Genomic DNA, 111,860 nt, shown 5'->3' with positions numbered 1-111,860 from the left:
TGGATACACCCTGAACACTCTGGGCGGCATCCTGGTCAACGAGATGGGTTACCTGACCCTGATCATGATTCCGCTGATCGGCGTGCACCTGGCGATCCGGTTCACCCGCAGTGTCGAGGACACCGGCCGCCTCGACCTCCTGACGTCCTACCCGGTCCACCGGCTGGCGCCGGCTGCGGCCGGGGTGACCGCCGCCCTGATCACGGCGGCGCTGACCGCGGTGCTCACCGCGATCGGGCTGACGGCGCTGGATTTCCCCCTCGGCGGCTCATGGCGCTACGCCGGCGGACTCGCGATGTTCATGGTCGTCTTCACCGCCGTCGGTACTCTGATCGCCCAGTGCTGCCGGACCGCCCGGACCGCCTACCTCCTCGCGACGGGTCTGTGGCTGATCAGCTACCTGGCCCGGGCGGCGGTGGACGCGCGGCACTGGGACGCGGTGGGCTGGAATCCGCAGTCGTGGCTGGCCGAGGTGCGACCCTTCGCCCCGGATCCACCGACGTGGCCCTGGATCGCCTCTGGCGCCCTGGCCGTCGGCCTGTTCGCCGCCACCGCCGCGGTCGCGGCCCGGCGGGACCAGGGGGCCGGCATCATCGCCCCGCGGCCGGGGCCGGCCACCGCGCCGGGCTGGGTCCGTACCCCTTTCACTCTGCTCCTGCGACTCTCCGGTGGTCTCGGCGCGGGGTGGGTCGGCGGCAGCGTGCTGTTCGCCTTCGCCTTCGGCTATCTCGTCCCGCAGATCAACCATCTCGACGCCGCCACACAGGCCGACCAGGACGCGAGCGTGAACGCCACTCTGACGATCTTCGTTCAGCTCAACGCGCTGCTTGCCGCCGCCGCGGGAATCCAGATGGCGCAGTGGCTGGCCGCCGAGGAGTCGTCCGGCCGGGTGGGGTACAGCCTGTCCACAATGGTCAGCCGGTGGCGGTGGTGGACGTCCGCCACGTTGATCGTGACGGGGTGGTCGTTGCTGGTGCTGCTCTGCGGTGGCCTCGCCACCGGGCTGGGCCTCGCCGCGGGTTTCGGCGAGAGCCATTACGTCGGCACCGGCCTGACCGCCACCCTGTCCTACGCCGCCGCCGTGGTCCTGCTCGTCGGCGGGGCGGTGGCGGTGCACTCGCTGAGTCCCCGCGCGGTCCCCGTCGCCTGGCTCCCGGTCGGCTGGGGTGTCGTCGTCTCCCTCCGCGCCGACCTGCTGGAGCTTCCGACGTGGGCACGTGAGTTCTCTCCGGTGCAGTGGATCGGCGCCGTACCCCGCGACGCCTGGGACTGGCCTGCGGCTCTCACCATGACCGTTCTCGCCGTCGTGCTCGTCGCCGCGTCGACAGTGCGCTACCGCCAGCGGGACCTCGAAGCGGGATAACGATTCCTGGAAGTAACTTTCAACTAGAGAGCTGTTGTCTACTCGGTAGTTACTTCGTTAGGCTGACCGGGCGTCGCAAAGGGGAGGACCGGTGCCCCGGAGAGGAAGTTCGGTCGCATGGCAACGGAGAGCAACTGCGCCGTGATCGGAAGCGGCGTCTTCGGCATCCTGGCCGTCCGCGAGTTCACCCGCCGCGGGATCGCGGTGGACTGGTACTCGTCGGATCCCGAACCGGGTGGAATCTGGCAGGCCATGCCGTGGGGCAAGACCCGCGAGAGTACCGAGCTGGTGAACCCGGGGTGGTGCGTCGCGCCCGAACTCAGGACGAAACCCACGGTGACGGTGCAGCAGTTCCGCGCCGTTCTGCGGTCCTGGTCCGACGAGCGCGCCCACCTCCAGCGGAGACGCTTCCTCACCCGCGTCGAGCGGGTGACGGAACACGAGTCGCATGTCCGCGTGGCGACCCCCGCCGATGAGCTGCCGTACGCGTTCGTCGTCGTCGCGACCGGCCACTACGGGACGCCGAACATCCCCTTCGAACGAACGGGGGACACCTGCCGCCACGCCTCCGAAGTCCGGGACCTTTCGCACATCGGGACCCACCAGTCGGTCCTCGTGGTCGGCGGTGGGCAGAGCGGGGTGGAGGTCTGCGAGGAGATCATCGAGGAGCGGCCCGACATCCGGCTGTCGTGGTGCACCGGGCGCCGGGTACGACTGCTCACCCGGCACTCTCCCCTCGCCATGCTGGGGACGTGCGTGCGCTATGCCACGAGAGGCGAACCACCTCGCGGGTTCGTGATCACCAAGAGCCCCGCGGCGGTCGCGGCTAACTGCACGCGCATGCCCACCCGGGTCGTCCGGGTCGACGGCGATCGGGTCGAGTTCTCCGACGGCAGCGTGCAGCGGTTCGACCACATCATCGCCGCGACCGGATACGCGTCACCGGTGGGCCTTGACTTCCCCGCCCCGGATCAGGGGAGAACCAAGGGCATGCGGCTCTCCCCACACCGCCGGATCGCCGCACTGAACTACGACGGCGACGGCTGCGGGGGCGCATCGATGCGGTGTGCGCGCAAGCAGGCGGTCGCCGCCGCCCGGGTCTTCGCGGGCGTCGGACGACCTAGGCCCGCCGCCGCTGACCCCGCGCAGTCGGGCACCGTGTCGGGACATGACTCCCGTCGATCCGGACCACCCGCTCAGCGTACGCCGCCCGGCTCGACCAGGCCCGTTTCGTAGGCGACGACGACCAGTTGCGCCCGGTCACGTACCGCAGCTCAATCAACAACCGTCCTCTTCCCGCAGGATCCTGTGGAGTCGGTTGCTCCCGCTGTCGTTCAATCTTCAGGCAGGTCCAGGCCCGGGCGGGTTTGGCCAGCGTCCCCGGTGACCGGGAGGTCGACCCGTCGTCCTGCTCCGTCGGGAGCCGCATCATCGGCGACCACGGCGAACACACCGGCCGGCACGCCGTCGAGAGCAGCTACCCGTGAAGCGGCGGCCAGCAAGCTGGCCTCGGTCGCTCCGGCGATGAAGAAGACATAGACGTCGCCGTTCTCCTCGCCGTCGTCGTACACCTCGACCGTGCCATCGTCCTCCAAGTCGCTCAGGAGGTCTTCGACCTGGTCGATCCAGGGATACGCATAGTCGCTCGGCTCACCACCTGTAGCAGGCACCAACGGAATGTGGATCTCGACGAGACCGGCCATGGCGACATGATCTATCAAACGAGGGCCGAAGCAAGCGGCGATGTGGCGCATGCGTGGCCGTACGCTCGGTAGCGCCCGGGCGGACCCGGCCGCAGTATCCGGGAGGCTCCATGGTGGTCGGTGAACGGAGGGCGCCCGATGGGCGGTCGTGACGAACCAGCGGAGCCGGTGACATCCGCTGCGCCACGGGCGATCGGGGCGCTTGTCGCGCTCTCCATCTCGGCGTTCTGCTACGTCGCGATGGAGACGTTGCCGATCGGGATCCTGTCGCTCATCGCCACCGATCTGAACGTGTCGGTGTCGCACACCGGCCTGCTCGTCACCGGATACGCGGCCACCGTCGCGGTCGTCTCGGTTCCGCTGACCTACCTCACCCAGCGGGTACCGCGTCGTCGCCTGCTGATCGTCCTGCTGGGCGTGCTGGTCGTCGCCACCGTGGGTTCGGCCGCCGCCCGCGACTACCAGGTGCTGCTCGGTGCACGAGTGGTCGTCGCACTCACTCAGGCACTGTTCTGGGCAGTGGTGGCGCCGGCCGCCGCGGGCATGTTCCCGCTGCGGGTGCGCGGGAAGGTCACCGCTGTCGTGTTCGCCGGGGCCTCCCTCGGCCCGATGCTCGGCGTGCCGGCCGGTACCTGGCTCGGACAGCAGCTTGATTGGCGTGCGGCGTTCCTGGCCCTGGCCGGTCTGGCGTTTGCCGCGTTCGTGGCGATCGTGACGTTGATGCCGTCGACGCCGATGATGGCCAGCCACGCGTTCACCGGTACCAGCCCGGACACCCGCCGCTACGCGACAGTCGTGATCGCCACCGCGTTGTCGGTGGGCGGCCTGTTCACGGCGTTCACGTATACGGCTGTGTTCCTGACCGACGTCACCGGGTTCGCCCCGGCGGCCGTCGGTCTTCTCCTGCTCATCCGAGGACTCGCGAACTTCGCCGGTATCGCCGTGGGCGGAATCGCGAGCGACCGCAACCAGCGGGTGGCGATGGTGACACCGGTCCTGCTGCTCGCGATCGTCCTGATCGCGATGTTCGTCCTGGCCGATTCGACGCTGGCGACCGGGGCGCTGCTGGCCCTGACCGGGTTCGCCTTGGGCGCGCTGACGCCGGCGCTGCAGAACCGGGTACTCGAAGTGGCTCCGGGACGTTCCGACCTGGCGGCGGCGGGCAACTCCGCCGCCTTCAACGTCGGCATCGCCGGGGGATCCCTGCTCGGGGCCGTCATCCTGCCCTACTACGGAGTGCGCAGCACGGCGCTGGCCGGCGGCCTGCTGACCGTCGGGGCGCTCGTCGTCCTGCTGGCCGAGCCGCTGATCGCCAGTGCCGGCCGGGCGGGCGTCGCCGCACCCGGGCCGAGGACGGCAGAGGTCGACGAGATCGGCGGACTGGTCCGCAAGTGACGGTCAGCAGGCCGCGATCTCGTTCGCGGAGACTGTCGACCGGACGCCGGCCTGCCGATGCTGGTCAGCGGGGCAGTTCGGGGACCGGGCCGGCGGTGACCAGCGCGGCGAGCGTGAGGGGCTGGTCGCCGTCGCTGTGGCCGAGGACGAGGGCGAGGTGCCGGCCCGGCGCCTGGTCGGGCGTCCAGACGCGCAGGTCGCCGTAGAGGTCCTGACGAAGCACGGCCTCGTAGATCGGCGGACGGTCCGCCTGTGGGTTCCGGATGAGGTAGTCGACGGTCAGGACCCGGTGTCGGCCCCACTGCTCGTCCAGCGTCCGGGTCAGGATGGCCAGGTGTCGGTCGCCGGCTTCCAGGTGTCCGGTCCACTCCGGGTCACGTAGACCAGTGAGGTCCGGTCCCTCCCACAGTGGCACCAGGACGAAGCCGGTAGCACGGGTGGCCAGCCATTCGCCGGACTGCGGGTCGGATTCGACCAGGGTGGGGCTGCCTGCGGACGGTATCGGCCCGGTCAGCAGCGCCCTGATGGCCCCGATGGCTCGGGACACATCGAAGGTGAGGCCACGAACGACTGTCACCGGACCCATCCTTGCCGCACGCCGCCGAATTGCCCAGCGGGACTGGCCGGTAGCGGCACCGCACCCTCGATGGGACCGGTCGGGCAGCGGCGAGCAGACCAGCCGATTGTCGGTGGGTTCGGCTACCGTCCCCGCCCATGACTGGCACCGATCTTGCTGCTTCCTCCCTGCTGCCGACGGCCGAGGAGGAAGCCCGTTTCTGGATGTTGGTGGAGCGGGCGTGGGCCCAGCTGGGCCCGGAGCCGGCGGCCCTGCGCCTTGCCCTGCTCCGTCGGGATCCGCACAGCGATGACGACGATGATCTGTATGCGATCGACACGTGGCTTGACCCGTTCCTCGGGGCGCTGCGCAGTGTGAGTGCCGGGCTGACGGGCCCGGAGCTGGTTGCCCTCGACCGGGTCGTCGAGCGGAAGCTGTACGACATCGACCGCGCGGACATCCAGGAGATCACGGATGGCTCCGACGACGGCTTCCTGTACGCCCGTGGGTTCATCGTGGCAATGGGCCGGGAGTTCTACGAGGCGGTGCAGGCTGACCCGGCGATGGCCGTACTCGACGCCGAATGCGAGGGGCTCTGCTACCTCTTCGCGCATCTGCACGAGGAACAGTTCGGGGTGTGGCCGGAGACCGGCTCGGATATCTCGCGGGAGTCGGTGAGCAACCCGGCAGGATGGCCGGCGGTGTAGCCGTCGGGTGGCTGCCGTACGGGCTACAGGTGCCCCGTGTCATTGAAGCTGACCAGGGTTGGCGGCCGGTCGGAGTCCCAATGCACGATGGTGAGCGCGCAGTTGGCCTGGTTGAGGCCGATCCATCGCCACGTCGGGGCGTCCAGCGTGTGACGGACGAACCAGCCGATGACGAAGTTGTGGGTGATCAGCAGTTCGTGTCGGTCCACGTCGCTGGTGACGCCGAAGTGGGCGACAGCGGCCTGAAGGGCTGTGGCGTCTTCGTCGCGTTCGTCGTCGGGTACGCCATCGAGCCAGGCGTGCCACCGGTCCGGGTAGCGGCCACGCTGCCCGGCGGAGGGCACTGGCGTTCGGTCCGCCACCAGGTCGCAGCTGTGCCGCGGCACCTGGGGGAGGTGGGTGGCGACGACGTCGGCGGTCTGGGTCGCTCTGGCCGACCGGCTGTGGTGGATCGCTGCGAAAGGCACTCCGCGCAGTCGACGACCCAACCGGTCCGCCTGTTCACGGCCCAGTGGCGAGAGGCCGCCATCCGCTCGGACCCCAGCAGCGATGTCCTGTTCGCCATGCCGGACGAGGTACAACCGGGTCCGACCCATCGTGAGCCCTCCTCCGTCTCTGCTGGCCGCCGCAGAGCACCGTAGATCACTTTGGCATGGATGAACCGGGGCAGGAACGTGGCCGAGCGCACCGGGAAAGCCGCTGGGTCGCGCGGCACCAGAGTTGTCACGCCATCAGCGACGCTTCCAGGTCCCGGCGGGTGAGTGCGGCACGCAGGTGCAGTGCCTCGGCCGCCAGCTTCTCCCGACCACCCTGCTCGCGGTCGATGGCGCAGACCACCGTCTCCACCTCGGCGCCGATTGACCGCAGCTGACCGCACGATGCCAGTAGTGCTCCTCCGGTGGTCACCACGTCCTCGATCAGGACGACCCGTCGGTCCTGCACGGGACCGCCCTCGGCCACCTTGCTGGTCCCGTACTCCTTGGCCTGCTTGCGCACGAAGACCGTGGGGAGCCCGGTCAGCTGGGACATCACCGTGGCGAGAGGGATACCGCCCATCTCCATCCCCGCCAGCACGTCGCACTCCGGCAGCAAGGCCACCATCGCCTCGGCCACCTCGCGCAACAGCTCCGGCTCTCCCTCGAACAGGTACTTGTCGAAGTACTCCGCACTGACCTGACCGGACCGCAGACGGAACCGGCCGGTGAGATGGCAGGTGTCATAGACGCGGCGCGCGAGCGAGTGAGTCACCTGCCCAGCCTGTCATCCCGCCTGGGTCCCGCGACCGTGCCCGTCGACAGCACCCCTCGAAGCGTCCTGTCAGGACCTGTACCGGGCGCTCGGGTCACCGCCCGGGTGTCACGTACTCGGACACGATGTCGTCGATGACGCGGTGGGCCTCTGCCGCCACGGAGCGGTCGTCGGGTAGCGCGCCGGCGTAGACGATCAGGGCCTTCCACAACGCCCAGGCCCGCCCACGAGCCCAGGTCGCCGGATCGACATCGAGCCGGGCGCGGAAGGCCTCGCGGCTCTGGCCGGACAGCAGCGTCCAGGCGATCGCCACATCGCACGCCGGGTCGCCGACACCGCAGGTGCCGAAGTCGATGACGGCGGCGAGCGCGCCGTCACGGGTCAGCAAATTACCCGGTGCCACGTCGCCGTGGAACCACACCGGTCGGCCGTCCCATACCGCCTCCAGCGCCGACCGCCAGATCTCGGTGACGATCTCGCCGGGTATCCGGCGGTCCAGGACCTCGACCGCCCTGCGGACCTGAGGGTCGTAGACGCGCAGTGGCCCGCCCCGGAACCAGTTGTGCAGACCCGGCTGCGGCCCCGCTGTCGGATCGACGCGGCGCAGCGCGACGAGGAACGCGGCCAGATCGTCGGCGAACCCGGTCAGGTCGCCGACGCTGTCGAGACGGGCGGGTTCGCCGTCGATCCACGCGTAGACCGACCAGCCGAAGCCGTACCCGTCGGCGGGGACGCCGCGCGCTACCGGCACGGGTACCGGCAGCGGCAGTTGCGGCGCGAGTACCGGCAGCCACCGGTGTTCCTTGTCAACTGCCAGGGCGTACTCCTGCGCGGTGGGCAGCCGTACCGACAAGTGCTCACCCAACCGGAACGTCTGGTTGTCCCAACCGCGCGGCACCGGCCGAACGGGCAGATCGGCCCACTGCGGGAACTGGTTCGCCACCAGTCGGCGCACCAGCGCTGCGTCGACGAGGCGGCGGGCCGGTACCGGAACGAGGTCGGGGTCGGTGCTCACCCCCTCAACCTCACAAAGCGCACCACCTGTGACAACCGATTTCCACAGTGTTCGAAGGAACTGCCGCGATGCCGGGCCTTGGTAGGGTCGGCGCCCCCTGTGAAGGAGGCGGGCGTGACAGACATTGCTGTCCTGAGATCCCGTCGTACCCAGGTAGCGATGGTCGCGGCCGCTGCTGTCGTGCTGGGGCTGCTCGCGTTCCTGGCCGACTCCGTCGCGGGCGTGGTGGGGCAGGTCCTGATCGCGCTGACCAGCAGCGGCTTCGCGTGGGGGTTGGCGGCGTTCCTGATCGGCCGCTGGGCTGCCACGGGGAGGAGAGCGGTGGCAGGTGCCACCGCTCTGTTGGTGACTGCCACCCTGCTCTACTACCTGCTTGTGCTCACGGTCAGTCGTCGATGGAGTGGGGGCACGCTGGAGGACGGCTCGTCGGCCGACCTGCTGGGGCTGCGCTCAGTTGCCGTCATGACGGCGCTGTGGCTGATCGGGTCCATCGTTGCCGGACCGGTTCTTGGAAAGCTCGGCCACGTCGTGCGAACCGGCGAGGCCTCGACCTCCGCGCTGGCCCTGGGCGCGGTGTGCGGCCTTCTCTCCGGCGAAGGGTGGTACGCCGTGATGCTGGCGCCACCCTGGCAGGTACTGACCGTTGCCGACCCGGGGCACGCAGATTTCGTCCGAGGAGTGGTGATCGGGCAGCTCATCACAATTGCCCTTCCGATCGTCGTCCTGGCCTGGCTGGCGACGGTGCACCGTCTTTGGCGCAACGTGCCAGTGCTCCTGGCTACCGCCGTGTCAAGCGGTGCCCTGAGCGCGGCGCTGTGGTACCTGCTCCAGATCGCAGCACTCAGCCTCTGAATCGCGGTCCACCACCGGCTGGACCGGCCGGCCCCTGCCGCAAGGAAGCCAGAGAACCTGCCGGAACGTGCCTCGGAGAGGTCCGCTGAACTGGGAGCAGGACGGTCCTGCGCCGTGCGGGGCGCGGCCGGGACGAGACGTCCCGGCCGCGCGTACGGATCAGGTGTTGATGGTGCCCGACATCGTGGTGCGGGTGATACCGTGCGCAGCGCGTTCTCCGGCGGCTACTGCCTGTTCCGGGGTGGCGCCACGGGCCATCGCCCTGGCCACGGCCTCGGTGCGCTGTTGTTCGATCTTCCTGCTACGCCTCTTCGTGAACCAGTTCCAGAAAGACATCTCTGTGATCTCCCCGGGTGCCGGCCGCACCAAACCGGCTCATCGGCCCTGCCGGTCGCCGATTTGATCAGGTCGTCAGCGCATCGGGTGGCGCTCGGCGAACTCCCACACAATCTGGCTGGCGTCGGGGCCCGCGCGGTCGGTGTACCTGCCGTCGCCATCCGGGCCCGGCCAGGCGTGGCCCATGCCCTGGACATGGTACGACTCGACGATCGAGGAGCCGTCCGGTGTGGTGATCGTCGAATGCGTGTACGCGTGTCGGCCCGCAGCGGCCGGTACGGACACGGTCTCCTCGGTCAGGCCGAGGCTGTCGTTGGGCAACCCGTCGTCGACAAGGTCGCCCACCGCGGTCCAGTGCGCGACGAGTCGGGTGGCGACCAGGGGCGGCACGACCTCGTCCTGCTCGCCCTGAATGACCAGCAGCGGCACCTGCCGGGCCCGCTCGCCCATCTGTGCCCAGGCCTGACGCGCCGTGTCCAGCGGCGACGTCGAGTCCGGGTCGTCCGGGTCGACCTGGTTGAGCCCGTACTCACCGCCGGCGACCGAGGTCACCGTGGCGAAGACGTCGGGATAGGTCGCGGCGAGGATGACAGCGGTACCCGCCCCTGACGACGCGCCGGCCACGTGCACCTGCGCCGGATCCCCGCCGTACTTCTCGACCACCTGGCGGGCGACACCGGCCAGCAGCGCGGGTTCGCCGGTGTGCCGGTGTTGCTCCCGAGGATCAGCCGAGTTCCAGCAGGCGATCACGTTGCGGGAGATCAACTGGGTGGGGTAGACGACGATGAAGCCTTCCCGGTCGGCCAGCCGGTTGAACTGGGTCGTGGCCTTCATCGAGTTCCACCCGTAGCCGGTCATCGCGCAACCGTGGATCGCCATCACGACCGGCAGCCGGGCCGTCCCGTCGTGCTGGGGCGGAAGATGGACCTGGTAGCGCTGCGAACCGGCGGGACCGTCGTAGACGTGGTTGCGGTCACCCTCGCCCATCTGCCACGGCAGGCCGAGCTGGGCAGCGGCCACGCCGAGGCTGATGACTGTCACGACGGTGACGAAGATGCCGGAGACGATCCGCAGCCACCGCCGGGGACGACGGGGCACCATGTCGGCATTCAGCGCGGAACGCGCAGAAGTCACCCAGGCCTCCTTTCCGGTGCGGGGGACGCGTCAGACGGATGTCGTAGCGGTCGGGTGGTGGACATGCACCAATGACAGCGCGGACCTCGCCGACGTGTCAGTGGCACCGTGTCATGACCGGGTGTGACATGGCGTCACTGGTCGTGGCCGCTGGCCGCCGGATCCTGCGAATCCGCCGCCCGACCGTCGGTCGGCTCGGAGCAGCGTCAGCCAAGTGGTTGCGGTGCCGTGATCCGGGCCGCGAGTTCCGCTCCCCAGCGGCGAGCGCGGTCGAATTCACCGTTGCGCAGCGGTCCTTTGGTGCCGCCGACGAAGAAGCTCTCCGCCGGGACCACCAGGCGCCATCCCGCGCGGGCCAGGGTCCTCACCACCTTCTTCGCCGCCGAGCCGGGCAGGAGCGGATTGGCGATGCGGGTGTCGAAGGCCGCCGCCAGGCCGGGCCGGGCGAGCGTGGCGAGCCACTCCCGGACGCCGACTTCCGGGGACGCTGCGGCACCCTGGCGGACCGCGTCCGCCCGCGTCGCCGGACGGCTCAGGCCGAACGCGTGGGTCGGCGCGCCGACGACCACGGCGTCCGCGCCCGTGGCGTCGGGCCACTGGCTGACCTGCGCGACGCGCACCTGCACATGTTCGGCCAGTCCTTCGCCGATCGCGCGGGCGACGGCCTCGGTGTTGCCGAACATGGACTCGTAGACGACCAGCACGTACATCGGGTCCTCCCCTTTTCGGCGGAGCGGTCACAGGGTCAGCAGCCCTCGGTCGGTGAACTGGGCACGGACGCGGTCGAGCAGGTCGGGTGTGGGTGGCGCAGTGTCGGCGCAGGGGAACGGCACCCCCAGCGCGCGGTACTTGTGCTCGCCGAGCCGGTGGAACGGCAGCACCTCCACGCGCTGCACGGTCGGCAGGGTGGCGACGAAGTCGGCGACGCCGGCCACATTGGCCGGGTCGTCGGTGAGGCCCGGCACGAGGACGAAGCGGATCCAGATCGGGGTGCCCCGCTCGGCGAGACGGCGGGCGAAGCGCAGCGTCGGCGCGACCGCACCGGTCCGGGTGACCCGGCGGTAGGTCGCCGGATCCCAGCTCTTGATGTCCAACAGCACCAGATCGGTCGCGTCGAGCAGTTCCGGGGAGGCGCGATCGCCCAGGAAACCGCTGGTGTCCAGGGCGGTGTGCAGGCCCATGTCCTTGCACCTGCGCAGCACGGCGGCGGTGAACCGCGCCTGTTGCAGCGGCTCGCCGCCGCTGAGCGTGACGCCACCGCCGGCCACCTTGATGAACCGCTCGTACCGCCGGATCTCGGTGACCAGCTCGTCGACGGTCATCGGCCGGCCGCTGCGCTGGTACCAGGTGTCGGGGCTGTGGCAGAAGCGGCAGCGCAGCGGGCAGCCGGCGAGGAAGGCGACGAATCGGGTGCCGGGTCCGTCCACTCCGGTCGACGTGTCGAAGGAGTGGACGGACCCGACCACCGCACCGGCGGGGACGACGTGCGGGCGCGACGGCCAGACGATCGTCGTCATCAGAGCCGGCCGTGGAAGGTACGGGAGATGACGTCGCGCTGCTGCTCGCGGGTCAACCGGACGAAGTTCACCGCGTACCCGGAGACCCGGATGGTCAGTTGGGGGTACCGCTCGGGGTGCGCCATGGCGTCTTCGAGGGTGGCCCGGTCGAGGACGTTGACATTGAGGTGGAAGCCGCCCGAGTCGGCGTAACCGTCGAGCACCCCGACCAGGTTGTCGATCTGCTCGTCGCGGGTGCGGCCCAGCCCGTCCGGAGTGACCGTGCTGGTGAGCGAGATGCCGTCGCGGGCGCTGGCGTACGGCAGCTTCGCCACCGACAGCGCCGCCGCGACCAGGCCGTGCGTGTCCCGGCCGTTCATCGGGTTCGCGCCGGGGGCGAACGGCTCGCCGGCCCGGCGACCGTCCGGGGTGTTGCCGGTGTGCTTGCCGTAGACCACGTTCGAGGTGATGGTGAGGACCGACAGGCTCGGCTCGGCATCCCGGTACGTCGGCTGCGCCCGCACCTTCTCCATGAAACGCTGCACCAGGTCGACGGCGATCGCGTCGGCCCGATCGTCGTTGTTGCCGAAGGCCGGGTAGTCACCGTCGATGGTGTAGTCGGTGACCAGGCCGGTCTCGTCGCGCAGCACCTTCACCTGGGCGTGCCTGATCGCCGAGAGGCTGTCCACGGCGACGGAGAGCCCGGCGATTCCGGTGGCGAGGAAGCGGTGCACCGGGTGGTCGTGCAGCGCCATCTCCAGCCGCTCGTAGGCGTACTTGTCATGCATGTAGTGGATGACGTTGAGCGCGCGTACGTAGGTGCGCGCGAGCCAGTCGAGGGTCCGGTCGAACGCGGCCAGGACGGTGTCGTAGTCCAGCACGTCGTCGGTGACCGGCGGCGTGGCGGGCGCGACCTGCTCGCCGCTGATCTCGTCCCGACCGCCGTTGATCGCGTAGAGCAGGGCCTTGGCGAGGTTGGCGCGGGCACCGAAGTACTGCATGTCCTTGCCGACGCGCATCGCCGACACGCAGCAGGCGATCGCCGTGTCATCGGAGTACACCGGCCGGATCAGGTCGTCGTTCTCGTACTGGATGGCGCTGGTGTCCAGCGACACCTGGGCGCAGAAGCGCTTGAAACCGCTGGGCAGGTCGGCCGACCAGAGCACGGTCAGATTCGGCTCCGGCGCCGGACCGAGGTTGTACAGCGTCTGCAGGTACCGGAAGCTGGTGCGGGTCACCAGCGGCCGACCGTCCGCGCCGACGCCGCCGATCGCCTCGGTGACCCAGGTGGGGTCGCCGGAGAACAACTCGTCGTACTCCGGGGTACGCAGGAACCGGATGATCCGCAGCTTGATCACGAAGTCGTCGATCAGCTCCTGCGCGGCGGACTCCGTGAGCCGGCCCTCGGCGATGTCGCGGTCCAGGAACACGTCGATGAAGGTCGACGTGCGCCCCAGCGACATGGCGGCGCCGTTCTGTTCCTTGGTGGCGGCCAGGTAGGCGAAGTAGAGCCACTGGATCGCCTCGCGGCCGGTGGTGGCGGGCGCGCTGATGTCGTGGCCGTAGCCGGCGGCCATCTCCTTGAGTTCGCCGAGGGCGCGGATCTGCTCTGCCAGCTCCTCACGGTCGCGGATGACGTCCTCGGTGCACGGACGATCGTCCAGGGACGCCTTGACCGCCTCGCGCTCGGCGACGAGACGGTCTACGCCGTAGAGCGCGACCCGCCGGTAGTCGCCGATGATCCGACCTCGGCCGTACGCGTCGGGAAGTCCGGTGACGATGTGCGAGCGCCGCGCCGCCAGCACGTCGGCGGGGTAGGCGTCGAAGACTCCCGCGTTGTGGGTCTTGCGGTACGACGTGAAGATCTGGCGCACCTGCGGGTCCAGCTCGAAGCCGTACGCGGCGAGCCCGTTCTCCACCATCCGCAGCCCACCGTTGGGCATGATGGCCCGGCGCAGCGGCGCATCGGTCTGCAACCCGACGATCAGTTCGCGTTCCCGGTCGATCCAGCCGGGCGCGTGCGAGGTGATCGTGGCGGGGGTGTGCGGGTCGACGTCGTAGATCCCGCGCTCGCGTTCGGTGACGAACATGTCGCGCAGCCGGTCCCACAACTCGGTGGTACGGGCGGTGGGCCCGGCGAGGAACCGGGCGTCGCCGTGGTACGGGGTGACGTTGTCGCGGACGAACGCGGCGACGTAGACACTGTCGCGCCAGGCGTCGCCGTGGAAGCCGCGCCACGGGTCGGGCCGCACCGTCGCGTGCTGCTCTGGCCGGACTGCCGTGCTGTGCTGCTGGACCATGTCTCCTCCTGGAAGCTCTCTTCGAGCCTCCCTCGGGGACGACCGGGCGGTCAGGGGCGAAAGACCCGGGAGGTCCGGCCACTGGCCACCGGCGCGGATACCGGTGCAGCGGCGACGATCAGGGTGTGACCGGACGACGTGACCCGGCACCGACGATCGGAGTGATAGGTATGACCGCCGCGACCGCGACGAGCCCTCTGCCGACCCCGGCCCCACCGCCGGCGAGCGGGGCCGCCGGCAAGACCGGGACGGCCAACGGGACCGGGCCGACAATCGAGACCCTGGTCGGCAACGGACTCAGGGCTCTGGACGACTACGCCGACCTCGACCAGGAGCACGTCGACCGGATCGTGGCGAAGGCCTCCGTCGCGGCGCTGAGCCGGCACGCGGACCTGGCCCGGATGGCGGTGGCCGAGACCGGCCGCGGCGTCTTCGAGGACAAGGCCGTCAAGAACATCTTCGCGTGTGAGCACGTCACCAATCACATGGCGGGCCTGAAGACGGTAGGGGTCATCTCCCGTGACGAGATCAACGGCATCGTCGAGATCGCCGAGCCGGTCGGCGTGGTCTGCGCCGTCACCCCGGTCACCAACCCCACGTCGACCACCATCTTCAAGGCGCTGCTCGGCCTGAAGACCCGTAACCCGATGATCTTCGCCTTTCACCCGGCTGCCCAGCGGTGCAGTGCCGAGGCGGCCCGGGTGGTCCGGGACGCCGCCATCGCTGCGGGAGCACCCGAGCACTGCATCCAGTGGATCGAACAGCCCTCCGTGGAGGCCACCGGCGCGCTCATGAAGCACCCTGGAGTGTCCACGATCCTGGCCACCGGCGGAAACGGCATGGTACGGGCGGCGTACTCCTCGGGGAAGCCGGCCCTCGGCGTGGGCGCCGGCAACGTGCCGGCGTACGTCCACCGCGGCGCGAAGCTGCGCCGGGCGGCGCACGACATCGTGCTGTCGAAGTCGTTCGACAACGGCATGATCTGCGCCTCCGAGCAGGCGGTGATCATCGATACCGAGGTGTATCCGGCGGTTATGGCCGAGTTCCAGCGGCTGCACGCCCATGTGGCCACCCCGGACGAGAAGCGCCGGATCGAGGAACTGGTCTTCGGCGCCGCCGCCGGTGGCACCGACTGCGCCGGTGCGCGGCTCAATCCGCAGGTCGTCGGCCAGAGCGCGGTGTGGATCGCCGAACGCGCCGGCCTGACCGTGCCGGCCGACACGTCGGTGATCCTGGTCGAGGTGGACCACGTCGGCCCGGCCGAACCGCTGACCCGGGAGAAGCTGTGCCCCGTGCTGGCCGTGCTGCGCGCCGAGTCGACCGAGGACGGAATCCGGTACGCCGAGCAGATGGTCGAGCTGAACGGCCTCGGCCACAGCGCAGTCATCCACACCGAGGACGCGCACCTCGTCGAAGAGTACGGGCGGCGGGTCAAGGCCGTGCGCATCATCTGGAACGCGCCCGCCTCGCAGGGCGGCATCGGCGACATGTACAACGCGTTCCTGCCGTCGTTGACGTTGGGCTGCGGCAGCTACGGACGCAACTCGGTGTCCAACAACGTCACCGCGGTCGACCTGCTCAACATCAAGCGGATCGGCCGCCGGACCAACAACCTGCAATGGTTCAAGGTCCCGCCGAAGATCTACTTCGAGGCGAACGCGATCCGCTACCTGGCAGACCTGCCCGACGTGCACCGGGTCACCGTGGTCACCGACCACACCATGACCCGACTGGGGTACGTCGACCGGCTGATCACCGTCCTGCAGCAGCGGCCCGACCGCATCGCCCTGCAGATCATCGACGATGTCGAACCGGAGCCGAGCGTCGCCACGGTGGACCGGGGCGCGGAGCTGATGCGGTCCTTCCAACCCGACACGATCATCGCGTTGGGCGGAGGCTCGGCGATGGACGCCGCGAAGGTGATGTGGCTGCGCTACGAGCACCCGGAGGTGGTCTTCGCCGACATGCGGGAGAAGTTCTTCGACATCCGCAAACGAGCGTTCAAGTTCCCGACGCTGGGGGAACGGGCCCGACTGGTCTGCATCCCCACCACCTCCGGCACGGGCGCCGAGGTGACTCCGTTCGCGGTCATCACCGACACCGCCTCCGGCAAGAAGTTCCCCCTCGCCGACTACGCCCTCACGCCGAGCGTGGCCATCGTCGACCCGGTGCTCGCCGCTGACCTGCCGCCCACCATCACCGCGGACAGCGGCTTCGACGCGCTGACCCACGCCACCGAGTCGTACGTCTCCGTCTACGCCAACGACTTCACCGACGGACTCGCGTTGCAGGCCATCAAGCTGATCTTCACATACCTGGAGCGGGCGGTGCGCCACGGCGCGGCCGACGCCGAGGCCCGGGAGAAGATGCACAACGCGGGCACCATCGCCGGCATGGCCTTCGGCAGCGCTTTCCTGGGCATCGTGCACGCCATGTCGCACACGCTGGGGGCCACCTTCCACGTGGCGCACGGACGCACAAACGCCATCCTGATGCCGCACGTCATCCGCTACAACGGCACGACACCGGCCAAGCTGACCGGGTGGCCCAAGTACGAGGACTACCGGGCGCCCGAGCGGTTCCAGGACATCGCCCGGATGCTGGGCCTGCCGGCGGCCACCGCGCAGGAGGGCGTCGAGTCGTACGCCGCCGCGGTGGAGCGGCTGCGCGACGCCGTCGGCATCGAGCCGTCCTTCCAGGCGGTCGGCGTCGACGAGGAGGCGTTCCTGGCGTCACTGCCGCAACAGGCACTCAACGCCTACGAGGACCAGTGCGCCCCGGCCAACCCGCGGATGCCGATGCTCGACGACATGCAGGAAATCATGCGCGCCGCGTATCACGGCAAGTGACCGCACGGTCGAACCGTAACGCCGGCGATCCCGCTGGTGCACGTCGAGAACTGGCGCCCTGCCATCGACCGGCACACCCGTCAGTCGCCGATCGACGCCTCCGCGCCGGGGTAGTGGCTCCACCAGCGTTGCCGGTTGTGCTTCCGCAGCTCGCCACCGAACCTGGTCAGCACCACTACCTCGCCGTTGAGCACCAGCGCGGCGTCCTCGGCACCGGAACGGAGCACCCGGCTCACTGCCGCCATCAGGTTGTCGATCCCCCGATCGTCCGGGGCGTTCTTGTCCATGTCGAAGCTCAACGTCGTGTACGGGTCCGGCTCCCACTCCCACCGGGCATCGTCAGCCAGGCCGTCGACATACCCTTCGCGGCCTGCGTGAACCGTGACGCCGAAGCCGCGCCGATCCCACAGATCGGCAACGAGAATCGACTCGTACGGCTCGAAGGCAGCGGCGTCAGCAGGCTCCGGAAAGGCCCGGGCGGCGACCCGATCCAAGGGAACGTCACCGGCAAGGGTCAGTCGGTAGTCAATGGACACGCGGTCCGGGCCTCCTCACAGAATCTGCACGATCTCACCAGCCCGGGTGATCGCCTTGAGCTCCTTCAGTCCCGGGATGGGCCAGTCCCGGAACTGCTTCTGCAAGTCAGCCACATTTCCCTGCCAGTCCTGCAGGTTGATCACCACTCGCTGAGTCTGCAGCTTGCTGACCTTGACGCCGACTTCGAAGCCGATCCCGCGCGCGTCCTTGGTCGCCGAGGGCGAATAGACGTCGAAGACGCGTCCCTCCAACAGATAGTCCGGCCTGCTTGTCGGTTTCCCGCTGTCGCCGGTCCGGGCCCGTGCCTTGGCCACCTCGGCGGGACTGGGATTCTGCCGAACCCGGTAGCCCTTGTCGGCGAGGATGGCCGCCGCGTCATTCTCTCGTTGCAACGAACGCTTCACCGATTCGTCCTGGTTGGGTCTGATCACGGTTGGATTACCGACGGGCTTACCGCCGGTCGGGCCGGTCGGGGACGTGACGGTCGCGGGGGGCGACGGTGGCGGAGCGCCTGCCGGATCCTGCCGGGCCCGCTTCGCCGCTTCCAACCGGGCGACGTCCTCGATCATCCGGTCGATGTCGGCCTTGACGACGGCCTTGGCCCGAGCCTGAACCGTTGCTCGGACGGTGTACGTTCTCGGCGTCCGGGTACGCGGCAGAGTGTAGCTGGCCAGGCATTCCACGGTCGCTGAGCCGTTGGCCGGCATCCTGACGGACCGCTTGCAGGTGCGCACTTTTCGTCCGTCGAGCGTCATGGTGATCGTCACCTCAGCGGTCACCGGACCGCTGGACAGCAGGTACTCCGACTGGAGGTCCACGACGTTGCTGATCGTGTACGTGGCCAGGCACGACGTCTGTAGGCACGGCCCGATCCGACCGTTGCCGTCCAGTTTGAAGCTCACCTGCGAGTCGAACGCGTCGACCAGTTGTCTGACCCGCTGCTTCACCGCCGCGAAGAACGCGTCCAACTCCGTCGAGGACAACGTGCTCAGGTCCAGTGCCAGTCGGTCATCCTCCGCCTGCCCGGCCAACTGGTAGCCGTAGGTGGTGGAACGTCGACCGTCGTACCGGATCGTCCTGGTCGTCGTGGGGGTAGGTGTCCGCGCCGATTCGATCCGGACGATCCGACGGGGCTGACTGGTGCTGATTGACACCAGCGCGTTGGGCGTGAGTACCTGGCGGGTCTCGACCCCGTTGATCGTTTGCAACTCGCCGAGCGTCGCCGCCAGTTCCGGGTCGGCGCCCGCACCGTCGCCGACACCGGGTACCAGATCCGCCGCGAGCGTGGACGGGACCAGCGCCCTCGGATCGAAACCCAGCCTGTCGGCGTCCACCCGCACCCAGGCGTCGCCGTACAGCCTCGCATCGGTCGAGGGTGCTCCGACCGCCGACCAGAAGGCGCTGCCACCACGGGCGAACACGCCGCTGTAGCCCAGGTCGAGTAGTTCGCCCCGGCTGCCGTCGAATTCGACGGTGGACAGGATGGTGCCGTCGCTGGTCACCTGCGAATCGATCGTCACCGAGCCGGCCAGGCCGGCAGTCAGCGTTCCGCGATAGCGCTGTGCCTCGGAGTCGTACAGGTTGCGCGCCGCTTCGTACAGCAGGTCTGCCGCCTGTCGATCGGCCTGGTCCGGCTGGGTGGCCGACATCCGGGAGACGACGGAGACCATCGTGACCGCGAGACCCGCGCACAGTGCCAGGGCGAGGAACGCGGCACCGCCCACCAGCCACCAGACTCTCCGGCTGGACCGGGGCGCGGCCGCGGTTGACGTCGGGCCGGGCCAGGCCGGCGGCCGTTGGCCGTCCGGCTGGTCCGACGGGAGCGCGCCGGAGCCGGGTGGCGGCCCGAGCCCGGGTGCCGTGGCCGGACTGGGCGGCGGCCCAGGTGTCGTGGCCGGACGGTGCGCGGTGGAGTCACGTGGGACATCGAATGCCTCAGGAGGGCCCGACGTGATCGGCTGAGTCTGGCCTGTCGAAGGGTCCTGCGGCATCGAACCGCGATCCTGGTAGGACATGTCCTTTTCTCCGATCCCCCGGCGCGGTGACGATGCTATTGACATCGCGCAATGCACTCGCGCCGCCACGCGTGGGCGCGGCCGTCGCCAACGGCGTTCCGCCCTCGGCCGCGCGCCGAGCCTCGTAGCGATGGCGACCTCTCCCGGGAGTGGACCGGTCCACGACATGGCGAGGCGACGGGTCGGGCGGAGAAAGATCCCGAAATGTGTGGTCTCACGCAGTCTGCCGCGCCCTTGTTGCGTGCTCCGATGTGCAATATATTGCACATCGGAGCCGGTGGTCGCCGGCCTGAGGCCCGCCCGGAGAAACCCGGCGCGGCGACGGAAGGACAGTCACATGAGCACCACCGGTCAAGAGGTCAAGAACGTCGTGCTCGTGCACGGCGCGTTCGCCGATGGTTCCGGCTGGCGCGGCGTGTACGACAAGCTGACGTCCCGGGGCTACCGGGTCACGATCGTGCAGAACCCGCTCACCTCGTTCGAGGACGACGTCGCGGCGACCCTGCGGGTGCTGGACCTGCAGAACGGCCCGACGATTCTCGTCGGCCACTCCTGGGGTGGCACGGTCATCACCGAGGCGGGAGTGCACCCGAACGTCGCCGGACTGGTCTACGTCTCGGCGCTGGCGCCCGACGCGGGCGAGACCACCGCCCAGCAGTACGAGGGCTTCGCCCCGACGCCCGACTTCGTCATCGACGTCGCCGAGGACGGCTACGGCTTCCTCAACGCCGACGCGTTCAAGGCCGGTTTCGCCGCGGACGCCAGTGACGCCGACGCCGCCTTCCTCCGCGACTCGCAGGTGCCCATCAACATGGCAGCCTTCGCGACGCCGGTGAAGAACGCCGCCTGGCGCGACAAGCCGAGCTGGGCAGTCATCGCGACCGAGGACAAGGCATTCGACCAGGCAATGCTGCAGCACATGGCCAAACGCATCAACGCGGCGATCACCAACGTCCCGGCCAGCCACGCCCTGTATGCGACCCAGCCCGGCGTCGTCTCCGACGTGATCGTCACCGCCGCGCAGCAGGCCGCCCAGGTCGTGCGCTGATTCTCACCACTGGAAGCCCCGGCCGGCTCATCCGCGCCGTGTGAGCCGGTCCCGAGCCCGACCCTGCCAGCTCAGCCGGCGGCTGACCGTAGTCCGAGCGCGACGCACAGGTCCGGTTGACCCGCCTCGGCAAGTGGCCGTCAGCCACCCGGGCGGCGGGAGGCCCGCCGCCCGCGTCGGGCCGGGCCGCTGCGGAGAGTCCCAGTACGACTCAGCGCTCCTCGGTGCCGTCGAGCAGGGCCTGCCGCAGGGCCAGGCGGTGCTCGCGGCGGATCTGCGCCTCGCGGTATCGGCGCCGGTCTCCGTCGGTCCGGGGTAGCAGCGGTGGCACCGGCCGGGGGTGTCCGTTGTCGTCGACGGCGACCATGACCAGGTGGGCGGTGGCCACGTCGGTCGGTGGCACGGCCCGGTCCCAACGGTCGGCGGTGACCTTGACGGTGACCTCCATGGAACTGCGACCCGCCCAGGTGATCCGGGCGCCGACGGGTACGACGTCGCCGACCCGGACCGCGCGCAGGAAGGCGGTCTCGTCGATGGCGGCGGTGACTGCCGGGCCGTCCGAGTGCCGGGCGGCGACCACTGCGGCGACGGAGTCGATGAGGTTGAGAATCCGGCCACCATGGACCGTGCCCATCAGGTTGGTGTGGTGCTGGTCCATGATCTGCGACAGGGTCAGGTGGGAGGCCGACGGTGGTCGGCCGGCGAGAGTGGTCGTGTCGTGCACGGTGGCGTCCGTCCTCGGGCTACAAGCCACCGACCCGCCGGCGTGCACGTCGAGGGACGCGCCGTTGCGGCGCGTCACCCGCCCGACCCGCCCTTGAGGTCGACGGCAGCCTTACGACGCCCGACCGGAACGGTCGGGCGAACCAGCGCCGTCGGCCACCCTATCCTGCACCGACGCCCTGGGACGTGGGGCTGTCCTACGAGTCCAGCGAGTGCAGGCAGCGGTACGGCCTCCGCATCCCCGTGCGGAGGCCGTACCGGAGGCATGCCGGGTCAGCGCCTACCAGTTGCCCAGTACGAGGCGCCCGGCGACGTTGTTCAGGTTGAACGGTCCGCTGGTGTACCAGACGCGGGCGGAGAAGTTGCCGTTGCGCCAGACGTAGTAGGAGAAGGTGCCGTCGGCGTGCTGGTAGGCCATGACGATGTCGTCCTTGCCGTCACCGTCGACGTCACCGGCGGCCATCCGGTCACCGACCGCGCTGAGCCGGAAGGACCCGGAGTCGTAGTCGCTGGTGCGGTTGAAAGAGTCGCCGTCGGAGAGCCAGCGATAGGTTCGCATCGTTCCGTCGCCCTGGTCGTAGGCCATCGCCGGTTCGGCCTTGCGGTCGCCGTTGAAGTCGCCGAGGACGAGACGTCCGCCGACCCGGTTGAGGCCGAACGACCCGCTGGTGTACCAGACGCGGGCGGAGGCGTTGCCGTTGCGCCAGACGTAGTAGGAGAAGGTGCCGTCGGCGTGCTGGTAGGCCATGACGATGTCGTCCTTGCCGTCACCGTCGACGTCACCGGCGGCCATCCGGTCACCGACCGCGCTGAGTTGGAAGGATCCGGAGTTGTAGTCGGTGGTGCGGTTGAAAGAGTCGCCGTCGGAGAGCCAGCGGTAGATGCGCATCGTTCCGTCGCCCTGGTCGTAGGCCATCGCCGGTTCGGCCTTGCGGTCGCCGTTGAAGTCGCCGAGGACGAGACGTCCGCCGACCCGGTTGAGGCCGAACGACCCGCTGGTGTACCAGACGCGGGCGGAGGCGTTGCCGTTGCGCCAGACGTAGTAGGAGAAGGTGCCGTCGGCGTGCTGGTAGGCCATGACGATGTCGTCCTTGCCGTCACCGTCGACGTCACCGGCGGCCATCCGGTCACCGACCGCGCTGAGCCGGAAGGACCCGGAGTCGTAGTCGGTGGTGCGGTTGAAGGAACTTCCGCCGGAGAGCCAGCGGTACATCCGCATCGTTCCGTCGCCCTGGTCGTAGGCGACCGTCGGGGCGTCGCGACCGGCCGGCTTCGGCGGGGCAGGCGGCGTGGTGGGCTTCGCGATCTTCGTGTATCGCCGTGCCACATAGCTGGTGGCCCGGTGACTGTCGATGGTTCCGGCGTCGATCGCCGCCGTCCGGATCTTCACTGGCGTCGACCCGAAGGTGTAGTAGGTGAAGTGCCGACGGTCGGTCTTCCAGCTCTTGAACAGGACGACGTGCTTCGCGGCGATGTTGAGGATGTCGCCGGGCTGTAGATCAGCCTTGTTGATCTGGTTGGAGAAGTTGTGCAGCGTGTGCGTGCTGGGGTCGGCATTCAGATGCCAGGCCATGCCCACGTAACCGGAGCAGTCACGCCGGTACTTGCGGGTGCGCGGCGGATCCCAGGAGAACGCCCGCTGGCTGTACGGTCCGGGCTGATGGTCCACCCAGCCCTGGGCGCGCTGCATGATCTCGGCCCGAGTGATCGGCCCGCCGATCGAGGAGGCCGTCGCCGTGAACCCCTCGCCACCGTCGGAGCCCTGGGGTGCCCCGGCCGCCGAGGGATCCTCGGTCTCGTCTATCGGATCGTCGTCGGGCAGTTCGTCGCCGGAGTCGTTGAGCTGGCATCCGTCGAGCTGGGCTGCGATGTCGGCCGGTGTCGACTCGTCGCAGACACCGCCCGAACCGACGTTGAGCGGCTTCCACTGTTGCGCCACGTCCTCGTAGCGGAAGAGCACGAACGACGCGTCGTACTCGCCTTCCGCCGGCACGACCGCGGTGGCCCAGGGCAGGGCGCAGCTCACGCCCTCCAGCACGGCGGGATTCCCGGCCGCCTCGTCGGTCAGCGGATCAGCCCGAAGACCGGCCAGCAGGGCCGCCGGGGTCGGACAAGCCAGATCCGCTGCGGCGGCCTGGGCCGGGCTCCCACCCGGTACGGCGAGAACACCCGTCACCATCAGTACTGTCGCGAGCTTTCGCCCGCCGAATTCACGCACAGTCTTCTTCCTCCCCGTGTGTCGTCAATGGACGTCGGTACGTCCCGTGCTCGAGGGCGGCTCAGGTAGCTGAGCGTGCCCGATATTCGACGTCGGATCAGCCCGGTCCCGCACGGCAGGCGCCCCACGACCAACGGGACCAGTGTGTGAGGCGGCGCTTATCTGCCAGCTTGCCGATCACCAGCCACGCGGTTGCCAGCCCTTCGATAGGCTTGGATCGACCTACGGGGGGTGGGTATGCGGTTCGGGGTGTTCGGCTCGGTGGAGGTCGTCGGAGCCGATGGTCCGGTGTTGGTCGGCCAGCCCCGGCACCGAGCGTTGTTGGGCTATCTGCTGCTGCATGCCAACCAGGTGGTCACTCCGCCGCAGCTGATCGAGGCCCTGTGGGGAGGGGCCGAGCCCCCGTCCGCGCTGTCCCAACTGCATGTCGGGGTTTCCACGCTCCGACGCGCGCTGCGTGATCTGGGCATGGCCGACGTGATCCGGACCCGTCCCGGCGGGTACCTGATGATCCTGGCCGACGGCGACCTGGATGCCCCCGTCTTCGACCGACACGTCAGCAACGCCCGCGCGGCGCAGCGGCGTGGCGACTGGCCGGTGTCGGTGGAGCTGCTGCGCCAAGCTCTGGCGCTGTGGCGGGGCGACGCCCTCGCCGGGGTGACCGCGCCCTACGCAACAGCGGCCCGACGACAGCTGCACGAGTCACGCCTGGCGGCCCGCGCCCTGCTGACCGAGGCTGAACTGGCACTGGGCCACCACGACGACCTCATCGGCGAGTTGCAGGATCTGGTCCGCCAGCACCCCGAGCACGAACAGCTCGTCTGTCAGCTGATGCTGGCACACCATCGGTGCGGCCGGCGCTCCGACGCACTGAGCACCGCCCGGGCGTATCGTCGCCGCTTGGCCGACGAGCAGGGCCTGGACCCGGGTATCCAGTTCGCTCAGTTGGAGAAGGCGATCCTCAACGCCGACCGGTCACTCGACCTTCCGGCACCAGCCCGGACCGTCCCGCGGCGGACCGAGGCGTCGCCGGCTCAACTCCCGTTCGACGTTCACGACTTCGCAGGTCGTGAGCGCGAGATGGATCAACTTGACGCCCTGCTCGACCCGACGGGCACCTGCCGACTCGCCCTGATCAGCGGTACTGCCGGGGTCGGCAAGTCGGCGCTGGCACTCCGCTGGGCCCACCGCGTCCGCGAGCAGTTCCCCGACGGACAGCTCTACGTGAACCTGCACGGCTTCGACACCCGACGACCGCCCGCGCAGACGCTGACCGTGGTGCACTACTTCCTGCGCTCGTTCGGGGTGGAACCAGCGGCGTTTCCCACCGACGTCGACGAGGCCGCAGCACTGTTCCGGTCGCGGCTGTCCGGTCGGCGGGTGCTGATCGTGCTCGACAACGCCGCCGACACCGACCAGGTCCGGCCCCTGCTACCCGGCGTCGGGAGCTGCCCCGTCCTGCTGACCAGCCGCAGCCGGCTACCCTCCCTGATCGCGCACGAGGGCGCACGACCGCTGCACCTGGCACCGCTGCGACGGGACGAGGCAACCCGGCTCCTTCGGCGGATGCTCACCCGTGGGGCCAGCGACGCCGCCGTGGAGCGACTCGCCACCCGCTGTGCCGACCTGCCGCTGGCCCTGCGTCTCGCGGCAGCACAACTCATCTGCCACGACCATCTGACGGTGGCGGAGTACGTCAGCCAACTGGATGAGAGGGACACCCTGTCACTGCTGGACCACGGCATCGACGTCCAGGTGCTGTGCGGGGGAGGGCTGGAGGAGACGAAGACATACCTGCGCATGGACGGTCCCGACGACACCGTACGCGTGCTGGATCATCTTCCGGGTCCACGACGTCGATGAGCGAGGCGGGCCGCGCTTGTCGCCGACGGCAACGAGACAGCTGTCAGGCGCTCTGGCGCCGACGGCGGTAGGCGGCGACCTTGGTGCGATTGCCGCAGACACCCATGGCGCACCAGGTCGCCGTCCGGCTGCGTGACTCGTCGTAGAACACCCAGCGGCAACCGCCGTGGTGGCAGGTCTTGAGTCGGGACCAGGTGCCGTCCGACTGGGCCTCGTAGGCGGCTGCGAGAAGGATGGCCAGCGCTGCGGAGTGGTCATCCCGGCCCGGGGCCAGGTGCAGGGCTCCCGTGACGCCGGGCAGCACCACCAGTGGCACGTCGAGCGCGAGGCGGGCGAGGGCCTCGTCGTCGGGAGAGCCGTCGCCGCATCTGGCTCGCAGCTCCCTGCGCAGGGTCCGCAACCGGTCCAGCTCGACCGGGCCGGGCGCGGGGGGCGGCGTCAGGCCCGCCTCAACCATCCAGGTGTACGCCAGGACGGGCTCGTCCAGCGCGTCGGTGCCCCGCTCGACGTGCAGCGAGTTGAGAAAGCGCTGCACCAGATGCAGCCGTCCGGGCGCGGTGGCGGGGACAGTTCGACCGGTACTCACCCACCCAGTGTCCCATCAGCAGGGCAGGATGACACCACCAAAACAACAATGATGGTTACATAGGTGGCCTCCGGGTAAGGCGGAGCGCGGAGGTGCGGGATGACGAGTACGACGGTCACGTCCCAGCAGGCGGCGTCGATCTGGCGCAACCGGGACTTCCTCTGGTTCTGGGGCGGCCAGTCCGTCTCGATGATCGGCAGCCAGATCACCACCTTCGCCGTACCGGTGCTGGCCATCACCGCGCTCGGCGCCGACGCCGGACAGCTCAGCCTGCTGCGCACCATGGAGTTCCTGCCTTTCCTGTTCCTCACCCTGCCGGTGGGGCTGTGGATCGACAGGCACCCACCCCGCCCGGCGATGATCGCGGCGAACCTGCTGCGCGGGGTGCTGATCGCCGCCATCGCCATCGCCGGGGTCACCGGCCTGCTGCATCTGAGCTGGTTGTCCGTGGCGCTGCTGCTGATCGGCGTCGGCACCGTGGTCTTCGACGTGGCCTACCTGTCCTACCTGCCGTCAGTGGTGAGCAGGGACCAGTTGGTCGACGGCAACAGCAAGCTGTCGGTCAGCTACTCCATCTCCGAGGTTGCCGGTCCCGGTGTCGCCGGAGGGCTGGTCCAGGTGCTGACGGCGCCGGTCACCCTGCTGGTCGACGCCGTGTCCTATCTGCTGTCGGTGCTCACGCTCAGGGCGATCCGCACCCCGGACACCTCGCCGGTCGACGACGGCGGGGCGAAGGTCGGGCTGCGTCGGCAGGTCGCCGACGGCGTGGCGGTCGTGCGGCGCAACCCGTTCCTGCGCACGATCTGCCTGGAGTCGTTCACCTACAACTTCTTCGTCCAGTTCGGCGAGACACTAATCGTGTTGTACGCGCTGACCCAGCTCGATCTCGGCGCCGGGATGCTCGGCCTGTGCATCAGTGTCGGCAGCCTGGGCGGGCTGGCGGGGGCCGCGGTCGCACCGCGCGTGGTGCGCCGCTTCGGATTCGGCCCCACGTTCGTGGCCGGCACCGCGCTGGGCTGTGTCGCTCCGGTGCTGGTGCCCCTCGCCGACGGGCCGCCGCTCACCTCCGGGATCCTGATCGCCACGTCGTACCTGGTGACCGGGTTCGGCGTGACCATCTCAGTGATCGGCTCGGTGACGCTGCGGCAGACCGTGGCGCCGGCGAATCTGCTCGGGCGGGTCAACGCGGTCATGCGGTTGGCCAGTTACGCGGCGGTTCCGCTGGGCTCGTTGGCCACCGGTTTGGTGGCCACCACCTTCGGAGTTCGCAACGGCCTGTTCATCGGGGTGGCGGGTCTCCTGCTGCCGACACTGGTTCTGATCTTCTCACCGGTACTCAAGCTGAAGGACCCGTTGGACGCCGGCCCGCAGCATCCCCGTCCATGACTGGGGAACAGGCCGGCGTCCAGACAGGGTCAGGGTGCCTAGGGCGTCGCCACCGCCGCGTCGTTGCCGGGCATCCGGGCCACGCCGGGCAACTGCGGAACGGTCTCTGTCGAGCGGCTGGTCACCTCGCTGGCCGGGCACATCGCGGCGCGCAGCAACGTGTTCCAGGCGATGTCGATCGGGTGCGGATCGGGCAGGCCGACCTGGTAGTGGCTGATGTTGACCCCGGTCGACACCTGGCGGGAACCGTCGCGGCTGTGCAGCGAGAACGTCAGGTGACCGATGGTCGCCCCGTCGTGGCCCCAGAACTCGCCGCACGGGGTGGGAAGTGAGTAGATGCCGAGACCGTAGCCGCCGGCTTCGGGCTGCTCCGGCAGGATCGGTACCCGGGTGAGCATCTCGTCGAGGGTGGCCGGGCTGAGCAGGTCACCGCCGAGCAGCGCCCGGAAGAAGGTGTTCAGATCGGCTGCGGTGGCGATCATCTCGCCGGCCGTCCAGGCCCAGCTCATGTTGAACTCGCTGAGGTCGCGCACCCCGAACGGGGCGAAGTAGGCACCACTGTGCGGGCCACGAATCTTCGGATCGGTGCCGGGGAAGGATGTTCCGGTGAGCTTCAGCGGCCGCAGGATGCGTCGCTGCACCTCGTTCGCCGCATCGTTGCCGGTGACCGCTTCGATGATCAGTCCGGCCAGGAGATAGTTGGTGTTCGAGTAGCTGAAGACGGCGCCGGGAGCGTTCGTCGGTGGCATGGCCAGGCCCACGGCGACCAGGTCAGCCGGAGCGTACGTGGTGACCTGCATCTGGTTGATCGCCGCGTAGGAGTCGATCAACGCGTTCGTGTAGTTGCCGATGCCGCTTGTGTGGTTCAGCAGCATCCGGACGGTGACCTGGGCACCACGCTCACCCGGCACGGTGTCCGGCAGCCACTGCCCGATCGGGTCGTCGAGGCCCAGCCGGCCCTCGTCGACGAGTTGGAGCACGGTGGTGGCGACGAACGTCTTGGTGACGCTGCCGATCCGGTGCCTCAGCTGTGGCTGCATCGGTCGAGGTCGGGTCAGGAACGCCTGACCGGCGGCGTCGCGCCAGTCGTGCCGGCCGTCGCGCACCGCGACCAGCACGCCTGGAACGCCGGCTTCGGGTACCGCGGTGAGGGCCGCCCGCAGCTCGGCGCGATCAAGACCGCCGGCGGCCGGACCGGTTGACGGACCCGGCTGCGCTGTGGCGGATGCGGGTACGACAGCGATCGTGGCCACCAGCGCGACGCTTGTGGCCACGGCCTTCAGTGTCCGGAAAGTACTTGACATATGTGCATGCTCGCTGGGTCTCGGGCTGCCCGCATCCTGCTCAGGCGGGAGATCGGACTCCCGCTGCGGTACGACGACGGTCCGCCGTCGGGCGCAGTTGCGATCAGCGTCGGGCCGGCCGGGGTTTCGCAACCTGGACGGTGGGGGTAGAGATCGATCCGCCTTCAGCCAACCCTAAGGAGACTGCCATGTCGGTACAGGCGTTCCTCTATGTCGTCGCGGTCATCTTGCTGGTGCTCGCCGCGTTGCCCCTGCCCACCCGGGGGGTCTCGCTCGCACTGCTCGGAGCGGCGTGCGCTCTGCTGGCCTACGCCTGGCCGGTGATCACCGAGTAGGTGGATGAGGGCGTGGCGCGCCGACTCGATGCAGTCGATCGGCGTGCTGCCCACACGGTGCGTCTGGTTCGGACGGTGAGATCAGTACGGCGCCGGATGCTGTGTGGGCTGTCGGCGTCGAGCAGCCGGTCGAGCGCGGCAAGGTCCTCGGCGGCGAGGGCGTCGGCGACCTTGTGTCGGATGCGCTGGAGGCCGGCGTGGGCGTAGGCGCCGACGGCCTGGTCGCCCGCCCCGTCGATGTTCACGTCCACCAGGCGCTCGCCCTCGACGGTGAATCCGGCGGCGGTGAGCATCGGCCCCCAGTCGGCGCCGCGGTGGGGGAGGTGCTCGGCATGCACCCGGTCGCCGGCTGCGTGGCAGCGCTCTTCCAGGCCGGGCCGGTCGTCCGGGGCGTTCTCGGGGAGGAAACGCGGGAATCCGGCCAGTTCCACGACGGCGAACAGGCCGCCCTCGGGCAGCAGGTCGTGGACCGCGCGCAGGACCCGTTCGGGGTGGGCCAGGTGGTGCATCGACGCCGAGGCCCACACCAGGTCCGGGGAGCCCAGGTCGGGCCAGTCGGGCTCGTCGAGGTTGGCCTGGACGGTCCGCACCCGCTCCGTCTCACCCCGGGCGTACGCCTTTTCCCGCAGGCGCTGGAGGTGCCCGGCCGACGAGTCGACAGCGGTCACCTGCGCCTCGGGGAAACGGTCGAGCAGGGCGAAGGTTCCCGCTCCGGTTCCGCTGCCCAGATCCACGATCTGGCGCGGGGGAGTGTCGAGGGATAGCCAGGCGGTGATCTCGGTGGTGTGCGCGGCGAGGACTTCCGCGTCCAGGTCGAGGATCTCCGCCTGCCCGGCGTCGTCGTGGCGCTCGTGGTGGGAAGAGTGGGTCATACCGCGACATTAAGACGATCATTCGGCTGCGGCACGATCGCTTCCCGATTACGCAAGACGATTGCGGAAAGAGCTGCCCGACGCGCAAGAACGGTCGTCGCGTGCCGTGCCCGCGGTGGTGCACCGACCGGCGCCGTCACTGTTCTGAGGGCTCGCGCTTGCCCTGTTGGTGTCCACGGCGGGCGTCGCGGTCGAAGATGCCCAGGATCTCGCAGGGGCCGCCGTCAGCGCCGATGGCGTGCGGCAGCATGGTCGGGAACTCGGCGGCCTGGTTGGTCTCGAGGCGGAAGCGGCGATGTCCCAGCATCAGGACCGCCGTGCCGGACAGGACCACCAGCCACTCACGCCCAGGATGGGCGCGCATGCGCGCCGGGTTGTCCGGGGGTGGCTGGGTCATGCGCTGGCGGACCACGGACATGCCCGGGTCGGCCTTGATGGGCCAGCGCATCATCCCGTGGGCACCATCGATCATCGGGCTGGTGACGATGTCGTCGGAGGCGGTCTCCACGAGCTGGTCCAGGGTGGTGTCCAGGGCGCGCGCGAGCGTGACGAGCTGGTCCAGGGCGAGGCGGCGCTGTCCGTTCTCGATGCGGCTCAGCGAGGACTGACTGAGCCGGGCCCGGGTGGCCAGTTCCTCCAGGGACCACCCCTGAGCGACCCGCAGCGCACGGATCCGTTTGCGTACGAGGCTGTCCAGGTCATCATCGTCTTGCGTCATGGGCAACATTGTATGCCCCTGGAGCACCGTGTGGGTAGCGTCGTGCCGACCCGGCCGGACCACGCCGGGCCGCTGCCCTTGCGGAGAGGAATCCATGAGTACGCACCAGCCAGCACCGCTCACCACCGCACGAAGCGACGCTGCGGTCGGCGGAGGCGCTCCCGACACACGTCAGTTGCGGATGATCCTGATCGCGGTCTCCGTCGCCCTGATGGCCATCATCGCCTCCGTCTCTGGCCTGAACGTGGCCCAGACCCACCTCGCGGTCGACTTCGGTGCCGCACAGACCACCGTCCTGTGGATCATCAACAGCTACACCCTCACCCTGGCCGCGCTGCTGCTCCCGCTCGGCGCCCTGGGCGACCGGCTGGGCCGCAAGCCCATGCTGGTAGCCGGGCTGGTCGTATTCGGTGTCGCGAGCGTCGCGGCGGGCCTGGCCCCGAACGCCGAGATCATGCTCGCGGCGCGGATGCTCAGTGGCGTCAGCGCGGCGATGATCATGCCGATCACCCTCGCCGTGATCACCTCCACGTTCCCAGAACACGAACGCGGTAAGGCGATCGGCGTATGGACGGGCATCGCCGGTGGCGGCGGCATCCTCGGCATGTTCCTCTCCGCCCTGCTCGTCGACGTGGCCTCCTGGCGCTGGCTGTTCGTCCTGCCCGTGACCCTGGTCGTCGTGGCCCTTGCCATGGCGCTGACGTCGGTGCCCAACTCCCGCGAGCACTCCGGCCAGTCCTTCGACCTGCTCGGCGCGCTGACCTCCAGCGTGGCCGTGGTCGGGCTCATCTACGTGCTGCACGAAGGACCGGAACGCGGCTGGAGTGACCCCGTCACGGTGATCAGCCTCCTCGTCGGCCTTGCCGCGCTTGTCACGTTCGTGACCTGGGAACTGCGGCGCCGGGACGCCGCACTACTGGACGTACGCCTGTTCCGCGAGCGGGGCCTGGCCGGCGGTTCGCTCACGCTCCTGGTCGTCTTCGGCGTCCAGGCAGGCATCGCCGTGGTCCTCTTCCCGTTCTTCCAGGCCGTGCTCGGCTGGTCGGGACTGCTGTCCACCCTCGCGATGATGCCGATGGCGGTCCTGATGATGATGACGTCCGCGCTGGCCCCTCGCCTGGCCACCCGCATCGGCCCCCGATCCACGATGGCCCTCGGCATCGCGCTGGGTGGCCTGGGTCTGACCCTCATGGCCCTGGTCGTCTCGGTGGACGGCGGCTACCTCTCCGTCCTGCCCGGCATGCTCGCCATGGGCGTCGGCATGGGCTTCGCGATGACTCCCTCCACCGAGGCGATCACCAGCTCCCTCCCCGCTGCCAAGCAGGGCGTGGCCTCCGCGCTCAACGACATCACCCGCGAGTTCGGCACCGCGCTCGGCGTCGCCATGCTCGGCGCACTGGTGTCGGCCGGCTACCGCAGCTCCATCGACGACAAGCTGCACGGCGTCCCCGTGGCCACCGCCAGCACCGCCCGTGCAGGAATCGCCACCGCCCTGGACGCGGCCAAGGAGGCCAGCTTCCACAACCCGCAGGTGGTCCACGCCGCGCAGCAGGCCTTCGTCGACGGGTGGCGGCAGGCCATGCTGGTGGGCGTTGCCGTCATGGCCGCCATGTTCCTCGTCGTCCTGGCCCGCGGCCCCGAGCGCCGCCCCGCCCGGGCAACCGAAGCCACCGAGACCATCGCGGGCTGACCACCTGGGAGCACGGGCGCTCGCGGTGAGTTCACGGGGCACCACGGTCACCGTGCAGCTGACATGCTCGGGATGCTGTCGGGACCAACCGTGCGGACCGCCGGAGCCGGGAAAGGATAATCATGGGCAGCGAACTGGCCGACATCCTCGATGCGGCGGCCCAGGGGCGTTTCCCGGCACCGGACGGCGGCATCACCGTGGTGCCACAGCCAAGCAGCCGCGACGCCGGAGTTGTCGCTTTCACCGCCCATTCCGTGATCTTCACCGACGAGGACCCGCTGTGGGTACGCCGCACCCTGGCTGCTCTCGACTGCGACGCCCTGGCGGCCGCGATGAATCCGGCCTTCCTGAGCGCGCTGCTCGACCGCACCCGGCGCTCGATGGACACGATCGACCTCTTGACGGTGGCGAGCCCCCTCGCCGGTGAGCCCCAACTGAAGCTGGAAGAAACTGCGGGCGCGGATCATCCACGTCAGGTCAGGGCACGGAAGCGCCGTGATGACCTCCGGGTCTGGGCGGCCGACGGCGGACTGGTCATCCTCGGCCGCGGTGTGGCAGGCCGCTGGGAAACGGCGATCGAGGTCGACGAGGGGCATCGCCACCGGGGCCTCGGGCGGGCACTGGCGACGGCCGCCCGCCATCTGGTGCCCGACGGCCAGCCCGTCTGGGCGCAGCAGGCCGCCGGCAACGCCCGCAGCGTCCGCGCTTTCCAGGCGGCTGGCTTCCGGCCGGTGGGAGCCGAAGCGCTCCTGCTCGACCCGTAGGCGTCACTGAGAACGGGCGGTTCGGGTCGCTGAGGACACCCTCGCCCGCCCGCGCCGTCCGCAGGTCCGCGATGACGACGCATTGTCGGCGGACGGTCCCTGCCGCTGGCGGCCGCCCGGTACCAGCAGGGCAACGGGCGGCCGGTAGCGCGCGTGGCTGGCTGCCTTCGTGGTCAGCTCAACGTGAAGGTCACGTCGTCGACGTCGAAGGTCGTGACGCCGTTACCGGCCGTCTCGCTGGCGAGGAAACTGGCCGTCGCGGTGCGCTCGGTCGTCGCGGTCCCGGTCGACATGCTGTACTGCCGCCACTGTGACCCGCCGTCGAAGGCCAGTGAGAACCTGGTCTTCGGGGGTATCCCGGTGACCGCCAGCCCGACGTTCAGGTAGTCGCCGCGCATGGTCTCGGTGGTGGTGGTCCGGACCCAGAAGCGGACCGTCAGGTCGCAGTCTGCCGGCACCGTGACGGTGGTGCGCAGCAGGTCGGTACGCGTGACGTCCAACCCGGCGAAGGTGGCGTACGCCCGGCCGGTGTGTGCCGGCCGGGCCGCGTCGCCGAGCACGACGATGCGGGGTCCGGCATCCCAGCCGGTGGTGCCACGCTCGAATCCCGGATTCGAGTGGATCTGCCCGGCGCAGGGTGCGCCGGCGGCCGGCCGACCACTGGGCGCACTGCCCGTGCTCAGCACCAGCAGGGCCGCAGCGAGGGCGGTGGTGACGAACGCTTTCATCAATCCTCCCCGTGTCAAGACGTTCGAAGAACGATGCCAATCGACCATGCTCGATGAGATTCGGGGCGTCAAGCTCTTCCCGGGTTCCGGCGCCCGCAGTGCTGTGACATATTGCCCACCCGCGGGGCCAGCGGTTCCGGCAGCCGATACCTACAGTCGGGCCATGGGCACCGACGAAGGCGCGCGGGGCTGGCTCCGCCGGCATGGGGCGGAGCAGATCGCGCACCCGGGGGGCAACCTGTACGCCCACCTGTGTCGAGTCAGCGACCGACTTGCCGTGCTCGGCTGCGGCGATGAGGTGCGGGCCGCGGGCCTCACCCACGCCGTCTACGGCACCGACGGGTTCGACCTCGCCCTGCTTGACCGGGCCGATCGCTCCGTACTGCGGGACCTCGTCGGGGCCGACGCCGAGGAGCTCGTCTACCTGTACGGCGCCTGCGACCGTGGACGCAGCTGGCGGGAGCTGGCACGGACCGGCCAGGTGTTCGACCGTTTCGCAGGGCAGGTGAGGACACCGAAGCCGGCTCAGCTCCGGTCCCTCGTGGACCTGAGCATCGTCAACGAACTGGACGTCATCGAGCACGATCCCACGGTGGCGGCCCGCTACGGCGGTTACTTCCAGGAAGTGTTCGCCTCATGGTCGCCACTCGCCTCCGAGCAGGTCATTCGCGACGTGCAGCGGGTCCTGCGGCCGTGAGACCCGGACCATCCGCCGGGCCGCCCGCGGCGGCGCGACCCCCCGGTCGGGTACGCGTACGAGCGGTCTACCCCGGCAGCTTCGACCCCTTCACCGCCGGGCATCTGAACGTGGTGGAGCGGGCCTGTGCCCTCTTCGACGACGTGGTCGTGCTCGTCGCGGTCAACAGCGGCAAGCACCCGGGCGCCGACGAGCGGGAACGAGCCGCCGCTGTCCGGGCCGCGTTGCCTGTCGAATGGCCCTCCGTCACCGTCGCGGCCTGGCGCGGGCTGACCTCCACCTACTGCCGTCGCCACGACGTAGGTGTGATCGTGCGCGGCGTGCGTGACACCACAGACCTTCAGGCCGAGTACCGACTCGCCGCGATGAACCAGTCGCTCGGTGTCCCCACCCTGTTCCTGCCCGCGCAGCCGGAACTGAGCAGGGTGTCGTCGACCGCGGTGCGTACGGTGGGGACGTCGCCCTCGTCCGCCCGGTCGTAGCCTGCCGCCATCGGCGCAACCCTGCCGCACCGCCGCGCCGGAACATCTGACACCGGCGAACCGGTCAGCGGCGCACGCCGTCCCGTACGTCGGACACTCCCGACCGGTCGGCACGCTCTGACCCGTACCATGGCCGGTGGCGCTGGTTCGTCCCGTCCGCTCGGGCGGGACGTCGCAAGAGGGAACCCGGTGTGAGACCGGGACTGCCCCGCAGCGGTGAGTGGGAACGACCGCCGTCAACAAGCACTGGACCGCGAGGTCTGGGAAGCGACGGCCAGTAGGCGACCTGGTGTCATGCCCGCGAGTCCGAAGACCTGCCAGTGCTGCGCACGCCGCCGGTGTGCGCCGCCGGCGGCCTCTCGGGAGGGTCAGGGCGGAAGCCGGTACCCGAGGTGTACCCGTCTTCCCCTCTCCGTGTCCGCCGGACACTTCGAGGGAAGGACCCCCTGGTGAGTACCGCATTCGGGCAGAGCACCGTGCTCGGCTACCCACGCATCGGTGCCAATCGTGAACTCAAGAAGGCTGTCGAGGCGTACTGGGCCGGCGCTGTCGACGCCGAGGCTCTGGACAGCACCGCCGCCGGACTGCGGGCGCAGGTGTGGCGGACGCTCCGCGACGCCCGGCTCGACGCGATCCCGTCGAATGTCTTCTCCTACTACGACCACATGCTCGACACCGCCGTGGCCGTCGGCGCCGTCCCGACCCGGTTCACCCGGCTGGGCCTGTCCACCCTGGACACCTACTTCGCCATGGCGCGGGGTGTCGACGCCGAGCCGGCGCTGGAGCTGACGAAGTGGTTCGACACCAACTACCACTACCTGGTGCCGGAGATCGCCCCCGACACCGTCTTCACCGCTAATCCGGCGAAGGCGTTGGGCGAGTACGCCGAGGCCCGCGACCTGGGCATCACCACCCGGCCGGTGTTCGTCGGACCCGCCACGTTCCTGCTGCTGGCCAAGGGTGAGGATCCCTTCGCCCGCCTCGACGACCTGGTCGAGACGTACGCCCGGATTCTCGCCGCCCTGGCCGACGCGGGCGCCGGCTGGGTGCAGCTGGACGAGCCGGGCTACGTCGCCGACCGCACCCCGGTCGAGATCGACGCCCTGCGCCGCGTCTACACCCGGCTCGGTGAACTCACGCACCGACCCCGGATCTTCGTCGCGACCTACTTCGGTGACCTCGGCGACGCGCTGCCCGCCCTGCTGGGCACCCCTGTCGAAGCCGTCGGTCTGGACCTGGTCGCCGGACCGGGCAACCTGCACCGGCTCGCGGCCGCCGGACCACTGGGTGGCAAGACGATCGTCGCCGGCCTGGTCGATGGGCGCAACATCTGGCGCACCGACCTGCGGGCCGCCGTCGCGGCCGGCGCGACGGTCGCCGGGCTGGCCGACCACGTCGCCGTGTCCTCGTCCTGCTCGCTGCTGCACGTGCCGGTCGACCTGTCCGCCGAGACCCACCTCGACCCCCGGCTGTCCGAGCGGCTGGCGTTCGCCCGGCAGAAGGTCGACGAGGTCGTCGTGCTCGGCCGCGCGCTGCGCGACGGCACCACCGCGCTACCCGAGCCCCTGCCGGGGACCCCGGCGGACTGGCGTCACGACGACGTACGCGGTCGCCTGGCCGCGCTGCGTCCCACCGACCGGCAGCGTGGTGACTACCCCACCCGGGCCGCCCGCCAGCAGGAGCGGCTGGGCCTGCCGGAGCTGCCGACCACCACGATCGGCTCGTTCCCGCAGACCGCCGAGCTGCGCAGGGCCCGCGCCGCGCACCGGGCCGGCCACCTCGACGACGCCGGCTACGCCCACCGGATGCGCGCCGAGGTGGAACAGGTCATCCGGTTGCAGGAACAGCTCGGCCTGGACGTGCTCGTGCACGGGGAGCCGGAACGCAACGACATGGTGCAGTACTTCGGCGAGCAGCTCGACGGCTTCGCGGCCACCGAGCACGGCTGGGTGCAGTCGTACGGCTCCCGCTGCGTACGCCCGCCGATCATCTACGGCGACGTGGCCCGCAAGGCGCCGATGACCGTCGAGTGGTCCACCTACGCGCAGTCGCTGACCAGCAGACCGGTGAAGGGCATGCTCACCGGCCCGGTCACCATCCTGGCCTGGTCGTTCGTCCGCACCGACCAGCCTCTCGCGGACACCGCCGACCAGGTAGCGCTGGCCCTGCGCGACGAGTGCCGCGACCTGGAGGCCGCCGGGATCCGGGTCATCCAGGTCGACGAGCCGGCGCTGCGGGAGACGTTGCCGCTGCGCAGCGCGGACCAGAAGGCATACCTGGACTGGGCGGTCGGCGCGTTCCGGCTGGCCACCAGCGGTGTCGCCGACGACACGCAGATCCACACCCACCTGTGCTACTCCGAGTTCGGTGAGGTGATCACCGCCATCGACGCCCTCGACGCCGACGTCACGAGCATCGAAGCGTCCCGGTCGAAGATGGAGGTCCTCGACGACCTGGCCGCGATCGGCTACGGCCGGGGTGTCGGCCCCGGGGTGTGGGACATCCACTCGCCCCGGGTGCCGCCGCGCGACGAGGTGGTCGAGGCGCTGCGGCTGGCCGTCGCGGCCGTACCGGCGCGCCGGGTGTGGGTGAACCCGGACTGCGGGCTGAAGACCCGCGGCTACCCCGAGGTCGAGGCGTCCCTGCGGCACCTGGTCGCCGCCGCCGCCGAGGTCCGCGGCAACTGACACCCGAGCCGGGCGGACCCACCACACCGGGGCCGCCCGGCTCGACCCGCACGGTCACCTCACCGACATCACACGTCCGGCGTGGGCTACCGCTGGCCGTGCTGGTGGATCCGCCATCCACGACGGCCGGTGGTGAGGGCGTAGCCGACGGTGGCGACGCCAAGCGCCACACCCCAGCCGAGGAACACCAGCAGCGTGCCCGCCACCGCCCATTCCTCACGGACGTCCGACCAGCGAAGCTCGCCCGCGTGCAACTGTCCTACGAACACCGCGCCGCTCAACACGCTGTAGATGACGAGGGCCAGCGCCACCGTTGCGGCCGGGATCACCGCGAGCAGCGGTGGGACCTGTCGATTCCGCAGTCCCGGCACCCAGCGCGGGAACTGCTGCCCCCAGCGCTGTATCAGCCCGAGCACGAGCAGCCCGGCGACCGGCGGGACGAGGGTGATCGCGGCACCCGTCGGAGTCGAAAGGTCGTGATGGATGTCCGCGAGTTGCCGGGTAGCGATGCCGAACGGCACGCCGAGCGCCCAGAGCCCGTGTGGTACGGCCCAGCCGACCACTGGCAGCACGACTGCGACGTACGCCGCGCGACGGGTCCACCGAGGCACCGGCTGGAATCCCGCCACCGGTGCTTCGCGCCGGGGACCGACGGCGTTCGCGAGCCCGGCGAACAGGATGCCCCCGGTCAGCAGCGCGAGCCGGGCACCGAGGTCGCGCCAGTCCGAAGGACGCCCCGCCACCGCCGCCGGGATCTCGAAAAGCAGATGCAGCGGGAACGCGACGACCAGGAGCAGCGCGGCCGCCCTCCAGTTCCCGGCGGCCAACGCGCGGCCACGGAACCGGATCGAGACCGCGACCAGGATCGCGAGGGCGACACCGACCCCCACCGCTCCCCACCCCGCCCAGAACGGCAGCGTTGCGACGCGGTCCGCGCCGCAGCCACCCGCCGAGCCGACCAGGTCGGTGCGGTCGCAGGCGGTGTACCCCCACCGGCCGCCCGCGATCCAGTACGTGCGTAGAGCCAGCTCACCGACGACGAACACGATGCACGCCACCGCCCACGGCCAGATCCGGGCGACCGAACACGATCGGGGGGAGTGAGGGGGTCGCGTCGTCGTCTTGACGGTCATGCATCGATGCTCCGGGGCGACGGGTCGCCGGTCCTCCCTGTCCAGGGTGATGCGCTCCCTCTCCCGGGGGAGCACGGGCGGTTTCCGTCGTCCATCCCGGCCACGGACGGTGCCGCTGCCCCGTCCTGAAAGACGCCGAGCTGGTGGTGGACCGCGGCTGTCACGCGGTCGCGGTCCCCGGTCGCCAACAGGTCGAGCAACGCTCCCCTGAGGACGGCCAGAGCGAGGGTACGGCGGGCTGTGCCTTGTGCGCTGGCTCTCTCCTGCGGGGGCTGGCACTCGGCCAGGACGGTGAGCCAGTCGCGCACCGTGGCCGCGGCGAAGCCGCCCCACACGCCGTCAGGCTCCACAAGTGACGTGGCGTAGGTTTCGGCCCACAATTTCAGCAGTTGCTGGTGTTCTGCGGCGGCGAGCCACCCCCAGAGGCGCTTGACGGCGGTGGCCAGGCCGATGGCCTCCGGGTCGCCGGAGTTCTGGACATGGTTGAGGATCGCGAGTTCATCAGCGCGGGCCCGGGCCAGGACCGCCCGGGTCAGGCCGTCCTTGTTGCCGAAGAGGAAGACCAGGACGCGCGGGCTGGAACCGATCGCGGTGGCCAGCGGGCGCAGGGACAGGCGTGCCAGGCCGTGCTCCAGCGCGTACCGGTAGGCGGCCTCCAACAGTTCGGTCTTACGAGCGGAGGGAATTGTCGTCTCCTCGGTCACCGGCGTAGCCTACCTCTACTGAAACGCTCGTTTCAGTAACCGAGGGGGTTCGAAGCATGACGCATGGGTGTCAGCGGCGGGTCGAAATCACCGTGCGCCCCGCCGACCGTCCCGGGGACCTGGGCTGGGTGGTGATGGCCCACGGTGAGACCTACGCACAGCAGTTCGGCTGGAACACCGAATTCGAGGCGTTCGTCGCGACAATCGTCGCCGACTACGCCACCAGCCACGATCCGTCCCGTGAGGCGGCATGGATCGCCGAAGCCGACGGTGAACGTGTCGGTTCCGTCTTCCTGGTCGCGGGTGACGAGCCTGGGACGGCCAAGCTGCGCGTCCTCCTGGTCATCCCGACCGCCCGTGGCCTCGGCATCGGTAGCCGCCTGGTCGACAAGTGCCTGACCTTCGCCCGCCAGGCCGGCTACCGACACGTCGTCCTGTGGACCAACGACATGCTCGAGTCCGCGCGCCGGATCTACCAGGCCGCCGGATTCACCCTCATCGACGAGAAGCCTCACCAGAGCTTCGGTGACGACCTCGTCGGTCAGACCTGGTCGCTGACCCTTCAGCAGGACCGGCAGGGCAACGGCTCAGCAGGCTAGCGCGGCCTCCAGGGGAGCTCGGCGGTGTCGCGGTGCGCTGCGGTGCGATGGGTCAGCGGGGTCGCAGGTGCCGGAGGAAGAAGCGGTTCGCGTCGTCGCCCTCGAAGTGCGGGACGCCGGTGCGTCCGCCCATGTTGGCCTGCAGTGTCTTCGCCCTGAAGCCGAGGGCGTCGGGAGTTTCCTGCACTCGCTAAGGTCGTCGCCGTGAGCGATCATCAGGATGGCGCGTGGACGCTGCACCGGCGCGCCGACGGCCGGACACTCGCTGATCTCATAGTCACCGGTGGCGACTTTCCGTGGCTGAACGCTCGTGTCGAACCGAGAGCGGGACTGGAGGAGATCCGGCCACTGTTCGTCGAGGAACTGCGGCTGCTCGACGGTGTCGATGAGGATGTCGACTCCTGGGAACGCGCATACGACGCGGTCCGGAACGCCGTGACGATGCGGTACCCGGACGGCCAGGAGGTTCCTGAGTTCCTGCTCCACGTCGACGGCAACGAGGCGTGGTGGCGATGGAGTGACGAGCCCTTCGACGAAGAGGACACCTAGGCATGTCGTGCCAACCAGCCGAATTCCGGCAGGGTTGGCGACAAGACTCCGTTGATCAGGGTCGGTGCCTTGATCTGGCATCGGTACTCCGGTTCACGTACTGTCCGGCCGCTGACGTCGGGTGCGCGGCCGAAACGGGCCTCGGCATCCTGGTCGAGGCCGACGAGGCAATGTTCGCAGCCAGCGGAGCGCGTCGGGCCCGACTGGTCAGCGGCCGGTCGCCCCGTCCACGAGTTCTCGCAGGATGTCGGCGTGCCCGGCGTGCCGGACGGTTTCGCCGGTCATGTGAGCGAACACCCAGCGAAGCGTCCGAGGCTCGCCGTCCACCGGGCGGGCGGTGCGGACGTCCATGCCGCCAGCGGCACTGATGTGCGCGTCGCTCTCGGCGATCGCGCTGCGGTAGTCGGCGATGACCTGATCCGCGCGGCGGTCCGCGGCGACCACCATGTCGAAGTCGACATCGGCGTACCGCACGTCGCCCGCCAGGGTGAAGCCGAACCAGTACCGCTCGGCGTCGGTCAGGTGCGCAACCAGCCCCAGCAGCGTCGTGTCGGACACCACCAGGCGACGTCGTAGTTGTTCATCGTCCAACCCGCTGACCTTCTTCAGCACGCAGGACCGGGCGAAGGACAAGAACGCCAGCGCCGTGTCCAGCTCGCCGCCGTCGTTGCGCGGCACCCCTTCGCGTTGCGATTCGAGCACGGGTACGACCCTACGTCGATCCGGTCGACAGGTGTGTTGAGGTGGCTGACCAACGGATCAGCCTTCCGCCCGTACCGGATCCGCGTGAGCCGGCCGGCGTGCTTGTCGTGTCCGGTGCGGTGGACCGGACACCCGGAGGTTTCGCCGGCTCCCGCTTGCGGGTAGCGGACGGCTCATGAACCGCAACCTCGCGAAGGGCCTGCAGGTTGCGTGGGGCCTGCCGGAGTTCCGTGGCGGGCTGCGCCACCTCATCGATCTTGACGAGGTGGCGGTGCTGCTGGCCACACTGTCCGACCCCGATCATGACCGTGAGGTGGAGCGCAGCCTGGTGCGGCTGCTGCGGTCCGGCCTCGACACGGTCGAGATCCGGGAGGCTGTGTTGCTGCTGCTGGAGCAGGAGGAGGTACGCCGACCACTTGTCGCGGCGGTGGAGCCGCTCGCGGACCGGCCAGGTCAGTCCGCGGCCATCGCCTCAGCCGCCGAGGACCCGGCCGTGCGGCGCGAGGTGCGGGCGGTGCTGGACAGCCGCCAGGTGCGCGAGCTGATCTGGCATGCGCTGGAGAACCAGTTCAGCGAGAACCGATTCGGCCTGATCCGCCGCGCGGCGGTGCTGTTCCTGCGGCATTCGAGCGTCCGACGTCTGGCCTGGGCCCTGCACCGACACGGCGTGCTGCGCGAGCTACGTCCCAAGTCGTGATCCGCGTCCGTCGGGGCCGAGCGGGGGACCACCTCCCTGCCCGGCGGGACCCGGTAATTCGGATGTGTCGCGGTGCTGGGCTCGTTAACGTCCCACCTCGTGGGGAGCCCAGACCTACGCACCGAACGCCTTGAGCTTCGTCCCGTGCGTGACGAGGACATTGACCGCATCCTGGAGTACCGCAACCTGCCGGAGGTCACCCGCTGGCTGCTGCGTACCGATGTCGATCCGGCGGCCTTCCGGGCGGCGTGGCAGCGCGCGGCGGACGACCCCGACGACCACAGCGTGGCGGTGGTCCTCGACGACGTGGTGATCGGCACCGTCTCGCTCGACGTGGTCGACGGCATGGGGCAACCCGGCATGCCGGCACGGACGGAAGCCCAGCTCGGCTACATCTTCGATCCGGCGTACGGCGGCCATGGCTACGCGACCGAGGCGGCCACCGCGATGGTGGCGTACTCGTTCGACCGGTTGGGTGTTCGGAGGATCACCGCCGGGTGCTATGCGGACAACCTGGCATCGGTACGGATTCTCGAGAAGATCGGCATGCGCCGTGAGCAACACGGCATCGGCGACTCCTGGCACGCCGAGTTGGGCTGGGTGGACGGCTACACGTACGCCCTGCTCGCCGAGACCTGGCACCAGGCGACGGTCGGCAACGGTGGTGGGGAAGGTGGCCCGTGCTCAGGGGTGTGACTGCCGGACCTGCTCGAAGCGGAACTCACGAATGAAACAGTCACGCGGTTGACCGACGGCGAACAGCACGCAGTCGACAACCGACCGCGCGGTGAGATCGTGGTCCGACTGCCGGGCCCCCTCCTGGACGAAGTCCGGCGGAAACAGCGAGATCACCCGGATTCCTGCTGGCCGCAGCCGATACGACAGGATCTCCGCCAGCCCGGCGTGGGCGTGTTTGGCGGCGTAGAAGGCAGGATGGGCGCCGGAGCGGCGGTGCCCCACCTCGCCACAAGCGGAGATCATGTTGACGATGTCCGGCCGCGGCGAGGCCCGGAGCAGCGGCAGCAGATGCTTGGTCACCAACACCGTGCCGGTCCCGCCCGCCGCGATCACCCCGCCGATCTCATCGTCGGAGACGTCTCCCAGATCGTCACCATCGACATAGGGCGCACCGTTGTTGACAAGCACATCGAGGTGATCCGTCCGGTCGGCCAGAGCTGCACCGAACGCCCGCACCGAATCCGGTACGGCCAGGTCGCACCGGAACGCCTCTGCCCGACCCGGCCCCCGCCGGTTGATCGAATCCGCCACATGCTCGGCCGCGGACAGGTCACGGGCGGCGAGGAAGACCCGGGCACCGCGTTGCGCGAAGGCCTCGGCCAGGAGCCTCCCGGTGTCACGCGCGGCGCCGGTGACAGCGACGTGCAGGCCGTCAAGGTTCATGGCCGACAGCGAAGCACCTGAACCCTGGTCGAGGTCAACCGGGGGTCCCGCCCGCCGTGCCTGGCCAGACACTTCACGTGTCCAGCAGGCCAGTCACCGTGCCGCGCCGGTCGGGCTCGTCGCTGGTCCGGGCGGTGCCCCGCGCCAGTGACTCGGCCATCTCGTCGCGTCGACGAAGCGCGGCACGCCATCCCACGACCTGCGCCACGATCCTCTCGCCGTGGGCCGCTGTCGCCTGGACCGTCCACGGACGCCGGAACAACACCCGACCCAGGACCGCCGAGACCAGCAGCACGAGGACCACGACGAGGTCGATGACCACGAGGAGCAGCGGTAGCAGCACCCACCAGAACACGACCGCAGTGATGATCACCGCGAAGAAGACCACCACCAGGACGAAGACCACGTCCTCCAGGTCGAACCCACCACCTGCTCCGCCGCGGTTCGAGCCGGGTGTCGCGGCGTCGCCCACCTGGAGCGTGCCGTCGACGACATCGCCGATGCCACGGTCCCGATCCCGCTTGCGCCGCCAGCCGCCGAACCGTCGGGCAAGTGCCCTCCAGCGAGGCTCCCAGACCACGCGCACCGTCCACCGGATGCCGTCCGGCGCTGACACCGACACGCTTCTCACGGCGTCAAGCTAGCCAACAGTCGCAACGCCACCTCAGCGGGGCGCCGGTCGGACAGGGACCGACATGGGGAGAGTCCAGCGGTGTGGCCTCCGCACGATCTCCGCCTGCGGAGTCGACGAACACCCGCAGCCCTAGGCTTACCCTCGCCTCGTACAGCCGGCGCACGGCCTGGCCGCGCCACCTCTGCCGGGTACGGCGACCAGTCCGGCAGCCGGACACGAGGACTCGGGAGAGCCCACGTGTCCGGGAGTGAGAGGAGACGGCCCATGACGGAGTACCCGATCGCCTTCGATCCGTCCGAGTGCTTGGTGAGCCGTGACCGGTCCCACCGCTGAGCAGGCGATCACCCGCGTCCACCACGAGGAGTGGGCGCGGGTGGTCGCCAGCCTCGCGCGCCGTTTCGGCGACCTCGATGTTGCCGAGGAGGCGACGGCGGAGGCGTTGGTCACGGCCGCGGAGCGGTGGCCGCGCGAGGGCGTACCGCCCAATCCCGGTGGTTGGCTCGCCACCACCGCCACCCGCAAGGCGATCGACCGGCTCCGCCGCGACTCGCAGCGCGACGCCAAGCACCAGGCGGCCCGGCTCGTGTACGACGACACCCCGGCTGAGCCGACCGGACCGGTGGAGGACGATCGGCTCAGACTGGTCTTCATCTGTTGCCACCCGGCGCTCGCGATGGAGGCCCGGGTGGCACTCACCCTGCGCCTGCTCGGCGGTCTCACCGTCGCCGAGATCGCCCGCGCCTTTCTGGTGCAGGAGACCACGATGGCGCGGCGGATCACCCGCGCCAAGGCGAAGATCAAGGCGGCCCGGATTCCCTACCGGGTGCCCGGGGCCGGCGACATCCGCGAACGGCTCGTCGGCGTGCTCGCCGTCGTCTACCTCATCTTCAACGAGGGCTATCTGCCCGGCAACGGGGACGACCCGGTGCGCGTCGACCTCACCGACGAGGCGATCCGACTCGGCCGCCTGCTCCGGGCTCTCCTTCCGGACGACGGTGAGGTAGCCGGCCTGCTTGCCCTGATGCTGTTCACCGACGCCCGGCGGTCGGCACGTGTGTCCCGTACCGGCGAGCTGGTGACCCTCGACGAGCAGGACCGCACCGCCTGGAACCGCACCCTCATCGCCGAGGCGAACGCCCTGGTCCACGAGCGGATCAAGGCGGTGGCGGCCGGCGGCGACCCACCCGGGCGCTACCAGGTGCAGGCCGCGATCAACGCGATCCACACGAACGCCCCCTCAAGCCGGGACACCGACTGGCGCACCCTGCTCGCCCTCTACGACAGCCTGGTGCAGCTCGACCCCTCGCCGATCGTCTGGCTCAACCGGGCGGTCGTGGCCTCCGAGGTCGACGGCCCCGAGGTCGGGCTCGCCGAGATCGTCCGGCTCGCCGAGGCCCTCGACGGTTACCACGCCTTCCACGCCGCCCGCGCCGACCTGCTGCGGCGCCTCGGACGCGGCGGCGAGGCGCGAGCGGCGTACGACCGGGCCATCGGCCTGGCCGGCAACCCCGCGGAGCGGGCCTACCTCACCCGCCGCCGCGACCAGCTCACCGGCTGACCGGCGAATTTTTCTTCTGGCACATTGTCGGATGCGCGGGGGGTCGTTCGTAGACCAGGTGACAGGTGGCCGGAGCAGGCCGCCGGAACAAGGAGTCAGGAAATGACGCGGTACTTGATCTCTTTCAACGACGGCGCCATGGACCACATCCCCGACGAGGACCTGCCCGATGTGGGCAAGGCCGCGCACGCGGTGCTCCAGGAGGCGGTGAACGCCGGCGTGTTCGTGTGCGGCGCCGGACTCCAGCGGCAGCAGGCGAGCATCGTCGCCCCGGACGGCCTGGTGGCCGACGGCCCTTACCCGGAGACCAAGGAGGTCATCGGCGGGTTCGTGGTTCTCGACCTGGCCTCCAGAGAAGATGCGCTGAGGTGGGCTGCCAAGTTCGCCAGCGCCTGCCGCTGTGCGCAGGAGGTACGGGAACTCATGGCGGACCCCGACATGGACGAGATGCTCCGCGAGGCTGCCCGCCGAGAGTGACCACATCCAAGCGCGGCGACGGTCGCGGTGTTCACCACGGGACCACTGCGTAGTTCTTCAGCAGGACACCATGCAGGGGTGTGCCGTCTTCGCCGCTGATGATGGGGTGGTAGATCCGGGCCGCCGCGTCGACGACGTCCAGTGGAGGCTGCCAGCCGGTGGCGGCGCGCTGGGCTTTGATCGTGGCGGGATTTTCGTCGGTGATCCAGCCGGTGTCGACGCCGCACATGTACACCCGGTGCCGGGCGAGGTCGGTGGCGCCGACACGGGTGAGCATGTTCAGGGCAGCTTTGCTGACACAGGTGTGGGGGTGCCGGTCGGGGCCGGTGCTGTCTTCGGAGAACCAACCTTCGCGTCCGGTCACGTTCACCACGTACCGGCCGCCGGGTCCGGGTGTGGTCAGGGCCGGTCGGAGCCGGTCCAGGAGAAGAAACGGCGCGACGACGTTCACCAGTTGCACCTCCAGCAGCTCGACCGGGTCGATCTGGCCGATTCTGGCGGTCCAGGAATTCGCGGTGCCCGGGACGACGAGCGCGCCGGTCGCGTCGATGAGAGAGGTCAATTCCTGGCGGGTTGCTTCCGACCGGGTGGCGAGGCGCAGGCTCCAGTCGGCCGGTGCGGCACCCGGTCGGAACCCGGTCGCCGATTCGACGGCGACGCCGGGCGGAGCGGCTCGCAGTTCTGCCGCGATGAGCGGCTGGTAGGCCCACATCGGCCGGCGCACCGTCTGCGCCGCGTTGTTGATCAGAATGTCCAGCCGAGGAGCGTCCACGGCCAACCGTTCGGCGACGTCGAGCACCTGACGAGGGTCGCGCAGGTCAGCGCCGATGACGCGTAGCGACGCCAACCAGTCGGTCGCGTCTGGCTCGGCTGCGTACCGCCGGGCGGCGTCAGCCGGAAACCGCGTCACCACCGTGACGGCAGCCCCGTCGCGGAGCAGTTTCAGCGCCACCTGGAAGCCGATTTTGACCCGCCCCCCGGTCACCACCGCCCGACGGCCCGTCAGATCGGCGCGGGCGTGCCGATGCCGACGATGCAGGTCCGCGCAGCCAGGACACAGCGCGTGGTAGAAGGCGTCGACGGTACGGAACCGGTCGCGGCAGCCGTAGCAGCGGCGCTCCCGCCGGGTCCGTCCGATGCTGGCCGCGCCAGGCAGGTCAGTGCGATCTGACACCGGTACGCCCTCGGCGCGGTCCCCGGCTCCGGTGGCGGCGTCTGCGACGACGGCCCGGTCGGCGGCTGCCGTCCTCCGCCGTCGATCAGCACGCCGCTGACGCTGCGCATCCTTGAGCAGCCCGTCGACCGCACGCTGCACTCGCTGACGGACCGGGTCGTCGACGGGCAATGCGCGGATCTCGCCGAGCACCCGCAGGGTTTGCTCGACCTCTTCGCTGTTCATCGTTCCTCACCAACCGGTCGGCGTGGACGGACCGGATTCGAACCGGCGTCCTCCGCATGAGCAGTGCGGCGCGTCGACCTCTGCGCTACCGACCACGCGACAGGGGTGGGGCCCGACCGGACTCGAACCGGCATCCTCCGCCCTGATAAGGCGGCGCGACTACCTCTGCGCTACAGGCCCCACCACGACGCATCGTAGCGATGTCGATGAGCCTGCCGCCAACCGATAAGTCGACTCATCTGACGAGCCCATCAGATGCGAGGACGCGGATCTGCGCGCGGACGGATTATCGTGATCGGGTGAGTACCCGCGACGTGCCGGCACAGATCGGTGACCTCCCTCCGCTCGGGCGGCCTGCCAACAGCGCCCTACTCGAAGCCGGCATCACGACGCTTGCTCAAGTGGCTACCCACAGCCGCCGCGATCTGCTCGCCCTGCACGGCGTCGGGCCGAGGGCGATCGGCATCCTGGCGGCCGCACTGGCCGATCGTGGCCTCACCTTCGCCAACTGACAGCAACGGCTGACTGCGGCCTGCCCTTAGGCCGCGTTTCATAAGACCGTGCCCGGCTGCGCCGGACCCAGACGGCGACCGGCGGCGTTGGAGGTTCGTCCGGATACAACACCGGTATCCGGACGAACCTCCGCCTTGCCGGACCACCGCCTGGGCCTCGGCTCGCTCGGGCGAGCCTTATGAAACGCGGCCTGGTGGGCTCACCGGAACCATTCGCTGGCGGCTAGCGTGCCCAGCAGCCGCAAAGCCTCAGCGCTGCGGCTGTGTGGCTCCGCGCGGTACACGATCAACTGCTGGCCGGGCGCGTCCCGCACGTCGAACGCGTGGTACGACAACGTCATCTCGCCTACCGCGCCGTGCCGGAACGTTTTCGCCTCGTGCGTCTTGCCCTGCACGTCGTGACGCTCCCACAGCCGGCGGAACTCCGGGCTCGCCGCGCTGACCTCCTCGACCAGCTCCCGCGCCCGCCGGTCCTGCGGGTCATGGCCGAGGGCCAGGCGCAGGTTGGCCACGCACGTTGCGGCTGCGCGTCGCCAGTCGACGAAGAACGTCGGGCCGGCCGGGTCCAGGAAGGTCATCCGGACGAGGTTGTCCGCCTCGGCGAAGTCCGCGTAGAACGCGTCGGCCAGCGCGTTGCCCGCCAGCAGGTCGAGCCGCCGGTCGATGACCACGGCCGGGGTGTCCGGCCAGGCGTCGAGCAACTCCCGCAGGCTCTGCCCGACCTGGGGCCGGGCTGGTGTCGGCGCGCCGCCGGGCGGAAGCCCGGCCAGCCGGAAGAGATGGTCGCGGGCGTCCGGCCCGAGATCGAGCGCCCGGGCGACGGCGGCCAGCACCGACGACGACGGGTTGCGCTCGCGGCCCTGTTCGAGCCGGGTGTAGTAGTCGACGCTCACCCCGGCCAGCACCGCGACCTCCTCGCGCCGCAGCCCCGCGACACGCCGGGTGCCACTGGACACCAGGCCGACGTCGTCTGGCGTCAACCGGGCGCGTCTAGCGGTGAGGAACGCCCCGAGCGCGGTTGTCGGCATGCCACAAACGGTAGCCGCGCGGTCTTCGGGCAGGCAGGGTGCGCCACACCCTGGTTCGGCCCGGCCTGGCTGCCGACTCCGCCGGCGGTGACGGTGGGAGCACGAAACCGAACCCAGGAGGTACGCCATGAGCAGCGCGATGATCGACGAGGCGGTACTGGCGGAGATCGCCGGCGACACCGGTGATCGGCACCGCCCACTGATGTTCGTCAACGCCGCCATCCACACGCTCGACCCGGTGATCGGTGACTTCCCCGCCGCCGACCTGCTGGTCGGCACGAACGAGATCGTCGCGGTCGGCACCGGCCTGCACACGGCGGCCGAGGACGACAGCGCGATCGTCGTGGACTGCACCGGCCTGACCATCGTGCCCGCGATCGTCGACGGTGTCGCCGTCGCCGGCCTGCGTGCCCGTCCGACCGACCGGGTCGGCACGCTCACCCCCGGAAACCCCGCCACCTTCGCCCTGATCGCCGGCCCGACCTCCGGCAGGTCCGCCCTGGAGATGATCGTCTGGCGTCCCGAACAGGCCGCCGCGATCGTCGTCGACGGCGAGATCGCGCTGGTCAACGGCCGTCGGCTCACACCCGTCCCGATCGAGCCCGAGCCGGGACCGCGGTCGGTCGAAAGTCCCTACCTGGGCATGTGGATCGACGAGACCGGCTTTCTGCACCAGGAACTCACCGCAGACGGCCGGTACGACGAGACGCGGGGCGGCCGGCCGCACGCGTACCAGGGGGCGTTCTGGATCGACGGCGACCGGATCGTCTACCACGACGACCTGGGCTTCTGGGCGTACGGCCGGTTCGTCGACGGGGTGCTGCACCACGCCGGTTACGTCCTGCACCGCCGGTGACCGCTGACAACGAAGGGACGCTCGAAATGATGCTGTTCAGTGGCGGCACGGTCGTCACCATGGACCCGGCGATCGGCGACCTGGCGCGGGGTGACGTGCTGGTCCGGGAGGACCGGATCGTCGCGGTCGGCCCGGACCTGCGGTCGCATCCGGAAGCGGCGGGCGCGACCGTGATCGACACGGCTGGCCGGATCGTCAGCCCCGGATTCGTCGACACCCATCGGCACGCCTGGCAGGCGCAGCTGCGCCGCAGCATCCCCGACGTGACCGACCTGGGGGAGTACGTGAGGTCGACGCTGGCCGGGATCGCGCCCGCGTACACACCGCACGACATGTACGTCGGCACCCGGCTCGCCGCGCTCACCGCCCTCGACGCCGGCATCACCACGATGCTCGACTTCTCGCACAACTCACGCACCGCGGCGCATTCGGACGCGGCGATCCAGGCGCTTGTGGACACCGGCATCCGGGGCGTACACGCTTCGATGGGACCGCACTTCGGCGACTGGGACCGCCAGTGGCCCGCCGACCTGGCCCGGTTGCGCGGGGCGTACCACAGGGCTAACGGCGGCCTGGTGACCCTGCGTCTGGCGGCGTTGGCCACCGACGAGATCGCCGGGCCGGCCCTGGCCTACGGGCGGAACCTCGCGGCCGTCGCCCGCGATCTCGGCATCGGCGTCAGCGTGGACGCGGTGTTCGGTGCGTCGTCCTCCACGGCGATCCTGCGCTGGGCCGCCGACGGGCTGCTCGGCCCGGACCTGACCCTGATCCACGCCACGGGCCTCACCCAGCAGGCGTGGCAGGCGATGGGCGACGCCGGGGTCACCGTGTCACTGGCACCGACCTCCGAGCCGCAGATCGGGCTGGAGACGGCGGTGCCTGCGATCGACGAGGCGCTGGCGGCCGGCATCCGGCCCGGACTCAGCATCGACGTGGAGGTGGCACTCGTCAGCGACATGTTCACCCAGATGCGGACGCTGCACGCGATCCAGCGGATGCGCGCCGCGAACGCCGACTACGGCACGGACATCACGTCGTACCGGATCACCACCCGCGACGTGCTTGACTTCGCCACGTTGCAGGGCGCCCGAACCAACGGGCTCGGCGACGTCACCGGTTCCCTCACCCCGGGCAAGCAGGCCGACCTGCTGGTCGTCGACGCCGAGGACATCAACACGATGCCGCTCAACGACGCGATCGGCACCCTGGTGCTCGGGGCCGACCCCCGCAACATCGAGACCGTGGTGGTGGGCGGCCAGGTGCGAAAGAGGGACGGGCGGCTCGTCGGCGTGGAGATCGACACGTTGCGCCGGGAGGTGACCTCATCCCGCGACGCGATCCGCAAGGCCACCACCCATCACCATCGCTGACCCGTCAGCACCGGGCAAGGTATGACCCGACGCTGCTCCTGCTCGTTTCATGCCTAAGCCGGTGCCCGTGGTCAGGTGGCGGGCAGGCGTACCTCGAATCGGCAGCCACGGTCGGTGTTGCGTACGTCCACCCGACCACCGTGCGCCTCGACGAGGCCGCGCACGATGGCCAGGCCGAGTCCGCCGCCACCGCCTGAACCGGCCGCTCCGGGGCTGCGGGCGCGTTCACCGCGGAACGCGACGTCGAAGACCCGGTCCAGGTCCTCGCCGGGGATGCCGCCGCAGGTGTCGGAGACCGCCAGCCACACATTGTCGGTCTCGTGGCCGGCGGCGATGTGCACGCTGCCGTCCTCAGGCGTGTAACGGACGGAGTTGATCAGCAGGTTGCTGACGATCCGGGCGAGTTCACGTTCACCCGCCCGGACCTCTGGCCAGCCACTGTCCGCGGCGACCAGATGGATCCGGCGGCGGGCGGCCAACGGGGCGACGCCGGCGATCGCGTCGGAGACGACCTCGCGCAACGGCACGGTGGTGGGCATGAGCCGCAGCGCGCCGGCGTTGATCCGGGACAACTCGAACAGGTCGTCGACGAGCTGAGCCATGCGGTCGGTCTCCACCCGGATCCGCCTGTGGTAATCGTCGACGATGGCCGGGTCCTGGATGATGCCGTCCTCAAGGGCCTCGGCCATGGCGCGCAGCCCGGCCAGGGGAGTGCGCAGGTCGTGGGACACCCAGGCCACGAGTTCCCGGCGACCGGCCTCCAGCCGTCGTTCGCGTTCCCGGGCGGTTTGGGCCCAGACCGCGGAAGCGGCCAGCCGCCTGCCGAACACGGCGCCGACGGCGAGACTGATCAATGCGGCGGCGCTGACCGTGACGAGGACGACCCACAGGTCGTGCGCTGACAGGAACATCGCCTGTGCGACAGTGACGACTCCGGCGACCACGGCGAGCACCGTTACCGCGAGTAGTACCAGGATGTGAACGAGAATCGAGCGGCCACGGAGCAGCCGTAGCGCTGCGGCACCGACCAGGCCGACGACGCCTCCGGCGGCGAGTGCGTAGAGCCCGATGAGCACCGTGTCGGTCACTGGCCAGCTTCCTCATCGAGTGGATCAAAGCGGTATCCGACGCCCCAGACGGTGCGGATGCGCTGCGGGTCGGCCGGATCAGCCTCGATCTTCTCGCGTAGTCGGCGGACGTGGACGGTGACCGTCGACTGGTCGCCGAACTGCCACCCCCAGACCTTGTCCAGCAGGTCGCTGCGCGACCACGCCCGCCCCGGATGGTGCATGAAGAAGATCAGGAGATCGATTTCCCGGGCGGTCAGCGACAACGGCGCGCCGGACATCGTGGCGATACGGCGGGCCGTGTCCACGGTCAGCGCGGCGTCGGTCAGCTTCGCGGGGACGGCGGGATGGGCGGTCTGCGCGGCGGTGCGGCGTAGCACGGAACGGATCCGCAGCACGAGTTCGCGGGGCGAGAAGGGCTTTGTGACGTAGTCGTCTGCGCCGACCTCGAGCCCGAGGACACGGTCAGCCTCCTCACCGAGGGCGGTCAGCATGACCACCGGCAGGTCGGGCAGTTGCCGCCGGATCCGGCGACAGACTTCGAGGCCGTCGATGCCCGGCATCATGAGGTCGAGCACCACGAGATCCGGACGCGCGGCGGCGATCGCGGCGAGACCGTCGGCACCGTCGGCGGCCAGCTGAACCTCGCAGCCGGCCTGCTCCAGGTAACGCCGGACGACGTCACTGACCGTCGGGTCGTCGTCGACCACTAACACCCGGTGTCCCATTCCCACCACGCTATCGACCGGGGGGCACCGGACCGCGCCCAGAGGGTCTTGCGGATTTCTTACGGTCCTGCGCCGCCGCTCTGCCCGGGCGGGTTGGCAACACGCACGCCAGCAGCGTCGTGCCGGCGATGCCGAGCAGGACGGCGACAAGATTGCGGCCGTACGACAACGGCAGCGCCGACGCGTTGTCGGCCGAGCGTCCGAACCCCAGGGCAAGGGGCAGCCCCACCACGACGACCGCCGCGGCGGTGATCGCGGCGATCCGGACCTTTGGCCGGTGCCGGAGCGGGACGCGGGTCAGCGCGGCGCCGACGGCAAGCACCGCCGCCATCCAGACGACGTCGTGCCCCACCAGCACGGCGGCCAGGAAGAACAGCACCCCGCCCGGTGTCAGGTCGGCGTCGGTGGCGGCGCCGACGACGGCGTACGCCATGAGCAGGCAGCCCCCGACGACCAACACGGTGCGGGTCCTCATCGCGACTCCCGTACGGTGATCTGGCTGATCCACTTGGTCTGCAGCACGCCCGGCCGGTTCGGTGCGATCAGCCGCGCCGGGTAGCCGTGGTCGAGGTGCAGGGGCTCGCCGCCCACCCGCAGCGCGACCAGGGTCAGCGGGTCACGCACGTGTTCCGGTGGCACGGTGCAGGCGCGGTACCTGCCGCCCACCTGCAACGACTCGACAATCGCCGTCGAGCGCCGAGGATCGGCACCCACGAGCGCGGCCACGTCGCCCAGCCGCACGCCGGTCCACCTCGCGGTGGCGCTCCAGCCCTCCACGCAGGCGATCGGCAGGTCCGCGGTGTACTGCGGAAGCCCGTCGAGGGCGGCGAGGTCCAGGCTGACGCTGCGGTCGGGTCCGGTGACCCGCAGCCGGTACGCCGGATCGAGGGCTGCGGCGCGCACCCCGGCCCCATCCGCGGTCCGGTTCACCGGCAACCCCTGCGGTCCCGTACCGGGGTGGCGTGGGGCGAGCACCGCCAGACCGGTAAGCGGCCGGACCGTCTGCCCGACCGTGGTCAGGGTGATCAAGCCGGATGCGGCGGCGACGCCACCGAGCAGCGTGCGCCGGCTCAGCCCGTCCTGCCGCGGCTCGCGGACGGGGCGGGTGAGTGCGGCGCGGACCGCCGGAAGCTGTACGCCGATGTGCACCAGGAGCCCGCCGACCGCCAGCCAGGCCACCCAGTAGTGCCCGGCGGTGAAGAAGAACGGCATCGGCGCGTACCAGCGGGAGATGTTGAGCAAGCCGCTGACCAGCAGGAACAGTGTCGCGGCGACAAGCACTCCGGTGCCGGCACGTTCGGCCGCGTGGGCCATCGAGCGGGCTGGCGGCCAGCTGAACAGACGCGGGTAGACCGACCACAGTTTGGCGCCGAGCAGCGGTACCGAGGCGAGACCTGTCGCCACATGCAGACCCTGGGTGACGCGGTAGAGCCCGACCGGGCGCGACGGCCACCAGAACCAGCCCGGCGGGTGTTGGATCAGGTGGCTGAGCAGGCCGGTGACGAAGCAGACGCCGAACGCCACGCCCAGAGCCGTGCCGAGCTGGCTGGTCAGCCGGGTCGACCGGAGCCGCGACCGGAACGACCCGGGGCGCATAGGTCCGCGCCGCAGTGCCACCGGCGGTGCCGGCAACGGCGCCAGACACCACCGGGCGAGCCGCCGCAGCACCGTCGCGCGGCCGGTCACCGGGGAGTCAGGGTGGCGAACCATCGGTTCGATTCCGTCCAGGTGGCCAGAACACGCATCGCCGTGGCGTCGGCCAACGTGGGAAGGTCGTCGAGGGGTACGCAGGCCCAACGCAGCGTGCGGTCGACACCATCCGGGTTCTGCACGGTGGCGGTGCCGGACCAGGCGGGTGTGCCGGCCGGCGCCAGCTCGGCGTGCAGGTGCCCGTCGGTGGCCAGCAGTTGGCGGCACCGGCGAAGCAGTCGGTGCGGGTCACCGCCGATGCCGATGTTGCCGTCGGCGAGCAGCAGGTGGTGCCAGCGACCGGTACCGGGCACCGGACCGAAGACGTCACGTTGCAACGCGGGCGCGCCACGGCGGCGGGCCAGGAGGACCGCGCTGGCGCTGAGGTCGATGCCGAGGGCCGGCCGGCCCGCGTCGATGAGGGCGCTGGTGAGCCGGCCGGGGCCGCAGCCCACATCGAGGGTGTGTCCGGTGCAGGCGGCGATAAGCGCGCCGTCTCCGGCGATCGCGTCCCGGCACCAGGCGGCCGGGTCGAATCGGTGCACACCGCCGCTGGCGTGCCGGGCCGTGAAGGCGGCCGGTATGCCGGCGGCGGCCCTGTCGATCGCGGTGTCGAAGACCGCGACGGCGTTCACCGGGCAACCGATGCGGGAACCGGCACCTCAGCGGCGACGGCACGGGCGAACCGGCTCTGCGGCGGGCACAGTGCGGCCACGGCGCGAGCGTCGGAGGCGGTGTCCACGTCGCACAGCTCAGGCATCAGGTGCACCCGGAGACCACGACGACGCAACGCGTCAAGGGTGCGCCGGCCGGTGGTCGCGGTGGAGGTCGCGATGGTACGCAGCACCGTGGCGTGGCCGGGGTCGCGCAGGCCCAGCGTCCACCAACCGCCGTCGGTGGCCGGACCGAGCACCGCGTCCGGGCCGCCGGCCGTGCCGAGCAGCCCTCGGGCCACGTCGAGGTGACTGACGGCGAGCTGCGGGGTGTCCATGCCGATCAGGACGGTTGGCGTGCCGGGTGCCCAGGTGTCCGCGAACGCGTTGGCGAGGCGGTCGCCGAGGGAATCGCCTCGCTGGGTGAGCGTGGCCCAACCCGGCGGGGCCGGGTGGTCGCCGTCGACCACGAGGATCCGGGAGGCGGCCGCCGCGGTGGTGACGGTGTCGAGGGTGTCGGCCAGCGCGGCGGCGGCGATCCGGGCCGCCTGCTCCGGGGTGCAGGGTGGGCAGAGCCGCGTCTTGACCCGTCCGGGCGTCGGCGCCTTGGCCAACACCAGGACCTGAGAAGCGCTCACCGGGCCAGCACCGTACTCATGTCGCGCACGGCACGGGCGGTGCCGAGCAGAGTGCCTGTCACTTTCGAGCGGGTACCGGCCGCCCTCGGGTGGTAGTCGACGTCGATCTCGACCACCCGCCAACCGGCCCGGCCAGCCGCAATCAGCAGCTCCAACGGGTAACCGAAGCGGCGGTCACGCAACCCCAGCGCCAACAGGTCGTCGCGGCGTACGGCCCGCATCGGGCCGATGTCGTGGACGTCCAGGCCGGTCGTGCGGCGCAACCGGTGTGCGAGGACGGCATTCGCGGCCCGGGCGTGCAGCGGCCACACCCCCCGCGCGGTCGGACGGCGCCGACCGGTGGCCAGCTGTGCCTGACCGGTACGCACGCAACCGACCAGCCGGGGCAGTTGTGCCGGGTCGAAGGAACCGTCGGCGTCCATAACGCACACCACGCCGTCGGTGGGATCCGCCGCCAGGACACCGGCGTGCACGGCGGCACCGTAGCCGGGTTCGGCAACGCTGATCACCTCTGCGCCGTGGGCGCGGGCCACCCCAGCCGAGTCGTCGGTCGAGCCGTTGTCCACCACGATCGGCCGGTAGCCGGCCGGCATCCGGGCCAGCAGGCCGGGCAGCGCCGGTGCCTCGTTCCGGCAGGGAAGAACCACATCGGTCATGTCGCGGACGCTAATCAGGATCGAGCGGGCCAGGTATTACCAGCCGATGATGAAGTCTTACGAAGCGCTGACGGCTGCCCAGCACGACCGCCTCCCGCGCCCGACTGGTTCTAGCGTCAGCGCGTGACTCACGTACTCGTCACCGGCGGAGCCGGTTTCATCGGAACCCATGTCGTCGCCGCGTCGCACCGTGCCGGCCATCAGGTGACCGTCGTGGACGCCGGCCACCCGGGCGCGCACCGCGCGCCGCTGCCGGACACCGTGGCCGGCGTCCCGCTGCGCCGCGTCGACCTGCGTGAGCGGGACGCCGTCGCCGCCGCCCTGGCCGGCGTTGACGTGGTGGTGCACCAGGCGGCCATGGTCGGGCTCGGCGTGGATCTCGACGACCTTCCCGAGTACGTCGGCTGCAACGACCTCGGCACCGCCGTGCTCCTCGCGGAGATGGCCCGCGTGGGCGTCCACCGGCTCGTGCTGGCCAGCTCTATGGTCGTCTACGGCGAGGGTGCCTACCGCTGTGCCCGGCACGGTGCGGTACGCCCCGCCCCACGCGCCGTCGCCGACCTGGCCGCCGGCCGCTTCGAGCCCACCTGCTCCGGCTGCGGCGCCGCCCTGGAACCGGGGCTCGTCGACGAGGACGCACCGTTGGATCCGCGCAGCGTCTACGCCGCCACCAAGGTCGCCCAGGAGCACCTCACAGCGGCCTGGTGCCGGCATACCGGCGGCACCGTGGTGTCGCTGCGGTACCACAACGTGTACGGGCCCGGTATGCCGCGCGACACGCCGTACAGCGGGGTCGCGGCGATCTTCCGGTCCGCGTTGGCAGCCGGTCGGGCCCCCCGGGTGTTCGAGGACGGCTGTCAGCGACGGGACTTCGTGCACGTCGATGATGTGGCGGCGGCCAACCTCGCCGCCGTGACGGCGACCGGCACACGCACCGGTTGGCGCGCCTACAACATCGCCTCCGGTAGCCCGGCGAGCATCGGTGAGATGGCCGGCGAGCTCGCCCGCGCCGCCGGCGGGCCCGCGCCGGTGGTGACCGGCGAGTTCCGGCTCGGCGACGTACGTCACGTGGTCGCCTCACCGGCCCGTGCCGAGGCCGAACTCGGGTTCCGCGCGGCGATCCGCCTCGCCGACGGCGTCAGGCAGTTCGCCCACGCACCACTGCGCGGATGAGGATGACGCTCCCCGCCCGACTGCGGCGCGACACCGAACGGGCCGACCTGATCGCCGTCCTGGTCGCCGTCGGACTGTTCGCCGCGGCCGCTGCTGTCGGTGGCCTGCTCTACCTGCTGGGACGTCCGGTGCAGGCCAGTGCGGCGCCGCTGTACGCGCACTGGCGGCCACATGTCGGCCCCGGCACTCCGCTGGCGTCGGCGGTGGCCGTACTTGTCTGCTGGCGCGGACCCGCACTGGCGGCCCGCCTGCCCTGGCGGCGGCTGCTCGTCCTCTCCTACGCCACGGCGGTGGCCTGGACGCTGTCACTGGCGTTGATCGACGGCTGGCAGCGCGGCATCGCCGGTCGGCTGACCACCCACCATGAATACCTGCACGAGGTTCCCGGCGTCACCGACATCCCCACCATGCTCGGCGCGTTCACCACCCGGATCCTCGATTTCCAACCGGACTCCTGGACCACCCACGTGGCCGGTCACCCGCCCGGAGCGCTGCTGGTGTTCGTCTGGCTCGACCGGATCGGGTTGAGTGGCGGCGGCTGGGCCGGGGCGCTGTGCATCCTGGTGGCAGCACTGACCGCCGTCGCCGTACCGCACACCGTGCACCTGCTCGGCACCGACGACGCGGCGCGTGCCGTACTGCCGTTCGCGGCGTTGTTCCCGGGGGCGGTGTGGTCCGGGGTTTCCGCCGACGGATTGTTCGCCGGGGTGACCGCCACCGGCGTCGCGTTGTTGGCGTACGGCGTCACCCGGGGGAGTGCGGGTGGCGCGCTCGCCGGTGGCGCACTGCTGGGTTTCGGCTGCTACCTCTCCTACGGACTGGTGCTGATGGCCCCGATCGCGGTGGCAGTCGTGCTTCTGGGACACCGGCACCGCCGGGCTGCGTGGTGGACGCTCGGGGGCGTGGCACTGGTCGCGGGCGCGTTCACGGTCGCCGGCTTCGACTGGCTGACCGGCTATCACCTGGTCATCGAACGCTACTACCAGGGCATCGCCAGCCGGCGCGCGTACGGCTACTGGGTCTGGGCCAACCTCACGATCCTGGTCGTCGTCGCTGGCCCGGCTGCCGCCGTCGTCCTCCGCCGTGCATCAGTTGCCGGTTGGCGGGCGGTCGCGTCGCTGCGGCCGGGGTCCGACGTCCTCAAGTCGCACCGGGACGACCCCCGGTACGCCTCCTGGCTGCTGCCCCTTGCCGCGGCGGCGGCGATCGTCGCCGCGGACCTCTCCGGCTACAGCAAGGCCGAGGTCGAACGGATCTGGCTGCCCTTCACCGGGTGGCTCATGGTGGGCACCGCCCTTGTCCCATCCACCAGCCGCCGTACCTGGCTCACCGCGCAGGCAGCGGTGGCCCTCACGGTCAACCACCTGCTCCTGACCGCGTGGTAGGGCCGTGCGCAACGTGCCCGCGCCACGGCGGCCAGGCGGCTTCGACAACTGGAAAGGTGAATGGTGCCCCCATCTGCGGAACTCGCCGTCATCGGCGGCTCGGGTCTCTATGCGCTGCTCGACGGCGCCAGCGAACACGTGGTCCAGACACCGTACGGCGCAACCTCCGACGCGGTGACGGTCGCCGACGTGGGCGGCCGGACGGTGGCGTTCCTCCCACGGCACGGCCGGGACCACCGGCACCCCGCGCACCGGATCCCCTACCGGGCCAACCTGTGGGCGTTGCGGTCGCTCGGGGTACGCCAGGTGCTCGCACCGTGTGCCGTGGGCGGCCTGCGGCCGGAACTCGGGCCTGGCACGTTCGTGGTACCCGACCAATTGATCGACCGGACCAGCGGCCGGGTTCAGACCTACTACGAGCAGGGGGCGGTGCACCTGTCCTTCGCCGACCCGTACTGTCCCCACGGTCGGCGGGCCCTGCTGGCCGCCGCTGCCGGGCGGTCGATGGACGTGCACGACGGCGGGACCATGGTGGTGGTGGAGGGGCCACGATTCTCCACCCGCGCCGAATCCCGGTGGTACACCGCGATCGGCGGCACGGTCATCAACATGACAGGTCACCCGGAGGCGGTGCTCGCGCGGGAACTGGCCCTCTGCTACAGCTCGATCGCCCTGGTGACCGATCTGGACGCCGGGATGCAGAGCGGTCAGGGAGTGACCCAGCAGGAGGTGTTCCGGGTCTTCGGCGAGAACACCGAGCGGCTGCGTGGGCTGCTGCTCGACGCGATCGCCGCGCTCCCGGCCGAGCGGGACTGCCCCTGTGCGCACAGCCTGGACGGCATCACCCTTCCGTTCGAACTGCCCTGAACAGCGGCGATCAAGTTAATCCGGACACCCCGGGATTGGAGCGCGGGTCGGTGAAGCGAAGTCGGTAGATCGCGGGCATCGGTATCTGCCGCACCGTGGCCCAGCTGACCCGCACGCCGAAGCCGGCCAACGCTCGGGAGATGAAGGTGCCGTGGCTGCCGACGAGAACGACCCGGCCACGATTGTGGCGTACGAGCGTCCGAACGGCATCGACGGCACGGATGCTGAGCTGTTCGAGGCTCTCACCTCCCGGGCGCGCGTAGGACAGGTCCGCCCAGCTCTTGACGTAATGCGACTCCCAGACCTCGGTGAAGGCGAGGCCGTCGTCCCACTCGCGTAGCACTGTCAGGGTGCGTACTGGCAGGCCGAGCGCATCGGCTGTCGGCTGGACGGTCTGGATCGCGCGCCGGTACGGGCTGGACCACACCGCCGCCGGTCGCAGCTCGGTGAGCACCGCCACCAGCTCCTGCGCCTGCCGCAGCCCGCCCGCGGTCAGCGGGCGGGTGAACTCGTCCGGACCGTCGGCGGCCGGGGGGACGGACCGGGCGTGCCGGACCAGCACGATCTCGGTCGGCATCGGGATACGGCTCACCCCCGACCCCACAGGTCGTGGCGGCTCCTGCCGGGTCCATCCATCGACGACGTTGTCACGGCTGTCGGACAGTACCGAGCCGGCGCGCCGAACGGGGTGACGGACGCGTGGGCCGACCCACCCGGGCCACGTGCACCAGCCGCTCCGGTGCGACGTCGAGCAGCGCGCCGAGCCCGGTGCGGGTGGCGGTGACATCGATGAGCTGGCTCAGCGGATGCGCCGCCAGCCCGGCGGTGTGCCAGGCCAACCAGATCCGCAGCAGGACCCTGCCGAACTCGACCTGGCCGGGTTGGTCGAGGTCCGCTGGGGCGACCAGGACCAGCACGGCACCGCCCCGCGCGAGTGGAGCGTCGGTCGCGGCGAGCAACCTCGGCAATCCCAGCGGCCGCAGCAGCGGGTACGCGGCCAGTGCCGCGCGCAGCCCGGCCGCGGCGGGCCGAGACAACCCCAGGCATCGGTCGCTGAGCCCGTCAGCGTGATAGTCCGGATGTGTCGGGTCCAACCGCAACCAGCGGCGCAGCTCGGCGACGACCGCCGGGTCGGCGTACAGCCGCCGGTCGGCGGCGCGCAGCAGGACACCGAGACGGCCAGGTTGCGGCACGGCGCGGACACCGCCGCCGGCCTGCCGGGCGAGCGCGTCCACCGCCGCCAGCGTGTCCGGCGCCGGGCCGCCGACGAAGCGGCCCCGGTGGGTGCGGCGCTCCCACACGTCGGTGGTACGGAAGGGCGTCGGGTAGCGGTGCGGGGCGGGCCGTAGCCGGCCTACCCGGCGGTGCCGCTCGTCGTGATCGGCGACGTACTCCAGCCGCAGGCCGGCGTCGGCGGCGACGATCAGACAGGTTTCGACGAACGCACCGAGTGACAGCCGCAGGTCCCGGCCGGTGGGGTCGGCCACCGGCAGCGTGCGGGTCGCCTCCCAGCCGACGTGGATCGCCTCTGGTTCGTAACGCAGCCGCCACGGCTGGGTGTTGTGCGCGCTCGGAGCCCGCCAGCACAACGGCTCAAGCGCACGGAACGCGGCGAGATCCACCTATCGCTCCTTGGCGTAGAAGGTGTACCCGTGCAGTGGACGACCGCCGAGTCGCCGGTACTGGGCGGCCGACGCCGGGTTGTCCCGCCCGACGTAGGTGCTGCGCAGCGTCGTGTAGCCGGCGATGTGCAGGTTGCGGTGCAGGTGCGCGGAGAGCAGCCGCTGGTAGCCGCGCCCCTGGTACTGCGGAAGCACGCCCTTGACGATGAGCACGGCCTCCCGCCGGTGGTGGTGACGCGCGACCAGCAACCGCAGCTGATTGAGCAGGTTCAGGTCGCCGCGGACCGTGACCAGGAACTCGCTGATGTCCGGTACGCAGAGGACGAACGCCACCGGCTGGCCGTCGCGGGTCAGGTAGAGCAGCAGTGACTCGTCGAGCAGGTACGCCAGCCCGTCGGTCTGCCGCCGCAGTTGCGTGGCGGAGATCGGTGTGTAGTAGCCGAGCTGGGCGAAGGAGGCGTTCAGCATCCCGCGCAGCAGATCGAGCTGCTCGTGGAGCCGCCTGACGTCGCCGTGGTGCAGTTCGAGTCGGGCACCGTCCGGCTCGATGTGGGCCGAGGCCGGCACCGGCCGGGTCGGTGCGGTCACCGGGCAGATCCAGGTGTCCGACTCGAACCGGCGGTGGAATCCGTACGCCTCGTAGGCGGCCACGTAGCGCGGCGGGTTCCAGGCGCTGTCGACGAAGCCCCGCTCGGGGTAGCCGGAAGTGATCACCCCGCCGGCCTGGTTGGGCAGCAGCGCCACCGGGCCGAAGAGCAGGTCCCGGTCGGCGTCGGCCTGCGCGGTGATCGCGTCGAACAGCGGGCGGGCGGCCGGGTCGGTGAACTCGGTGAGCCCGAACAGTTGGCACCGGCGGCCGATCTTGGCGTCGAAGGCCGGGTCGGTGTGCAGGGTGGTGCGGGCGACCACCGTGCCGGCGGCGTCCCGCAGCAGGTACAGCGGTACGCCGTCGCGCCACCATCGCCGGATCTGCTGCCGGGGGAGCGGTACGTGACGCGGCTCGTCGGCGTACAGCCGGTCGGCGAACGCCAGGAACTGCCGTAGGTCACGGCGGCCGGTGACGCGTTCGAACCGGTGGGTGCTCACCGGCGGACCGCCGGCCCGGTCGTCTCCGCGCCAAGCGGGGTGAAGGTCGTGATGTGTCCCATCTCCGGGCCCTCGGCACGCCACGCGCCGTTGGAGTACCCGTCCGGAGCGGCGCTGTAGAGCCGGATGAACCCGGCTGTCGCGTTGCGGGTGCCGTCGGTCAACCAGACCATCAACCGACGGTGATGGCGGGTACGGGCGAAGCGCAGCATCGCGTCGCGGTCGGTGAAGAACGCGATGGTGCCGAGGGTCAACGGGAACTGCCAGTACACAGTGTGCCAGCAGTAGCCGGACATCCGGCGCATGTCGCGGACCATCCGGAACCAGGCCGGTGCCAGCCGCAGCAGCACCAGGGGATTGGCGTAGCGGGTCCCGCCGATGAACATGGCACCGGCGCGGGCCTGAGCGGGAGCGTGGGAGAAGTCCTGGGTACGCATGGTCACCTCACCAGGTAGACATTCTTGATCTTCTGCTGGCCGGCGAACGGGCCGCTGCCGGGTTCGTGCAGCTCCACCCGCAGATCACCGGCGGTCGGGTCCTCCACGAGAGACTGGGCGAAGTCCCGCGAGACCGAGGTGAGGTGCCGGCGTACCCCGCTGCGGCAGGCGGCGGCGAGCGCGTCGCGCTGTGCGGCGGCCAACGGGCGGCGCAGTTCGAGGTGGATCACCGGCCGGGTCTCCAGTGCCGCGTCCTCGACCAACCTCAGGCAGAAACGGTTGATCTCGGCGGCGTACGGGTTGCCGGTGTAGAGGCCGTACTCGACGTCCTGGGGATAGAGGTTGGCCCCCAGGTAGGAGACGGTGGAGTCGCTCCGGCCGAACAGCAGCAGCACCGGCAGGGTCATCCGCTCCACCGACACGGCGGTGCGCAGCTCGGCCCGGCGAACCGGGTCAGCCTGCGCCAGCTCGACGATCCGCCGGTACGGCACGAGCAGCGCCTCGTCACCGACGTTGTAACGCAACCGGGGTTGCAGCACGTCACTGGTGACCGTGCAGACCAGCTCCCGTCGCTCGTTGGTCTCCAGGTAGGTGGTGAACGGGTTGTACTGGAACACCATCGGTAGCCGCTGCTCGTCGGCGCCGAGCAGCGCGGTCCGCAGACCGCGGTCGGTCTGCAACCGCCGCCGCAGCCACACCGTGAACCGGGTCTCCGCGCCGATACCGATGGTCAGGTCCGAAGCCCCGTACGCCGAACGCACAAGCGCGAACCGCTGCTCCAGGTAGTCGCGCAGCGCCTCGGTCATCCCCTCCCCGCCGCAGCTGGCGAAGATCCGGTACCGCGACCAGGGGAAGCCCTCGGCATCGAGCCGGTCGCGCAGGTGCTTGAGGAACGGTGGGTAGGCGGTCACCAGGTAGTCGAAGTCGGGACCGAACTCGCGGAGCGTGTCGACGATCTTCCCGAGGTCCGGGCCGGTGTTCTTCACCACGGCGATGCGGGCCATCGCGGCACCTGTCGTCGTCCCGGTCGCCCAGGCACCCATCGAGTAGGCGTTGATGACGAACGGCCGGCGCATCGGGAACACCAGCCCGGTGTACCCGGCGATGTCGCGGTGCACCGCGCGCAGTTCCCGGTCCCCGCGAGGCCAGTTGAACGGCTGCCCGGAGGAGCCTGCCGACTCGTCGACCACCACCCCACGGGTGGGCAGCCGTCCCCGCCAGCAGCGTGCGGCGGCGTCGTGGGCCGTCACGTAGCCGAGCTTGTCGGTCTCCGGAAAGTCGCCCAACCGGCGGCGGGTGCCGGCGGGGCGGTCGCGCAGGAAAGCCCGGTAGGCCGGTACCTGCCGGGCGGCTCGTACGCAGATCGCCTGTGCGTTCGCAGCAGCCAGCCGGTCCAGAAACGGATGATGCCGCCGCGCCAGCCACCGCCATCCGGCGGGATGGCGGCCGGCGAGCCGGCTCAGCGCGGCGACCAGGCGGCCGAGGACGGCCAGGACAGCCTGCCCGCCGCGCGCGGCCGCGGCAGGCGACGGCGATTCGGCGGTACGCAGAGCGATGTGTCGGTGTGGCAGTTCGGCCATGACGACATCGTGTCCGCGCCGCGGCGTCGACACCTGAGTCCGCGCACGGTCTCCGCTGAGTACCCCTACCCAGCCGAGCCGGGTCGACCCACGGGTTACTCGTTGAGCAGCTGCTCCCGGAGGATGTCGGCGTGCCCACAGTGCTGGGCGAGTTCGCGCAGCACATGCAGATACACCCACCGCAGCGGCAGCGGGCCCCGCCGGTGCCCGGACAGGATGTCGTCCAGCCCCAGCGATGACGTTGCCTGGCGTGATGCCTCGCAGGCCTCGCGGTGCGCGCGCCGGACGGTGGCAATGGTGTCGTCGTCATCGAGGAGGAACGAATCGTGCGACGACTGCGGGATGCCGATCTCGGCGCGCGACCGACCGGTGACGGCTTCGTCGAACCAGACCTTCTCGACGAACGTCGCGTGCTTCACCAGACCCAGCAGCGTGGTCCGGGAGGCCACCAACGAACGGCGTGCCTGTTCCTCTGTCAGCCCGTCCAGGCAGCCGTTGAGCGCCGCACGGTGCTCGTCGAGGAACGACTCGAACTGGGCGTGGGCCGACTGGGCGATGACCTGGTCGGCGAAGGTGGGTGGGAAAGAAGGCATGGGCGCAGCATCCCAGACCGGCACCCAGCAGAGGCCGGATCGCCCTTAGACTCCGTCAGGTGATCGTGCGCAGGGCCGGCGTCGCGGACGTGGCGGCGCTTGCGGAACGACGTGGCATCGACGGAGACAAGCTCCCGGCGTACGCCGACTGGGTGGCCGCCCACGCGCAGACGCACCTGCCGTTCGTCGCCGAGATCGACGGGCAGGTGGTCGGCGTCGCCTGGCTCCACATCGCCCAACGGGTGCCCAGCGCCGAATCGCTGGAGCGCTGGTACGGCGACATCCAGTCGGTCGAGGTCCGCGAGGAGTACCGTGACCGCGGCATCGGTAGCGCGCTGATGGCCGCGATCCTGGCCGAGGCCCGTACGCGTGGGCTGCTGCACGTGACCGTCCACTCCGGCCGCCGCGCGGTCGACTTCTACAGGCGCAACGGTTTCAGCCACCACCGCCAGATCCTGCTCTGGGAACCGGCGCACAGGGCAGCTCCATGACCGTACGCAGCAGTGGCTGCCGCCGCCGGTCGCCCGCTGCGACAGGGGTGGCCCGGCCGGCAGCGGTAATTCGGTCGCGCGTGGTCCTGCCTGCGAGGACGATACGTCGATGCCCGGTGCACCCGAGGGATTCACCTACCGCGTCCGTAAGAACGGGGACGTGGAACTGCTCCACCACGGCCGCCCTGCGGTGGTGCTGCGCGGTGCCGCCGCGGCCCGGTTCCTGATCGACGTCAACACCGAAGATCCTCAGGAGTTGATGGCGCGCGTCACCGGCAACTACAAACACGGCAACGAGCGGACGGCCAAGAAGCATCCCCGCAACCGGCACCGGTAGGGCGACTCAGCGTGACGCGGTGCGTGGGAGTCGCGTGGGCCGGGTGCGCTGCCAGGCTCGGCGGCGTGCCACCCGTCGACACCACCGTGGCGGCCCGCCGTCAGACGTCGGCTTCGAGGGCGAAGGTGTTGCCGTCCGGATCCTGGAACCAGGCGATGCGTCCACCGCCGGCCCGAGCGGTGATTCCCCTGGCGTCGTGCGCCAACTGGTCGTACCGGACGATCTCGACGCCGGACGAGACGAGCTCGTCGACGATCTGGTCAATGTCGTCGACGTACCAGGTCGCCAGTGTCGCCTGGCTCTTTCCGGCAGTGACCGACTGGTAGACATTCAGCGCCGGCCTGCCACCGCAACCGTAAACGCGGCTGCCGTCGGCGATGTGGGCGCTGGGGCCGGACTGCAGTGCCTGAAGGCCGAGCTTGCCCTCGTAGAACGCGACCGCCCGTTGTATGTCGGACACCGCGATCGACGTTCTGAGGTCATGCGTGCTCAACGGCATGAACCACTGTCGCACAGAACCGGGTGACCTGTGCTGCGATGGTTCTCGGTGCTGGCTACCTTGGGGGCATGCGCACCATCGCCAGCGACCGCCTCCTGCTGCGCCCCTGGCGCGATGAGGACGCCGATTTCCTGCTGGATCTCGAGTCGCGCTGGGAGGTCGTGCGGTTCCTGGGCGCGCAGCCCACGATGATGAACAACCGTGCGGACGCCCTCGCCTCGATCGCACGCCGCCGCGCCATAGACGATCCGGTCCACGGGATCTGGGCCATCACCACGGCAGCGGACGGCCGGCTGGTGGGCAACCTTCTGCTCAAGCCGATTCCCCTGTCGGCCGGGGAACCGGCCGGCGCACCGACCGATGTCGAGATCGGCTGGCACCTGCACCCGGACGCCTGGGGGCACGGCTACGCCACCGAAGCAGCGGCGGCGACCCTCGACGACGCCTTCAGCCGGGGCCTGACAAAGGTCATCGCGGTCACGGATCCGGACAACCGTGCCTCCCAGGCCGTCTGCCGACGGCTGGGCATGACGCACGTCGGCCCGACAATGAGGTTCTACGACACGCCGAACGAGCTCTTCGAAAAGTCGGCCAGCTGATCGGCGAAGACCGCCACATTCGTCCGGACGGCACCTGGACCGGTTCGGCGGGACGCTGCGGAGCGCGCCTCGCGGCTAATCAGTCCGCCGACGCTGCCACGCACTGACAACGTCCCGCGCGTCGCTGTCACGAGTGGGCGCGACGCTGTTGCAGCCAGCGGGTCGCGGCGGTGGCGAGCCGCAACTTCTACTCGGCGATGGCTTCCAGCCCGATGGGCATCGGCGCCAGCGCGCCCGCCATCAGGAAGCCGGTGTGCGCTGCGAGGATCGCATCGAAGGAAGCCGGCGAACAGTTCAGCGCCGGCAGGACCGGGAGGAGGTACGGCTCGGGATCGACGCCGTCGGCAGCCACACCGGTCAGCAGCGCCACGAGATCGATGACGGGGGCACCGAGCCGGGCGTGCGGCCAATCGACGAAGACCACGCGGTCGTCGCCCACCAGGACATTGTGTGGGTACAGGTCACAATGCACGAGCGAGTCGCCCTGTGCCGCCCGCAACCCCTCCCGTTCGAGCGCGGTCAGCCGGCCGAGGGGGTGCGGCGCCCACGCCGAGACGGTGCGCAGCCGGGCACTGGTGGGCTGGTCGAGCGCGAGGCCAGCCCAGCCCCCGAGTCGCGGATGATCGCGGGGAAGCTCGATCGGTGACGGCGTGGCCGCCTGAGCGAAGTCGACCGCCTGCGCGACGACGCGGCGGATCTGCGGTGCCGTCCACGGCTTCCCCGGAGCGACGCCGTCCACCTGCTCGAAGGCCAGAATCACCCACCGGCCGTCGTCGCACACGTCCAGCAGTCGTGGCACGGGCAGGCCAGCCGGTAGCCGCCCAGCCACATCCGCCTCGGCGCGGTGATGTGACGCCTCAATCGGCCAGTGATGTGCGTCGACCGCCTTGACGAAGGCCCGGTGGCCGCCGTGCAGGGTGAGTCGGGAGGCGAAGCCGGGCGAGAAGCCACCAGCACAGCTCTCGGCGTACGCCACGGCACCACCCAGCAAGCCCTCGATACTCCCTCGAACCGACGCCGGCAGTTCGGCCCAGCGGGGCCGCTTCTTACTCGCGAACATCGGCGTACTCCTCAGCGGTGGGTGGGTAGGCGCGCCGAGATCGGCGAGGTGGCGCGGATGGCCCTCAACGATCCGGACGCTGTGGGGTGGCTGTGACTCGCCGGATGTGGACCTGCGCCTCACCAGCCACGCAACAGCAGACTTTCGCCTCGGGCGGTAGCTGCCAGCGCCTCTGCCACATAATCGGCGAGGTCCGGTGGCAGCGATGATGCTGTCGCCCAGCACAGCTCGCTGCATTTGCCAGGCTCCGCGATGAACGGCTCGCCCATCCAGCGATCTACCGTGAAGAACAGGTGGAAGTACTCACGATCACCGGCGTGCTCGGGTGCGGAGTGCATGAGCAGCGTAAGGCGGCAACCGCGGGGATCGGCCTCGACCCCGAGTTCCTCACGTAGCTCCCGCACGAGGCCGGTGACCGCATCCTCGCCGCCGTCGAGGTGTCCGGCCGGCAGGCTGAGCTGACCGTCCCGGTAGCCGGTCGCCGCACGGCGGATCAGCAGCACCCGACCTCGGTCACGGAGAATGCCGTACACGGCGGCGGCGACACGGAAAGGCTCAGCGGGCACACCCGACCCTACGTCGAACCGGCAGTCGTGGGTGTGCTGCCCCGATGGTGGCCCTTCAAGCGCCGAGGCGCCGCACGACGCCGTGCAGCAGGTCGATCTCGATGAGGTCGGGGAAGCGTAGGGCCGTCCAGAACCGGGCCGGGTCGGGGCCGAGGAGATGCCTGCTGGCCAGCCAGATCGTTGAGGGTGTCCGACCACTGGTGGGGGCGGCGCACCTCGACCAGCCCGGTGTCGGTGCTGACGGTGGTATGCCCGGCGATCTCCTGAACGGTCTGCACGGCCTTCGGCTCGCTGCTGGCCACGTAGTAGGCGGGCCCGATCACGAGTGGTCGCAGAGCGCGGGCGGCGGCCCGGCCGTCCGGGCCGAGCAGCCAACGCTCGGCCGGCACCGTTGGCTCGACCACCGGCATCGCGTGCCGTACCAGCATCAGCCGGGCTCCGTCGACCACCGTCACCGGGTCAACGTAGCCGTGTCGCAGAGCCACACCGGCGTCCGGCCGACCGACAGGTCACGTGTTCGCCCGACCGATCAGCGCCTGTCTGAGCGCGTCGAGTATTCCTCGGCTGAAGTGGCTTTCCGCGTCCGGCGTCACGATGGTCACCAGCGACAGACCGGCGGTCACCAATGTCGCCGGGTACGGCTCAAAGCCCAGACCCGTCCTCTGGTACGGATTCTCGTTGAGTTGGATCTCGACAGCCGGCTGGCTGAGGACCGTGTCATACCCCGTGATCATCTGCGCTCCGGTAGGCGGACAGTGGCAGGAGTGGGCGGACAACGGCCCGAGCCAACGCCTCGGCGGACGCGCGCGGGGCGGCGGTGGCGGCCGGTCCTTCGGAGTAGTAACGCAGGAACGCCGCGTGGAAGCATGCGCCGATCAGCAGGGATGCGATCGCGTCCGGGTCCGCGTCGGGGCTGATGCGGCCGATGGTCTGCTCGGCCCGGAGGTAGGTGGCGAAGGTGGCGGCTGCCTTGTCGGGGCCACCGCCGTGCCGGCTCATCGCCACCCGGTGTGCTGCCATTCGCTTCGGGTCGGCGAGGAGCGCGCCCAACATGGGTATCGACTGCTGGTAGAAGTCCAGGGCCGCGTGCGCGAGTTCGGCGAGGTTGTCCTCGACCTCGCCGACGCCTGGTCGGATCGAGAGCCGGGCCGGGCCGGGCAGCCTCTCCTTGAGGACGGCGAGCAGCAGTTGCTCCTTGTCGTCGAAGTACTTGTAGAGCGTGGGCTCCGAGAGCTTCGCCGCCTGCGCGATCTCCTTCGTCGTGGCCAGCGCAACTCCGCGGGTCCGCAGGATCTCCTCAGCCGCGTCGAGGATCCGCTCCCGGGTGCTCATGTCGCCTCGTTTCACAGGGTTGACAGGTTAGTGATTACTAACCCATTATCGGGGTTAGTAATCACTAACCCCTTGGAGGGCAGCATGCGCCTCACCGTCTTCGGCGCCACCGGCGGCACTTGACGACATGTCACGCTCCAGGCGCTCGCTGCCGGCCACCACGTCACCGCCGTCGTGCGCGACCCGGCGCGGCTGCCACAGATCGACCACCCCGGACTCGATCCGATGCTCGCCGATGTCATGAACCCCGAGGCGATCCGGCCAGCCGTGGCCCGCCAGGACGCGATCGTGTCGGCGCTGGGCCCAAGGGCCAGAACGGATGCCTCGGTGTGTGCCGACGGCGCTTCCGCGATCATCACTGCGATGCGCGCAGAGGGCATCCGGCGCCTGATCGTCGTGACCGCGAGCGGACACGTCGTTGACGCCGGGGACGGCCCGTTCACCCGAGCCGTGGTCAAGCCGATGCTGCGGCGCCACCTCCGCAAGGAATTCGCCGACTTCGCCCGCACCGAGCAGGCCGTCCGCGACAGTGACCTCGACTGGACGATCATGCGGCCACCCCGCCTCACCGACGGCAGACACCGTCCCTACCGCACCGCCACCGACCGCAACGTCCGCGGCGGCTTCACCGTGGCCCGCGTCGATCTCGCTCACGCCATCCTCGCCGCACTGGGCGACCCCACCACCATCGGCCACACCATCTCGCTGGGGTACTGAAAGATGAAGAAGCGGCTCATCATCGCCGCATGCCTGCTGCTCGTCGGCGTCCTCGGCGCCGCAGGCACCGTCGGATACCTCGCGTTCGGCCGCCCGGCCGCCAACCCACCAACCGAAGCCTGCGCCGACGGCCGCAAGCCGGGCGCGCTCCCCGCCGTCGTCGCCGCCGGCTCCAGTTCGACCCAGGGCAGGCTCGGCGCCGACTGGGTGGGTGCGCTTCGTGAACGGCTCGAAGACCGTGGATACGAGTTCGTCAACGCCGGCGTCAACGGCAACACCAGCGCCGACCTGCGCCAGCGGGTCGACACCGACATCATCGCCTGCCGCCCCGCCGCCGTCATGATCCTGATCGGCGGCAACGACGTGCGCGACGACGTGCCGCTGGATCAGTTCCGGGACAACCTCGGCGCGATCGTCGACCAGGTCAGGTCCCGCACCACCGCCCGGATCGCGCTGCTGTCTCTGCCGCCGCTCGGCGAGGACCTCGACGCCGAACTCAACCAGAAGGTCAGTTTGTACAACACCGTGATACAGCAGACCGCGACCCGCTTTCAGGCCGATTACCTGCCCGTACACGAGCAGCTGGCCGACATCATCCGGCAGCGCGTCGGCGACCCCGCACCCTACGACTTCAGTTTCCCGCTGGCCTTCGGTGCGGCGACCCAGCACTACCTGTTCGGTCGAAGCTGGGATCAGGTCGCCCGTGACGGCGGACGCGAACTGCACGTCGACCACATTCACCTCAACGACCGGGGCGGCGCGGTCATCACCGAACTCGCCGCGCAGTGGCTGGCCAGCTAGTACTGCAACGGCGGCGTCGCCGACAGTGGCCGGTTCGGGCTTGGCGTCGGCGTCGCCGCCGGCATCGGCACCGTCGGGCCACCGCGAAACTCTGTGTCACGCCGGAACCTTTTCCCGCTACTTGTCGTCTTGGCTGACAGGTCACCCCTGAGGCTCGGTCGAGAAGAGGCGGACGTGGACGCTCGTGCTTCTGACTTTGACGCGTTCGTCCGGACCAGATCCGGGTCCGACGCGCCGCCGCCACCTCCGTCGCCGTACTCGCGGTCGCGGCCGCCGCACTGGGCACCGCTGTCACCGTCGGCACCGACAGCCCATCGGTGCCTCCAGGGGGCGAGCCCGGACCGTTGCCGACGGCGCTGCCGACCGAACAGCAGGCAGTCGAGCCGAGCCTGGGCCGGGGTCCCTTCAGGCCGGCCACCATCACGGTTCCCACCTGGGGCGCGGCTGCGGACGCCACCTGCGCCAAGGGGCGGATGCCCGGCAAGGACGGCCAGTACCTTCGCGATGCGGGCGAGGACTGGAACGGTTGCGCGGTACGTCCGGACTCCACCCTGACGGCGCTGGTGTGCACCGTTGCCGGACCGCAGGCACAGTCGCGTACCACTGTGCCGTTCACCTTCGTGGCCGCCGACAAGCCGGTACCGGTCGACGATCCCATTGGCCTCGGCAATCACCACATGCAGGTCTCGCAGGTGCCGCCGTTCGATGGGCAGGTCACCATCAACGATTCGGAGACCGTCATCGCGACCACAGTGCCCTGATCCGCAGGCAAACCCCGAGCGGCGCCGACCGGTGCCACCGACCAACTGCCCGAGAACCGCAGCGTCCACCGGTTGCTGGAGCCGAGGCCGGACGCGGCCGGCCTCGACGACGCCGGGCGGCGAGGTCTCCCATGCAGCTACGACGTCCACCCTGGGGTCAGGCGTCGGTGATCGAGACGCGGTTGGGGTGCCGGGGCTCGGGCTGGAACATGGTGAGCAGGCTCTCGCCCTCGGCGATGACGGTGTCGCGCTCGTCCGCCGTGAGCGCGCGCAGCGGCGTGATCCGCAGCGTCGCCGTGCCGTCGTCGACGGTGACCGCCCAGGTGCCCGAGACCCGACCGTCGACCAGCAGGAAGCGCGCACCGGTGACGCTCAGTCCGCGATGCTCGGCGTCGATGACGCGGCTGCGGTCGTTGTAGCCGAGCACCGCGTTGTCGAACGCCGGCAGGAAGCGCGGCGGCGCCGGGGTCTGCGGGTCGGGCAGCGCGCCGTCGGGCACGTCGAGCAACTCGCGGCCGCGCTCGTCGCGGAACGTCCGCAACGAGTGTCGCAACCGTTGAACGGACTCCCGCAGCCCGGTCAACCCGGACCAGGCGCGGATGTCAGCGGTGGCTGCCGGGCCGTAGGCGGCGAGGTAACGCAGGACCAGCGCGTCGACCGTGGCTGGCGACTCCGGCTCCAACGGGCGGCCCAGCCACACCTCGATCGTGGTGTTGTACGCGGCGGCGCGCTCGCCCCAGACACCACGGGGTGGCACCTGCACCAGCGGCACGAGCGTGCTGAGCGCGTCGCCCAACGTGCGCGCCTGAACAGCCGGCCAACGGTCGGCGACTGCGCGGGCGGCCTCGGTCAGCATGCGCGGCCGCTCCTCGAACAGCGGTCTGCCAGCTTTCGCCAGCTCGTCGAGGTCGACGCCGGGCAGCGCCCGGCGCAGCGTCGACCACATGCGTGAGACAAGCATCGCCTGGTGCGCCGGTCGCAGCGCGACGCAGTCGCCAGCGGTCACCAGGTGCAGGGTGCGGCGCATCAGGAGGGTGCGGACCGCCTGGCGGCTCAGCAGCAGCTCGGCCAACGCCGACGGCTGGAAGCCGGCCAGCCGGCTCCACAGCCCGACGTACGGCTCCAGGGGCTCCTGCGCCTGCAACCCCACCAGGTGCTCAAGGGCGTCGGCGACCGGCATGGCGTGCCGCTGGAGCAGGAGCTGACGGGCCAGCAACGCCCGGTTGAGGGCTCGGCGGTCCAGCACACTCATGTCGATGACGCTATCGCCCACCCCGGACATCTTTCCCAGCCAACGTTACGCCCGCGACCGGTCCGCGGTATGTGTGACAGGCACAGCCGCGACGCATCACGTCTGCCGGCGTGGCGGATGAGGCACGGTGTTCAGGCCACGAGCAGGCGGAGACCGAGCTCCGCCGTGTCGAGGGCGACGAGATCGCGGTTGCGCTCGGCCCACCGACCTGAGGACAGGTCTTCCCGAAGTCTGCTGACTGCACGCTGCTCGGCCTGCGGTCCGACCCTGGTCCACACCGACACCGCGCGGCGTACCTGTTCGTCCAGGTACGCCTCAGGCCGGCGCCAGTACGCCTCGAAGAAGCCGTCAACACAGTCCCACGGCACGAGCACCGGCTCGGCGCGTGCTCCGATCGCACCGGCCAGGTCGGCCAGGGACGGCCATCCGACGAGCAGATCTGCGAACTCGGGCAGGTAGTCGCGGGTGAGCCAGAATCGCTGACGCCAGCCGGTGTCATCGGCGTCGTAGGTGAACACCACCACGCGGCGGGCCACCCGCCGCATCTCACGCAGCCCGGCGACCGGGTCCGGCCAGTGGTGCACGGTGCTGACCGCCATCGCGGCGTCGAAGGACTGGTCCTCGAACGGCAGACTCTCCGCAGCCGCGGCCACGCACGGTGCCGCATCCGGGAGCCGCTGCGCCCGCATGACCGCCGACGGCTCCACCGCCGTGACGTCGCGGTCGGGCGGTTCGTACGAGCCGGTGCCGGCCCCGACGTTCAACACCGTTCGGGCGTCACCCAGGGCCTCCCAGATGCGCGCGGCGATCCGTGGCTCGGTGCGCCGCGTCGCGGGGTAGGCGGATCCGATCGCGTCGTACAACTGCGTCCCGAACACTCTCAGCTGCTCCTCCGGCGGTGTCCTGATACCCATCGCTCGTGCCTCCAGTTCCCGGTCGATGGCCGTCACCATGGCCGCAGCGCGGTCGCGCTGGTCCATCAGCAGGCCCCGCAGCCGGCACAGGTGCGCGACCGCGTCGGTGGTCGGATCGTCGACCAGATCCGCGATCTCCCGTAACCCGAAGCCGAGCCGCCGGTAGGCGAGTACCTCCCGGAGCCGTTCCACATCGTCCGCCGAGTAGGCCCGGTGCCCGGCCGTGGTCCGCGTGGACGGCTCGAGGAGACCGATCTCGTCGTAGTGGTGCAGTGTGCGGACGCTGACGCCGGCCAACTCCGCCACACGACCCACGGTCAGGTGCTCCGCCATGGCACCGACTATTGCTCCTCACGCCGCGTGAGGAGCAAGGCTTTCGCCGCCGGGGCATGATCGAACGGCACCCCGCCCGACGATTCTCCACGTACCGCCCTGTTGGCCGTCCACCTACGCTTGTCGCATGGAGGCTCGGAAGGTCAGCGTCTGGCGGAACCGTTACGACGTGACGGACCGAGGACGAGAGATCACGGTCTGGGACCGCTCGATGTGGCGCAGCGGTGGCGAGTTCGAGCTGGACGGGCGGCGTTTCCAGGTCCGATCCAACGTCTGGGGCACCAGGTACACAATGGTCGACGACGCGGGAACGCCTGTCGCCTCGGCCGACCGGGTGGGCCGCAGGCGATGGACCGTCGAGGCGTCCGGGCAGACCTACCATTTCCGGCGTAGGTCGGTCTGGGGCAGCGAGGAGGAACTGATCCTCGGCGACACGCGGGTGGGTTCGGTACGCAAGACCAGCTTCTGGCGCGGCGACGTCGCCATCGAGCTGCCGGGACTCGCGACAGAGCTGCAGCTCTTCGTGTTCGGCGTGGTCATCAGCATGTGGGATGCCCAGGCCGCGGCGGGAGCGAGTTGAGACCTCCCACGAGCCGGTACGGCGCGGCGGTCGCATCCGTGCACAACTCCACTATCGGAACGAAGATTCACGCCAAGCCCGGAGTAGCCAACTGAAGGTCGCCCGACCGGTCAGCGCTCCTGCTCGGCTGGCGCCTTGCCCGGTTCAGGTACCGGCCTCGAGTACGGCGAGGTCGCGTATCGCGTAACGGTGATGCTCGGCCTCTTCCTTGAGCACCACCTTGAGGCAGTGGCGCACGAGGTACTCCCGGTCTGGATACGGGTCCGCCGGCTTGCGACCACACACCCGATCGAGCTCGGCCTCGGTGAGCCCGTCGACGACACGCCGCATCGTGGCCATGCGAGCGAGCCGCGGCGCGAGTACCTCGTCGAGCGTCGGGGTGGCTTCGAGGGTGAGCCCGAGCTTCGCCGTTTCGTCGGGCGGCATCCCGCCGTGCGGAAGGCCCAACGGGTGATACGGCGCATCCTCCTCGAGCACGGCATTACCAAGCCAGGCATCGCTGGCCATCAGCAGGTGCCGTTGGGTCTCGACGAACGACCACTCGCCGTTGACCTGCTCGTGCAGCTTGGCCTCGGGCAGGAGCCTGGCGCGGTCGAGCGTCGCCTCCCACTGCGTCTCGATGGCATCCCAAGCAGCCCGGTAGTCGACGGAGGAAGCGGCGTCCCGCGCCAGCACCCGCGTGGGATGCTGCCGGTCGAGCTCGGCCTCGACGTAGGCCGTCACGTCGACGTCGTTGACAACCAGACGCTCGAACGCGCCACTGACGTAGATGTCGCCCCCATAGCAGTCCACGATCTTCAGACCGCTGACCTCGCAATCGCGAATCTCAAGGCCGGCAAGGTCGCACAGGTGGATGCGGGCACCATGGAGTTGGTCGCTCCGGACGTACTCGGCAGGCATCGGAACAGTTTCCCGCATCCGTCCCGGCCTGCGCCAGTCACCCGCCGCGCCACTGCGGTGTTCCGGCGCCGCTACCCGGACAGCGAGATCCAGTTCACCGCACCCCGCCTGCCACGTGCCTGCTCAAGAGCCCTTGATCACCCACTGCTCGCCGCGCGTCATGAGGAAGCCGTGGTCTGCGCGCGGATACGGCCGTACTCGGCCAGGGCGTGGAAGGCGGCCTTCGGCGTCCACGAGCCGTCCGGCAGGACCCGCACGATCCCACGCGCGGCGAGGTCGTAGTCCTGCGCCGGGTCGCCGGTGGTGGGTAGATGCCGGTTCGCGAACGTGTACACGAAGGCCGCCTCCACACCGCCACGCTCGTAGTCGTGTAGCAGGTCCAGCAGGTAGCGGGCCTGGCCCTGCTCGTCACGTACCAGTTCGGCGGTGAGTTTCGCGGCCCGGCCCCGCTCGTCGTACGTCACCGGCTCCGCCGCGCCGGCGACGTCGGCCGCGCCGCGGAAGGTGCAGCAGCCGAACTCGGTCGCCGCGTAGGGCTTGCCCTGCCCGACCGCCGCAGCCAGGGTCTGTGGGAAGGTGGTGGCGTTGGTGGCGTCCCGGTAGCCGGCGTCGCTGGCGATGATGTCGAAGGGTGCCCAGTCGACGTCCTCCAGTGGGAGCGAGGCGTAACCGACGGGGCCGCCGAACCGTTCCCGCACCGCAGGCACCACCTCGGCGAGGAACTGGCGTACCGCGGCGCGTGCGGCCGGGACCGCCTCGCGCATCCGCATCGGATCGGCGAACAGCGCCATCCGCTCAACCAGGTCACGGCCGGGCAGGAAACCGTCGGTGACCAGGGAGATCTCGGATCCCGTGAGATACACGACCGAGGCCCCGTCGCGGCGCAGCCGCTCGGCCCGCTCAGCCCCGTCGAGCAGGAACGCCCTCAGCTCGCCGCGGTCGAGGCCGTTGGTGAATGGGCAGTACCACACCTCGAGTCCCGCCTCGGCGGCGAACCGCGCGGCCAACTCCAGTCGATCCTGGACACCGCCGGTGATGCGCACCGCGTCGCAGTGCAACTCCTCGCGGATGACCCGCAGGTCACGCCGCACGGTCTCGGCGTCGAACGGCTCGTGGGTGGTGGAACCGGCGCTCACGAAGCCGGTGTCGTAGTTCATGCCGAAAACACGCACGGGAGCCCTCCTCAGATTAGGGTACGGTGCGTACCGTATAGGGTACGTCTAGTACCCTGCAAGCCCATGGGTGCGAGACGCCGGGGTGAGGAACTGGAACGGGCGATCCTGCACGCGGCGGCGGAGGAACTGCGCGAGTCCGGCTACCCGGGCATGACCATGGACCGGGTAGCCGCCCGGGCCGGAACCAACAAGAACGCCATCTACCGTCGGTGGCCGCATCGGGCGGCGCTGGGGATCGCGGCGTACCGCCACCTCTCCGACGCCACGATGCCGAACCCTGACACGGGCACCCTGCGGGGCGACGCGCTGGAGATGCTGCGGCAGGCGAACGCGACGTGGTCCTCGCCGCACGGGGCGGTCCTCCGCAGCCTGCTGGCCGCGGCGGCGGACGACCCGGCGCTGCTCGACCTCGTGCGCGAACGATCCGGCGCGGACACCATGGACCGGGCCTGGTTGACCATGCTCGAACGCGCGGTCGCCCGCGGTGAGGCGCCGCCGACGGCCGTGCACCCGCGCGTCGCGGCCACGCCGATGATGCTGCTGAGAGCCGAGTACGCGATGCGCGGCATTCCCTCGGTCCCCGACGACGTCCTGATCGAGATCGTCGAGGAGGTCTTCCTGCCGCTCGTACGTGGTCGCGGTTGAAACCGACCCCGCACCCGACGCCCGCCGGCGACGAGCCCGCGTGACCCGGCCCCCGCGACGCCGGCCGCCGACGGAGCGCAGACCGGAATGGGAGGCCGCGGCGCTCGACGGGGGAGTGCGCCACCGTCAGGTGCCGAGGAGGTCCCACCGGTTTCCGGCGATGTCGAGGAAGACCGCGACCCGACCGTAGGGCTCGGTCCGGGGCCCTCGCACGAAGGTCACACCGGCCTGCACCATCCGGTGGTAGGCGCCGTCGAAGTCGTCGACGCGGAGAAAGAACCCTACTCGGCCGGCCACCTGGTTGCCGACGGCCGCACGCTGGTGTTCGCCATCGGCCCGAGCGAGCAGAATTCCGGTCTGGGCGCCCGGCGGTCGGACAACGACCCACCGCTTGGGCCGCCCGTCATTTGTCGTCGACGGGTGGTCCTCGACGAGGTCGAAGCCGAGCACGTCGACGAAGAACGCGACCGCCGGGTCGTACTCGTCGACGATCAGGGCAACCAGGTCGATCCGCACCACGACAGGGTACGAGGACCAGACGGCGGATCGTGCGACTGGACGCGGCGGTGTTCGGTGGCCTCACGCGGCTGATCCGAGCCGGGGCGGGGCTACGCTGACCGGGTGCGGTTGGTCATCATGGCAGACACCCATCTGCCCAAGCGTGCCCGTGACCTGCCGTCCGGGCTGTGGGCTGCCGTCGACGCCGCCGACCTTGTCATCCATGCCGGCGACTGGGTCAGCGCGGCCCTGCTCGACGACCTGGAGCGGCGCAGCGCCCGACTGATCGGCGTCTACGGCAACAACGACGGTCCCGACCTGCGTGCCCGACTGCCGGAGATCGCCCGCGTCGACGTCGCCGGACTGCGCATCGCGGTGGTGCACGAGACCGGGCCGGCCAGCGGCCGGGAGCGGCGGTGCGCGGCTCGCTTCCCTGGCTGCGACCTGCTCGTCTTCGGGCACTCCCACATCCCCTGGGACAGCGAGGCACCGGGTGGTCTGCGGTTGCTCAACCCCGGCTCGCCGACCGACAGGCGTCGCCAGCCGTGCGGGACGTACCTCACCGCCGACCTGACCGACGGTCGGCTCGACGCCGTCAACCTGCACGAGGTGCCGCAGTCCGCCGCAGGTGGGCCGGCATAGGCTGGGGAGCATGCCGAAAGCGATCTGGAACGACCTGGTCATCGCCGAGAGTGCGGACACCGTGGTGGTCGAGGGCAACCACTACTTTCCCCGCGCCACGCTCCGCGACGACCTGCTGAGGGAGTCCGACACCCACACGGTCTGCCCGTGGAAGGGCACCGCGTCGTACTACACCCTGGAGCACGATGGGCAGACCAGTGTGGACGCGGTCTGGTACTACCCGCAGCCGCTGCCCGAGGCCGAGATGATCCGCGACCGGGTCGCGTTCTGGAAGGACGTCACGGTCGTCGGGGAGGACTGACGCCGGGTCATGCTCCTACGGCTACGCGGCGGTCGCGACGGCGGCAGGGCGCAGTTGTCGCCCGTTCGACGACCGGACGGCACTCGCCGCGATGTCACCCCGCCAGGCCGCGCTCGAAGGCGATCAGCCGCTGTACGAACCAGGAAGGCAACGTCCAGCTGATCGGATCCTCGATGCACACCCCCGCACACTTCGAACTCCTGATGGACCTGGCTCGGCGGGGGAGATCGCACCGGTCATCTCGGCGACCTTTCCACTGCACCAGGCCGCTCGCGCCAGGCGGAACTCGCTCACCGACGCCACGTTGGAAAGATCGTCCTGGTTCCGTAGGGTGCTGTCAGTCGTCGATCGCCTGATAGACGGCTGTCCAGACGTCGTGCCACATCGGCAGCCGCTGGTCACCCGCGTGCGCCCGTTGCATGACGACGATCGCCACCAGGTCCTCGGCAGGGTCGTTGTACCAGGCCGTGCCGTAGTAGCCGGGCCACCCGTAGCTGCCGACCGAGGGGCCGAGGTGTGTGCGGCGGGTGCGGACGGACAGCCCGAAACCCCAACCCATGGTGTCGAAGTATCCGGGCCAGAACCCGGAGACCGCCTTCTGCGCCGAGGTCAGGTGGTCGCTGGTCATCAGAGTCACCGACGGCCGCGAGAGCACCCGCTCGCCGCGGTGCGCACCGCCCGCGAGCAGCGCCGAGGCGAAGGCGAGGAAATCGTCGGCGGTCGAGACGAGCCCGCCGCCACCTGATTCGAACGCCGGTGGCCGGCTCCACCACCCGTCGGGGGCGTCGTCGACGACCGGCTCACCGGTGGTCGCGTTGTCGCGCTCGTACGCCGTGGCGAACCGGCCCGTGCTCGCGTCGCCCACGCTGAAGGCGGTGTCCTTCATCCCGAGCGGGTCACAGATTCGCTCGCGCAGGGCAGCACCGAACGACCCCCCGGTGGCGCGGGCGATGAGCACGCCCGTCACGTCGGCGGCGGTGTCATACATCCAGCGCTCACCGGGCTGGTGGACGAGCGGAAGTGTGCCGAGTCGGCGGATCCACCGGTCCGGCGGCGGCTTGCCGAGCGCGTTCAGCGCATCGGCGATCGGAACCGTTCCCGGCTCGGCAGGAACCATGCCGGTGCCGAGGGTGTAGGTCAACAGGTCCCGCAACGTGATGGGACGGCTCGCCGCGACAGTCTCGTCCAACGGCCCGGCGGGATCGGCGAGCACCGTCATCTCCGCCAACTCCGGGAGGAGGTCGTCGACCGGGTCGTCGAGGCGAAGAGTGCCGTCCTCGACGAGGGTCATCGCGCACGCGGCGACGATCGGCTTGCTCATCGAGCCCAGCCGACAGATCGTGTCGACCCCCATCGGCGTCGTCGACCCCGCGCCCTCGAAAGCCAGGTTGCCGGTTGCCTCGATGTGCACCTGGCCGTGTCGGGCGAGGACGGCCACCACTCCCGGGACGAAGCCGGAGTCGACGTGCCGGTCGAGCACTTCTCGCAGCCGAGCCAGCCGCGTCGACGAGAAGCCACCAGTAGCCACCCGTCTCCTCCCATCCGGTCTGCCCGCCGGCCACCTCTGCTGCGCGACGAGGCGTGTTCGCGGAGATGCTGCGGAACGGACCTCGTCGGATCAGTACGGCTGACCGACGGTATCGAACCGGTACGACAGATTGACGCCCGCACCCGCTGCGCGGATGCCAGCTCGGGCATCCTGCCGACGGTTCGTGCCGGTGGCGCGAGGGTCAACCGGTGGCCGGCCCGGGTGCCCCATGTCGGGCCGCCTCGGGACCCGGTACCGCTCCGGCCGGCCGCTGGTGCGGCGGGACGACCGCTGCGGGGTCTGCTGGTTCGCTCCGGTTGCCGGCGGCTCCGGGAACCAGCCGGTCGGCCGCTCCGGTGACCTCTTGCAACGCGGCGCGCGCCAGCACCTGCTGGAGGGTCACGGTGCGCTCGGAGCGGCCCCGCCCGATGAAACTGACGGCCCAGTGCAGCACGGCGGTGACCCGGTTCTTGAAGCCGACCAGGTACAGCAGGTGCACCGCGAGCCAGAGCAGCCACCCGGTGAAGCCGGACAGCCGCAGCCGGCCCACGGTGGCCACCGCCGAGAAGCGCGAGATGGTGGCCATGCTCCCCTTGTCTCGGTACCGGAACGGCTGTCGCGTCGGCTCGCCGCGTAGCCGCCGGATGATCTGCCGGGCCGCGTGCTGGCCACCCTGAATCGCCACCTGGGCGACGCCCGGCAGTCGGTCAAGCGCCATCAGGTCACCGACGACGAACACCTCCGGGTACCCGGGGAGGGTGCAGTCCGGCTCGACCATTACCCGGCCGGCCCGGTCGGTCTCGGCGCCGGCGGCGGCCGCCAGGCGGGCCCCGAGCGGGGATCCCGACACCCCGGCCGCCCAGATCTTCGTCATGCATCCGATTCGACTTCGTTCACCGTCGCTGTCGACCAGATCGATGCCGGCGTCGTCGACGCCCACCACTGTGGTGCCCAACGCCACCTCGATGCCGAGACGGCGCAACTGCCGCAGTGCCTTGGCGGACAACTGCTCGCCGAACGTGCCGAGGACCGAATCAGCCGCGTCCAACAGCACGATGCGCGCCTTGCGCGGGTCGATCCGCCGGAACTCGCCCGGCAGGGTGCGGTGAGCCAACTCGGCGATCTGCCCGGCCATCTCCACGCCGGTCGGTCCGGCACCGACCACCACGAACGTCATCCACCGCTCGACCGCCGCCGGGTCGGTTTCCAGCTCGGCCAGCTCGAACGCCCCGAAGATGCGTCCGCGCAGTTCGAGTGCGTCGTCGATGCTCTTCATACCGGGCGCGTGCTCGGCGAACTCGTCGTGCCCGAAGTACGACTGCGCTGCGCCGGCCGCGACGATGAGGCTGTCGTATTCCGTCGTGAACGTGGTCAGCGGCGCGTTCGCGGTGACGGTGCGGCGTTCCAGGTCGATGTCGGTGACCTCGCCGAGCAGGACCTCGACGTTGCGCTGGCGGCGCAGGATCTCCCGGGTCGCCGGCGCCACCTCGCCGGGCGAGAGGATGCCGGTGGCGACCTGGTACAGCAGTGGTTGGAACAGGTGGTGGGTGGTACGCGCGACAATCGTCACGTCCACCGGCGCGCGGCGTAGTGCCTTCGCCGCGAACAGACCGCCGAAACCGGAGCCGACGATCACCACCCGGTGCCGTCGTTCACCGATGTCCGCGCCGTTCACGGTCCTGCTGTCCTTCACTGCGCCCTCCGTCCCGCTCGATCCGCGCCCCTCGGTGCCGCCCTGTCGCCCGCAAGCCGTTCCCGGCCATGAGTGCCGGTCATTGTTCCTGGTTACCGGTGCGGCGGTCGCGAAACACGAACTCCAGAGTCCGTGTCGAAGTCCTCGGCCGGGCCGAGGCGGCGTCCGGCTGGGCCCGCCGCCTCGACAAGCGACGTCGACCCGGACCTTAGCCGCCGCGTCGGGTGATCTGCCTGACGACGGCGTACGCACCCGGAGCGGTCAGCTGCGCGGGCTGTCGGCCGCGCGGGCGACGAGAGCGGCCGCGACGTCACGGACCTTGCGGTTGGTGTCCTGGGAGATCTTCGACAGCAGCGCGAACGCCTCCTCGGGCGAGCAGCGCCGTTCGCCCATGATGATCCCCTTGGCCTGCTCGATCACCGCCCGGCCGCGCATCGCCTCCTGCATCTGTTCCGCCAGGCTGGCGGCGTTGTCGTACAGGTGGGCGTTGGCCAGGGCGACGGCGGCGTACGCCGCGAAGCGCTCGGCGAGGTTGACCGCCTCCGCGTCGAATGCGTGCGCCCGTTCGGCGTAGACGTTGAGAGCACCGACCACTGCCTCCTGGATCGGCAGGCCGATCGACAGGGAGCTGCCGACACCTCGATCCCGGGCGTACCGCGCCCAGCCCGGCCAACGCGGCTCGGCTGCCGTGTCCGGCACGCTCACCGAGCCACCGCTGGGCGAGGAATCCAGGCAGGGGCCGAACCCGTTCCGGTACTGCCAGTCGTCCAGATCCTTCGCCAGATCGCTGGTGGACGCCAGGGTGCGCGCGTTCCCGGCCCGGACCAGCGTCACTGAGACGTCGCGGCTTCCGGGCACGGTCCGGCTGGCCAGCTGCGAGACCCGTTGCAGCATGTCCTCGACACTTGTCTCGTCGAGGCGGATCCGTCCCAGTTCGGTGAAGGCGGCCTCGGGGACCTGTGACGCCTCGTCCATGGCTGTCTCCTCGTCCTTCGTGTGCCCTTGCCCCTCGGATCGGTCAACAAGAACGGGGAAGCGGGGCCGTTGCCAGCCCCGAAGGGCCGACGTTGGGGGAACTAGCCCTGAGCCCGTACCCGAAGCCTGGCGGAGCCACACCGGCACTTCGGGAGGAATGTGGCACCAGATCCGGCCTGCTTGAGCGCAGCAGGGCGCAGCGGCGGCCGACCCGGGGCAAGCGATGAGCGCGTCGTCGAAGGCACGGTTAAGATGACCGAGGGTCAAGACATGCGCCCGAGCCCTACCCTGCCCTGGTACGCCCAGGCAGGGTCTGCCGACCCTCACGAAGGGCGCCATGTCGACAAATGAGCACGTGCGTAACCCGTCTGCCAGCCCCACCAGGCCCATCATGTCGTTGCAACTTGTCACCAGCGGTGCGGACAGGCTGATCACCGTCACCGGCGAGATCGACATGAGCAACGCCCACCTGATCGTCGAACTCGCCGAACTCGCCCTCCGCGACCGGCTCACCCGACTCGTCCTCGACCTTTCGGGGGTCACCTTCTTCAGTGCCCACGGGATCGCGGCCCTGCTCCACGTGCGCGAGGCTGCCGTCAACCGTGCCATCCCGCTGCTGCTCGCCGACCCGGCACCGTGCGTCACCTGCCTCGCCGCGCTGGCGGGTGTCCTGTCCGAGTTCACCCTGGAAGCCGGACAGCCGCAGCCGCTGACCGCCAGGCAGCAGGTCAGGGAGCCGGTGTCGCTGGCGCCGTCGACGTTGTAGAGGGCGAACCGTGCGGTGCCCCACGACCACCACGGCCGTCCGCCGCCCGTCGTCCGCCCGTGGCATGGTCAGCTCTCCGGCGGTACGGCGGAAGCCGGGGGAATTCGTCGGCCGACCGGTGCTGGGCGGCGGTGAACCACAGCATGCTGACCAGCTCGATGCCGAGCCCGGCGAGTGCGTACGCGGCGACGACCGCGGGTGCGTGAGCCGCCCGACATGGCGCAACGCCCGGTCCGGACCCGTCACCGCTGCCGCTGCCTGCCGGGTCGGTGCACCCGCACATCAGGCTCGGCGGATGGCCCGGACGACGTTCATTGGTCCGATCTCACCGGCCAGTCCGGCCTCGGTCAACTCAGTGAGCAGGACCTCGGGTGAGAGGACGTGCCAGTGGTAGGCGGCGTGCTCCTCCCGCAGGACGGTGCCGTCGGTGTCCAGTGTCCGGTAGCGCATCCGCCAGGTCACCGCGTCCGGGCCGGACGGCTCGGCGGACCCGCCACCTTCGTAGCTGTGGCGGCCCATCGGGACCGCGCCGAAGACGGTGAACGGCACCGATGTCGGCTCCGCGGGGGGCTGCAGGTTCAGCGCCAGCGGCGCGCCGGGAGCGAGATGTCCGGCCACCCGCCGCAGGAACGTCCGGCGTCCGTCCGGGTCGAGGTGGCCGATCATGTTCATCGCCAGTACGGCACCGAGGCTGTCGGGCAGCTCGACATCGAGTGCGTGGCCGGCCACCACGGTGACCCGTTGCCGCAGTGCCGGATCTGCGGCCACGCGGGACAGCAGCACCGCCCGTAGCACCGCTGACGGCTCCACGGCGATCAGGTCGGCATCCGGGACGGCCGCGGCGAGCACCTCGGTTCCCAGGCCACTGCCAGCGCCAACGTCGAGCAGCACCGCGTCACCGACCGCGCCGCGCAGCGCCTCGGCCACCGGCGTACGCAGAGCCTGCCAGGCCGGCTCACTGAGCAGGTGCAGGTACTCCCCGGAGATCTCGTACTCGTCGCCCATCCCGGACATCCTACAGAAATGAAAACCAGTACCGGTAAGGTGTGACGCGACCTCTCGACGAAGGAGTCTCTGATGGCCGTACCGAAGCGGAAGATGTCGCGGTCGAACACCCGTCACCGGCGGGCGCAGTGGAAGGCGGCGGTGCCGCAGTTGACCCCGTGTCCGTGCCCGCGCAGGGAGATGGTGGTGCCGCACCGGGCATGTGCGCACTGTGGTCTGTACAAGGGACGTCAGGTGGTGGAGCAGCCGTGACCGGTCGGCTGCCGGTGACGGTGCTCTCCGGTTTCCTGGGTGCCGGGAAGACGAGCCTGCTCAACCATGTCCTGGCGAATCGGGACGGGCTGCGGGTGGCGGTGATCGTGAACGACATGAGTGAGGTGAACATCGACGCCGCGCTGGTGCGTGACGGTGGGGCGTTGTCGCGGACGGAGGAGCGGCTTGTCGAGTTGACCAACGGCTGTATCTGCTGCACGTTGCGCGACGATCTGTTGGACGAGGTGGCCCGGTTGGCGCGGCTGGGTCGGTTCGACTACCTGTTGATCGAGTCCAGTGGGATCTCCGAGCCGATGCCGGTGGCCGCCACGTTCGCCTTCGGGGTGGAGGACGGGCAGGTCCTCGACGATCTGGCCCGGCTGGACACGACAGTCACCGTGGTCGACGCGGCGGGTCTGCTGGCCCGCATTGAGGCGGGGGAGACGCTTCAGGCGCGTGGCCTGGCCGCGTACGAGGGTGACGACCGCAGCATCGCCGACCTGCTTGTCGATCAGATCGAGTTCGCCGACGTGCTGGTGGTCAACAAGACCGACCTGGTGGCTGCGGACGACCTGGCGGTGGTGGAGGCGCTGTTGACCCGGCTGAATCCCGCGGCCCGGCAGATTCGGGCGCGGCACGGGCGGGTGTCGCCGGTGGAGATCCTGAACACCGGCCGGTTCGATCTGGAGCGGGCGGAGACCGCACCTGGCTGGGTGGCCGAGCTCAACGGTGAGCATGTGCCGGAGACCGAGGAGTACGGCATCTCCGGCATCGTGTTCCGGGACCACCGGCCGTTTCATCCGCAGCGGCTGTGGGGTCTGCTCGCCGCCGGTCTGGACGACTTCGGGGTGGTGCGGTCGAAGGGGTTTCTGTGGTTGGCCAGTCGCCCGGACGTGCAGGCACTGTGGTCGCAGGCCGGCCCGTCCGGGCGCTGCGACCCGGTCGGTGTCCCGGTCGCGGTGTCCGGACAGTGGCCGGAGGATTCCGCGGAACGGGCGGAACTGGCCGAGCGGTGGCATCCGGTCTTCGGCGACCGGCAGCAGGAGCTGGTGCTCATCGGCGTGGGTCTGGACGGCGACGGGCTACGGGCCGCGTTGACCGGCTGTCTGCTCACCGACGCCGAGATCGCCGCAGGCGAGGCCGTCTGGCGGGCCCTGCCCGACCCGTTCCCCGAGTGGGATCTCGGCGACCTGCACGACCATGACCACCCCGATCTTGCCCAGGTCTGACATGTCGGGGCAGCCGGCTGCTGACGACGTGGCCCGGTGGCGGCGGGGATGGGAAGCCATGATGCGCTACTACCAACCCGACCGAGACCAGCTCCTTGCCGCCGGTCTCACCGCCGTCGAGAACATCCACGGGCGCGGCCCGGCGCGGGTCCTCGACATCGGCGGCGGGCCGGGCACCACCGCGGAGGCGATGCTGCGGCGCTGGCCTGACGCGCAGCTCACTGTGCTCGATGTCGACCCGGTCCTGCTGATCCTCACCGACGTGGCCCTGCCCCACGTCCGTACGGTCCGAGCCGATCTCGGCACCGCGCAGTGGCTCGCGCCGACCGGTGGACCGTACGACGTGGTCTCGGCGTGGATGACCGTGCACTACCTGTCCGAGGACCGCGTATCCGACTGGTACTCCGAGGTCCGACAGGTGCTACGGCCGGGTGGTCTGTTGCTCGTCGCCGACGCCGTGCGCAAGCCCGAGGCCGTCGGGGCGCGGCGACCGGGTGCCGGAGCCGATCCCTGGTCCGCCTGGTGGAGCACGCTGGCCGGCACGCCGGCGATGACATCCCTGCTACGCGAACGCGCGGACGTCCTGGCCGGCCTCGGCTGCGCGGAGTTCGTCGCACCGATCGGCTGGCATCGTCACACGGCCCGGCGAGCGGGATACACCGACGCGGAGTTGCTCTTCCATCGGGGTGACCACGCACTTATGGCATTTCACCCGCCAGCGGACCGGCCCTGAGCAGCTCCGTCGGCACGTGTCGCGTCACGTGTCGGCGCAGGCGGCGCAGGTACCCCTGAGGTCTAGTCGGTCGGGGTGTGGGACGAAGCCGGTGTGTCGGTGTAGCCCGCTGAGCCAGCTTGTCACGACGTCCGGCGGGCACTCGATCACCGCGTCGCAGCGGGTGCAGATCAGGTGCTGGTGCGGTGTGGCACCGCAGTGGCGGTAGGCGCGTTGGCCGTCCAGGTCGAAGATGTGCAGCAGTCCGACGTCGGCGAGACTGTGCAGCGCACGGTAGACGGTGGTCAGCCCGATGGGCCGCACGCAGCGGGTGAGCTCGGCGTGTATCTCCTGAGCGGTGAGCGGGCGGGCGCGTCCGGCCAACAGCGCCAGGACGGCGCGGCGCTGCGCGGTGGATGCCAGGCCCGCACTCCGCAACTGCGCGTCCGGGACGAAGGGCGGCGTGGTGGTCATGGCGGTTCAGGGGCGTACGCCAAGGTGCACGCTGCGGGTGGAGACACGGAACAGGTCGCTGCGGTGGCCCAACCACGTCCGGGCGGCGTCGATCAGCTGCGGCGACAACGGCATCGCACTCCTCCCTGGCGCGCCACTGAAAACCGTTGTCATTATATCCAGGAGGGTGCCGGCGAGGTGAAGGCCGCTCGGGCGGGCCTCCGCAGGCAGGCGCGACCGGTTTGTGGCAACTGCCCGCGGGGTCCGCTACCCGCGCGACCTGCGCGGAAAGGAGCGGTTGTGGTTCTGCTGCCGCACAGGCCCGCACCGGTCTCGGAGCTCACCCGGTCAGGACGTTGGGCGGGGGGACGAGGCGGCGGAAGGACTCCGCCGCTTGCTGGATCTGCGCTCCAGCCTCGCGGAGCACCTGCTCGCCGTGGCCGGGGAGCAGCACGTCGATGTTCCGGGCGGCCAGTGCGACGACGGTGTCGGCGTACCTGTCGAGTCGGCAGTCGTGGATCGCCTGGAGGCTCACCCGTCCGCCGGCGAACAGGCAGTCCCCGCTGAACAGGATGCGCTGCCCGGCGCGGCGGAGCAGCACGACGAGGTGGCCGTCGCAGTGGCCGGGTGCGGCGATGATCTCGATGCTCAGGCGGCCCGTGTCGATGGTGTCGCCGTCGCCGACGACGCGGTCGACGGTCGCGGGGGAGAGGCGGTAGTCGGCCGGGTAGATGCCGGCCGCGCGGGCCGGGGCCAGGGAGGTACCTGATTCGTCGGCCACCGCCAGCGCCGTACGGGTTTCGGCGCTGGCGATGACGGGCAGCCCGGCGGCGTGAGCGGCGGCGGTGCCGCCCGCGTGGTCGGCGTGGTAGTGCGTGACGACCGCTCCGGCCAGTGCGGCCGGATCGCAGACCTCGGCGATGTTGGCCAGCCACGCGTCGGCGCCGAGGCCGGTGCCGGTGTCGACGAGCAGGCCACCGGTGCCGTCCCAGATCAGATAGCAGTGACAGTCGTGCGGATCGGTGAGCACGTCGGGGTGGGTTCCGCTGCCGACCAGCCAGACGGAGTCGACGATCTCGACGGCGGGCACCGTCAGCTCCCGGTGACCGGGCCGGCGGGATCGGGCCGGACCGCCACGACGTCGACCTCGACCAGGATTCCGGCGAGGGTGCTGCCGACTGTGGTTCGGACCGGGTACGGCGGCCGGAAGCGCTTCGCGTACACATCGTTGTAGGCGGCGAAATCGCGGTCCAGGTGTTGCAGGTGGACGGTGGCCTTGACCACGTCGCCGAGCCCGAGGCCGACGGTGCGCAGCGCCCCCTCGACGTTGTCGAGCACCTGCTCGGTCTGGGCGGTGATGCCCTCCGGAACGACGCCGGTGGCGGGGTCCTGCGGGCCGAACCCGGCCGTCCAGACGATCGTTCCGGTGTCGACGACGTGGCTGTACGGGCCCGCCGGTGTCGGTAGGTCGGGCCTGGTGTGCGCGGTCCAGGTCATGGGTGCCTCCTGCGTCGTGCTGTCTCACTCATCGGGTTCGCCGCCCGGGGACCGGTCGGCGTTACGGGACAGGTCGGAACGGACCTCGTACCGGTCGTGGCGGTATCGGGACCGGGAGCGGTGGGCCGGACGGCGGTTGGTGTCGTAGAAGACGTCCACGATCTCCAGCGCCGGGGCGTGTTCGGCCAGGCCGAGCAGCTGAGCGTCGCGCGAGGGTGCGGGTACGGCGCGGACCAGGCGCCGGGCCGAGGCCATGACGACCCCCGCCGTCGCGAGGATCTCGTGCAGTGACTGTTCGAGGTCGGCGTCGTCGAGGATGCGTTGGAACCGGGCGGGAAGGTACGCGTCCTCCAGGCACATCGGTTCGTCGTCGGCGAACCGCAGCCGCTCCAGCCGGATCACCGGGACGCCGGCGTCGAGGCCGAGGTCGAGGGCGATCTCGGGGGTGGCGGAGACCTCCTCGATCGCGATGAGCCGGCTGCTCGGGCGCAGGCCGCGGGCCCGCATGTCCTCGCTGAAGGAGGTCAGGTTCGGACCCATCGCCACGGTGGGACGCCGGACGAAGGTGCCCAGGCCGGGGACACGTTCCACGCGTCCGTCGCTGGCCAGCGCGTCGAGCGCCTGCCGGACCGTCATCCGGCTGACCGCGAAGTGGGCGGCCAGTTCCTTCTCGGCGGGCAGTCGTGAGCCGACCGGGAGTTGCCGGCACTGCTCCCGAAGCTCGTTCGTGATCGCGACGTGTTTCGGCGTTGACATGAGGTGATCATCCCGTAGTTCCCGTTGTCGCCCGTACCCGACCGGTCCCTGATGTCGGTCAGTCCCGATTCATGTCTTGACTGGTCTAGACCGCAGCGGTAGCGTCCGGAACCATATTCCAATGAACATCCAACCGTCTAGCCCGCAGGGGCATCGTAAGCCGCGCCACGGCTCGTGACGATCCCCAGCAGGTCGCGGAATCACCGGAACGCCGTCAGAGGAGTGGCAGCTCATGAGGTACGGAAAGTTCAAGCGGCTGACCGCCGTGGCCGCCGTGTCGGTGTTGGGCCTCGCGGCCGCCGCCTGCGGCGGATCCAGTGGACCGGCCGGCAACGACAAGACGCTCGTGCTGTGGCACATGGAGCAGCCGCCGAACCGGGTCCAGGGGTTCCAGCAGCTGATCGACGCCTACAACGCCACCGACCCGGAGTACCAGGTCCAGGCGCAGGTCCAGGACTGGAACCAGATCTACACGAAGATCTCGGGCGCGGTGCAGTCGCAGACACAGCCCGACATCCTGTTCACCATTCCCGACTTCACCACCTACGTGCGCCCGCTCGGCGGGGTCCGGCCGGTGACCTCACTGGTGGAGGAACTCGACCAGGCGCACACCTTCGGCGAGGCGGCCAAGGCGCCGTACCGGGACGACGACGAGTACTGGGCGGTGCCGCTGTTCGGCATGGTGCAGATGCTCTGGTACCGCACCGACCTGCTCCAGGCTGCCGGCATCACCGAGCCCCCGCGCACCACCGCCGAGCTGCTGACCGCGGCCGAGCGACTGAACTCCGGTGACCGGAGCGGGATCGCCCTACCGGCCGGTCGTAACCTCGCCACCGACCAGGTCCTCTACAGCCTGATGCTGACCACCGGGGCGGGGAACTTCTTCACCGAGTCCGGTGAGGTCAACTTCAACACCCCCGAGACGGTGCGGGCTCTCACCCTCTACCGGGATCTGCTGAAGTTCTCGCCGAGCGACAGCGGTAACTACTCCTGGGGCGAGCCCCAGGCCGCCTTCAACAGTGGCGCGGCGGCAATGGCGATCGAGAAGGGACAGTACCTCGCCCCGTTCGAGGAGGAGTCCGGCCGACCCGCGAGTGACCTGGGCTGTGCCCCGATCCCGGTGGCGGAGTCCGGAGGCCAGCCGGGCAGCATCTACTACTCCAACGCCGCGATGGTGATGTCGAAGGACGACGAGAGGGCCGCCGGCGCCGAGGCGTTCCTGAAGTTCGTCCTGCAGCCGGAGAACTACGGCACCCTGCTCAACTCCGAGCCGGGTCTGTTCCTTCCGTTGACCGCCGACGGCGCGACCGCCGAGTCGTGGACCAGCAACGAGGTCGTCCAGAAGTACCGAGGCTGCGTCGACGCCATGCTGAAGCAGTCGGAGACGGGTGCACTGTTCGGTTTCGTCGACGGCCAGTACGTCGACAGCGTCGGCAAGATCTCCGGACAGAACGTGCTGGCCCAGGTGGTGCAGCGGATGTACAGCAACGGTGAGTCGCCTGAGGCCGCGGCTCAGTGGGGTGAGGAGCAGATGCGGGCGGCGGTCGCTGAATGAGCGCCCCCGACCTGACCGCTCCGGGTCCGGAGGGCATCCTCCGGGCCCGGACGGGCCCCTCCGGATCCGGCGTGCCGGCGGCGGGCCGTGCCCGGCGCCGCCGGCCCTGGACCTTCCACCTGCTCGGGTACGCCCTCGTCGCGCCGCTCGGACTGCTCATGCTCGGCGTGATCGGCTACCCCCTGATCAACACCGTGCTGCTGAGCATGCAGAACCAGGGAGTCGTGGGTAGCCAGTCGACATTCGTCGGCTTCGAGAACTACGCCCAGGCACTCACCGACGGCGCGTTCTGGGCAGCCATCGGCCGCTCCGGCATCTGGCTCTTCGGCAACCTTCTGGTGCAGACGCTCATGGCCTTCGGCACGGCGCTGATCATCGGAGGGCGTAGCCGCTGGTCCCGGGCGTCGCGGACGTGGGTGCTCTTTCCGTGGGTGATCCCGACCGTCGCCGTCGCCGTCATCTGGCAGTGGCTGAGCAACAGCAACTACGGCATCGTGCCGAAGATCGCCAGCGCGGTCGGCATCGACGGACTCGGCAGCCCCTTCGGTGACAGTGCCCTGGCGATGCCGGCACTGATCCTGATGAACAGCTGGCACTGGTTCCCGCTCGGCGCGGTCGTCATCTTCGGTGCGCTGCAGACGATCCCGAACGAGATCTACGAGGCCGCCCGGGTGGACGGCGCCAACGCGTGGCGGATGTTCTGGCGGATCACCTTCCCACTGCTGCAACCGGTGCTCTTCGCCCTCGGCCTGGTCGGGTCACTCTGGTCGTTCAACATCGTCGACTCGATCTACCTGGTGACCAAGGGCGGCCCCGCCGACGCGTCGATGACCGCGCCCGTCTTCATCTACAACAAGGCCTTCAACCAGTTCCAGGCCAGCGACGCCGCCGCCGTCAGCGTGGTCACCATCATCCTGCTGGCCGCCGTCGCAGCCGTCTACATCCGGGCCGCGAAGCCGAAGGAGGACCAGTGACGTCCCGCCTGCCCTGGGCGCGACTGCCGCGCCTGGTCACCTGGATCCTGCTCACCGTCGTCGTGATCGGCCCGCTCTACTGGGTCACCATCTCGTCGTTCAAGGACCGCGAGGAGATCCTGCGGACCACGCCGACCCTGATCCCGACGAACCCGACGCTCGACAACTTCCGGCAGCTCTTCACCGCCACGGACTACCCGAGCTATCTCACCAACAGCTTCATCGTCGCGCTGCTCACCGCGCTGTTCACCGTGCTTGTCTCCTTCGCGGCGGCGTACGGGCTCTACCGGTTGCGCATCCCCGGTGGCAACAAGGTGGCCGGGCTCATCCTGGTGGCGTACATGATCCCCGGGACGCTGCTGCTGGTACCGCTCTACCAGTCGTTCGCCGCGGTGCAGCTGATCGACACCCGCAACGCGCTGGTGATCGTGAACGTGGCCTTCACCGCGCCGTTCTGCACCTGGCTGCTGCGCGGCTTCTTCATGGCCATCCCGCGCGACATCGACGAGGCCGCGGCGGTCGACGGTGCCGGACCGGTCCGGATGATGCTCCGGATCGTCCTGCCGCTGCTGGCCCCGGGGATCGCCACCGTCGCCGTCTACGCCTTCGTCTTCTCCTGGACGGAGTTCGTGTTCGCCTCGCAGTTGGTCGTCAGCGACCAGCTCAAGACCCTGCCCATCGGCCTCAGCGCGATCATGGGGCAGTACACGGTGAACTGGGGTCTGCTGATGGCCGGCACGGTCTGCACGATCATTCCCGCCATCGTCCCGTTCCTCTTCGCCGGGCGGTACTTCGTCGGCGGCCTGACCACGGGAGCGCTCAAGTGACCATTCGACAGCCGGCCGTCACCGGCCGGGCAGCGGACTGGTCGCCGGCGGACGTGACCGCCGCCAACTACGCGACGAGGGTCCAGGCCCTGCTCGGCGACGCCCTACGGGAAGAACTTCCCGCGGTACGTCGGGCGGCGGCGCTGGTCGCCGACACGTTCACCGCGGAAGGTCTGTTCTACATCTTCGGCAGCGGGCACTCGCACATGTTCGGCGAGGAGGCGTTCTACCGGGCCGGCGGCGCGGTACGGGTCTGCCCGGTCCTCAAGCCGGCGCACATGCTGCACGAGGGCGCGGTGCACAGCACCGTACTGGAGCGGCAGAGCGGTCACGCCGCTCCGCTGCTCGACGGGTACCGGCTGGACCCCACCCGGGACGTCATGCTGATCGCCTCCAACTCGGGCGCGAACGCCTTCCCGGTCGAGGTCGCTCAGACGGTCAAGGCGCGGGGCGTACCGCTGATCGCGATCACGTCCCGCCGGTACGCCTCGTCGATCGACCGCTCCGGGCCGCGGCTGCACGACATCGCCGACGTGGTGATCGACAACCATTGTCCGCCCGGCGACGCGGTCGTGCCGCTCGGCCCGGACCTGCCCTCCGCCGGTCCGTCGTCGACAGTCGTCGGTCTCGCCCTGCTCGACGCGATCATCGTCGAGGCACTCGGGATCCAGTTGCGGCGCGGCGAGAAACCTGAGGTTTTCATGAGCGCGAACATGCCCGGCGCAGCCGCGCACAACGCCGAGTCGGCCCGCCGGCTGTCCCCCCTCGTCCCGCATCTGTAGGACCACCCGATTGGAGAAGCACCGTGAAGATCAGCTTTGAAGTCTGGCCCAACATGCCGTGGGGGCGCCTGGAAGCCGCCGGCCCGGCCTGGAACTCCTGGGGTGACAAGCCGGCGGCCTGGTGCGTCGAGCAGACCGCGAAGTACGGGTACGACGGTGTCGACTTCATCTTCGCCAAGCTGCTGGAGGTGCCGAAGGCCGAATACGACCAGCAACTGCTGGACGTACGCGCCGCGGCGGAGCGGACCGGCATCGACATCGGCTACCTCGGCCACCACACCACCTTCGTCAGCCCCCGTGAGTTCGACCGCGAACGCGGGATCGAGTCGTTCAAGAAGGCACTGGACGCGGCGGCCGTGCTCGGCGCCAAGTCGGTCTGCACGCTCATCGGTGACGGCTACTACGACCCACCGCTGAACGTCCTGCTGACCCGTAAGGAAGCCTGGCGGCAGTGCCGGGAAGCGATCACCGAGGTCTGCGCGCACGCTTCCGGTCTCGGCCTCAACGTCAGCATCGAACTGTTGCAGGGCACCATCCTCAACCGGGTCGAGCTGATCGAGCGGATGTTCGACGAGGTCGGCGCCAGCAACCTGCGGATGACGATGGACACCGGGGCGTTCTACGTCGCGGTGAAACCGTTCATGAACGTCAAGCAGGCGATCAAGCGGCTCGCCCCGTACATCGACATCGTCCAGATCAAGGACGAGGTGGGGTTGCCGACGATCGTGCACAGCAACCACATCTGGTTCGGCGGCGGGCTTGTCGATTTCCGGGAGACCTACGAGGCGCTCGCGGAGATCAACTTCGACGGGTACGTGAGCGTCGAGTGGGAAGGCTGGCAGGTCGGCGGGAACATCGGCGTCGGCGAGCCGGCCGGTGTGGGACTTGCCGACTTCGACCGGGTCGCCGAGGAGTCCCTTGAATACCTGATGGAGTTCGGCTTCGTACCCCGGCGGGGTCGTTGACCGGCCGTCCACCCGGCGCCATCCTCGTCGGCCTGGACCTGGGCACCACCGGCGCGAAGGTCGTGGTCGTCGACGCGGGCACCGGAACCACGCTGGCCCGATCGCACCGGGACTACCCCTCGGACACCAGCCACGCCGGGCGGCACGAGCAGGACCCGGCGCACTGGTGGACGGCGTCGGCCGGGGCGCTGCGGGAGGCGCTGGCCGGCGTCGACGCCAGGTCCGTCGTCGCTGTCGGCCTGAGTGGACACATGCACTCGGTGGCCCTGTTCGACGCCCACGACCAGCCCGTACGACCCGCGCTGACCTGGGCCGACCGCCGGGCCGCCGAGCAGGTGCACGAGCTGCGCCAACACGGCACACTGGTCGGCGAACTGACCGGGAACCCGGTGGTCGAGGCGTTCACCGCCCCCAAGCTGGCCTGGGTCGCGGCCCATGAACCCGACGCGGTGCGCCGGGCCGTGCGCCTGGTCCAGCCCAAGGACGTGCTTCGTCACCACCTCACCGGCGACTGGGGTACGGACCACACCGACGCCGCCGGCACCCTGCTGTACGACGTACACCGGCGGCGGTGGGAGCCGAGGCTCTGGGCCCTGTGTGGGACCGACGAGCGACTCGCGCCGGCCGTGTCCGGATCGGCGGAGATCGTCGGCACGGTGCTGGCCGGCGCGGCCGAGGCGACCGGACTACCGGCCGGCACCCCGGTGGTCGCCGGAGCGGGTGACGTCTCCTGCGCGGCGCTCGGCGCCGGCGCGGTGACCGGCGGTCAGGTCTACGTCAACGTCGGCACCGCCGCGCAGATCATCACCCCGCTGGACGCCCCGCGTCCCGACATCGACCGCTTCGTCTTCGCCCGCGCCGGTGAGGACGGCTTCCTCGGCATGGTCTCCTCGTACGCCGCTGGACTGGCGATCCGGTGGTCCGAGCGGAACCTGCTGCCGACAAGCGGAACGGACCACCGCGAGGGCGGCACCGACGGGACGGCGGACCGGTTGGCCCGCGACAGTGCGCCCGGCGCACGAGGGCTGACCTTCCTGCCGTACCTCCTCGGCGCCAGTGCCCCGATCCACGACCCGCACGCCCGGGCCGCGCTGCTCGGCATCGGTCCGGAACACGGACCTGCCGACATCGCCCGCGCCGCGCTGGAAGGTGTCGCGTACGCCTGCGCCGCCGCCGTGGACCAGCTCCTCGACGGCGCGGGCACCGCGACCGGGATCCGGGTCGGTGGCGGAGTGACCCGGTCCGAGATCTGGTGCGAAGCCTTCGCGGCCATGTTCGACGTGCCCGTGCGCCGACTGCGTCAGGACGCCTCACCGCGCGGCGCTGTCGCGCTGGCCGGCATCGGTGCCGGCGTGTGGCCCGACGTCGCGACGGCCGGTACGGTCCTCGACGACAGCGAGCCGCTGCCGGTGACCGGCCAGCACCGGGCCGCCTACCGCCAGGCCCGCCGCCGCTACGACGCCGTCGCGGCCGCGACGACCGCGCTCTCCGGTGAGCAGGGCTCCGGCGCGGGAGTGGACCGATGACCGGCCCGGCCGGCCCGGGCACCGCCGCGGGACTCGCGGCGCGGCTGGATTTGGACGCGATCGTCGCGGAGGCGTCCCGACTGATCGCGATCGAGGGCCATCAGGACCACCCCGGCGAGGAACGGGCCGTCGCCGACCACGTCGCCGAACGGTTGCGCTCCGGCGGAGCCGAGGTCGAGCTGCAGCCGGTGGTGGGGGACCGGGTCAACGTCATCGCCCGGTTGCGCGGTGGTCGACCGGGGCCGACGTTGATGCTCAACGCGCATCTGGACACCGTGCCGCCGTACGGCATGACCGACGGCCTGCGTCCCCGGGTCGCCGACGGGCGACTCTGGGGTCGGGGCGCGACCGACATGAAGGGTGCCCTCGCCGCGATGACAGCCGTCGTCGAGCTGCTGGCCGCACCGGACGTCGACTTCGCCGGGGAGTTGCTGCTCACCGGTGTCGCCGGGGAGGAGAACGGCAGCCCCGGCATGCGGGCGCTTGTCGAGGCGGGGGTGACCGCCGACTTCGCGATCGTGGGTGAACCGACGATGCTGCGGGTCGGGCGGGCGCACAAGGGGGCCATGTGGGCGCAGGCGACCTTCCGCGGTGTCGCCACCCACGGCAGCGTCCCCGCCGACGGGGTCAACGCCGTCTACCACGCGGCCCGCTTCATCACCGCCGTCGAGCAGAAGCTGACCGACACCCTGGCACGCCGCCACCACCCACTGCTCGGGCCGCCGACCGTCAACGTCGGGATGGTCAACGGTGGGGACCGCCCGCCAATGGTCCCCGCTTCCTGCGTCGTCGCGCTCGACCGCCGGTGGCTGCCCTCGGAGCGGCACGACGAGGTGCTGGCCGAGCTGCGGGCGGTCGTCGCCGACCTACGCCGCGCGGACCCGGCCGTCGACGCCACGGTCGAGGAGATGGACGGCACGGCGACGTTCGTTCACGCCCCGCTCGACTGCCCACCCGACAACCCGTACCTGCGGATGCTCTGCGGTGTGGTCGCGGACCCGGAGCCGGTCGGACTCCAGTTCTGGACCGATGCCGCACTGCTGGCCACCACCGGGATTCCGGCGGTCGTCTGTGGACCCGGCGACATCGCCCAGGCGCACTCGCTGCGGGAGTGGGTCGCCCTCGACCAGCTCCACGGCGCGGCCAAGGTCTACCTTGCTATGGCGCAGCGGATGCTCTCGGTGCGTCCGCACCACACCGACGTCGAGGTAGAGGTATGACCGTGCCCAACATCGAACGGGGACCCGACGGCCTGCGGGCGGTCGAGCGGGCCGCCGCGGTCCTGCAAGCACTCGCCGAACGCCCGTCCGGTGCGGCGCTCACCGAGCTCGGTAAGGCGACCGGGATCCCGACCACCACCGTGCACCGGATGCTCGGTGTGCTGCGCGGTGCCGCCCTGGTGCGGGAGACCGCCGACGGTCGGTACGCGCTGGCTGCCGGCACCGTCACCCTCGCCCACGCGTATCTCGACGGACTGGACCTGCGCCAGGAGGCGCTCGAGGTGATGCGACCGCTGTCGGAGCGGACCGGCGAGACGAGCCACCTCGGTGTGCTCGCTCTGGTCCACGTCGTCTACATCGAGAAGATCGACAGCCCGTCGCCGGTGCGGATGTACAGCCGCGTCGGCCAGACAAACCCGGTGCTGACCACCGCGATCGGCCGGGCCATCCTCGCCCATTCGCCGGGGCACGTCGTCGACGAGGTGCTACAGGCGCAGCACCGGCTCACCGGCGAACCGGTCGACCGGGCGGAGCTCGACGCGCTCTGCGCCCGGGTACGAGCCGACGGCTACGCCTGCGACCTGCAGGAGAACGAGCTCGGCATCTCCTGCGTCGCGGCGCCGGTCTTCGACCACAGCGGACACGTCGTGGCCGGGCTGAGCATCTCGGCGCCGGCCGCCCGATTCGACGCCGCAGGGGCCGCCCGACTCGGCCCGCAGGTTCGCCGGGCCGCCGCCGAACTCTCCGGCCGGCTCGGCTGGAGCGCAGGCGCTGCCGAAGCCACAGGTGTCCCGGCTGGTCCGGGTGCCCAGGCGCCGGCCCCGCGGTCCCGGGGCGGAGCGTCGGGCACGCGGTCCCGGGGCGAGGCGTCGGGCAGGCGGCCGAGGACCTCCAGCACCTCGGCCAAGGTGTCCGGTCCCGCGGAGCAGGAGTCCGGATGAGGACCTTCACGGCCGCGTGTGTCCGGTGTGGACATACGACGGGGTACCCCGCTTACCGTTGCCCGGCCTGCGCGTCCCCGCTGGCGCTCGATCTGGCTCCGGTCGCCGCGGCGGACTGCCGGCCCACCACGGGTCGGGGAGTCTGGCGGTACGCTGGCCTGCTGCCCCGGGTCCGGCACGCCGTGACCCTCGGCGAGGGGGAGACGCCGTTGCTGCCGCTGCGGCACGGCGGTGCGGCAACCCACGTCAAGCTCGAATCGGTCAACCCGTCACTGTCGTTCAAGGACCGGGCGATGGCTCTTGCCGCGTCAGCGGCGCTCGACCACGGGTTGACCGGGCTGGTCCTGGCCTCGACCGGCAACGCGGCAGTCTCGGCCGCCAGCTACGCCGCCGCCGCCGGGCTGCGCTGCCGGGTCTTCTGCGCCACCGGCTCGAATGCCGGCAACAAGCTCGAGACCGCCCGCGCGCACGGCGCCGAGGTGGAACTCGTCGCCGGCCACTACAGCGACGCGTACGCGGCGGCGATCCGCGCCGAGGGCCAGGCCTGGCTCAACGTCACCACCACCTACCGGAATCCGTTGCTGACCGAGGCGTACCGCCCGATCGCCGCCGAGCTTGTCGACGACCTCGGTGGCGTACCCGATGCCGTCGTGGTGCCGGTGGGCGCGGGACCGTTGCTGCGGGGCATCTGGCTCGGCTTCACCGATCTGGTCGCCGCCGGCCTGATCACCAGCGTCCCCCGGATGGTGGGTGTGCAGGCCGAGGCGTGCGCACCACTGGCCCGCGCCTGGGGTGCCGGTTACCGCGGCCGCGAGGAATGGGCGGCCTCGCTGCGGCAGCCGATCGAGGTCGGCCCGACCGCCGCTGCGGCCATCGCCGATGCGCTGCGTGGCTACGAGGACGAGGGCCTGCTGACGCTTGACGCGGTCCGGCGCAGCGGCGGGCGGATCAGCGCCGTCGACGAGCCGGCGATCGCCGAGGCCGGACGCCACCTGGCCCGTCAGGGGCTGTTCGTCGAACCCGCGGCCGCCGCCGCACTCGCGGCCCTGCACGATCTCGCCGTTGCCGGCCCCGGACGCGCCGACACCTGCGTCGCGGTGCTCACCGGCCACGGCGCCAAGGAACCGTCCACCCTGACCGCTGGGAGTGCCCGATGACCGGACCGAGCGACCCGACAAACGGACCCAGCGTGGTCATCGCCGGAGTGGGCCGCTTCGGCGACCTGCACGCCCGGGCATGGGCCGAGGCCGGTGCCCGCATCGTCGGCCTCGTGGACCCGGACGCCGACCGGCTGGCGGAGATGGCGCGTACCCACCGGGTCGAGCGGACCGGCACCGACCTCGCCACCCTCCTCGGCCAGGTTCGACCCGACATCGTGGTCATCGCCTCCGACGAGGCGTCCCACGCCGAGCTGGCCGTGACCGCCCTGACGGCCGGAAGTCACGTGTTCGTCGAGAAGCCGCTCGCGCTCTCCGCAGCCGACGCCTGGCGGATCGCCGATACCGCGCAGGCCCACCAGCGACAGGTGGTGACCGGTCACATCTCCCGGTTCACCGCCCAGATGACCCGGATGCGGGCCCGGGTGGAACGCGGTGCCGTGGGCCGGCTCTGCGCGTTGCGCCTGCGCCGTGACTTCAGCCGCGCCTGGTTTCTCAGCTTCGGTGACCGGGTCGATCCGGTCTGGGAGTCCTGCGTCCACGACATCGACCTGGCGATCTCGTTCGCCGGCACCCGGGTACGCCGGGTGATGGCGATGCGCAGCAGCGCCGCCGGTGACGCGGCACCCAGCGTGGTCACCGCCCTGCTCGAATTCGACAGCGGCGTGATCGCCACCGTCGAGTCCGCCTGGCTCGTGCCGACATCCGCCCCCGGCACCCTCGACGACGGGCCCTTGGACCTCGACGGCGCGATCGTCGGCGAGGCCGAGGTGCTGGGTCTGGACGGGATGCTCAAACAGCGCCTGGTCAGCGACGCGCTTGTGGAATGGACGAAGGCCGGTGTCCAGGTGCCGGACCTGTCCCTGTGGCCGGAGGAGGACGGAGCCGTCGGCGGCGCGTTGCGCCGCGAGGTCCGTTACGCCCTCGCGGTCTGCACCGGCCGGCGTCGTCCGGACCTGATGCCGCTGGAGCAGGCCTGCTGGGGTGTCGAGGCCGCCGAGGCCATCATCGAGTCCCTGCGTACCGGCGCTCTGGTGGAGCCCGCCCGACGCTGACGGCGAGGACGACACCACCGCCGGACCACCGATGTCGATCTGCTCGACGCACTCGGAAGCATTCATCCTAGGACGTCTAAGCGGCTGTGTGGTGTGTCGCCGCAGGCGCGGGACGCCTGTGGACGCTTTCCGGAGACTCGGGCGGGGGACACCCGGCGACGTGCGATCGGGGAGCGGCTGCCGGAGATCAGTGACGCATCCCTCAGTCCCGCTGCGCACCAAGGTGATCTACGGTGGCAGCCGAGGAGCGCAGATGATGTCACGTCCCGGGGTACAACGCGCCCTGATCGCTGCCGTCCAGGTGCTCAGCCTGGCGGTGTGGTTCTCGGCCTCCGCCGTGGTGCCGGCGTTGCGCGAGTCGTGGCAGATCAGCACCGCCGCATCCGTCTGGCTGACCGCGTCCGTCCAACTCGGGTTCGTCGCTGGTGCCGTCACCTCGACCGTGCTCAACCTCGCCGACCGGATGAAGCCGCACCTGCTGATGGCCGGTTGCGCGACGCTCGCCGCCGCCTGCACCGGCATCTTCGCCCTCACCGTTGACGGGCTGACCGGAGCCGTCCCGCTGCGGTTCCTCACCGGTGTCTTCCTGGCCGGGGTGTACCCGGTCGGGATGAAGCTGACCGGCTCCTGGGCGCCGCCCGCCCGCCGAGGGCTCGCGTTCGGCGTCATGATCGGCGCGCTGACCCTCGGCTCGGCGCTACCGCACCTGATCGGCGGGCTGGGCGACCTGCCGTGGCGCGGCGTGATGGGCGCCGCGGCCGGCTGCGCGCTCCTCGGCGCGGTGGTGGCCGTGACCCTCGTGCGGGAAGGCCCGCAGTTCGCACCCGGTGACCCGCCACGTCCGTACCCTCGCTACGCCCTGACGATGTTCCGCCAGCGTGATCCCCGGCTGGTGAACCTGGGCTACTTCGGGCACATGTGGGAGTTGTACGCGCTGTGGACCTGGCTGCCCAGCTTCCTGATCGCGGGCTCGGCGGCCCGGACCGGCCGCGACGACGCGAACGTCAGCCTGCTCGCGTTCCTGGCTATCGGCCTCGCCGGGGTCGCCGGATGTCTGGCCGGCGGATGGGCCGCGGACCGGTTCGGACGGCCCCGGGCCGCCGTCACCGCCCTGGTGGTCAGCGGCGCCTGCTGCCTGGCCTCACCCCTGTTCTTCACCGCGCCGCCCGGCGCCGTCGTCCTGCTCGGCGTGGTGTGGGGGGCCGCGGTGGTCGCGGACTCCGGTGTCTTCTCGACCGCCCTGAGCGAGGTCGCCGACAAGCGGTACGTCGGAACCGCCCTCACCGCGCAGACGGCCATCGGTTTCGCCCTGACCGTCGTCACCATTCAGCTCGTACCCGTGCTGGCCGACGCGGTCGGCTGGCGTTGGGCGTTCCTGCTGCTCGCCCCGGGCCCGCTCGTCGGCGCGCTGGCGATGCGTGCGTTCGGCCAGCAGCCTCTCCGCGCCTGACCGCGGACGGGCACGAGGCAGGGCGCAGCTCGTCAGCACCCGCGCCCGTCGAGTGCCCGCCGCTGCCACGTCCACGACGGGTGCGCTGCCAGGCCAGGTGCTCAGCCATCGGAACGACCCTGGTGATGAGTTCCTTCGTCCGCGCCCGTCATACCTACGACAGGCCACGACGAAGCGGAAGGATGACGTGATGGGTGCGGACACGCGGCTGGAGGAGCTGGGCGTGAACGGTCTGGGCGAGGTGGACGAGTCGGCGTTCTCGGGGCTGGCGCAGCGGCACCGGCGGGAGCTGCACGTGCACTGCTACCGGATGCTCGGGTCGTTCGAGGATGCCGAGGACACCGTGCAGGAGACGTTCCTGCGCGCCTGGCGGCGGCGGGAGACATTCGCGGGGCGGTCCACGTTCCGGGCCTGGCTGTACCGGATCGCCACGAACGCCTGCCTGGATCTGCTTGCCAAGTGCCGGCCGGAGCCGGCGAGCGGCGGCGAGGTGCTGTGGTTGCAGCCCTACCCGGACCGGCTGCTCGACGAACTGGCCGCGGGCGACGCGGACGAGCCGGAGACGGTCGCCGTGGCCCGCGAGACGATCGAGTTGGCGTACCTGGTCGCGGTACAGCATCTCGCGCCACGCCCACGGGCCGTGCTGATCCTGCGGGACGTGCTCGGCTGGCCGGCGAAGGAGGTCGCGGAGCTGCTCGGCGACTCCGTCAACTCGGTGAACAGCGCGCTGCAACGGGCCCGCGCGGGCATGCGGGAACACCTGCCCGCCGAACGGCAGGACTGGACCGGCGGCGAGGAGGACGCCGGGACGCGTGACCTGGTGCGCCGCTACACCGACGCCAGTGTGGCCACGGACATCGACGCGCTCGCCGCACTGCTGCGCGAGGACGTCCGCTGCTCGATGCCACCCACTCCGGGCCTGTACGTCGGCCGCGACACGGTGGTCGCCGACTGGGTCGACAGCGGCTTCGTGGGCATGAAGGGCCTGCGTGCCGTCCACACCTTTGTGAATCGGCAGCCCGCCGTCGCCTTTTACCACTGGCGGATGCGGGAGGGCGCGTACCTGCCGCTGACGATCGACGTGCTGCGGGTCACCGGCGGTGCGATCACCGAGATCGTCACCTTCCACGACGATCAGTTCCCGCGGCTCGGGCTGCCGGAGCGCCTGCCGGCGGACGGCACGGAGTAGTTCCGGTGCGGACGCTCGCGCTGCGCGGCGGCGCGCGTGTCGCCGTGGTCGCGGCCCAGTGGTGCGACACGTTCGCCGTCGTCACCCGCGGACGGGTGCAGCTGGAGTTGCGCGACGGCGAACCCGGGCCGGTCCTCGGCCGCGGCGCCGGGTTCTGGCTGCGCGGCACCGGCGTCCGCGCCCTGCGCAACCCCGGTCGTCGCACGGCCAGGGTGCGCATCTTCACCCGACGGGCCAGGACCGTCACCTGCCAGCTCGCCCAGCCCACACGAACGGTCACCGAACCATGGAGAAACGACATGAGCAGCATCAATGACACCGGGGTCGGCGCGGACCCGGCATCGGGTCGGACCAGCCGGGGTCACCGACTCCGCCGGCTCGTCGGCACCGGCTTCCTCGCCACTGTCGCGGCGATGGCCGCCACCACCCTCGCCGCTGCGCTCGCCCGGGCCCTTGGCGTCGATTTCGAGATCCCCGACGGTGGCGAGTCGATCCCGCTGGCCGGGTTCACCGTGGTGACCGGCTTCTTCTCGGTCGTAGGGGTCGTCATCGCCGTCGCTTTCCTCGCGTGGAGCGCCCGTCCCGCCGAGCGATTCATCTGGACGGCGACGTCGTTGACCGTGCTCTCGATGATCCCGCCCCTGATCTGCGGGGCGGACGCCGTCACCACCACCGCCCTCATGGGGCTGCACCTCGTCCCTGCGGCGGTGATGATCCCCACCCTGGTGCGGGGTCTGCGTACCCGGGCCGACTGACGATCCGGCGACGGGACACCGCGCGGCGCGGCCACGCCTGCCGGAGTCGGCCGGTCGACTCCGGCAGGCAGGGACCGCCTGTCGCGGCGCGGTGAGTCGAGAGGGATCAGTGCGTCCAGCCGGCGGCGTGCGGAGCGTTGTGGAACCAGCCTCCCCGGTCGAACGGCCGGATGATGCCGCCTTCCTCGGTCCTGTCGAGGTGCGGGAACCGGGCGAGAACCTCGACGAGGCGATCTCCCGGTGTTCGACGGTCACGGCCGGTGGACGTGTGTCGGGCGGACCCAACGGCGATAGGCGGCCACGTCGACGTTGCTGCCGCACACGATGGTGGCGACGTGCCGGCCGGCGAAGCGCTCGGGATTTTCGAGTATCGCGGCGATGCCGAGCGCGGCTGACGGTTCGGCGACCAGGCCGGCATGGTCGAGCAGCATCCGCATACCTGCGATGATCGAGGTCTCCTGAACGAGGATGGCGTCGTCCGCGACCAGGAGCAGATCGTCCAGCACCGCCGGGATGGGTCGCCGACCGGCGACACCGTCGGCGATGGTGTTCGTCGATTCAGTGGTGACGACGCGCCGCTGGCGCCAGGAGCGGGTCATCGCGGGCGCGCCCAGCGGCTGCACGCAGAGCACCTCGACGGTGGGCGCCTGCTCCTTCAATACGTGGCCCACGCCGGTGGCCAGCGCCCCGCCGCCGAGAGCTATCAGCACGGAGTCGAATGACGGCGCGGTGTCCACCAGTTCCAGGCCGATGGTGGCCGCGCCTTCGCAGGTCTCGACATCCAGGCTGTCTTCGAGGAGCCGGACACCGCGCTGCCGTGCGATGGCTGCCGCCCGGTCCCGGGCCAGCTCATGGTCGCCGTCGACCAGTTCCAGCGTGGCGCCCAGGGCCCGGATGCGGTCGAGCTTGGCGACTGTCGCGTGGCGGCTGGCGACGACTGTGACGTCGAGCCCTCGACCGCGACCGGACCATGCGAGTGCCTGGCCGAGGTTGCCCGCGCTGGCGCACACCACCGCGTGCCGCCCGTCGCCGGCGAGCCGGCTCGCGACGAGTTCGGTGCCACGGGCCTTGAAGCTGCGAACCGGGTTCGCTGTCTCGAGCTTGATGCTCACGGCGCACCCCAGGTCGGGCTCCAGTGCCTCGCATCGGTACAGCGGGGTGTCGAGAAATACCGGGTCGATGAACCGGCGGGCCGCCTGGATCCGAGCGGTGTCGAGGCGCGTGGTCAGCACGACCGAGGAGCGTAGCGGCGACCGTCTGCGGCATGGGTCACCCGCGTGCCGGGAAATCTTTCACGGTTCTGTCAGGAGGCGGTACCGCGCCGCAGCGTCCGGCAGAGTGGCGGACGCTGGCCTTCGGCCGGAGAAGGGTGGGCGTTGACCTTGACACGTCACGGGACGAGCGGTTCGACCACGGACCCACGGGCCGGTGAGCCGGTGATCGAGGTGCGTGGCGTGACGAAGACGTATCCCGTTCCGGGGGGTGAGTTCCCCGCGCTCAGTGGGGTGGACATGTCGGTGGGCGCCGGCGAGTTCACGGCGGTGGTGGGTCGGTCGGGCAGCGGTAAGACGACACTGTTGAACCTGCTCGCCGGGATCGACAGGCCGACCGCCGGGGAGATCCGGGTGGCCGGAACCGCAGTGCACGAGGTACGCGAGACCCAGCTGGCGGCCTGGCGGGGCCTCGCCGTCGGGCTGGTGTTCCAGTTCTTCCAGTTGCTGCCGACGCTTACCGTCGCGGAGAACGTGATGCTGCCGATGGACTTCCGGGGCGCGGTCGCGGCCCGCCGTCGCCGGCCGCTCGCGCTTGAGTTGTTGGACCGTGTCGGGATCGCCGAGCACGCCGACAAGGTGCCGGCCGGGCTGTCCGGCGGGCAGCAGCAGCGCGCCGCGATAGCCCGGGCGCTGGCCAACGACCCGCCGGTCATCCTGGCCGACGAACCGACGGGCAATCTCGACAGTGCCACCGCCGCAGCCGTGCTCGAACTGTTCCGGGATCTGGCCCGCGCCGGAAAGGCCGTCGTGATGGTCACCCACGAGCGTGACCTTTCCGGGTACGCCGACCGCCTGGTCACGTTGGTCGACGGACGGGTGGCGAAGGACGTGGCGGTCTCGGCGTGATGCGGCCACGGACGGTGAAAATGTGGCGGGACCTGTCCGCCGCCCGTGGCCGGGTCGCGGTCATGATCCTGGCGATCGCGGTGGCCATGTCCGGTGTCGGAGCGCTGCTGATCGCCCGTACCGTGATCGTCCGGGAGGCCGAGGCGGTCTATGTCGGCACCAACCCGGCGAGCGCGACCCTCGAGGTCGACGGCGGCGTCGACGCCGCCCTGCTCGCCCAGGTACGCACCCGACCCGGTGTCACGGACGCCGCGGCACGGCAGACCGTCCTGACCCGGGTCCGGGTCGGTGACCAGTGGCGCCGCATGCTGCTGTTCGTCATCGCACCTGACGATCCGATGCGGGTGGCGAAGCTCCGAATGGAGTCCGGTGCCTGGCCGCCTGCTGACAGTGAGCTGCTCATCGAACGAACCGCGGGGCCGGTCCTGGACGCCACAGCCGGCGACCGCCTGGCGGTCGCCGGCCCCTCGGGCGCGACGACCGAGGTGCGGATCTCCGGCACCGTCTACGACGCCGCGTTGGCTCCGGCGGGACAGGAGAGCACCGGCTACGGTTACCTCACGCCGGCCGGGCTGGCTCGGCTCGGCTTCACCGCGTCGGCCAACGAGTTGCGCATCGTCACCCCCGGACGGGACGAGGCCGGTGTGGAGGCGACCGCGACCGCCGTCGCGGCCTGGCTGACCGCCCAGGGCCGCGAGGTGCATCTGGTCCAGGCACCTCCGTACCAGCATCCACACCACAGCCAGTCCGAGACGATCACGGGCATGTTCCTGGCGTTCGCCGTCGCGGCCCTGGTCCTCGCCGGAGTTCTGGTGGCGGCGACACTCGGTGGGATGCTGGCGGCACAGACACGCCAGATCGGCATCATGAAGACCGTCGGCGCCACGACCGGCCAGCTGCTGCGGGTCTACCTGGGGGCGGTAGCCGGGATCGCCGCGACCGCCACCGTGCTGGCCGTCGGCCCGGCACTGCTGGCCGGGTACGGGCTGAGCGGGCTGGTGGCCGAGATGCTCAACGTCGAGATCGCCAACTGGGCGACGCCATGGTGGGTTCCCGTGACCTATCTCGCCGCCGGGCTCGCGATTCCGCTGGCGGTCGCGCTCGTACCGCTGGTCCGGGCGGCTCGGATCACCGTACGGTCCGCGCTCGACGAGCACGGCGCCGGCACCGGGGTGGGCAGTCGGCGTAGCGACAGGTGGCTGGCCCGGCTGCGCGGTGGCCGCCTCAGCACCCTCGCCCTGCGCAATTTGCTGCGCCGCCGGGGTCGGCTGGCGCTGACCGTGGCACTGCTGGCGGCCGGCGGTGCCATGTTCACCAGCGGGCTCAACAGCTCCGCCGCCTGGCGAAGCTGGGTCGACGACGGGATGGCCCGCCGCGCCTACGACGCGCAGCTGCGGCTCACCTCACCGGCTCCGGTCGACACCATCACCATGGCCGCGACCGCCGTCGACGGCGTGGTCGCGGCCGAGCCGTTCGTATCACTGGTGGCCACGCCGGCTGCCCCGGACGGGCGCATCGAGGTACAGCGCACCTACCCCGACGACGGGCACGGCCGGTTCCTGCTCACCGCGCTGCCCGCGCCCACTCGCATGGTCGACCTCGACGTCACCGCCGGCCGCTGGCTGCTGGCCGGAGACACCGACGGCATCGTGCTGAACCAGAGCGCGGTGTCGCGGCTCGGCGATCCGCGCCTCGGCGACGACGTCCACCTGGCCGTCGACGGGGTGGTGGGGCGGTGGCGGCTCATCGGCACCGTCGCGGAGGCCGGCGGACCCGCCACCGCGTACACGAACCCGCAGAGCGTCACCCGGTTCGTGGACCCGGGGACCGCCAACATGCTCCACATCGTCACCACCGGCGACACCGAGGTCGTCACCGATGAGGTGGAAGCGGCGCTCGCCACCGCCGGGCTGATGGTCGGTGAGTCGATGCTCATCGAGGACCTGCGTACCGCGATCGACGAGCACGTGGCCATCTTCATCGGCACCCTGCTCGCAATCGCCGCGCTGATGGCGGCCGTCGGCATCCTCGGGCTGGCCGCCACGATGAGCATCACCGTCACCCAACGCACCCGTGAGTACGGCGTCATGCAGGCCATCGGTGCCCGTCCCGCCACCATCCGTCGCATGGTCCTGCTCGAAGGCACCCTGACCGGCCTGCTCGGCTCACTGGTGGCCGTCGCCCTCGGAGTGCCGCTGTCCGTCCTGGTCGGCGAACTGCTCGGCAGGATCTCCTTCGGGCTGCCGCTGCCGCTGCAACTCTCACCGGGCGGACTCGCCGCCTGGCTGGTGCTCTCGGTCGCCGCAGCGGCCGCGGCGACGCTTGTCGCGGCACACCGGGCAGCCCGGCTCACCATCCGGGAAACCCTCACCTACCAGTGAACCCGGCTCCGGGCAGGCGCAGGCACTATCGTGCTGGCGTGCACATCCGTTTCGACATACCAGCCGATCCCGCCTACCCGGGCCGAGTGGCCGCTGCGCTGACAAGTGCCCAGCTGCGCAGGTACGGCTACATCGGTGTGGTGCTGGCGACGGTCGGTGTGATCGGTCTCGTCGTCTCGCGGGGACTCGGCTGGGGCGACCAGACGTTGCCGCTGTGGATGGCGATGGTCGTCGGTGGCCTGCTGGCGATGCTGTACTGGCCGTGGCTGCGGTTGCGCGCTCGGCGCCGCTCCAGCGGCTACGCCGTCGACGGCGGCTACGACATCACCGAGGACAACATCATGATGCGCAGCGGCGCGGAGACCGGCGGCATCGCCTGGGACGGGGTGACCCAGGTGAGGTCCACCGGTGAGTTCTGGATCGTGTATGTGGGGCGGATGCCGGCGACGGTGATCCCACGTCGGTTGATGTCCGTCGAGGATGCCGGGACGTTGCGTGCGTTCATGGTTGATCGTGGGCTGCTCCGGTCGTGAGCGCGTCCGTGTGGGCGGGCGGGCACCTCTGGCTGCGTGGAACCGGGCCATGCGGGTGCGAACCCGCCGCATGACGCGGTGCCGGGGTGCGCGGATGGTGTCACACCCGCACACCCCGGGGTGAGCCGAGAGCGGTCAGGGGGTGAGCACGACAGTGGAGATGCTGCGTGCGCCGACGTTGACGGAGACCTGTCCGCCGTTCACGCTCACCGGCTGACTGGCCGCGTTGGCGTTCTGCGAGGTGAGGTAGTGCTCGGCCCGGGTGACGTTCTGCGGCACCTGGATCACGGCATTGTTCACCGCGCTCGTCGAGCGGTTCAGGATCACAAGCGTGGTCTTCCCGCCGCCGGTGTAGGCGGTCACCTCCAGCGGTGACGCCTTGGCGCTCTTGGTCAGGGCGACCCGCTGGTACCCGGGGCGGACGTACTTGGCGTACTGCGAGAAGGCGTACCCGCGCTTGAGCGGGGCGCCGGCCGTGGTGCCGAAGGCGGCCTCGCCGTCACCGATGAAGGAGTAGTAGCGCTTGCCGTACCACCAGACGTAGGCGGTCCAGTTCGCCTCCATCGACCGGTGCACGGTACGCATGATGTCGTCGAGCGTCTCGTTCCAGACCGTCTGGTTAGCGGGGTTGCCCCAGATGTTGGAGCCGTTGCCGTCGGCGGCGTGCAGGTTCCACTCGGTCATCCACACCGGCTTGTTGTGCTGGTCGGCCAGGGGATAGGAGCGCAGCCGCCCCGACTGCTCGGTGCCGTACAGGTGCCCGCCGATGTAGCCGATGTTGTTGCGGGCGGTCGTGTCGTTGAGGGTCGGATCGGTGTAGGTGTAGTTGAGGTTCACCGCCTCGGCGACCATCAGCCTGGTGTTCTGCACCCGGGTTCCGTGGTCGCGGACGAAGTTGCGCAGCTCGGTGCCGCTCCAGTCCATCGAGTCGTAGTCCGGGTGCCAGTCCGGCTCGTTCTGCACCGAGGTGACGTCGATGGTGATGCCCTGGTTGCGCATGTGCTGGACGTAGCTGTTCAGATGGTTCGCGTAGTCGTCGTAGTAGTCGGTCCTCAGCTTGCCGCCGTTGACCCGGCTGTTGTTCGTCTTCCACGCCGCCGGTGCCGTCCACGGCGAGGCGAGGATCTTCACATCGGATCCGTACGACTTGGCTGTCCGCAAGGCGTTCACCTGGATCGGCCACTCACCGGATTCCGGCGAGATGCCGGTCCGGACGATCGACAGGCCCAACTGGTTGGGACCCAACCCGACGAGCGTCTGTGTTTCGGCCGTCGACCAGGTGCCGTTGCCCCAGATCGGGGTGGCGGCCCCGAATCCGTCGACGGTCTGGTATCGGGTGGCGCTGTTGACCGTGATGTCCGCCGGCCCGGTCGGGGGTGGGGTGGTGGGCGGCGTCGTGGTGGGCGGGGTGGTGGTCGGTGGGGTGGTGGGGGTGACGCCGCCGGTGCAGGTCACGCCGTTGAGCGCGAAGCTGGTCGGGGCGGGGTTGCTGCTGGTCCAGGAGCCGTTGAAGCCGAACGAGGTGGTGCCGTTGGTGGGGATGGCGCCGTTGTAGCTGACGTTCCTGGCGGTGACGGCGGCGCCGCTCTGGGTCAGGGTGGTGTTCCATGCCTGCGTCACGGTCTGGCCGGCGCCGAACGACCACGTCAACGTCCAACTGGTCAACGGGTCACCGAGATTGGTGATCGTGACGTTGGCGCCGAAGCCGCCCTGCCACTGCGAGGACACCGCGTATTTCACCGAACAGCCTGCCGCCGCCGC

The 111,860-nt window shown here is 70.4% G+C and carries 117 protein-coding genes, 2 tRNA genes, 1 pseudogene and 1 riboswitch (1 of these 121 running past the window's edge); of the genes and pseudogenes, 57 read left to right on the top strand and 63 right to left on the bottom strand.

Translation table 11 applies throughout. The features are described from left to right. Both AB0I71_RS20145 and AB0I71_RS20140 read left to right on the top strand, forming a co-directional pair. Positions 1-1,363, top strand: the 3' portion of a protein-coding gene (locus AB0I71_RS20145; RefSeq protein ID WP_357586715.1) for a hypothetical protein. 197 nt of this gene lie to the left of the window's left edge; only the last 1,363 of its 1,560 coding nucleotides appear in the window; its start codon lies beyond the left edge, outside the window; it ends in the stop codon at positions 1,361-1,363. Positions 1,364-1,480: 117 nt separating this feature from the next. Beyond that, positions 1,481-2,599: an NAD(P)-binding domain-containing protein gene (locus AB0I71_RS20140; RefSeq protein WP_357586714.1), complete on the top strand. Its 1,119-nt coding sequence runs from the start codon at positions 1,481-1,483 to the stop codon at positions 2,597-2,599. A gap of 98 nt (positions 2,600-2,697) precedes the next feature. Here the strand turns inward: AB0I71_RS20140 and AB0I71_RS20135 are convergent, their stop codons facing one another. Continuing rightward, positions 2,698-3,066, bottom strand: coding sequence for a hypothetical protein (locus tag AB0I71_RS20135; protein WP_357586712.1), 369 nt, complete (start codon positions 3,064-3,066; stop codon positions 2,698-2,700). 138 nt (positions 3,067-3,204) lie between these two features. On the opposite strand from AB0I71_RS20135, the gene AB0I71_RS20130 reads away from it, so the two are divergent. Beyond that, positions 3,205-4,461 (top strand): MFS transporter, encoded by a 1,257-nt coding sequence (locus tag AB0I71_RS20130; RefSeq protein WP_357586710.1) that lies wholly within the window; start codon positions 3,205-3,207, stop codon positions 4,459-4,461. A 64-nt stretch (positions 4,462-4,525) separates the two neighbouring features. On the opposite strand, the gene AB0I71_RS20125 is transcribed toward AB0I71_RS20130, so the two are convergent. Beyond that, positions 4,526-5,038, bottom strand: coding sequence for a hypothetical protein (locus AB0I71_RS20125; protein WP_357586708.1), 513 nt, complete (start codon positions 5,036-5,038; stop codon positions 4,526-4,528). A gap of 137 nt (positions 5,039-5,175) precedes the next feature. On the opposite strand from AB0I71_RS20125, the gene AB0I71_RS20120 reads away from it, so the two are divergent. Then, a complete protein-coding gene (locus AB0I71_RS20120; protein ID WP_357586706.1) occupies positions 5,176-5,724 on the top strand; it encodes a DUF4240 domain-containing protein in 549 nt (182 codons plus the stop codon). Positions 5,725-5,747: 23 nt separating this feature from the next. Here AB0I71_RS20120 and AB0I71_RS20115 read toward each other — a convergent pair whose 3' ends face one another. The 3 genes from AB0I71_RS20115 to AB0I71_RS20105 all read right to left on the bottom strand — a co-directional run bounded on the left by AB0I71_RS20115 (position 5,748) and on the right by AB0I71_RS20105 (position 7,987). Next, positions 5,748-6,320, bottom strand: coding sequence for a histidine phosphatase family protein (locus AB0I71_RS20115; RefSeq protein ID WP_357586704.1), 573 nt, complete (start codon positions 6,318-6,320; stop codon positions 5,748-5,750). Between the two features lie 127 nt (positions 6,321-6,447). Then, on the bottom strand, positions 6,448-6,972 hold the full coding sequence (pyrE, locus tag AB0I71_RS20110; RefSeq protein ID WP_357586702.1) for an orotate phosphoribosyltransferase: 525 nt from the start codon (positions 6,970-6,972) through the stop codon (positions 6,448-6,450). A gap of 94 nt (positions 6,973-7,066) precedes the next feature. Further along, positions 7,067-7,987: an aminoglycoside phosphotransferase family protein gene (locus AB0I71_RS20105; RefSeq protein WP_357586700.1), complete on the bottom strand. Its 921-nt coding sequence runs from the start codon at positions 7,985-7,987 to the stop codon at positions 7,067-7,069. Between the two features lie 99 nt (positions 7,988-8,086). Between AB0I71_RS20105 and AB0I71_RS20100 the strand changes: the two genes are divergently transcribed. Continuing rightward, complete coding sequence (locus tag AB0I71_RS20100) at positions 8,087-8,839, top strand: DUF6518 family protein (protein ID WP_357586698.1); 753 nt, start codon at positions 8,087-8,089, stop codon at positions 8,837-8,839. A gap of 159 nt (positions 8,840-8,998) precedes the next feature. Here AB0I71_RS20100 and AB0I71_RS20095 read toward each other — a convergent pair whose 3' ends face one another. The 5 genes from AB0I71_RS20095 to pflB all read right to left on the bottom strand — a co-directional run bounded on the left by AB0I71_RS20095 (position 8,999) and on the right by pflB (position 14,105). Next, positions 8,999-9,175 (bottom strand): hypothetical protein, encoded by a 177-nt coding sequence (locus tag AB0I71_RS20095; RefSeq protein WP_357586696.1) that lies wholly within the window; start codon positions 9,173-9,175, stop codon positions 8,999-9,001. A 75-nt stretch (positions 9,176-9,250) separates the two neighbouring features. Beyond that, complete coding sequence (locus AB0I71_RS20090) at positions 9,251-10,309, bottom strand: PHB depolymerase family esterase (protein WP_357586694.1); 1,059 nt, start codon at positions 10,307-10,309, stop codon at positions 9,251-9,253. 206 nt (positions 10,310-10,515) lie between these two features. Next, entirely contained in the window at positions 10,516-11,019 is a 504-nt protein-coding gene (locus AB0I71_RS20085) for a flavodoxin domain-containing protein (RefSeq protein WP_357586693.1), read from the bottom strand. A gap of 27 nt (positions 11,020-11,046) precedes the next feature. Continuing rightward, positions 11,047-11,826, bottom strand: coding sequence for a pyruvate formate-lyase-activating protein (gene pflA / locus AB0I71_RS20080; protein WP_357586691.1), 780 nt, complete (start codon positions 11,824-11,826; stop codon positions 11,047-11,049). Further along, the gene (gene pflB / locus AB0I71_RS20075; RefSeq protein WP_357586689.1) at positions 11,826-14,105 is read right to left on the bottom strand and encodes a formate C-acetyltransferase; all 2,280 of its coding nucleotides are present in this window, start codon (positions 14,103-14,105) and stop codon (positions 11,826-11,828) included. Before pflB ends, pflA begins: the two co-directional genes overlap by 1 nt. A gap of 125 nt (positions 14,106-14,230) precedes the next feature. Between pflB and adhE the strand changes: the two genes are divergently transcribed. After that, positions 14,231-16,954, top strand: a complete 2,724-nt coding sequence (adhE, locus tag AB0I71_RS20070) for a bifunctional acetaldehyde-CoA/alcohol dehydrogenase (RefSeq protein ID WP_357586687.1) — start codon at positions 14,231-14,233, stop codon at positions 16,952-16,954. An 80-nt stretch (positions 16,955-17,034) separates the two neighbouring features. Here the strand turns inward: adhE and AB0I71_RS20065 are convergent, their stop codons facing one another. Further along, positions 17,035-17,490, bottom strand: a complete 456-nt coding sequence (locus tag AB0I71_RS20065) for a SitI3 family protein (protein WP_357586685.1) — start codon at positions 17,488-17,490, stop codon at positions 17,035-17,037. A gap of 15 nt (positions 17,491-17,505) precedes the next feature. After that, positions 17,506-17,895, bottom strand: coding sequence for a hypothetical protein (locus AB0I71_RS20060; RefSeq protein ID WP_357586786.1), 390 nt, complete (start codon positions 17,893-17,895; stop codon positions 17,506-17,508). Positions 17,896-19,843: 1,948 nt separating this feature from the next. On the opposite strand from AB0I71_RS20060, the gene AB0I71_RS20055 reads away from it, so the two are divergent. Further along, on the top strand, positions 19,844-20,554 hold the full coding sequence (locus AB0I71_RS20055; RefSeq protein WP_357586683.1) for an alpha/beta hydrolase: 711 nt from the start codon (positions 19,844-19,846) through the stop codon (positions 20,552-20,554). 211 nt (positions 20,555-20,765) lie between these two features. On the opposite strand, the gene AB0I71_RS20050 is transcribed toward AB0I71_RS20055, so the two are convergent. Together AB0I71_RS20050 and AB0I71_RS20045 are read right to left on the bottom strand one after the other, a co-directional pair. Continuing rightward, positions 20,766-21,278, bottom strand: a complete 513-nt coding sequence (locus AB0I71_RS20050; protein ID WP_357586784.1) for a hotdog domain-containing protein — start codon at positions 21,276-21,278, stop codon at positions 20,766-20,768. A 279-nt stretch (positions 21,279-21,557) separates the two neighbouring features. Next, positions 21,558-23,453, bottom strand: coding sequence for an FG-GAP-like repeat-containing protein (locus AB0I71_RS20045; RefSeq protein WP_357586682.1), 1,896 nt, complete (start codon positions 23,451-23,453; stop codon positions 21,558-21,560). A 279-nt stretch (positions 23,454-23,732) separates the two neighbouring features. Here AB0I71_RS20045 and AB0I71_RS20040 point away from each other — a divergent pair, with 279 nt between their 5' ends. Beyond that, the gene (locus tag AB0I71_RS20040; RefSeq protein ID WP_357586680.1) at positions 23,733-25,358 is read left to right on the top strand and encodes a BTAD domain-containing putative transcriptional regulator; all 1,626 of its coding nucleotides are present in this window, start codon (positions 23,733-23,735) and stop codon (positions 25,356-25,358) included. A 43-nt stretch (positions 25,359-25,401) separates the two neighbouring features. Here AB0I71_RS20040 and AB0I71_RS20035 read toward each other — a convergent pair whose 3' ends face one another. Next, the gene (locus AB0I71_RS20035; protein ID WP_357586678.1) at positions 25,402-25,944 is read right to left on the bottom strand and encodes a CGNR zinc finger domain-containing protein; all 543 of its coding nucleotides are present in this window, start codon (positions 25,942-25,944) and stop codon (positions 25,402-25,404) included. A 99-nt stretch (positions 25,945-26,043) separates the two neighbouring features. On the opposite strand from AB0I71_RS20035, the gene AB0I71_RS20030 reads away from it, so the two are divergent. After that, positions 26,044-27,330, top strand: a complete 1,287-nt coding sequence (locus tag AB0I71_RS20030; protein ID WP_357586676.1) for an MFS transporter — start codon at positions 26,044-26,046, stop codon at positions 27,328-27,330. A 38-nt stretch (positions 27,331-27,368) separates the two neighbouring features. Here AB0I71_RS20030 and AB0I71_RS20025 read toward each other — a convergent pair whose 3' ends face one another. Beyond that, positions 27,369-28,604: a serine hydrolase domain-containing protein gene (locus AB0I71_RS20025; protein ID WP_357586674.1), complete on the bottom strand. Its 1,236-nt coding sequence runs from the start codon at positions 28,602-28,604 to the stop codon at positions 27,369-27,371. Positions 28,605-28,822: 218 nt separating this feature from the next. On the opposite strand from AB0I71_RS20025, the gene AB0I71_RS20020 reads away from it, so the two are divergent. Further along, complete coding sequence (locus AB0I71_RS20020) at positions 28,823-28,969, top strand: hypothetical protein (RefSeq protein WP_199172089.1); 147 nt, start codon at positions 28,823-28,825, stop codon at positions 28,967-28,969. On the opposite strand, the gene AB0I71_RS20015 is transcribed toward AB0I71_RS20020, so the two are convergent. Together AB0I71_RS20015 and AB0I71_RS20010 are read right to left on the bottom strand one after the other, a co-directional pair. Further along, a complete protein-coding gene (locus AB0I71_RS20015; RefSeq protein ID WP_357586672.1) occupies positions 28,942-29,841 on the bottom strand; it encodes a class I SAM-dependent methyltransferase in 900 nt (299 codons plus the stop codon). The two genes, AB0I71_RS20020 and AB0I71_RS20015, sit on opposite strands and share 28 nt — an antisense overlap. Positions 29,842-29,977: 136 nt before the next feature. Next, complete coding sequence (locus AB0I71_RS20010; RefSeq protein ID WP_357586670.1) at positions 29,978-30,559, bottom strand: XRE family transcriptional regulator; 582 nt, start codon at positions 30,557-30,559, stop codon at positions 29,978-29,980. A 94-nt stretch (positions 30,560-30,653) separates the two neighbouring features. Here AB0I71_RS20010 and AB0I71_RS20005 point away from each other — a divergent pair, with 94 nt between their 5' ends. Together AB0I71_RS20005 and AB0I71_RS20000 are read left to right on the top strand one after the other, a co-directional pair. Next, complete coding sequence (locus tag AB0I71_RS20005; protein WP_357586668.1) at positions 30,654-32,249, top strand: DHA2 family efflux MFS transporter permease subunit; 1,596 nt, start codon at positions 30,654-30,656, stop codon at positions 32,247-32,249. 122 nt (positions 32,250-32,371) lie between these two features. Continuing rightward, entirely contained in the window at positions 32,372-33,013 is a 642-nt protein-coding gene (locus tag AB0I71_RS20000) for a GNAT family N-acetyltransferase (protein WP_357586666.1), read from the top strand. A 173-nt stretch (positions 33,014-33,186) separates the two neighbouring features. On the opposite strand, the gene AB0I71_RS19995 is transcribed toward AB0I71_RS20000, so the two are convergent. After that, positions 33,187-33,741: a hypothetical protein gene (locus tag AB0I71_RS19995; RefSeq protein ID WP_357586665.1), complete on the bottom strand. Its 555-nt coding sequence runs from the start codon at positions 33,739-33,741 to the stop codon at positions 33,187-33,189. Between the two features lie 163 nt (positions 33,742-33,904). Here AB0I71_RS19995 and AB0I71_RS19990 point away from each other — a divergent pair, with 163 nt between their 5' ends. The 3 genes from AB0I71_RS19990 (at position 33,905) to metE (ending at position 37,607) form a co-directional block, all read left to right on the top strand. Next, a complete protein-coding gene (locus tag AB0I71_RS19990; RefSeq protein WP_357586663.1) occupies positions 33,905-34,438 on the top strand; it encodes a DUF6817 domain-containing protein in 534 nt (177 codons plus the stop codon). Beyond that, positions 34,435-34,920, top strand: coding sequence for a pantetheine-phosphate adenylyltransferase (coaD, locus tag AB0I71_RS19985; protein ID WP_357586661.1), 486 nt, complete (start codon positions 34,435-34,437; stop codon positions 34,918-34,920). Before AB0I71_RS19990 ends, coaD begins: the two co-directional genes overlap by 4 nt. Before the next feature lie 126 nt (positions 34,921-35,046). Then, a riboswitch (cobalamin riboswitch) is annotated at positions 35,047-35,257 on the top strand. A 112-nt stretch (positions 35,258-35,369) separates the two neighbouring features. Beyond that, the gene (gene metE / locus AB0I71_RS19980) at positions 35,370-37,607 is read left to right on the top strand and encodes a 5-methyltetrahydropteroyltriglutamate--homocysteine S-methyltransferase (RefSeq protein ID WP_357586659.1); all 2,238 of its coding nucleotides are present in this window, start codon (positions 35,370-35,372) and stop codon (positions 37,605-37,607) included. Between the two features lie 86 nt (positions 37,608-37,693). Here the strand turns inward: metE and AB0I71_RS19975 are convergent, their stop codons facing one another. Together AB0I71_RS19975 and AB0I71_RS19970 are read right to left on the bottom strand one after the other, a co-directional pair. Next, a complete protein-coding gene (locus AB0I71_RS19975; protein WP_357586657.1) occupies positions 37,694-38,740 on the bottom strand; it encodes a hypothetical protein in 1,047 nt (348 codons plus the stop codon). Continuing rightward, a complete protein-coding gene (locus tag AB0I71_RS19970) occupies positions 38,737-39,444 on the bottom strand; it encodes a TetR/AcrR family transcriptional regulator (protein WP_357586655.1) in 708 nt (235 codons plus the stop codon). Before AB0I71_RS19970 ends, AB0I71_RS19975 begins: the two co-directional genes overlap by 4 nt. 56 nt (positions 39,445-39,500) lie before the next feature. Here AB0I71_RS19970 and AB0I71_RS19965 point away from each other — a divergent pair, with 56 nt between their 5' ends. Further along, positions 39,501-40,043, top strand: a complete 543-nt coding sequence (locus tag AB0I71_RS19965; protein WP_357586653.1) for a GNAT family N-acetyltransferase — start codon at positions 39,501-39,503, stop codon at positions 40,041-40,043. A gap of 52 nt (positions 40,044-40,095) precedes the next feature. Here AB0I71_RS19965 and AB0I71_RS19960 read toward each other — a convergent pair whose 3' ends face one another. Continuing rightward, positions 40,096-40,230: a hypothetical protein gene (locus AB0I71_RS19960; protein ID WP_357586651.1), complete on the bottom strand. Its 135-nt coding sequence runs from the start codon at positions 40,228-40,230 to the stop codon at positions 40,096-40,098. Positions 40,231-40,247: 17 nt separating this feature from the next. Between AB0I71_RS19960 and AB0I71_RS19955 the strand changes: the two genes are divergently transcribed. After that, positions 40,248-40,592 (top strand): hypothetical protein, encoded by a 345-nt coding sequence (locus AB0I71_RS19955; protein WP_357586649.1) that lies wholly within the window; start codon positions 40,248-40,250, stop codon positions 40,590-40,592. Between the two features lie 207 nt (positions 40,593-40,799). Here AB0I71_RS19955 and AB0I71_RS19950 read toward each other — a convergent pair whose 3' ends face one another. After that, positions 40,800-41,294 carry a DinB family protein gene (locus AB0I71_RS19950; protein WP_357586647.1) on the bottom strand — a complete coding sequence of 165 codons (495 nt, stop codon included), beginning with the start codon at positions 41,292-41,294 and terminating at the stop codon, positions 40,800-40,802. A gap of 175 nt (positions 41,295-41,469) precedes the next feature. Here AB0I71_RS19950 and AB0I71_RS19945 point away from each other — a divergent pair, with 175 nt between their 5' ends. Both AB0I71_RS19945 and AB0I71_RS19940 read left to right on the top strand, forming a co-directional pair. Next, a complete protein-coding gene (locus AB0I71_RS19945; protein ID WP_357586645.1) occupies positions 41,470-41,991 on the top strand; it encodes a hypothetical protein in 522 nt (173 codons plus the stop codon). 99 nt (positions 41,992-42,090) lie between these two features. Beyond that, positions 42,091-42,687 carry a GNAT family N-acetyltransferase gene (locus tag AB0I71_RS19940; RefSeq protein ID WP_357586643.1) on the top strand — a complete coding sequence of 199 codons (597 nt, stop codon included), beginning with the start codon at positions 42,091-42,093 and terminating at the stop codon, positions 42,685-42,687. Here AB0I71_RS19940 and AB0I71_RS19935 read toward each other — a convergent pair. After that, on the bottom strand, positions 42,676-43,392 hold the full coding sequence (locus tag AB0I71_RS19935; RefSeq protein WP_357586641.1) for an SDR family oxidoreductase: 717 nt from the start codon (positions 43,390-43,392) through the stop codon (positions 42,676-42,678). The genes AB0I71_RS19940 and AB0I71_RS19935 overlap by 12 nt on opposite strands. Positions 43,393-43,465: 73 nt before the next feature. Next, a complete protein-coding gene (locus AB0I71_RS19930) occupies positions 43,466-44,023 on the bottom strand; it encodes a hypothetical protein (protein WP_357586640.1) in 558 nt (185 codons plus the stop codon). Between the two features lie 316 nt (positions 44,024-44,339). Between AB0I71_RS19930 and AB0I71_RS19925 the strand changes: the two genes are divergently transcribed. Beyond that, positions 44,340-45,584 carry a DUF6596 domain-containing protein gene (locus AB0I71_RS19925; RefSeq protein WP_357586638.1) on the top strand — a complete coding sequence of 415 codons (1,245 nt, stop codon included), beginning with the start codon at positions 44,340-44,342 and terminating at the stop codon, positions 45,582-45,584. A 102-nt stretch (positions 45,585-45,686) separates the two neighbouring features. Further along, entirely contained in the window at positions 45,687-46,061 is a 375-nt protein-coding gene (locus AB0I71_RS19920) for a YciI family protein (protein WP_357586636.1), read from the top strand. 31 nt (positions 46,062-46,092) lie between these two features. Here the strand turns inward: AB0I71_RS19920 and AB0I71_RS19915 are convergent, their stop codons facing one another. The 3 genes from AB0I71_RS19915 to AB0I71_RS19905 all read right to left on the bottom strand — a co-directional run bounded on the left by AB0I71_RS19915 (position 46,093) and on the right by AB0I71_RS19905 (position 47,640). After that, positions 46,093-47,460, bottom strand: a complete 1,368-nt coding sequence (locus AB0I71_RS19915) for an SDR family NAD(P)-dependent oxidoreductase (RefSeq protein WP_357586635.1) — start codon at positions 47,458-47,460, stop codon at positions 46,093-46,095. Between the two features lie 21 nt (positions 47,461-47,481). Next, a tRNA-Ser gene (locus AB0I71_RS19910) sits at positions 47,482-47,556 on the bottom strand. An 11-nt stretch (positions 47,557-47,567) separates the two neighbouring features. Then, a tRNA-Asp gene (locus AB0I71_RS19905) sits at positions 47,568-47,640 on the bottom strand. A 119-nt stretch (positions 47,641-47,759) separates the two neighbouring features. On the opposite strand from AB0I71_RS19905, the gene AB0I71_RS19900 reads away from it, so the two are divergent. After that, positions 47,760-47,972 carry a DNA-binding protein gene (locus tag AB0I71_RS19900; RefSeq protein WP_357586633.1) on the top strand — a complete coding sequence of 71 codons (213 nt, stop codon included), beginning with the start codon at positions 47,760-47,762 and terminating at the stop codon, positions 47,970-47,972. 200 nt (positions 47,973-48,172) lie between these two features. Here the strand turns inward: AB0I71_RS19900 and AB0I71_RS19895 are convergent, their stop codons facing one another. Then, entirely contained in the window at positions 48,173-49,000 is an 828-nt protein-coding gene (locus AB0I71_RS19895) for a helix-turn-helix transcriptional regulator (protein ID WP_357586631.1), read from the bottom strand. Between the two features lie 127 nt (positions 49,001-49,127). Between AB0I71_RS19895 and AB0I71_RS19890 the strand changes: the two genes are divergently transcribed. Beyond that, a complete protein-coding gene (locus AB0I71_RS19890; RefSeq protein ID WP_357586629.1) occupies positions 49,128-49,856 on the top strand; it encodes an Atu4866 domain-containing protein in 729 nt (242 codons plus the stop codon). A 26-nt stretch (positions 49,857-49,882) separates the two neighbouring features. Continuing rightward, positions 49,883-51,226, top strand: a complete 1,344-nt coding sequence (locus AB0I71_RS19885; protein WP_357586627.1) for an amidohydrolase family protein — start codon at positions 49,883-49,885, stop codon at positions 51,224-51,226. 71 nt (positions 51,227-51,297) lie between these two features. Here the strand turns inward: AB0I71_RS19885 and AB0I71_RS19880 are convergent, their stop codons facing one another. From AB0I71_RS19880 to AB0I71_RS19850, 7 genes are read right to left on the bottom strand one after another with little or no spacing between them, the layout of a single operon-like run. Further along, positions 51,298-52,314, bottom strand: coding sequence for a HAMP domain-containing sensor histidine kinase (locus AB0I71_RS19880; RefSeq protein ID WP_357586625.1), 1,017 nt, complete (start codon positions 52,312-52,314; stop codon positions 51,298-51,300). Further along, the gene (locus tag AB0I71_RS19875; protein WP_357586623.1) at positions 52,311-53,021 is read right to left on the bottom strand and encodes a response regulator transcription factor; all 711 of its coding nucleotides are present in this window, start codon (positions 53,019-53,021) and stop codon (positions 52,311-52,313) included. The genes AB0I71_RS19880 and AB0I71_RS19875 overlap by 4 nt, the downstream gene beginning before the upstream one ends. Before the next feature lie 10 nt (positions 53,022-53,031). Further along, positions 53,032-53,496 (bottom strand): hypothetical protein, encoded by a 465-nt coding sequence (locus AB0I71_RS19870; protein WP_357586621.1) that lies wholly within the window; start codon positions 53,494-53,496, stop codon positions 53,032-53,034. After that, positions 53,493-54,707, bottom strand: coding sequence for a molybdopterin-dependent oxidoreductase (locus AB0I71_RS19865; protein WP_357586619.1), 1,215 nt, complete (start codon positions 54,705-54,707; stop codon positions 53,493-53,495). Before AB0I71_RS19865 ends, AB0I71_RS19870 begins: the two co-directional genes overlap by 4 nt. Then, positions 54,704-55,345, bottom strand: a complete 642-nt coding sequence (locus AB0I71_RS19860; RefSeq protein ID WP_357586618.1) for a class I SAM-dependent methyltransferase — start codon at positions 55,343-55,345, stop codon at positions 54,704-54,706. The genes AB0I71_RS19865 and AB0I71_RS19860 overlap by 4 nt, the downstream gene beginning before the upstream one ends. Next, positions 55,342-56,001, bottom strand: a complete 660-nt coding sequence (locus AB0I71_RS19855; protein ID WP_357586616.1) for a TIGR04282 family arsenosugar biosynthesis glycosyltransferase — start codon at positions 55,999-56,001, stop codon at positions 55,342-55,344. Before AB0I71_RS19855 ends, AB0I71_RS19860 begins: the two co-directional genes overlap by 4 nt. After that, positions 55,998-56,657, bottom strand: coding sequence for a glycosyltransferase family 2 protein (locus AB0I71_RS19850; RefSeq protein ID WP_357586614.1), 660 nt, complete (start codon positions 56,655-56,657; stop codon positions 55,998-56,000). Before AB0I71_RS19850 ends, AB0I71_RS19855 begins: the two co-directional genes overlap by 4 nt. A gap of 123 nt (positions 56,658-56,780) precedes the next feature. On the opposite strand from AB0I71_RS19850, the gene AB0I71_RS19845 reads away from it, so the two are divergent. From AB0I71_RS19845 to AB0I71_RS19835, 3 genes are all read left to right on the top strand, one after another. Continuing rightward, positions 56,781-57,830, top strand: coding sequence for an NAD-dependent epimerase/dehydratase family protein (locus AB0I71_RS19845; RefSeq protein WP_357586612.1), 1,050 nt, complete (start codon positions 56,781-56,783; stop codon positions 57,828-57,830). Beyond that, on the top strand, positions 57,827-59,215 hold the full coding sequence (locus tag AB0I71_RS19840; protein WP_357586610.1) for a hypothetical protein: 1,389 nt from the start codon (positions 57,827-57,829) through the stop codon (positions 59,213-59,215). Before AB0I71_RS19845 ends, AB0I71_RS19840 begins: the two co-directional genes overlap by 4 nt. A 63-nt stretch (positions 59,216-59,278) precedes the next feature. After that, positions 59,279-60,082 carry an S-methyl-5'-thioadenosine phosphorylase gene (locus AB0I71_RS19835; RefSeq protein WP_357586782.1) on the top strand — a complete coding sequence of 268 codons (804 nt, stop codon included), beginning with the start codon at positions 59,279-59,281 and terminating at the stop codon, positions 60,080-60,082. A 10-nt stretch (positions 60,083-60,092) separates the two neighbouring features. Here the strand turns inward: AB0I71_RS19835 and AB0I71_RS19830 are convergent, their stop codons facing one another. The 6 genes from AB0I71_RS19830 to AB0I71_RS19805 form a co-directional block, all read right to left on the bottom strand. Then, a complete protein-coding gene (locus AB0I71_RS19830) occupies positions 60,093-60,674 on the bottom strand; it encodes a histidine phosphatase family protein (protein WP_357586609.1) in 582 nt (193 codons plus the stop codon). Positions 60,675-60,729: 55 nt separating this feature from the next. Continuing rightward, positions 60,730-61,704 carry a nitroreductase gene (locus tag AB0I71_RS19825; protein WP_357586607.1) on the bottom strand — a complete coding sequence of 325 codons (975 nt, stop codon included), beginning with the start codon at positions 61,702-61,704 and terminating at the stop codon, positions 60,730-60,732. Then, the gene (locus tag AB0I71_RS19820) at positions 61,705-62,790 is read right to left on the bottom strand and encodes a hypothetical protein (protein ID WP_357586605.1); all 1,086 of its coding nucleotides are present in this window, start codon (positions 62,788-62,790) and stop codon (positions 61,705-61,707) included. Then, on the bottom strand, positions 62,787-63,227 hold the full coding sequence (locus AB0I71_RS19815; RefSeq protein WP_357586780.1) for a DUF4188 domain-containing protein: 441 nt from the start codon (positions 63,225-63,227) through the stop codon (positions 62,787-62,789). Before AB0I71_RS19815 ends, AB0I71_RS19820 begins: the two co-directional genes overlap by 4 nt. 2 nt (positions 63,228-63,229) lie before the next feature. Further along, positions 63,230-64,807 (bottom strand): phenylacetate--CoA ligase family protein, encoded by a 1,578-nt coding sequence (locus AB0I71_RS19810; RefSeq protein ID WP_357586603.1) that lies wholly within the window; start codon positions 64,805-64,807, stop codon positions 63,230-63,232. 95 nt (positions 64,808-64,902) lie between these two features. Continuing rightward, the gene (locus AB0I71_RS19805; RefSeq protein ID WP_357586601.1) at positions 64,903-65,400 is read right to left on the bottom strand and encodes a DinB family protein; all 498 of its coding nucleotides are present in this window, start codon (positions 65,398-65,400) and stop codon (positions 64,903-64,905) included. Positions 65,401-65,459: 59 nt separating this feature from the next. On the opposite strand from AB0I71_RS19805, the gene AB0I71_RS19800 reads away from it, so the two are divergent. Then, a complete protein-coding gene (locus AB0I71_RS19800; protein ID WP_357586599.1) occupies positions 65,460-65,891 on the top strand; it encodes a GNAT family N-acetyltransferase in 432 nt (143 codons plus the stop codon). A gap of 109 nt (positions 65,892-66,000) precedes the next feature. Next, entirely contained in the window at positions 66,001-66,228 is a 228-nt protein-coding gene (locus tag AB0I71_RS19795; protein WP_204010297.1) for a hypothetical protein, read from the top strand. Between the two features lie 100 nt (positions 66,229-66,328). Here AB0I71_RS19795 and AB0I71_RS19790 read toward each other — a convergent pair whose 3' ends face one another. After that, complete coding sequence (locus tag AB0I71_RS19790; protein ID WP_357586597.1) at positions 66,329-66,688, bottom strand: VOC family protein; 360 nt, start codon at positions 66,686-66,688, stop codon at positions 66,329-66,331. A gap of 107 nt (positions 66,689-66,795) precedes the next feature. Between AB0I71_RS19790 and AB0I71_RS19785 the strand changes: the two genes are divergently transcribed. After that, on the top strand, positions 66,796-67,326 hold the full coding sequence (locus AB0I71_RS19785) for a GNAT family N-acetyltransferase (protein ID WP_357586595.1): 531 nt from the start codon (positions 66,796-66,798) through the stop codon (positions 67,324-67,326). 187 nt (positions 67,327-67,513) lie between these two features. Here AB0I71_RS19785 and AB0I71_RS19780 read toward each other — a convergent pair whose 3' ends face one another. The 5 genes from AB0I71_RS19780 to AB0I71_RS19760 form a co-directional block, all read right to left on the bottom strand. Further along, on the bottom strand, positions 67,514-68,386 hold the full coding sequence (locus AB0I71_RS19780) for a phosphotransferase (protein WP_357586593.1): 873 nt from the start codon (positions 68,384-68,386) through the stop codon (positions 67,514-67,516). A gap of 119 nt (positions 68,387-68,505) precedes the next feature. Continuing rightward, the gene (locus AB0I71_RS19775) at positions 68,506-68,952 is read right to left on the bottom strand and encodes an NUDIX domain-containing protein (RefSeq protein WP_357586591.1); all 447 of its coding nucleotides are present in this window, start codon (positions 68,950-68,952) and stop codon (positions 68,506-68,508) included. Between the two features lie 8 nt (positions 68,953-68,960). Continuing rightward, complete coding sequence (locus AB0I71_RS19770; protein ID WP_357586590.1) at positions 68,961-69,407, bottom strand: hypothetical protein; 447 nt, start codon at positions 69,405-69,407, stop codon at positions 68,961-68,963. A gap of 54 nt (positions 69,408-69,461) precedes the next feature. Continuing rightward, positions 69,462-69,686 carry a hypothetical protein gene (locus AB0I71_RS19765; protein WP_357586588.1) on the bottom strand — a complete coding sequence of 75 codons (225 nt, stop codon included), beginning with the start codon at positions 69,684-69,686 and terminating at the stop codon, positions 69,462-69,464. Beyond that, the gene (locus AB0I71_RS19760) at positions 69,670-70,284 is read right to left on the bottom strand and encodes a helix-turn-helix domain-containing protein (RefSeq protein ID WP_357586586.1); all 615 of its coding nucleotides are present in this window, start codon (positions 70,282-70,284) and stop codon (positions 69,670-69,672) included. The genes AB0I71_RS19765 and AB0I71_RS19760 overlap by 17 nt, the downstream gene beginning before the upstream one ends. Before the next feature lie 135 nt (positions 70,285-70,419). Here AB0I71_RS19760 and AB0I71_RS19755 point away from each other — a divergent pair. From AB0I71_RS19755 to AB0I71_RS19745, 3 genes and pseudogenes are all read left to right on the top strand, one after another. Further along, positions 70,420-71,001, top strand: a pseudogene (locus AB0I71_RS19755) (NAD(P)-binding oxidoreductase); the annotation flags it as partial. Positions 71,002-71,004: 3 nt separating this feature from the next. Further along, on the top strand, positions 71,005-71,802 hold the full coding sequence (locus AB0I71_RS19750) for a GDSL-type esterase/lipase family protein (RefSeq protein WP_357586584.1): 798 nt from the start codon (positions 71,005-71,007) through the stop codon (positions 71,800-71,802). A 344-nt stretch (positions 71,803-72,146) separates the two neighbouring features. Beyond that, complete coding sequence (locus AB0I71_RS19745) at positions 72,147-72,563, top strand: hypothetical protein (protein ID WP_357586582.1); 417 nt, start codon at positions 72,147-72,149, stop codon at positions 72,561-72,563. 157 nt (positions 72,564-72,720) lie between these two features. Here the strand turns inward: AB0I71_RS19745 and AB0I71_RS19740 are convergent, their stop codons facing one another. Together AB0I71_RS19740 and AB0I71_RS19735 are read right to left on the bottom strand one after the other, a co-directional pair. Then, positions 72,721-73,815, bottom strand: coding sequence for a winged helix DNA-binding domain-containing protein (locus AB0I71_RS19740; RefSeq protein ID WP_357586580.1), 1,095 nt, complete (start codon positions 73,813-73,815; stop codon positions 72,721-72,723). 131 nt (positions 73,816-73,946) lie between these two features. Beyond that, entirely contained in the window at positions 73,947-75,062 is a 1,116-nt protein-coding gene (locus tag AB0I71_RS19735) for a MerR family transcriptional regulator (RefSeq protein ID WP_357586578.1), read from the bottom strand. Positions 75,063-75,189: 127 nt separating this feature from the next. On the opposite strand from AB0I71_RS19735, the gene AB0I71_RS19730 reads away from it, so the two are divergent. Next, positions 75,190-75,642: a hypothetical protein gene (locus AB0I71_RS19730; protein ID WP_357586576.1), complete on the top strand. Its 453-nt coding sequence runs from the start codon at positions 75,190-75,192 to the stop codon at positions 75,640-75,642. A 144-nt stretch (positions 75,643-75,786) separates the two neighbouring features. Here the strand turns inward: AB0I71_RS19730 and AB0I71_RS19725 are convergent, their stop codons facing one another. Both AB0I71_RS19725 and AB0I71_RS19720 read right to left on the bottom strand, forming a co-directional pair. Beyond that, a complete protein-coding gene (locus AB0I71_RS19725) occupies positions 75,787-76,542 on the bottom strand; it encodes a DinB family protein (RefSeq protein WP_357586574.1) in 756 nt (251 codons plus the stop codon). A gap of 158 nt (positions 76,543-76,700) precedes the next feature. Further along, positions 76,701-77,714 carry a hypothetical protein gene (locus tag AB0I71_RS19720; RefSeq protein WP_357586572.1) on the bottom strand — a complete coding sequence of 338 codons (1,014 nt, stop codon included), beginning with the start codon at positions 77,712-77,714 and terminating at the stop codon, positions 76,701-76,703. A 66-nt stretch (positions 77,715-77,780) separates the two neighbouring features. Between AB0I71_RS19720 and AB0I71_RS19715 the strand changes: the two genes are divergently transcribed. Further along, on the top strand, positions 77,781-78,362 hold the full coding sequence (locus AB0I71_RS19715; protein ID WP_357586570.1) for a TetR/AcrR family transcriptional regulator: 582 nt from the start codon (positions 77,781-77,783) through the stop codon (positions 78,360-78,362). 126 nt (positions 78,363-78,488) lie between these two features. Here the strand turns inward: AB0I71_RS19715 and AB0I71_RS19710 are convergent, their stop codons facing one another. Beyond that, positions 78,489-78,878, bottom strand: coding sequence for a VOC family protein (locus AB0I71_RS19710; protein WP_357586568.1), 390 nt, complete (start codon positions 78,876-78,878; stop codon positions 78,489-78,491). 105 nt (positions 78,879-78,983) lie between these two features. On the opposite strand from AB0I71_RS19710, the gene AB0I71_RS19705 reads away from it, so the two are divergent. Beyond that, complete coding sequence (locus AB0I71_RS19705; protein WP_357586566.1) at positions 78,984-79,502, top strand: metallophosphoesterase; 519 nt, start codon at positions 78,984-78,986, stop codon at positions 79,500-79,502. Between the two features lie 10 nt (positions 79,503-79,512). Continuing rightward, positions 79,513-79,803, top strand: coding sequence for a DUF427 domain-containing protein (locus tag AB0I71_RS19700; protein WP_357586564.1), 291 nt, complete (start codon positions 79,513-79,515; stop codon positions 79,801-79,803). 337 nt (positions 79,804-80,140) lie between these two features. Here the strand turns inward: AB0I71_RS19700 and AB0I71_RS19695 are convergent, their stop codons facing one another. From AB0I71_RS19695 to AB0I71_RS19685, 3 genes are all read right to left on the bottom strand, one after another. Continuing rightward, on the bottom strand, positions 80,141-81,331 hold the full coding sequence (locus tag AB0I71_RS19695) for a serine hydrolase domain-containing protein (RefSeq protein ID WP_357586562.1): 1,191 nt from the start codon (positions 81,329-81,331) through the stop codon (positions 80,141-80,143). A 202-nt stretch (positions 81,332-81,533) separates the two neighbouring features. Beyond that, positions 81,534-83,024: an NAD(P)/FAD-dependent oxidoreductase gene (locus tag AB0I71_RS19690; protein ID WP_357586560.1), complete on the bottom strand. Its 1,491-nt coding sequence runs from the start codon at positions 83,022-83,024 to the stop codon at positions 81,534-81,536. A 261-nt stretch (positions 83,025-83,285) separates the two neighbouring features. Next, complete coding sequence (locus AB0I71_RS19685) at positions 83,286-83,999, bottom strand: GAF and ANTAR domain-containing protein (RefSeq protein WP_357586559.1); 714 nt, start codon at positions 83,997-83,999, stop codon at positions 83,286-83,288. Between the two features lie 391 nt (positions 84,000-84,390). On the opposite strand from AB0I71_RS19685, the gene AB0I71_RS19680 reads away from it, so the two are divergent. Further along, positions 84,391-84,765, top strand: coding sequence for an STAS domain-containing protein (locus tag AB0I71_RS19680; RefSeq protein ID WP_357586557.1), 375 nt, complete (start codon positions 84,391-84,393; stop codon positions 84,763-84,765). Between the two features lie 282 nt (positions 84,766-85,047). Here the strand turns inward: AB0I71_RS19680 and AB0I71_RS19675 are convergent, their stop codons facing one another. Next, positions 85,048-85,770 carry a class I SAM-dependent methyltransferase gene (locus AB0I71_RS19675; RefSeq protein ID WP_357586555.1) on the bottom strand — a complete coding sequence of 241 codons (723 nt, stop codon included), beginning with the start codon at positions 85,768-85,770 and terminating at the stop codon, positions 85,048-85,050. Between the two features lie 72 nt (positions 85,771-85,842). On the opposite strand from AB0I71_RS19675, the gene rpmF reads away from it, so the two are divergent. From rpmF to AB0I71_RS19660, 3 genes are read left to right on the top strand one after another with little or no spacing between them, the layout of a single operon-like run. Further along, complete coding sequence (gene rpmF / locus AB0I71_RS19670; protein WP_357586553.1) at positions 85,843-86,022, top strand: 50S ribosomal protein L32; 180 nt, start codon at positions 85,843-85,845, stop codon at positions 86,020-86,022. Beyond that, on the top strand, positions 86,019-87,251 hold the full coding sequence (locus AB0I71_RS19665; RefSeq protein WP_357586551.1) for a GTP-binding protein: 1,233 nt from the start codon (positions 86,019-86,021) through the stop codon (positions 87,249-87,251). The genes rpmF and AB0I71_RS19665 overlap by 4 nt, the downstream gene beginning before the upstream one ends. A 1-nt stretch (position 87,252) precedes the next feature. Then, positions 87,253-87,984: a class I SAM-dependent methyltransferase gene (locus AB0I71_RS19660; RefSeq protein WP_357586549.1), complete on the top strand. Its 732-nt coding sequence runs from the start codon at positions 87,253-87,255 to the stop codon at positions 87,982-87,984. A 24-nt stretch (positions 87,985-88,008) separates the two neighbouring features. On the opposite strand, the gene AB0I71_RS19655 is transcribed toward AB0I71_RS19660, so the two are convergent. From AB0I71_RS19655 to AB0I71_RS19640, 4 genes are all read right to left on the bottom strand, one after another. After that, entirely contained in the window at positions 88,009-88,437 is a 429-nt protein-coding gene (locus tag AB0I71_RS19655; protein ID WP_357586547.1) for a Fur family transcriptional regulator, read from the bottom strand. A gap of 319 nt (positions 88,438-88,756) precedes the next feature. Continuing rightward, a complete protein-coding gene (locus tag AB0I71_RS19650) occupies positions 88,757-89,506 on the bottom strand; it encodes an MBL fold metallo-hydrolase (protein WP_357586545.1) in 750 nt (249 codons plus the stop codon). A gap of 2 nt (positions 89,507-89,508) precedes the next feature. Beyond that, positions 89,509-89,913: a RidA family protein gene (locus tag AB0I71_RS19645; protein ID WP_357586543.1), complete on the bottom strand. Its 405-nt coding sequence runs from the start codon at positions 89,911-89,913 to the stop codon at positions 89,509-89,511. Positions 89,914-89,937: 24 nt separating this feature from the next. Then, positions 89,938-90,669, bottom strand: coding sequence for a GntR family transcriptional regulator (locus tag AB0I71_RS19640; protein WP_357586541.1), 732 nt, complete (start codon positions 90,667-90,669; stop codon positions 89,938-89,940). 232 nt (positions 90,670-90,901) lie between these two features. Between AB0I71_RS19640 and AB0I71_RS19635 the strand changes: the two genes are divergently transcribed. The 13 genes from AB0I71_RS19635 (at position 90,902) to AB0I71_RS19575 (ending at position 105,065) form a co-directional block, all read left to right on the top strand. Then, positions 90,902-92,224, top strand: a complete 1,323-nt coding sequence (locus AB0I71_RS19635; RefSeq protein ID WP_357586539.1) for an ABC transporter substrate-binding protein — start codon at positions 90,902-90,904, stop codon at positions 92,222-92,224. Continuing rightward, the gene (locus AB0I71_RS19630) at positions 92,221-93,198 is read left to right on the top strand and encodes a sugar ABC transporter permease (RefSeq protein ID WP_357586537.1); all 978 of its coding nucleotides are present in this window, start codon (positions 92,221-92,223) and stop codon (positions 93,196-93,198) included. The genes AB0I71_RS19635 and AB0I71_RS19630 overlap by 4 nt, the downstream gene beginning before the upstream one ends. Next, a complete protein-coding gene (locus tag AB0I71_RS19625) occupies positions 93,195-94,025 on the top strand; it encodes a carbohydrate ABC transporter permease (protein ID WP_357586535.1) in 831 nt (276 codons plus the stop codon). The genes AB0I71_RS19630 and AB0I71_RS19625 overlap by 4 nt, the downstream gene beginning before the upstream one ends. Further along, complete coding sequence (locus AB0I71_RS19620) at positions 94,022-94,807, top strand: sugar isomerase domain-containing protein (RefSeq protein WP_357586533.1); 786 nt, start codon at positions 94,022-94,024, stop codon at positions 94,805-94,807. Before AB0I71_RS19625 ends, AB0I71_RS19620 begins: the two co-directional genes overlap by 4 nt. Positions 94,808-94,830: 23 nt before the next feature. Then, complete coding sequence (locus AB0I71_RS19615) at positions 94,831-95,772, top strand: sugar phosphate isomerase/epimerase family protein (RefSeq protein ID WP_357586531.1); 942 nt, start codon at positions 94,831-94,833, stop codon at positions 95,770-95,772. Then, positions 95,769-97,298, top strand: coding sequence for an FGGY family carbohydrate kinase (locus tag AB0I71_RS19610; RefSeq protein WP_357586529.1), 1,530 nt, complete (start codon positions 95,769-95,771; stop codon positions 97,296-97,298). Before AB0I71_RS19615 ends, AB0I71_RS19610 begins: the two co-directional genes overlap by 4 nt. Then, a complete protein-coding gene (locus AB0I71_RS19605) occupies positions 97,295-98,518 on the top strand; it encodes a M20/M25/M40 family metallo-hydrolase (protein WP_357586527.1) in 1,224 nt (407 codons plus the stop codon). Before AB0I71_RS19610 ends, AB0I71_RS19605 begins: the two co-directional genes overlap by 4 nt. Then, entirely contained in the window at positions 98,515-99,459 is a 945-nt protein-coding gene (locus AB0I71_RS19600; RefSeq protein ID WP_357586525.1) for an IclR family transcriptional regulator, read from the top strand. The genes AB0I71_RS19605 and AB0I71_RS19600 overlap by 4 nt, the downstream gene beginning before the upstream one ends. Beyond that, positions 99,456-100,616 (top strand): pyridoxal-phosphate dependent enzyme, encoded by a 1,161-nt coding sequence (locus AB0I71_RS19595; RefSeq protein ID WP_357586523.1) that lies wholly within the window; start codon positions 99,456-99,458, stop codon positions 100,614-100,616. Before AB0I71_RS19600 ends, AB0I71_RS19595 begins: the two co-directional genes overlap by 4 nt. Then, positions 100,613-101,671, top strand: coding sequence for a Gfo/Idh/MocA family oxidoreductase (locus AB0I71_RS19590; RefSeq protein WP_357586521.1), 1,059 nt, complete (start codon positions 100,613-100,615; stop codon positions 101,669-101,671). The genes AB0I71_RS19595 and AB0I71_RS19590 overlap by 4 nt, the downstream gene beginning before the upstream one ends. Positions 101,672-101,924: 253 nt before the next feature. Continuing rightward, positions 101,925-103,121 (top strand): MFS transporter, encoded by a 1,197-nt coding sequence (locus AB0I71_RS19585; protein WP_357586519.1) that lies wholly within the window; start codon positions 101,925-101,927, stop codon positions 103,119-103,121. A gap of 190 nt (positions 103,122-103,311) precedes the next feature. Continuing rightward, positions 103,312-104,310: an RNA polymerase subunit sigma-70 gene (locus AB0I71_RS19580; RefSeq protein ID WP_357586517.1), complete on the top strand. Its 999-nt coding sequence runs from the start codon at positions 103,312-103,314 to the stop codon at positions 104,308-104,310. Between the two features lie 5 nt (positions 104,311-104,315). Beyond that, positions 104,316-105,065, top strand: a complete 750-nt coding sequence (locus AB0I71_RS19575) for a DUF6069 family protein (RefSeq protein WP_357586515.1) — start codon at positions 104,316-104,318, stop codon at positions 105,063-105,065. Between the two features lie 251 nt (positions 105,066-105,316). On the opposite strand, the gene AB0I71_RS19570 is transcribed toward AB0I71_RS19575, so the two are convergent. Next, positions 105,317-106,297, bottom strand: a complete 981-nt coding sequence (locus AB0I71_RS19570) for a pyridoxal-phosphate dependent enzyme (RefSeq protein ID WP_357586513.1) — start codon at positions 106,295-106,297, stop codon at positions 105,317-105,319. Between the two features lie 222 nt (positions 106,298-106,519). Here AB0I71_RS19570 and AB0I71_RS19565 point away from each other — a divergent pair, with 222 nt between their 5' ends. The 3 genes from AB0I71_RS19565 to AB0I71_RS19555 are packed head-to-tail and all read left to right on the top strand — an operon-like array spanning position 106,520 to position 110,099. Continuing rightward, positions 106,520-107,185, top strand: coding sequence for an ABC transporter ATP-binding protein (locus tag AB0I71_RS19565; RefSeq protein ID WP_357586511.1), 666 nt, complete (start codon positions 106,520-106,522; stop codon positions 107,183-107,185). Next, the gene (locus tag AB0I71_RS19560) at positions 107,185-109,566 is read left to right on the top strand and encodes an ABC transporter permease (protein ID WP_357586778.1); all 2,382 of its coding nucleotides are present in this window, start codon (positions 107,185-107,187) and stop codon (positions 109,564-109,566) included. Before AB0I71_RS19565 ends, AB0I71_RS19560 begins: the two co-directional genes overlap by 1 nt. Positions 109,567-109,604: 38 nt before the next feature. Then, positions 109,605-110,099, top strand: coding sequence for a YcxB family protein (locus AB0I71_RS19555; protein ID WP_357586509.1), 495 nt, complete (start codon positions 109,605-109,607; stop codon positions 110,097-110,099). Between the two features lie 135 nt (positions 110,100-110,234). Here the strand turns inward: AB0I71_RS19555 and AB0I71_RS19550 are convergent. Continuing rightward, positions 110,235-111,860, bottom strand: a 1,626-nt coding sequence (locus AB0I71_RS19550) for a cellulose binding domain-containing protein (protein ID WP_357586507.1), incomplete at its 5' end; no start/stop codon positions are given.

The sequence above is a fragment of the Micromonospora sp. NPDC049891 genome (assembly GCF_040660295.1).
Lineage (GTDB): Bacteria > Actinomycetota > Actinomycetes > Mycobacteriales > Micromonosporaceae > Micromonospora.
This window is presented reverse-complemented; position numbering and strand designations above follow the sequence as displayed.

Bases quoted from the DNA above. Each gene is read 5' to 3' on its own strand.
- AB0I71_RS20140 (WP_357586714.1), top strand. From the start codon at position 1,481: ATGGCAACGGAGAGCAACTGCGCCGTGATCGGAAGCGGCGTCTTCGGC.
- AB0I71_RS20135 (WP_357586712.1), bottom strand. From the start codon at position 3,066: ATGGCCGGTCTCGTCGAGATCCACATTCCGTTGGTGCCTGCTACAGGT.
- AB0I71_RS20130 (WP_357586710.1), top strand. From the start codon at position 3,205: ATGGGCGGTCGTGACGAACCAGCGGAGCCGGTGACATCCGCTGCGCCA.
- AB0I71_RS20120 (WP_357586706.1), top strand. From the start codon at position 5,176: ATGACTGGCACCGATCTTGCTGCTTCCTCCCTGCTGCCGACGGCCGAG.
- AB0I71_RS20115 (WP_357586704.1), bottom strand. From the start codon at position 6,320: ATGGGTCGGACCCGGTTGTACCTCGTCCGGCATGGCGAACAGGACATC.
- AB0I71_RS20095 (WP_357586696.1), bottom strand. From the start codon at position 9,175: ATGTCTTTCTGGAACTGGTTCACGAAGAGGCGTAGCAGGAAGATCGAA.
- AB0I71_RS20085 (WP_357586693.1), bottom strand. From the start codon at position 11,019: ATGTACGTGCTGGTCGTCTACGAGTCCATGTTCGGCAACACCGAGGCC.
- pflA (WP_357586691.1), bottom strand. From the start codon at position 11,826: ATGACGACGATCGTCTGGCCGTCGCGCCCGCACGTCGTCCCCGCCGGT.
- pflB (WP_357586689.1), bottom strand. From the start codon at position 14,105: ATGGTCCAGCAGCACAGCACGGCAGTCCGGCCAGAGCAGCACGCGACG.
- AB0I71_RS20055 (WP_357586683.1), top strand. From the start codon at position 19,844: ATGAGCACCACCGGTCAAGAGGTCAAGAACGTCGTGCTCGTGCACGGC.
- AB0I71_RS20040 (WP_357586680.1), top strand. From the start codon at position 23,733: ATGCGGTTCGGGGTGTTCGGCTCGGTGGAGGTCGTCGGAGCCGATGGT.
- AB0I71_RS20030 (WP_357586676.1), top strand. From the start codon at position 26,044: ATGACGAGTACGACGGTCACGTCCCAGCAGGCGGCGTCGATCTGGCGC.
- AB0I71_RS20020 (WP_199172089.1), top strand. From the start codon at position 28,823: ATGTCGGTACAGGCGTTCCTCTATGTCGTCGCGGTCATCTTGCTGGTG.
- AB0I71_RS20015 (WP_357586672.1), bottom strand. From the start codon at position 29,841: ATGACCCACTCTTCCCACCACGAGCGCCACGACGACGCCGGGCAGGCG.
- AB0I71_RS20010 (WP_357586670.1), bottom strand. From the start codon at position 30,559: ATGACGCAAGACGATGATGACCTGGACAGCCTCGTACGCAAACGGATC.
- AB0I71_RS20005 (WP_357586668.1), top strand. From the start codon at position 30,654: ATGAGTACGCACCAGCCAGCACCGCTCACCACCGCACGAAGCGACGCT.
- AB0I71_RS20000 (WP_357586666.1), top strand. From the start codon at position 32,372: ATGGGCAGCGAACTGGCCGACATCCTCGATGCGGCGGCCCAGGGGCGT.
- AB0I71_RS19995 (WP_357586665.1), bottom strand. From the start codon at position 33,741: ATGAAAGCGTTCGTCACCACCGCCCTCGCTGCGGCCCTGCTGGTGCTG.
- AB0I71_RS19990 (WP_357586663.1), top strand. From the start codon at position 33,905: ATGGGCACCGACGAAGGCGCGCGGGGCTGGCTCCGCCGGCATGGGGCG.
- AB0I71_RS19975 (WP_357586657.1), bottom strand. From the start codon at position 38,740: ATGACCGTCAAGACGACGACGCGACCCCCTCACTCCCCCCGATCGTGT.
- AB0I71_RS19965 (WP_357586653.1), top strand. From the start codon at position 39,501: ATGACGCATGGGTGTCAGCGGCGGGTCGAAATCACCGTGCGCCCCGCC.
- AB0I71_RS19945 (WP_357586645.1), top strand. From the start codon at position 41,470: ATGAACCGCAACCTCGCGAAGGGCCTGCAGGTTGCGTGGGGCCTGCCG.
- AB0I71_RS19935 (WP_357586641.1), bottom strand. From the start codon at position 43,392: ATGAACCTTGACGGCCTGCACGTCGCTGTCACCGGCGCCGCGCGTGAC.
- AB0I71_RS19920 (WP_357586636.1), top strand. From the start codon at position 45,687: ATGACGCGGTACTTGATCTCTTTCAACGACGGCGCCATGGACCACATC.
- AB0I71_RS19915 (WP_357586635.1), bottom strand. From the start codon at position 47,460: ATGAACAGCGAAGAGGTCGAGCAAACCCTGCGGGTGCTCGGCGAGATC.
- AB0I71_RS19895 (WP_357586631.1), bottom strand. From the start codon at position 49,000: ATGCCGACAACCGCGCTCGGGGCGTTCCTCACCGCTAGACGCGCCCGG.
- AB0I71_RS19890 (WP_357586629.1), top strand. From the start codon at position 49,128: ATGAGCAGCGCGATGATCGACGAGGCGGTACTGGCGGAGATCGCCGGC.
- AB0I71_RS19885 (WP_357586627.1), top strand. From the start codon at position 49,883: ATGATGCTGTTCAGTGGCGGCACGGTCGTCACCATGGACCCGGCGATC.
- AB0I71_RS19875 (WP_357586623.1), bottom strand. From the start codon at position 53,021: ATGGGACACCGGGTGTTAGTGGTCGACGACGACCCGACGGTCAGTGAC.
- AB0I71_RS19870 (WP_357586621.1), bottom strand. From the start codon at position 53,496: ATGAGGACCCGCACCGTGTTGGTCGTCGGGGGCTGCCTGCTCATGGCG.
- AB0I71_RS19850 (WP_357586614.1), bottom strand. From the start codon at position 56,657: ATGACCGATGTGGTTCTTCCCTGCCGGAACGAGGCACCGGCGCTGCCC.
- AB0I71_RS19840 (WP_357586610.1), top strand. From the start codon at position 57,827: ATGAGGATGACGCTCCCCGCCCGACTGCGGCGCGACACCGAACGGGCC.
- AB0I71_RS19815 (WP_357586780.1), bottom strand. From the start codon at position 63,227: ATGCGTACCCAGGACTTCTCCCACGCTCCCGCTCAGGCCCGCGCCGGT.
- AB0I71_RS19810 (WP_357586603.1), bottom strand. From the start codon at position 64,807: ATGGCCGAACTGCCACACCGACACATCGCTCTGCGTACCGCCGAATCG.
- AB0I71_RS19805 (WP_357586601.1), bottom strand. From the start codon at position 65,400: ATGCCTTCTTTCCCACCCACCTTCGCCGACCAGGTCATCGCCCAGTCG.
- AB0I71_RS19795 (WP_204010297.1), top strand. From the start codon at position 66,001: ATGCCCGGTGCACCCGAGGGATTCACCTACCGCGTCCGTAAGAACGGG.
- AB0I71_RS19785 (WP_357586595.1), top strand. From the start codon at position 66,796: ATGCGCACCATCGCCAGCGACCGCCTCCTGCTGCGCCCCTGGCGCGAT.
- AB0I71_RS19780 (WP_357586593.1), bottom strand. From the start codon at position 68,386: ATGTTCGCGAGTAAGAAGCGGCCCCGCTGGGCCGAACTGCCGGCGTCG.
- AB0I71_RS19765 (WP_357586588.1), bottom strand. From the start codon at position 69,686: ATGATCACGGGGTATGACACGGTCCTCAGCCAGCCGGCTGTCGAGATC.
- AB0I71_RS19760 (WP_357586586.1), bottom strand. From the start codon at position 70,284: ATGAGCACCCGGGAGCGGATCCTCGACGCGGCTGAGGAGATCCTGCGG.
- AB0I71_RS19750 (WP_357586584.1), top strand. From the start codon at position 71,005: ATGAAGAAGCGGCTCATCATCGCCGCATGCCTGCTGCTCGTCGGCGTC.
- AB0I71_RS19740 (WP_357586580.1), bottom strand. From the start codon at position 73,815: ATGAGTGTGCTGGACCGCCGAGCCCTCAACCGGGCGTTGCTGGCCCGT.
- AB0I71_RS19735 (WP_357586578.1), bottom strand. From the start codon at position 75,062: ATGGCGGAGCACCTGACCGTGGGTCGTGTGGCGGAGTTGGCCGGCGTC.
- AB0I71_RS19730 (WP_357586576.1), top strand. From the start codon at position 75,190: ATGGAGGCTCGGAAGGTCAGCGTCTGGCGGAACCGTTACGACGTGACG.
- AB0I71_RS19725 (WP_357586574.1), bottom strand. From the start codon at position 76,542: ATGCCTGCCGAGTACGTCCGGAGCGACCAACTCCATGGTGCCCGCATC.
- AB0I71_RS19715 (WP_357586570.1), top strand. From the start codon at position 77,781: ATGGGTGCGAGACGCCGGGGTGAGGAACTGGAACGGGCGATCCTGCAC.
- AB0I71_RS19700 (WP_357586564.1), top strand. From the start codon at position 79,513: ATGCCGAAAGCGATCTGGAACGACCTGGTCATCGCCGAGAGTGCGGAC.
- AB0I71_RS19685 (WP_357586559.1), bottom strand. From the start codon at position 83,999: ATGGACGAGGCGTCACAGGTCCCCGAGGCCGCCTTCACCGAACTGGGA.
- AB0I71_RS19680 (WP_357586557.1), top strand. From the start codon at position 84,391: ATGTCGTTGCAACTTGTCACCAGCGGTGCGGACAGGCTGATCACCGTC.
- AB0I71_RS19675 (WP_357586555.1), bottom strand. From the start codon at position 85,770: ATGGGCGACGAGTACGAGATCTCCGGGGAGTACCTGCACCTGCTCAGT.
- rpmF (WP_357586553.1), top strand. From the start codon at position 85,843: ATGGCCGTACCGAAGCGGAAGATGTCGCGGTCGAACACCCGTCACCGG.
- AB0I71_RS19660 (WP_357586549.1), top strand. From the start codon at position 87,253: ATGTCGGGGCAGCCGGCTGCTGACGACGTGGCCCGGTGGCGGCGGGGA.
- AB0I71_RS19655 (WP_357586547.1), bottom strand. From the start codon at position 88,437: ATGACCACCACGCCGCCCTTCGTCCCGGACGCGCAGTTGCGGAGTGCG.
- AB0I71_RS19645 (WP_357586543.1), bottom strand. From the start codon at position 89,913: ATGACCTGGACCGCGCACACCAGGCCCGACCTACCGACACCGGCGGGC.
- AB0I71_RS19640 (WP_357586541.1), bottom strand. From the start codon at position 90,669: ATGTCAACGCCGAAACACGTCGCGATCACGAACGAGCTTCGGGAGCAG.
- AB0I71_RS19635 (WP_357586539.1), top strand. From the start codon at position 90,902: ATGAGGTACGGAAAGTTCAAGCGGCTGACCGCCGTGGCCGCCGTGTCG.
- AB0I71_RS19630 (WP_357586537.1), top strand. From the start codon at position 92,221: ATGAGCGCCCCCGACCTGACCGCTCCGGGTCCGGAGGGCATCCTCCGG.
- AB0I71_RS19605 (WP_357586527.1), top strand. From the start codon at position 97,295: ATGACCGGCCCGGCCGGCCCGGGCACCGCCGCGGGACTCGCGGCGCGG.
- AB0I71_RS19600 (WP_357586525.1), top strand. From the start codon at position 98,515: ATGACCGTGCCCAACATCGAACGGGGACCCGACGGCCTGCGGGCGGTC.
- AB0I71_RS19595 (WP_357586523.1), top strand. From the start codon at position 99,456: ATGAGGACCTTCACGGCCGCGTGTGTCCGGTGTGGACATACGACGGGG.
- AB0I71_RS19590 (WP_357586521.1), top strand. From the start codon at position 100,613: ATGACCGGACCGAGCGACCCGACAAACGGACCCAGCGTGGTCATCGCC.
- AB0I71_RS19585 (WP_357586519.1), top strand. From the start codon at position 101,925: ATGATGTCACGTCCCGGGGTACAACGCGCCCTGATCGCTGCCGTCCAG.
- AB0I71_RS19580 (WP_357586517.1), top strand. From the start codon at position 103,312: ATGGGTGCGGACACGCGGCTGGAGGAGCTGGGCGTGAACGGTCTGGGC.
- AB0I71_RS19560 (WP_357586778.1), top strand. From the start codon at position 107,185: ATGCGGCCACGGACGGTGAAAATGTGGCGGGACCTGTCCGCCGCCCGT.